A 109,314-nucleotide genomic window follows, 5' to 3' on the forward strand; every position below is an offset into this window, starting at 1 on the left:
CGGCGTCGTGCTCATCTCGCACAACATGAACGACGTCTTCGCCGTCTCCGACCGCATCGCCGCCCTCTACCTCGGCCGGATGGCCGCCCAGGTCAAGACCAGCGACGTCACGCACGCCCAGGTCGTCGAGCTGATCACGGCCGGCCGCAGCGGAAACCTCGGCCTGCCGCCCGAGAAGCCGGCCGCCGCCGGATTCGCCGACCTCACGCCCCCGGGAGCCGACGTATGACACCCACGACGACCACCAGCGGGCCGGTCCAGGTCGTGAAGCCGACGGTCGCCGGCCACCTGCACGACTACTGGGGCCGGGTGCGCGGCGGCGACATCGGCAGCCTGCCCGCCATCCTCGGCCTCATCGTGCTCTGCCTGATCTTCGGCACCGCCCGGCCGACCTTCTTCAGCGCGGTCAACTTCGCCAACCTGTTCTCGCAGGGCGCGGCGGTCATCTTCATCGCGATGGGCCTGGTCTTCGTCCTGCTGCTGGGCGAGATCGACCTCTCGGCCGGCTTCGCGAGCGGCGTCTGCGGCGCGGTGATGGCCATCCTGCTCACCGACCACGGCTGGGACTGGTACAGCGCGATCCCGGTCGCCCTGGTGACCGGCCTGGTCATCGGCTTCGCGCTGGGCTTCCTGGTGTCCAAGGTCGGCATCCCGTCCTTCGTGGTCACCCTCGCCGCGTTCCTCGCGTTCCAGGGCATCCTGCTGATGCTGCTCAGCGGCGGCAAGAACATCTCGATCCGCGACAAGTTCGTGCTCTCCCTCGCGAACAACAACATGTCGGTCGGGCTCAGCTGGGCGCTCGCGCTCATCGCGATCGTCGGGTACGCCGCGGTCCAGTTCCTGCGGATCCGCGGGCGGGCCGCGCGCGGGCTGGTGACCGATCCGCTGGGTATCGTGCTGGCACGGATCGTCTCGCTGGCCGTACTGCTGCTGGCGGCGGTCGCCGTCCTGACCCAGGAGCGCAGCATCAACCCGTTGATCATTTCGGTGAAGGGCGTGCCGATCGTCGCCCCGATCATCGCGGTGGTGCTGATCGTCTGGACGTTCGTGCTCGGGCGGACCACGTACGGCCGGCACGTCTACGCGGTCGGCGGCAACAAGGAGGCCGCGCGCCGCGCCGGCATCCCGGTCGACCGGATCCGCATCTCGGTCTTCGTGATCGGCTCGTTCATGGCCTCGATCGGCGGCATCGTCGCCGCGAGCCGGGCCAACTCGGTCGACCCGAACTCCGGCGGCAGCAACGTCCTGCTGTACGCGGTCGGCGCCGCGGTCATCGGCGGCACCAGCCTCTTCGGCGGCAAGGGCCGGGTCCTCGACGCGATCATCGGCGGCGCGGTCATCGCCGTCATCGACAACGGCATGGGCCTGATGGGGTACAGCGCCGGCACGAAGTTCGTGGTGACCGGTCTGATCCTCCTCCTCGCCGCCAGCGTCGACGCGCTCTCCCGCCGCAGAGCGGCCGCCACCGGAAACCGATGAGGGCGGGGCCCAGCCAGGAAGAGGTACGGCGGCACAACCTGGGCACGTTGCTCCGATATGTTCACGTTCATGGGGCTACGTCCCGCGCCGAGCTCACCACCCGGCTCGGGCTCAACCGCAGCACCATCGGAGCCCTGACGGCGGACCTCACCGCCGCCGGGCTGGTCTCCGAGCGCACCCAACGCGACACCGGCCGGGCCGGGCGACCCTCACTGGTCGTCCGGCCCGAGTCGTCCACGGTCTACGCGTACGCGCTCAACATCGAGGTGGACCGGCTGCGCGCGGCCCGGGTGGGGCTCGGCGGCCGGATCCTGGACCGGCGGGAGGCGCCCCGGCCGCGCGGCATGCAGGTGGTCGACGCCGTTCAGCCGCTCGCCGGCTTCATCCACGAGATGCGCGACGTGCCCAGCGGCTCGCGTTGCGTCGGGGTCGGACTCGCCATCGCCGGCATGGTGCGCCGCGCGGACGGCATGGTCCGGCTCGCGCCCACGATCGGCTGGAAGGACGAACCCGTCGGGGACGCCCTGGTCGAGGAGATCGGCGACGTCGGCCCGGTGACCGTCGGCAACATCGCCGACGTGTCCGCGCTGGTCGAGCACAGCCGCGGCGCCGCGGCCGGCCGGGACAACGTCATCTACCTGTACGGCGACGTCGGTGTCGGCGCCGGGATCATCGCGGGCGGGAAGCCCATCACCGGCCACGGCGGCTACGGCGGCGAGGTGGGGCACATGGTGGTCAACCCGCAGGGCCGGCCGTGCAGTTGCGGCTCGCGCGGCTGCTGGGAGACCGAGATCGGCGAGTACCCACTGCTCAGGCTGGCCGGCCGGGGCGACCGCAGCGGCCGCGAGGCGGTGCTCGGCGTGGTCGAGGCGGCGATGCGCGGCGACTGGATCGCCCAGCAGGCGGTCCGGCACGTCGGCGAGTGGCTCGGCCTCGGCGTCGGCAACCTCGTCAACATCTTCAACCCCGAGGCGGTGATCTTCGGGGGTACGCTGCGCGACCTGTACCTGGTGGCCGCGGCGCAGATCCGCTCCCGGCTCACCGAGGTCGCGCTGCCCGCGTGCCGCGAGGATTTGCGCCTGCGCACCCCCGAGCTCGGCCGGGACGCGGCCCTGATCGGGGCGGCCGAGCTGGCTTTCGAACGGCTCCTGGCTGACCCGCTGTTGTAAGGTGCGCGCGTGAGCATGCGCGCTTCCGATGAGGATCGGCAGCGGGTCGTGGCCGCGCTCGAACGGCACACCGGCGCCGGCCGGCTGACGCTGGACGAGTTCGCCCAGCGGGTCGGGGTGGTGGCCGGCGCCCGCACGCTGGACGAGCTCGCCGCGGTGGTCAGCGACCTGCCGGCCGAGCAGCAGGAGGAGCGGCAGCAGCGCGAGTTCCTGATCGTGCTGGCCGTCGCGATCGTCACGCTGGTTCTGCTGGGCACGTTTTTGGCGCTGCGCTAGTCGTACCGACCGGGGGCGTGCCGTGCCAGGACGCCCAGAGGGCCGCGTACGAGCCACCCGCCGCGACCAGCTCGTCGTGCGAGCCGAGCTCGGTGATCCGCCCGTCCTCCACCACCGCCACCCGGTCGGCGTCGTGCGCGGAGAACAGCCGGTGCGCGATCGCGATGACCGTACGCCCCTTCAGCACCGCCGCCAGCGACTGCTCGAGGTCCCGGGCGGCCCGCGGGTCCAGCATCGCCGTCGCCTCGTCCAGCACGAGCGTGTGCGGGTCGGCGAGCACCAGCCGGGCCAGCGCCACCTGCTGCGCCTGCGCGGCCGACAGGCCGACCCCGCCGACGCCCACGACCGTGTCCAGCCCGTCGGGCAGCTGGTCCGCCCACTTCAGGGCGTGCACGGCGGCGAGCGCCTGCCGCACGTCGGCCGCGGAGGAGCCCGGCCGGACCATCGCGATGTTGTCGCGCAGCGTACCGATGAAGACGTGGTGTTCCTGGCTGACCAGCGCGACCTCGGTCCGCAGCCGGTCCAGGGGCAGACCGGCCAGCGCGACCCCGCCGACCGTGATCGAGCCGCGCCCGGGCGCGTGCACCCCGGCGAGCAGCCGGCCCAGCGTGGACTTCCCGGCGCCGGACGGGCCCACGATCGCCAGCCGCTCCCCCGGCGCGATGGTCAGCGAGATGCCGTGCAGCACCTCGCGTCCCGGCACGTACGAGAACCGCACGTCGCGGGCGACGATCTCGGCCCCGCGCGGGGTCTGCGACGTCGGCGCCGCCGTGCTGAACGAGACGCCGAGCAGACGGGCGAGCGACGCCGCGCCCACCTGCAGCTCGTCCAGCCAGCCGAGGAAGCGGTCGATCGGGTCGACGAGCATCTGCGCGTACAGGACGGCGGCGGTGACCTGGCCGAGCCCCACCCAGCCCTGCAGGTAGAACCAGCCGCCCAGCAGCAATGTGCCGACCACGGGCAGCACGTAGCCGACCTCGATCGACGGCATCCAGACGGTCCGCAGGTACAGCGTGTACCGCTCGGTGGCCCAGGAGCGCCGCAGGTCGGCGTCCGTACGCCCGATCCGCTGCCGCTGCCGGCGCAGCGCGTCCACCGTGCGCGCCCCCTCGACGGTCTCCGCCAGCCCGTCGGTGACCTGCGAGTACGCGGCGTTCTGCCGCAGATAGCCGCCGGAGGCCCGGCGCAGGTACCACCGCGTGGACCAGGTCAGCACCGGTACGGCGACCAGTAGCGGCAGCGCCAGCAGCGGGCTGACCAGGATGAGAGCGCTCACCGCGAGGCTCGCCGTGATGAGGGCGATGAGCGTCTCGGGCACGGCGAAGCGCAGGCACCGAGACAGCGCGTCGACGTCCCGCGACGTCCGCGTCAGCAGGTCACCCGTGCCGGCTTTCTCCACCGTGGAGAGCGGGATCGTCAGCACCCGGTCGACGAACTCCTCCCGAAGCTCGGCCAGCACCCGCTCCCCGAGCCGCGCCGACGCGAGGTACGCGAACCGCACCAGCACCGCCTGAGTCACGACGAAGACGGCGATGGTGATCGCGATGCGGTCGACCGTACCCACGCCGGCGCCGTGCTGGATCGATTCGACCAGCTCGCCGAGCAGCCGCGGACCGACCAGGCCCGCGACCGCGGCGACCGCGTGCAGGGCGACGGCGGTCGCCAGGGCGCGCGGGTGCCGGCGGAACAGATCGCGGGCGTACCGGCGCACCTGGCGGTTGTCCGCCACCGGGAGCGCGTTGCTCACTCGCGCAGCACCGTCCTCGCATAGGCGAAGCTGCTGTCCAGCAGCTCGCGATGGGTTCCCTCGGCGACCACCGTCCCGTCCTCGACGTAGACGACGTGGTCGGCGCGGTCCAGCACCAGCGGGCTGGTGGAGCAGACGACGGTGGTGCGGCCGGCCCGGGCGGCCCCGAGCCGGTCGGCGATGCGGGCCTCGGTGTGCGCGTCCACCGCGCTGGTCGGTTCCACCAGCACGAGGATCTCCGGGTCGGCGACGAGCGCGCGGACCAGCCGGAGCCGCTGCTGCTGGCCGCCGGAGAAGCTGCGGCCGCGCTCGGCGACCTCGCTGTCCAGGCCGTCCGGCAGGGCCTCGACGACGTCGGCCGCCGACGCGGCCTCCAGGGCCACCGGGACCCGGCCGGTCGCCTCCGGGTCCAGGTCGTCGCGGAGCGGCCCGGAGAACAGGCGGGCGTCGTTGTCGGCCACGACGATCCGCTCCCGCACGGCGGCCGGGTCCAGGTCCTTCAGCGGTACGCCGGCCAGCGTCGTCCCCGCGCCCGAGGCGGTGTAGCGGCCCAGCCGGTCCGCGATGGCCACGGCGTCGGCGGGCACCGCGGCGGCGATGGCCGTGACCAGCCCCGGCCGCACGACCACGCCGGACACCGGGTCGACGAGATCACCCCGCTCGGGCGGCGGCACGGGCCGGGCCGGGGCCGGGAGGTCCGTACGCACCCGCAGCATCGACACGACCCGGCGGCTCGACACGTGCCCGCGGATCAGCTTGTCGATCGTCTCCGTGAGCTGCCGCAGCGGCGAGACCAGGAAGGCCGCGTACCCGTAGAAGGAGACCAACTGCCCGACCGTGATCTTCCCGGAGATCGCGAACCGCGCGCCGAGCCACGTCACCAGCGCCAGGAACGTCCCCGGCAGCAGCACCTGGGCCGCGTTGAGCAAGGCCTCGACCCGGGCGACGCGGACGCCGGCGGCGCGCAGCGTCTGCGATTCGGCGCGGTAGCGCTCGGACATGACCGGCTCGCCGCCGACGCCCCGCAGCACCCGCAGACCGCCGACCATGTCCGTGGCCCGGCCGGTGAGCCGCCCCTGCTGCTCGCGGTACGCCTGCTGGCGGTGGTGCAGCGGGCGGATGAGCAGGCTGACCACGGCCATCAGCAGCGGAATGCCCAGCACCACGACCAGGCCCAGCGGCACCGACGTGACCAGCAGGATCGTGGTGACAGTGATGACCGCGACGACCGAGCCGACCCCGCGCGCGAGGATGTCGACGGCGTTACCGATGTGCGTGATATCGGCCGTGCCGATCGCGACGACCTCGCCCGCGTCCAGCCGTCGCGGCAGGGCCACCCCGAGCCACCCCGCCTGCCGGACGGCGACCTGCACCGTACGGTAGGCCGACGACAGCCAGTTGAAGACGGCCCGGCGGTGTCGCAGCAGGCCGGCGCCGGCCTGCACCAGGCCGACGACGAACAGGACCATGCTCCAGATCAGCAGCTCGCTGCCGTCGCGGTGGGCCAGGCCGGCGTCGATCGCCTTGCCGATCACCGCGGGGGTGAAGGCCTGGCAGACCATCCAGACGACGGCGAAGAAGATGGCGGCACTGACGGATACCCAGGCCTGCCGGACGAGCCATCCCAGGTAACGGGTGGCGGACCGGTCGTCGGGGGAGCCCGGATCGGGTGGGGGCAGATCACGCATCGCCCCTCGACGTTACGTAACGCTGCCGTCACGATCCAGAGCGTTATCTATCGACCGGAGTGAAATCCCACACGTGTGGCGAACGGGCCACCAGGTGTTCCGGCGGCGCGGGCAGCTCGCCGGGGGTGTTCCGCCACTTCGAGATGACCACGATCCGCAGGTCGGTGGAGGAGAAGACCTCGCTGGACACGTGCGAGGGAAGCACCTCCAGCTTGGGCAGTTCCCGGTCGCAGACCCAGCTGAGCAGCTCGTCGAAGCCGCCGCGCGAGGCGCGTACCTCCCACATCCGTGCGATCATGCGAGCTTCCTACCCCGCCACAGCGACCGAGGTCAATGACATCGCGGAATCCGCCGGCAGGTCCAGCCGGCTCGGCGCCACGCCCGCCGCCACCAGGTGCGAACCCAGGGCCGCCACCATCGCGCCGTTGTCGGTGCACAGCTGCGGACGCGGTACGCGCACCCGGATCCCCAGCTTGGCGGCCCGCTCCTCGGCCAGCAGCCGCAGCCGCGAGTTGGCGGCCACGCCACCGCCGATGATCAGCGTCTCGACGCCGTGCTCGCGGCACGCGTCCAGCGCCTTCGCGGTCAGCACGTCGCAGACGGCCTCCTGGAAACCGGCGGCGACATCGGCCACCGGCACAGGCTCGCCGCTGCGCTCGCGGGCCTCCACCCAGCGCGCCACGGCGGTCTTCAGCCCGGAGAAGGAGAAGTCGAAGCGGTGCCGCTGGAGGTCCTTCGGTGCGGTGAGCCCGCGCGGGAACACGATCGCCCCCGGGTCGCCGTCACGCGCCGTACGGTCGATCACCGGGCCGCCGGGGAACCCCATGCCCAGCAGCCGGGCCACCTTGTCGAACGCCTCGCCGGCCGCGTCGTCGATGGTCGCGCCGAGCGGCGACACCCCGGCGGTCAGGTCGTCGACCAGCAGCAGCGAGGAGTGCCCGCCGGACACCAGCATCGCCACGGCCGGCTCCGGCAGCGGGCCGTGCTCCAGGGTGTCCACCGCGACGTGCGCCGCGAGGTGGTTCACGCCGTAGATCGGCTTGTCGGCTGCCAGCGCGTACCCCTTGGCCGCGGCGACCCCGACCAGGAGCGCGCCCGCGAGACCCGGCCCGGCCGTCACGGCGATCGCGTCGACGTCGGCGAGCGTGACCCCCGCCTCGTCGAGCGCCCGCTGCATGGTCGGGACGATCGCCTCGAGGTGGGCGCGGCTGGCGACCTCCGGCACGACCCCGCCGAACCGCGCGTGCTGGTCGACGCTGGAGGCGAGCGCGTCGGCCAGCAGCGTGTGCCCGCGGACGATGCCGACGCCGGTCTCGTCGCAGGAGGTCTCGATCCCGAGGACCAGAGGCTCGTCAGGCATCGCGCATCATCACCAAGGCATCCGTGTTGCTGGGCTGGTAGTAGCCGCGCCGGATCCCGACGGGCTCGAAGTCGTACGTCGCGTACAGGTGCTGGGCGGGCGCGTTGTCGACGGCCACCTCCAGCAGCACCTTCCGGTCGCCGGCCCGCTCGAGCAGCGTCTCCAGCAGGCGGCGGCCGATCCCCCGCTTCTGCGCGGTACGCCGTACGGCGATGTTCTGCACCCACGACTCGGTGTCGTCGGTGACGGAGAGCCCCGCGTAGCCGAGCACCTCACCGTCCTCCTCGGCGACCACGTAGAAGTGCCGCTGCGCCAGCTCGTTCCAGAACATGGCCGCCGACCACTTCTCCGCGCCGAACAGGTCCGCCTCGATGGGCAGCACCTCGGCGACGTGCCACCACCGGAACCGTACGATCTCCATCAGGGCAGCACGTGCTTACGCTGGGCGGAGGCGACCGCATCGGGCCGGCGCAGGTACAGCGGGGTGAGCGGCTCCCCCGCCGAGCCCGACCGGATCTTGTCGAGCGCCAGCGCGATCAGGGCCTCACCGGACGGGTACAGCACCCGGTCGTCGATCGGGACCGCGAAGACCTCGCTGTATCTCACCGCGCCCTCGCCCACGGCCCGGTCCGCGTCGACCCGCACGTCGGCGGGCTTCGCGACGTCCGGGCCGCTCACCCGCTCGCCGTCGAGATAGGTCGCGAAGTACACCTCGCGGCGCCGGGCATCGGTCGCCACCAGAACGCGGCCCGGCCCGGCGGCCCGGCCGATCGCATCCAGCGAGCAGATCCCGTACGCGGGAATGCCGAGTGCCTGCGCCATGCTCGCCGCGGTGGCCAGCCCCACCCGCAGCCCGGTGAAGGGACCGGGCCCGGTCCCGGCCACGATCGCGCCGAGCTCGCCCGGGCGCACCCCGGCGTCACCGAGGACGGCCGCGATCTGCGGGGCGAGCAGCTCGCCGTGCGCCCGCGGGTCGACGGTCCGCCGCTCCCCCAGGCCCTTCAGTCCGCTGTCGGCGACCTCCGCCAGCGCGGCCGTGACCGCGGGCGTGGCGGTGTCCAGAGCGAGTACGAGCACCAGCAAACAGTAGCCGCCGCCGGTGCGGGGCCCGGCCGGGTGGTCAGGCGCGGGGGTCCCAGTCGATCAGGGGTCGGCCGGCGTCCGCCAGGGCCTTGTTGGTGGCGCTGAACATGCGCGCGCCGAGGAAGTCCCTGCCGCCGTTGAGCGGGCTCGGGTGACCGGATTCGATCACCACGTGCACCGGGTTGGTGACCAGCGCGGCCTTCTTGCGGGCGTACGAGCCCCACAGCAGGAACACCACCCGCTCCGCGCGCGCGTTCAGCGCCCGGATCGTGGCGTCGGTGAAGACCTCCCACCCCTTGCCCTTGTGCGAGGCCGCGGCTCCCGCGCGTACGGTCAGCACCGCGTTGAGCAGCAGCACACCCTGCCGCGCCCAGCCGGTCAGGTCCCCGCTCGCGGGCGGCGCCACGCCGACGTCCGCGGCCAGCTCCTTGTAGACGTTGCGCAGCGACGGCGGCACCCGCACGCCGTCGCGGACGCTGAAGCTCAGCCCGTGCGCCTGCCCCGGCCCGTGGTACGGGTCCTGCCCCAGCAACAGCACCCGGGTCTGCTCCGGCGGGCACAGCCGGTACGCCGCGAACAGATCCTCGATCGGCGGGTACACGGTGTGCCGGGCGTACTCGCCGGCCACGAACGCACCCAGCGCCTCCGTGGCAGCCGGGTCGAGGAACGGGGTGAGCTCGGCACGCCAGGCGTCCGGCAGCATCTCGGGCAGGTTCACAGGCGTCACAGTTTCTCGAGGCGGGCGGCCCAGTCGCCGCCGTACGGCAGCAGGTCCAGCACGCGGGTGTCGTCGTCGAGGCGGTCGATGCGCACCGCCAGGTATTCGTCGTTGAGCTGCTCGACCAGGCCGGCGCCCCACTCGACGACGGTGACCGCCTCCTCGGCGGACGCGTCGAGATCCAGGTCGTCGATCTCGGCACGCGGGTCGGCCGCGTCCCCGAGCCGGTACGCGTCCGCGTGCACCAGCGGCACCGCACCGCCCCGGACGGGGTCGGGCCGGTGCACCCGGGCGATGACGAACGTCGGCGACGTGATGTCACCGAGCACCCCCAGGCCCGCGCCGATGCCCTGCACCAGCGCGGTCTTGCCGGCGCCGAGCGGGCCGGTGAGCAAGAGCAGGTCGCCTGGGCGCAGCAGCGCGGCGAGGCGACTGCCGAACGCGCGCGTGTCGTCCACAGTGGCGAGCCGGATGCCGGTGGCCGTCACGAGATCTTCTCCAGGAAGGCGATCAGCTCGGCGTTCACCAGGTCCGCCTTCTCGAGCATGACCACGTGGCCGGTGTTGTCGACCTTCAGCAGCTCGGCCTCCGGGAGGTGCCGCAGAATCTCCTCCGAGTGGGTCACGGGCGTGAGGTAGTCCTTCGTGCCGACGATGACCAGCACCGGCACACCCCGCAGCGCGGACAGCGCCGGGAAGCGGTTGTGCGTGTACAGGGTGCGCAGATACCGGGTGAGCGTCTCGACCGACGTCTTGGAGTTCATGTGCTCCACGAACGTGACCAACGACGGGCTGGGCCGGGCGTCGCCGAAGCCGTACCGGCGGGTGAGCAGCCAGGCGAGGTCCGACGAGGCGAGCCGGGCCCGGTCGATCGTGGTGCCGCCGATGCGGGCGGCGCCGCCCCACAGCGGGAAGAACGGCGCGCTCGCCCGGGCCACCAGCGACTGCACGCCGATCCTCGTCTTGTCGACCAGGCCGGCGGAGGTGGACATGAGCACCACACCGGTGACCCGGCTGCCGAACCACTCCGGATACTGCTCGGCGAACGCCATGATCGTCATGCCGCCCATCGAGTGCCCGACGAGGACGATCTCGCCCTCGGGCACGGTCTCGTCCAGCACGGCCGCGAGCGACTTGCCGAGCGCGGCCAGGTCGTAGTCGCCGGATTCGAGACGCCCCGACCGGCCGTGCCCCGGCTGGTCGTAGAACACCAGCCGGTATTCGCCCAGCTCGGTCAGCCCCTGCCGCTGGAAGTAGAACGTGCCCATGTCCAGCGCGAACCCGTGGACGAAGACGACCGTCGGCTTGCCGGGCCGCTCGGGCTCCACGATCTCGACGTGCAGGTCGGTGCCGTCCGCGGCGGTGACGGTCAGCTCGCTGTCGTACGGCTGATCGCTGAAGCTCTCGTCGGCGTACGGATCCCCGGGCGCGTTCTGGGACCGGCGGACCAGCGCCCGCTCGACGGCGAACGCGGTGGCGAGCCCGGCCGCGGCGACACCGACGACGGCACCGGCGATGCCGACCTGCTTGGCCCGGCGGCGCGGGCCCGACCGGATCGCCCGCGACGACGACCGACCGTGCGGCTTACCGTGACTCATCCGCCCTCCCCGGCGTTCATTCAGCCCTGCCCGGACCCGTCAAGGCCGGCCCGCCCGGAGCCGGAACCGTCGTAGACGCGGGGAACCCTCGATCCCCCGAACCGCGTCACGATCTCGTAGTTGATCGTCCCGATCGCGTCGGCCCAGTCGGTCGCTGTCGGCTCGCCGTGGTCGCCCGGCCCGAAGAGCGTCGCGACGTCGCCGGCGGCCACCGGATCGTCGCCGCAGTCCAGCACGAACTGATCCATGCAGACCCGGCCCGCGATCGTCCGCAACGCGTCACCGAGCAGCACCGGCCCCACGTTGGAGGCGTGCCGCGGCACCCCGTCGCCGTACCCGAGCGGCACCAGCGCCAGCGTCGCCTCGCGGGACGTGTGGTACGCGTGCCCGTACGAGACGCCCTGGCCGGCCGGGACCCGCTTGGTCTGGGTGACCCGGGCGCGCGCGGTCATCGCCGGGCGCAGGCCGGGCGGCGGCGGGCCGGGCAGCGGGGACAGGCCGTAGATGGCCACACCGGGACGGACCAGGTCGTAGTGGGCGTCGGGCCGGGTCAGGGTGGCCGCCGAGTTGGCGATGTGCCGGTAGCGCGGCTCGATGCCGAAGCGCTCGGCGGCGGCCAGCCCCTCGGCGAAGACGGCCAGCTGGTGGTCGATCGTCTCGTGGCCGGGCGCGTCCGCGTACACGAAGTGGCTCCAGATGCCGACCACCTCGAGCTCGCCGTCGGCCTGGGCCTTCGCCGCGGCCTCGAGCAGCGCCGGCCAGTCGGCCGGGGTGGCGCCGCCGCGGGCCAGCCCGGTGTCGAGCTTGAGGTGGGCGCGGACCGGACGGTGGACGCGGCGGCCCGCGGCGACCAGCTCGGCGAGCTGGCCGAGGCTGCCCGCGTTGAGGTCGACGTCCGCCTCGACGCCCTCGTGCAGCGGCATCCCGGGCGCGTTCAGCCAGGCCAGCACGGGCGCGGTGAGGCCGGCCCGGCGCAGCTCGAGCGCCTCGGCCAGGGTGGCCACGCCGAGCCAGCTCGCGCCGCCGGCGAGCGCCGCGCGGGCGGCCGGCAGCATGCCGTGCCCGTACCCGTCGGCCTTGACGACCGCCATGACCTCAGCGGTCGTGCCGGCGCGCAGCGTCGCCACGTTGTCCCGGATCGCGTCCAGATCGATCCGGACCTCGGCCTGCCACATGCCCATCAGCCTACTGATCGCCTGTGACAGGACCGGCGTCACAGCAGGTCGGCGAGGACGGGACGCAGCGCGGCGGCGACCTGGACGGAGGTCGCCGGGCCGTCGAGACCGGCGCGGCGGCCGGCGAGGCCGTGCACGTACGCGGCAGCCACCGCCGCCCGTTCAGCAGGCAGCCCGGCGGCGAGCAGCGAGCCCAGCAACCCCGCCAGCACGTCCCCGGAACCGGCCGTGGCCAGCTGGGCGCTGCCGGTCGGGTTGGCCCACACCTCGCCGCCGGGGGTCGCCACGATGGTCCGGTCGCCCTTGAGCAGCACGACCGCGTTGATCCACGCCGCCAGACGGCAGGCCGCGCCCGCCCGGTCGGCGCCCGGGGCCTCGCCGGCCAGCCGGGCGAACTCGCGGTCGTGCGGCGTGACCACCAGGGGCGCGTCGCGGCGCAGGTCGGTGGCGTGCTTCCCGTCGACCAGCAGAGTCAGCGCGTCGGCGTCCAGCAGGACGGGCAACGAGGTGGCGAGCACGCTGCGGAGTTCCGTACGGGCGTCGTCGTCGGTCCCGAGGCCGGACCCGCACACCCACGCCTGCACCCGCCCGGCGTCGGCCACACGCTTGACCGCGACCACCGACGGGTGCTGCCGTACGACCTCCTCGTACGCGGTGCCGGCGTAGCGGACCATGCCGGTGGGCCCGGCGAGCGCCCCGGAGACCGACAGCAGCGCCGCGCCCGGGTACGTGGCCGAGCCTGTGGCCACGCCGACCACGCCCCGGGTGTACTTGTCGGAGGCGGCGTTCGGCCGTGGCCACCACGAGGCGACATCGGCCGCGTCGGGCACGCGTACGGCCGGGGAAGGGTGCAGCGTCGCGCCCAGGCCGATGTCCACCAGGTCGACGTGGCCCGCCAGGGCCGCGGCGGAACCGAGCACATGCGCCGGCTTGAGGCATCCGAACGTGACCGTGACATCGGCGTGCACCGCGTCGCCGGGCACATCCCCCGTGTCGACCGCCACCCCGCTGGGAACATCCACGGCAACCACGGGGGTACGCACACCGGCACGGTTCCGCAGCTCCCGCAGCGCCGCGACGACAGCGGCCGCCGCGGGCCGCAACCCGCCGCTCGCGCCGATGCCCACGATGCCGTCGACCACCAGGTCCGCGCGGGCGGGCAGGTCGGCCACCGTCCGGCCACCGGCCCGGCGCAGCGCCGCGAGACCGGCGAGGTGCACGTGGTCCGGCCGCATGAGGATCGCCTGCACCCCCGCACCGCGCGCGGCCAGCCGGGCGCCCGCGTAGAGCGCGTCGCCGCCGTTGTCGCCGCTGCCGATCAGCAGAACCACGGTGGAGCCGTAGACACCGCCGCTCTCCTGCAGCAGCAACGCGCACCGCCGGGCCAGACCAGCCGCGGCGCGCTGCATGAGGGTGCCCTCCGGCAGGGTCGCCATCAGGGCCTTCTCGGCCGACCGTACGTCGGTCACCCGCCATGCCTGCCGCATCCGCACTCCCGTGTCGCGTGGTTTCAGGCCTCGGCGACGACCATGGCCGAGGCGATGCCGCCGTCGTGGGACAGCGACAGGTGCCATCGATGGATGCCGCGCTCGGCGGCCACCGCGGCGACCGTACCGGAGACGGTCAGCCACGGGCGTCCGTCCGGGTCGGAGACGATCTCGCAGTCGTGCCAGCGCAGCCCGGCGGGCGCGCCGAGGGCCTTCGCGACGGCCTCCTTCGCGGCGAACCGGGCGGCCAGCGACTCCGCGGACCGCGGGTTGCCGGCCGCCGTCATCCGTTCCCCGTCGGTGAAGAGCCGGTCGCCCAGCAGCGGCGTCCGCTCCAGCGCACGGGCGAACCGATCGACCAGCACCACGTCGATACCGACAGAGACGATCACACGCCAACCCTAGCGAAACCCGTTGTCCACAGCCCGGTCCCGCAGACCGCCCGGATTCCCTAACGTCGTCGCCCCGAGTCCCTTCACCTTCCGGAGGTTGCCCATGACGCCCGATCTCGAGATCGATGCCGAGGCCGCGCGCCGCTGGGCCGCGGCGCTGCGCGACGCGGGCGGCCGCCTGCATGCCGGCCCGATGCCGCCGGCGCCGGGTCCCCGCTGGTCCAGCACCGATTCGGGTACGGCCGCAGTCGCGGCGGCGCGTCGCCTGCTGGCGGCCCTGACCGACGACATCGTGGCCACTGGCCACGCGGTGGTCACGTGCGTCGACGACTACGAGGCCGCGGACGATCGCGCGGCCGGCCTTCTCCGGCGGGTCCGGTGACAGCGCTGGGAGCGGGTGCTCTCGCGGCGACCGATCCGGGTGCTTGGCAGCAGGTGGCTCTCGACTGGCGGGCGTGGGCCGCGACAGCGGGACGCTGGGTGGCGGAGCTGCGCACCTGCGCGGCCGGGCTCCGCGCCGCGTGGAAGGGCGCCGCGGCCGACGCCCTGGCCGCCCGGATCGGCGGCCTGCTGCGCCGGCTCGACCTGTTCCGGCTCGGCTGCTGGGCCGCCGACCAGGCGCTCAGCGAGTTCGCCGCCGCCCTCGCGCGGGCGCGACCGGGCGGCGACATCGCGTCCGCCACGAGGGCGGACGAGGACACCGCCGCGATCCTGGACGGTCTGTTCGCCGTGCCGGCCGGGCCGCCGGGCGGCGATCCGCCCGCCTGCACCGCCGGTCCCGAGGAGGTGGCCCGCTGGTGGGCCGGCCTGTCCGCGGGGCAGCGGGAGTGGCTGTGCGCCGCCCGGCCCGGCTGGGTCGGCTCACTGGACGGTGTGCCGGCCGCCGCCCGGGACCGCGCCAACCGCCTGATGATCGACGGCCTGCCGATCGCGGGCTCGCTGCCGGACCGGCTGGCCGACGGGGACGGGCCCCGGGCGTACCTGCTCGCGGTGGACCCGGCCGGCGACGGGCGGGCCGTGGTCGCGCTGGGCGACCCCGACAAGGCCACCCAGGTCGTCACGCAGGTGCCCGGCATGACCGCCGACCTCGCGTCGTACGGCGGCGAGCTGGCCCGCGCCGAACGGATCGCGGTCCGCGCGGCCGAGCTGGCACCCGAGCGGGCGACCAGCGCGATCATGTGGCTCGGTTACGACGCTCCGGACTTTCTCGGCGAGGCTTCCGGCCGGTCGTCCGCGAACGCCGGCGCCCCGGCGCTGCGGCGTTTCCAGGCCGGGCTGCGTGCGACCCACGAGGGCGCGCCGGCCCGGCAGACCGTCGTCGGGCACAGCTACGGATCGCTGGTCGTCGGCACCGCCGCGGCCCGGCCCGGCTTCGACGCCGACAGCCTCGTCTTCGTCGGGTCCCCGGGCGTCGGCGTCGATTCCGCGAAGGACCTGCACGCGCCGCCGGGCGAGGTGTGGGCCTCCACCTCGCGCTCCGACATCATCCAGTACGCGGCCGTCTCTCCCCGGAGCCTCGTGGAGGACCTCGTCGTCAGCCAGGCCCGGCCGGCCGGGGCGTTGCTCGCCTTCGGCCGGCCGGAGGACGACCTGTATTTCGGCACCAACCCGGCCGACCCGTCGTTCGGGGCACGCCGCTTCGCCAGCCGGCCCGGAGGCGGGCACCTCGGCTACTGGGACGAGGGCGGACCGGCGCTCGACGCGCTCGCGGCCATCGCGCTGGGGCGGGGCGATGTCATTCCACGGTGACGGACTTCGCCAGGTTGCGCGGCTGGTCGACGTCGTGACCGCGGGCCGCCGCGATCTCGCACGCCAGGATCTGCAGCGGCACGGTGGTCACCAGCGGCGCGAGCAGGGTGGGCGTACGCGGCACGGTGATCAGGTGGTCGGCGTACGCGGCCACGGCGTCGTCGCCCTCCTCGGCGATGACGATCGTCCGGGCGCCACGGGCGCGGACCTCCTGGATGTTCGAGACGACCTTGTCGCGCAGCACGCCCCGCCCGGCCGGCGAGGGCACGATGCAGACCACCGGCGTGCCCTCGTCGATCAGGGCGATCGGCCCGTGCTTCAGCTCGCCGGCCGCGAAGCCCTCGGCGTGCATGTACGCGAGCTCCTTGAGCTTCAGCGCGCCCTCGAGGGCCACCGGGAAGCCGACGTGCCGGCCGATGAACAGCACGGTCGACGCCGTCTTCAGGTCGCGGCCCAGCGCGCGCACGTCCTCCATCTGGCTGAGCAGCTCGCGCACGCTGTCGGGGGTCTGCTCGAGGCGGGACACGACGGCGGCGACCTCGTCGGCGTACATGACGCCGCGGATCTGCGCGAGGTGCAGACCGATCAGATAGCAGGCGACCAGCTGGGTCACGAAGGCCTTGGTCGAGGCCACCGCGATCTCGGGGCCGCCGTGCGTGTAGAGGACGGCGTCGGACTCCCGCGGGATGGTGGAGCCGTTGGTGTTGCAGATCGCGAGCACGCGCGCCTTCTGATCCTTCGCGTGCCGCAACGCCATGAGCGTGTCCATGGTCTCGCCGGACTGGCTGATCACGATCATGAGGGTCGAGCGGTCCAGGATCGGGTCGCGGTAGCGGAACTCGCTGGCCAGCTCCACCTCGCACGGGATGCGCACCCAGTGCTCGATCGCGTACTTGGCGACCATGCCGGCGTGGTAGGAGGTGCCGCAGGCGACGATGAAGACCTTGTCGACGTCGCGCAGGTCCTGGTCGGTGAGGCGGACCTCGTCCAGGACGATCTCACCCCGCTCGGAGAGCCGGCCCATCAGCGTGTCGGCGATCGCCTGCGGCTGCTCGGCGATCTCCTTGAGCATGAAGTAGTCGTAGCCACCCTTCTCCGCGGCCGAGGCGTCCCAGTCGATGTGGAACTCCTTGCCCGTGGCGGGCGCGCCGGCGAAGTCGGTGATCTCGATGGCGTCCGGCGTGATCAGGACGACCTGGTCCTGCCCCAGCTCGATCGCCTCGCGGGTGTGCTCGATGAATGCGGACACGTCGCTGGCGAGGAAGTTCTCCCCCTCACCCCGGCCGACGACCAGCGGGGAGTTGCGCCGGGCGGCCACCACGGCGCCCGGGACCTCGACGTCGATCGCCAGCAGGGTGAACGCGCCCTCGAGCCGCTGCACGGTCCGGCGCATGCCCTCGGCGAGCAGCTGGGGGCCCTCGACCGCGCCGGCCTCGCGCAGCACGGCGATCTCGGCGGCGAGCAGGTGCGCCGCGCACTCGGTGTCGGTGTCGCTGACGAACTCGACCCCGGTGGCCTCGAGCTCGGCGCGCAGCCGGGAGAAGTTCTCGATGATCCCGTTGTGGATCACGGCGACCCGGCCGTCCCCGGACAGGTGCGGGTGGGCGTTACGGTCGGTCGGCCCGCCGTGGGTGGCCCACCGGGTGTGCCCGATGGCCGTCGAACCGGCGGCGATCCCGTCGGCCGCCCGCTCGGCCAGGGCCTTCTCCAGGTTGGCCAGCTTGCCGGCCCGCTTCTCGGTCAGGACGGCGGCGCCGTCGATGACCGCGACACCGGCCGAGTCGTACCCGCGGTATTCCAACCGGCGGAGCCCGTCCAGAACGATCTGCAGCGCCGGCCGATTGCCGACGTATCCCACGATCCCACACATGTGGGGCAGCGTAGCGGACTTTCGCTCACGAGCGCTGCTCGAGAAGCATACTTTCGCGCATCGGACGTGAGCGAAAGGGCCGTTCGGCCGGGTGCGGCCCGCTTCCCGGCCAGGTCACGGCGATACGCGACACGACCGGGTGATCCCTGTCTGGCGGCGGAGGCGTACCGTCGGGCCGACGCCTCCCCGGGAGACACCATTGAGTTACCCACCGCCACCGGACCCCACGCGCCCGCTCCCGCCGGAGGAGCCCGCCTCGGGGCAGCCCTGGTCCGCGCAGTCGGGCGACCCGCTCGCCGCGCAGCCGCCGGCCACCCCGCAGTTCCAGCCCGGGTACGCACCCCTGCCCCCGGCCGACAGCCAGGCGAGCGCCCCGCCGGACGGCTACCCGCCGACGTCCCAGTTTCCGGCGGTCCAGAACGCCTATCCCCCGCCGCCGCCCGGCTACGGCACGGCACCCGGCTACGGCACGGCACCCGGCTACGGACCGCCACCCGGGTACGGGCCCCCGCCCGGCTACGGCGCCCCGCCGCCGGGGTACGGCACGCCGCCACCACCGAAGCGCAGCAACACCCCGCTGGTGGCCGTACTGATCGCGGTGACGCTCCTGCTCTGTGCGGGCGGCGTGACCTCCGCGGTGCTGCTCGTCAACCGGGCCACCGACAAGGCCAAGGAGACCATCGAGTCCCTGCCCACCGCGGTGCCGACGGAGGACCTGCCCGAGCTCCCCGACCTGCCCACCGATCTCCCGACCGACCTGCCGACCCTCCCGACGGGGCTGCCGACCGAACTGCCCACCGGCCTGCCGACCGGCATCCCGAACGCCCCCGGCAAGGGCGCGGCGATCAAGGTCGAGTACGAGGTCACCGGCGACGGCCCGGTCGAGATCGTCTACATGGACGAGCTCAGCAAGGAACCCAAGCGCGTCCGCAACGCGTCCCTGCCCTGGCGCAAGAAGGTGACGCTGCACGGCTCGGCGCTGGTGTCGGTCGTGGCGGTACGCGGCGCCACCTCGGAGGGCACGATCTCCTGCCGGGCGACGGTCGACGGCCAGGAGGTCGCCCAGAAATCCCGCACGGGCACGTTCATCACGGCCACCTGCAGCAAGGTCATCTTCTAACCGGGGCGCCGGCGCGTGCGGCACCCGGCCCGCCCACCCGCCTTCGGGACGCCCGAACGCCGAGCCCGGGCCCCGGGCCGGGGCCGCCGGGTGCCGGGGCCGCCGGGTGCCGGGGCCGCCGGGTGCCGGGGCCGTCGGGTGCCGGACGCACGCCCGGGCCGGCCGGCGCCGCACGCCCGCACGCCCGCACGCCCGGACGCCCGGACGCCCGGACGCCCGGACTTCTCACGCCCGGCCCGCCGGGTCCGCACGCCGTCGCCTGGCCAGCCCGGTGCCGCACGCCGTCCCCCGCCCGTAGGCTGGCGGGCGTGACGTCGTCGATCTCGGCGGACCCACTCGTCGGCCGCATGCGCCCGTTCGGCACCACCATCTTCACCGAGATGTCCGCGCTGGCCGTGCGTACCGGCTCGGTGAACCTCGGGCAGGGCTTCCCCGACACCGACGGCCCGCCCGAGATGCTCGCCGCGGCCGCCGAGGCGCTGCGCTCCGGCGCCAACCAGTACCCTCCGCTGCCCGGCATTCCGGCGCTGCGCCAGGCGATCGCCGCGCACGAGGAACGCTTCTGGGGGATCGGCCGCGACCCGGACACCGAGGTCGTCGTGACCGCCGGCGCCACGGAGGCCATCGCCGCCGCGATTCTCGCCCTGTGCGAGGCCGGGGACGAGGTGGTGTGCTTCGAGCCGTACTACGACTCGTACGCGGCCTCCATCGCGCTCGCCGGGGCGGTCCGGCGGCCGGTCACGCTGCGGCCGGGCCCCGACGGGCGGTACGGCTTCGACGAGGGTGAGCTGCGAGCCGCCTTCGGGCCGCGAACCCGCATGGTGCTGCTGAACTCGCCGCACAACCCGACCGGCAAAGTCTTCACCGCGGACGAGCTCGCGCTGGTCGCGCGGCTCTGCCAGGAGCATGACGTGTACGCCGTGACCGACGAGGTCTACGAGCATCTGGTGTTCACCGACGCCGCCACGCCGCACGTACCGCTGGCGTCCCTGCCGGGCATGCGGGAGCGCACGCTACGCGTCTCGTCGGCCGGCAAGACGTTCTCGTGCACCGGCTGGAAAGTGGGCTGGGCGACCGGGCCCGCGCGCCTCGTCTCCGCGGCACTGCGGGTGAAGCAGTTCCTCACCTTCGTCAACGCGGGCCCTTTGCAGCCGGCCGTCGCCGTGGCGCTCGCCCTGCCCGACACGTACTTCTCGGCCTTCCGCGCCGGCCTCCAGGCTCGCCGGGACCGGCTGGTGGCGGGGCTGACCGATGCCGGCTTCGCGGTCCTGCCGTCGGAGGGCACGTACTTCGTCACCGCCGACATCACCCCGCTGGGCGCGACGGACGGTGTCGGCTTCTGCCGTACGCTGCCGGAGCGCTGCGGCGTGGTGGCCGTGCCCACGCAGGTCTTCTACGACCACCAGGACCGCGGCCGGCACCTCATCCGCTTCGCCTTCTGCAAGCGCGAGGACGTCATCGACGAGGCCGCCCGCCGCCTCCGCACGCTGGCCTGAAGCCGGCCCGGCGAGGAACCCGGGAGAAGGCCCAGCCCCGGGAAAAGCCGAGCCCGGGCGAAGGACCCCCGGGAGAGCCGGGCCCGGAAGAAGGCCCGACTCTGGGAAGAGGTCTCGGCCCAGGAGAAAGCCCGGGCCGAGACCTCCACGACCCAGGCGATCAGGCGGGGCTGGCCGCCCGCACCTCGTCCGCGACCCGCTCGGCGACCGTACGCGCCTGCTCCTGCGTCTCCGCCTCCACCATGACCCGCACGAGCTGCTCCGTGCCGGACGGCCGCAGCAGCACCCGACCGGTCTCGCCCAGCTCGTTCTCCGCCAGCGCCACCGCCGCCTGGACCGTCGGAGCCTGCGCGCCCGCCTCGCGGTCCTTCACCGGGACGTTGATCAGGACCTGCGGGAGCTTGTGCACCACCGCGGCCAGGTCCGCCAGCGACTTGCCGGTGGCGGCGATCGTCGCCATCAGGTGCAGGCCGGTGAGGACGCCGTCGCCGGTCGTCGCGTACGCCGGCATCACGATGTGGCCGCTCTGCTCGCCGCCGAGGGCGTAGCTGTTGGCGTTCAGCTCCTCCAGCACGTACCGGTCGCCGACCTTGGTCTCGACCAGCCGGATGCCGGCCTGCTTCATCGCGAGCCGCAGGCCCAGGTTGCTCATGACCGTGGCGACCAGCGTGTCCTCGGTGAGGGTGCCCGCCTCGCGCATCGCCACGGCGAGGATCGCCATGATCTGGTCGCCGTCGACGACCTCGCCGGCGGCGGTGACGGCGAGGCAGCGGTCCGCGTCGCCGTCGTGGGCCAGGCCGAGGTCGGCGCCCTCCCGCAGGACCGTCTCGCGGACCGCGTCGAGGTGGGTGGAGCCGCAGTTGTCGTTGATGTTGAGCCCGTCCGGCTCGGCGTGGATCGCGATGACCTCCGCGCCGGCCTGCTCGTACGCGGCCGGGCCCACGTCGCTGGCCGCGCCGTTCGCGCAGTCGACGACGACCTTGATGCCGCTGAGGCTGTGCGGCGTCGAGGCCACGAGGTGCTTCACGTAGTGCTCGGCGCCGTCGAGCAGGTCGTGGACGCGGCCGACGCCGGCGCCGGTGGGGCGCCCGACGAGCCCGTGCCCGTCGGCGACGGCCGCCTCGATCCGCTCCTCCAGCTCGTCGGGGAGCTTGAGACCGCCGGGGGCGAACAGCTTGATGCCGTTGTCGGGCATCGGGTTGTGCGAGGCCGACAGCATGACGCCGAGGTCGGCCTGGGCCTGCCCGACCAGGTACGCCACCGCCGGCGTGGGCAGCACGCCGACCCGGACGACGTTGGCCCCGGCGCTGGTCAGGCCTGCGACGACCGCCGCCTCCAGCATCTCGCCGCTGGCCCGCGGGTCGCGGCCCACGATGGCGAGCGGCTGATGGCTCCGGTCGCTCTCGATGAGGACCCGGGCGGCCGCTACCGCGACCGAGAGGGCCAGTTCCGGGGTGAGGAGATCGCCGTTGGCGAGCCCGCGTACGCCGTCCGTGCCGAAGAGTCGCCCCATGGAGGCCGTTCCTTTCGCCGGTCCTGTCCTGTCCAGTAAAGGCGGACCGGTGCGTTGTTCGGGGAGGGAAACGCGAAACGGCCGGGCGCGCCTCCAGCGAAGGGGCGCACCCGGCCGTCCCGGTCAGACGTGGTGCAAGGCGAGCGCTGCGATCAGCGCTTCGAGTACTGCGGAGCCTTACGGGCCTTCTTGAGGCCGTACTTCTTGCTTTCCTTGACCCGCGCGTCACGGGTGAGGAAGCCGGCCTTCTTGAGCGCCGGACGGTCGTCGGCGTCGTTCGCGATGAGCGCGCGGGCGATGCCGAGGCGCAGGGCGCCGGCCTGGCCGGTGATGCCGCCACCGCGGAGGTTGGCGATCACGTCGAACTGCTCGGCCTTCTCGGCGGTGCTCAGCGGCTCGCGGATGAGCTGCTGGTGCACCTTGCTCGGGAAGTAGGCCTCGAGGTCGCGGCCGTTGCAGGTGATCTTGCCGCTGCCGGGGACGAGCCGCACCCGGACGATGGCCTCCTTGCGGCGGCCCACGGTCTGGATCGGACGGTCACCCGGGCGCGGCGCGCGCACGGCCGGCGCGGGCGCCTCGACGACCACCACGGTCTCCGCGGGGGTTTCCTCCGCGGGCGCCTCGACGGTCTCGACGACCTCGGGCTCGACGATGTCGGACATGCTGTTTCCTTCGCCCGCGCTCACTGCGCGATCTGCTTGATTTCGAACGGCACCGGCTGCTGAGCGGCGTGCGGGTGCTCGGCGCCCGGGTAGACCTTCAGCTTCTTGAGGATCTGGCGGGCGAGCTTGTTGTGCGGGAGCATGCCCTTGACGGCCAGCTCCACCGCGTGCTCGGGGCGCTTGGTGAGCAGCTCCTCGTAGCCGACCTGCTTGAGGCCACCCGGGTAGCCCGAGTGCCGGTAGGCGACCTTGGTCTGCCGCTTGTTGCCGGTCAGCGCGACCTTGCCGGCGTTGATGATCACCACGAAGTCGCCGGTGTCGACGTGCGGGGCGAACGTCGGCTTGTGCTTCCCACGCAGGAGGGTGGCGGCGTGGGTGGCCAGGCGGCCCAGAACGACGTCAGAAGCGTCGATAATGTGCCACTGACGCTCGATCTCACCCGGCTTCGGGCTGTACGTACGCACAGAATTACCTTGTCTCGTCGTCGGTCTGGGGGCGCGCGCTGGTCGTGGCAGAGCACGAACGTCAAGCGTACCCGAACGGGAACGCTCGCAGCTGTCGCACAACAGCAGGCAACAATACCCGCCAGCGCGGCGCACGGTCAAAACGGGCTGGAGAGGCCCGCCAGGCCGACGGACCGCACAACTTACCGGGCCCAGGATAGGCCGTGACCCGCGGCACGCCGACAGCGGGTGACGTGATTCCACCCACGGAGGGGACCCGCCGGGATGAATGCCTCTTAGCAGGCTCGAAACACGTGGGACGCGGGGCCGAAATTACCCACCGGCACGCTTCGGTCATGGCAGGCGGTACGGCCCCGGCGACGCGGCCCGGACGGGAGTCCGGCGTCGCACGCCGCCGCACGAGCTGCCACGGTACGGCCCCGGCGGGCCGGCCCGGACGTCGGTCCGGCGCCGGACGGGACCGCACCGCCCAGGGACCACCGCCAGGGTTGAGGACGGACCTGGCGGTGCCCGCCGGCACGGGCGACCGTTCCGGCAGAGGAGAGCTGCGGCGTGCGCCGGCCGGAGGTACGGCGGAGAACGTAGGCGTGACATGGGAGCGGGTCGACGCTGAGGACGGCGTGCTCCGGGCGTGCCCTTCGGTGGACCGGCCGGCCACGCCGCGGCTCGAACAACCGTCCGACGACCCCCGCACGGGCGCCGAATGACGGAACGGACCGGGGGTACGCGCAGATCCGTGATCACGGCCTCGGCGCTCGCGGAGCCGACGGTGTCGCTGGCCGGGTACACGATCGGGGTGACGTCGGACCGGCGCCGCGACGAGCTGGCCGGCCTGCTGGAGCATCGTGGCGCCCGGGTCGTGATCGCCCCGGCCCTGCGCATCGTGCCCATCGCGGACGACGCCGAGCTGCGCGCCGCGACGCGCCGGTGCCTGGAGACACCGCCCGACATCGTGCTGGTCAACACCGGCATCGGGATGCGGGGCTGGCTGGAGGCGGCCGAGGGCTGGGGGCTGGCCGAAGCGCTGCGCTCGGTGCTGTCCCGGGCATACCTGGTGGCCCGTGGTCCGAAGGCCAGGGCCGCGATCCGCTCCGCCGGGCTGCAGGACCACTGGTCGCCCGAGGGCGAGGGCTACGAGGAGGTCGTCGACCACCTGACCGCCCGCGGCGTCGCCGGGCTGATCGTGGCGATGCAGCTGCACGGCGAGAGCCAGCCGGAGTACACGGAGACGCTGGAGGCGGCCGGCGCGCGGGTGATCGAGGTGCCGGTGTACCGCTGGGCGCCGCCGATCGACCCCGCTCCGCTGCACCGCCTGGTGGATCTGGTCACCGGCCGGCTCGTGGACGCGGTCACCTTCACCTCGGCGCCGGCCGTCGCGGCCCTGTTGTCCGCCGCGGGCCCGGCCGCAGAATCGCTGCTGGAGGCGTTACGCGCCGACGTCCTCGCCGCGTGCGTCGGTCCGGTCACCGCGGCCCCGCTGCGCAGGCACGACGTCCCCGTGGCCGCGCCGGCCCGGGCCCGGCTGAGCGCACTGGTACGCACCATCGTCGACGAACTGCCGAAGCGCGCGGTGAGTCTCGAGGTCGCCGGTCATTCACTGACGTTGCGCGGCCACGCGGCGATCATCGACGGCGATCTGAAACCGCTCGCGCCCGCGCCGATGACGGTGCTGCGGGCCCTCGCCGCCACTCCCGGGCGGGTGCTCTCCCGGGCGGCGCTGCTGCGTACGCTCCCCCGCGGCGCCGACGAGCACGCCGTCGAGATGGCCGTGGCGAGAATCCGGGCCGGCCTCGGCACGCCCGGCGTCGTCCAGACCGTGGTGAAGCGCGGATACCGCCTGCCCACCTGACCCGCCCGGAGGCGACATCAGGTGGGCGCCGACGCCGGCCCTATCCGACCGGGGTCGGGAAGCCGCGCTCCTGCTCGGCCACCAGCGTGCGCATGGCGTGCTCGACGACGCCGACCAGCACCTGCTTGACGGAGTCGCGGTTCCGGGCGTCACACATGATCAGTGGCACCTGCGGCGCGATGGCCAGCGCCTCGCGCACCTCCTCCGGCTCGTACCGCGGCGCACCGTCGAAGCAGTTCAGCGCGACGAGGTACGGCAGGTGACGATTCTCGAAATAGTCGAGCGGCGCGAAGGCGTCGGAGATCCGCCGGGTGTCCACCAGGACCGCGGCACCCACCGCTCCCCGGATCAGCTCGTCCCACATGAACCAGAAACGGGTCTGGCCCGGGGTGCCGAACAGGTACAGGATCAGGTCGTCGGCCATGGTGATGCGACCGAAGTCCATCGCCACCGTGGTCGTCTCCTTGCCCGGCACCTTGGACGCGTCGTCGATGCCCTGTCCCGCCGAGGTCATCACGGCCTCGGTGGTCAGCGGCTCGATCTCGGAGACCGCGCCCACGAGCGTGGTCTTGCCCACGCCGAAGCCACCAGCGACGACGATCTTCGCGGAGGTGATCTCCTTGGGTTGCGCCCCCGCCCGCTCAGAGCTTGCGAAGTCCACTCAACACCCTTTCCAGCAGATCCATCCGCTCCGTGAACCCTTCCTTGGGAGCGGCGCTGTGCAGCGACAGCATCCCGTCGGCGACCATGTCGGCGACGAGTACCCGGGCGACTCCCAGCGGGAGCCTGCTGTAGGCCGCGATCTCGGCCAGCGACTGCGCCCGTGGCTCGCACAGCACGGCTATGCGGTACTTGTCATGCCCGGCGAACCGGGCTTCCTGAACGGCGGCCTGGCTGGCGACCAGGACCGCCTCGATGGGGATGTCCCGGCGCGGCTCCGTCCGGCCCCGGGTGACCGCATACGGTCGGACCAGGTTGCCGCGGGGGTCGTGCGGCTGTCCCATCGAACGGTCACCTCCTTTGCGAGCTGGACGTAGGGACGCGCTGGGGCCTTGCTAGACCTGGTGGGCGACGGCCTCACGCGGCGCCGGCACCAGGGCGGCGCCGACCCGCTCGACGAGCAGCGCCATCTCGTACCCGACCTGGCCCACGTCGCAGCTGCGGGCGGCCAGGACGGCCATCGACGATCCGTCGCTGATGGACATCAGGAAGAGGTATCCGCTGTCCATCTCGATGATCGTCTGCTGCACCTGGCCCGCGTTGAACATGCGGGAGGCGCCGTCGGTGAGGCTGACCACGCCGGAGGTGATCGCGGCGAGCTGGTCGGCGCGGTCCGCCGGCAGGTCCCGCGACGAGGCCAGCAGCAGCCCGTCCGCCGAGACCGCGACCACGTGCGCGATCCCGGCCACGCTGTCGGCGAAGTTGCTGAGCAGCCAGCCCATGTCCTGCATGGTGGGGGGCCTGGTCACTGTCCGTTCTCCTTCGGAGCAGGGGCGCCCTCGGCAGCTTCCTCACTGCCGGCCGTACGCCCTCGTTGCACGCCTCGGTGGTACGCGGAGAGAAGCCCGCGCACCTCATCCGGGCTGCGCCTTTTCTGGTTTCGGGGAGCGGTCTGCACGCCGCCCGGCACGAGCTGTGCCTGGGGCGTCCGCTTGGGGAGCCCCGAGCGGGTGGTGTCGGTGACGTTGGGTGCCGCCGCCGCCATCGCGCGCTGCCATCCTTCGTCGGCCGCAGTGCGCCAGGCGTCCTCGGCCGACCTGCGGGGCCGGGGCACGGACTGGTTACCACCGTCCGGACCGGCGTCGACCGGTCGGGAGCCGTTCTGCGCCGCCGTTGTGGAAGCGGCGGCGGCCGGTGCGGGCGATGCCGGGGCGGCCGGGACAGCGGGCGACACCGGGACGGGCGGGGCGGTGGTCGGCCGGGCGGCCGGGGTGGCTGCCCGAGGTGCGGCCCTCACCGGCTGCGGCGCCGCGGTGGCGGTGGTCGGCGCGGACGGCTGGTTCGGCGGTGGCGCGTAGCCCGCGGTCGGCATACCCCACTCCTCCGAGATCGGCCCGTCGTGACCCTTGAACCAACTCTGTTGCATCTGCAGGAAGATCGGCGCCGCCTCGGGCCGCTCATCCTGCTGCGCCGCGGGGGGCGGCGGCGGGGGCGGCATCGCGGCCAGGGCGGCGCCCCAGCCGTTGGGCTCGGGACTCGCCGGCCGCTGCGGGGCCGGCACCGGGCCGCCGTCCAGGGTGGTGAAGCCGACCGCCGGCGTCAGCGGCCGGGAGACCTGGGTGTCGGCCGCCGAGCCCTGCATCGTGGGGTACGCCATCGTCGGCGAGCTGGTCGCCCCCGAGTCGTACGCCGAGGTCCCCGCCGGCACCGGATCGACCGGTTGCGCCACCCGGGTGGGCAGCGGCGGACGTTCGTCGGCGCCACGCTTGGGCAGCGCGGGCCGGTTCGGCGTCGGGTAGCCGTCTCCGTGCTGCGGCCGTTGCGAGGGCTGCACCGGCAGCTGCGGGTGGCTCGGGATGTCCGGCTGCCGCGGCGGCGCGGAGATCGTGGGCGAACCGCCCCGGTCCGCGGCGGGCAAGCCGCCGGAGCGGTGCTGCCACGGCTCGGGCGCGATCGCCGGCAGGGTCGCCGTCGCCGCGCTGCCCCGGCCCAACGGCATCGGGTCGTTCCAGCCGCCCGGCGCCGGCTCCAGCTGGCGGTTGCCGCGCGAGGGCGGGTCCAGCGGCCGGTTGTTCGGCAGCACCACGATGTGGTTCGGCAGGATCACCTGGGCGACCGTGCCGCCCTCGATGTTGGCGCGCAGCTCGACGCGGATGCCGTACCGGTTGGCGAGCCGGCTGACGACGGCGAGACCCATGAGGCGGAACGCGGCCACGTCGACGTCGGGCGTCTCGGCGAGGCGCCGGTTGAGGCTGTCCATCTGTTCCTCGGACATCCCGAGCCCGCGGTCCTCGACTTGGATGACGACGTAGTCGCGGATCCGGCGGCCGTCCGCGACCACCACCGTGTTGGGCGGTGAGAAGCGGGTCGCGTTGTCGAGCAGCTCGGCGACGAGGCGGACCACGTCGTTGACGGCGACGGCGCTGATCGCGATGTCGGTGTCGACCGTGCCGAACTCGATGCGGTTGTAGAGCTCGACCTCGGACTGCGCGGCGCGCAGAGCGTCGACCACCAGCGCGTCCTCGCGGCGCGGGGCGCTGGAGTCGGCGCCGGCAAGGACGAGCAGGTTCTCGTCGTTGCGGCGCATCCGGGTGGCCAGGTGGTCCAGCTCGAAGAGCTGGGCGAGACGCTTGGGGTCCTCCTCGCCGCGCTCGATCTGGTCGAGCTCGCCGATCATCCGGTCGACCAGGCTCTGCGAGCGCCGGGCCAGGTTGAGGAACATGGCCGAGACGCTGGTCCGCAACGCGGCCTGCTCGGCGGCGACGCGGACCGCCTCGCGGTGGACCACGTTGAACGCCTGCGCCACCTGGCCGACCTCGTCCCGGTTGCTCAGCCGGATGGGGTCGCGCACCTGGCGCACGATGTCGTCGGCGCCGCCCTCGCCAAGGTTGCGGACGTCGCGCAGCCGGGCGACGGCGTCGGGCAGGTCGCGGTTCGCCACCGCGAGCGCGCCCTCCCGCAGCCGGCGCAGGGAGAGGTTGAGCGAGCGGGCGAGCAGGACGGCCAGGGCCACGGCGATGATCAGCGTCAGCAGGACCAGCCCCGCCTCGATGGCGGCCTGCCGCGTCACGGAGGCGCTCTCGTCGGTCGCCTGCTGCAGCGCCTGGCTCTCGAGCCGCTGCTCGGCCCAGCGCATCAGGTCGACCACCGAGCCCATCGACTGGGTGATGTCCTGGGGCGGCACCGCGTTGCCGCGGGTGAGCCGCAGCGACACCTGGTCGGCCAGGTTGACCGCGTCACCGGTGACGGTGTTGTCGACCAGCGCCTGCTGCTCGGGAGTGGCCACCAGTGCGAAGCCCTCGAGCGCCTCCTGCTGGCTGGTCTGCGTCGCGGTGACGACGGACAGCTGCTCGTCGCTGACGTCGCCGGCGACGCGGGCCGCGTACGCGACCGCTTCCTGCTCGGCGGTGCCAGCCTTGGCCCGGGAGAACGCCGAGACGGCGCGCAGACTGTCGGCGACCTTACCGGCGCCGGCGTACTGGCTGAGGACCTCTCCGTACCCGACGAGGTCGGTGATGACGACGCCGTAGCGCAACACGGCCTCGGACACGGCGATCTCGTCGCGATCGGTGATCTTCTTGCGCGTCGCGTCCATCGTGCGCAGGTGATCGTCGATCCGGGTGAGCCGGTCCTGCACGGCCGCGGGCGGCTCGTCCAGGGCACGCCGGTCGGTCGTGTACTTCTGGATCCGTTGATCACTTTGGGCGATGACGGCGTTGTAACCGTCCGGCTTGGCGCCGGGGGTCGCCAGGTACTCGGCGGCGGCCATCCGCTCCCGGTGCAGGTACTGCGTCAGCTCCGACACGTCGGTCGAGAGCCGGGCCAGGTCCTCCACCTGGCCGGCGTCGAGGGCACGGCCGCCGACGTCGACCAGGCGTACGGTCGCCAGGGCGAGCACGGCCAGCAGCGGCACGAAGAGGATCATCGCCAGCTTCGAGCGGATGCGGGCGTCCCGCAGCCGTGGCAGCCGGCTGCGGCGCTCACGCGTACCCGATCCGCCGTTCCCGCCACCGTCGTCGCTGCCCGCGGCAGGATCGGCGGCGGAGCCCGCGGGGTACGTCGAGGCCTGATTCGAAGAACCGGTGCTCACGACATCTCCTCGCTGATCTTCCCCGCATCTCTTCGCCCGCCCGATCGCCGGCGCCCGGGCCGAGCCGATGGCTGCGACAAGGCTCGTGCCACACGCGGCACGGCCGCGATTTCATCAGAGTCGGCAACCCTTTGGGAAGCCCGAGACATCCCGGAAACAGGGCTCACGCGCACCCGGCAATCACCCGAAGGGGTCGACAATCGACAGTGCGTAGGCGTTGACGTGGGCGAATGTAACCGTCACAACGGTCCGTGTCGACAGAGTGACGCATGTCCATCAAGATTCCAACCACTATGTGGGATGACTGTCCCGCGGACCCTTACCGGGGCGCGGCTTGACCACGACTCTTCACGTTGGCAAGGTTTGGCGCGATGTAACGGACGGACTGTCCGTGTTCGCGCGGTCCACTCCGGACAACGTTGCGTTCTGCGGGACACATCATGTCCCGGCTCCGCCCTCGAGGAGGCACCCCCAGTGAGGCTCCCCCGTCGCCTGACGGCGTCCGTCGCCGCATCGGCGCTCGTCGTCACCGCGCTCGCGGCCTGCGATTCGGACAGCGAGGCAAGCGGCAAGACCGACGTCGTGATCGGCGCCGATCTGGCCTCCGGCTCCGCCGTGGACGCCGCGTACGCCCGCGCCCTGCAGTTGCGCGTCGAGCAGGTGAACGCGTCCGGACAGCTCGGCGACTACAACCTCGTCCTGCGCATCCAGGACAACCGGTCCGACCCGACGTCCTCGCTACGCAACATCAGCACCCTGGGCGACGATCCGTCGGTCGCCGCCGTCGTCGCAGGCTCCTGCAGCGAGTGCGCGGTGGCCGCCGCGAAGACGATCAACGACAAGCGGGTGCCGACGATCGCGCTCGCGCCCGCCGAGGAGGTCAGCACGCCGGTGGAGAGCCGGCGCTACCTCTTCAAGCTCGGCCCCAACGCCGCCGACAGCGCGGCTGCGCTCACCTCCGAGCTCGTCCGCACCAACACCAAGTCGGTCGCACTGCTCTACTCCGACGACCTGTACGGCAAGGGCGGCCGCAGCCACATGGTGAAGAATCTCGCCAAGGCCGGCATCGAGGTGACGAACCAGCTCCCGGTGAAGCCCACCGCCACGGACGTGACCCAGACGGTCGGCACCCTGACCGACACCGAGCCGGACGCCCTGGTGGTCTGGACCGGCGCGGACCAGGCCACGCTCGCCGCCACCAGCGCCAAGGTCGCGAAGTACAAGGGCCGGGTGTATTTCGACGCGGCGGCCGCCGGCGACCTGTTCCTGCCGCGGGAGGCCGCTGCCGCGACGAACAACACGACGATGGTGTTCACCCAGATCCTGGCCATCGACGACGTCATCGCCACGACGCCGGCGAAGGCCGCCCGCAAGCAGTGGTTCCGCGACTACACCTCCCGCTACGGCAGCTACTCGGGCGCCGCGTCGTTCGGCGCCGACGCGGTCTCTCTGATCGCCGACGCCGTCGCCAAGGCCGGCACCAACCGGCAGCGAATCCGCGACATCCTGGAGACCTCGCAGACCGACGGGCTCTCCGGCCCGATCCGCCTGACCCCGGACAACCACTCGGGGCTGATGCCGCAGGCCCTGACCCTGCTCGTCGCCCGCAGCGGCCGCTGGCGCCTGCTGAGCTGACCGCCCACCACAGCCGAGAGGGCGCCGGTCCGTCGGGACCGGCGCCCTCTTCGCGTACGCGGATCAGCGCGCCGACGTCGTCGCCCGCACCCACGGAAGGGCGAGCCGCTCGACCAGCACGAGCAGGTAATACAGCACGATGCTGATGACGGCCAGGAGAGCGATCGCGGCGAACGCCGTCGCGGTGTCACCCTGGCCGCTGGTCTGCACGATGATCATGCCCAGACCGCTCTCGCCGTACTGCATCTCGCCGACGACGACACCGATCACCGCGAGCGGCATGCCGACCTTGAGACCGACGAAGATCTGCGGCAGCGCTGCGGGAAGCCGCACCCGCAGGAAGGTCTGCAGCCGCGAGGCGTCCATGGAGCGGACCAGCTCGGCGAGATCCGCCGGTGTGCTGGTGAGCCCGGTCGCCGTGGACAGCACGATCGGGAAGAAGCAGACCATGAACGCCATCGCCAGGATCGGGGTCTGCCCGTACCCGAACCAGATCAGCATGAGCGGCGCGAGCGCCACCTTCGGTACGGCGTTGAAGGCGACCAGCAGCGGCGAGAACATCCGCTCCACCGGGCGCCACGCCGCGATCGCCAGGCCGATGAGCACGCCCACCAGCACGGACAGGGCGAAGCCCAGAATCGTCGAGTACGTCGTGTGCCAGGTCTCGGTCAGCAGGACCTGGCGGTAGCGGTTGAAGCCGTCGAGCACCTCGGGCGGCGCCGGAAGCACCACGACGTTCATGTCGAAGATGACGGTGACGGCCCACCAGAGAACGATCGCCACCGCGAGGCCGAGGAGCGGCCACAGCACAGCCGAGACGGTACGGCGCGGCGCCGGTCCCGCCGGATCCGCCGCCGCCGGGGTGGAGGCGGTCGCGAGGTCAGTCATGTCTCATCGTTCCTCTTCAGGCGTCGCGGGGCGTCCGGCCGGACGCCCCGCGACAGCAGCCGAATCAGGCGTTCGGCACCAGGTCGAACGTGATGACCTGCTCGGGCGTGAGCCCGGCCGGGATCTGCCCGGAGCCCTGCAGGATCGCGATGCTGCGCGCGACCCGCTGGTTGTCCAGCGCGCCGACGGGCACGCCGGAGGCCTCGGAGCGCACGAACGGCGCCATCAGCGTCAGCTCGGCCGCGGCGGACTTGGGGTCGGCCGTCGCGACGTACTTCTTCAGGATGGTGCCGGCCTCGTCCGGGTTGGTGATCGAGTCCTGCAGACCCTTGAGCAGGGCCCCGGTGAACTTCTTGACCTTCTCGGGGTTGTCCTTGGCGTACTGGCTGGACGTGATCAGCACGTTGCCGTAGAGGTCCTGCAGGTAGTCGCTGTACGGCAGCAGCACCGCGGTCTTGCCCTTGGCGATGTTCTCGATCGTGGGCTTACCGACCACGAACTGCCCGATGCCGTCGACCTGGTGCTGCGCCAGCGTGCCGAAGAGCGTCTGCGGGTTGCCGTTCTGGAACTTGACCTTGGTCGCGTCCACGTTGGCCAGCTTCGCGTACGTGGGGAACAGGTTGCGCACGACGGAGCCGGGGGTGTCCGCGAGGGTCTTGCCCTCGAGGTCCTTGGGCGCGCTGATCCCGTAGCCCTCCAGCGACATGATCGCCGCCATCGTGCGCTGCTGGATCGCCGCGACCGCGGTGAAGCCGGTCAGCTTGGGCGCGCCGCCGGCGCCACCCGCGGCGAGCAGGCCGCCCGTGAGGTCGATCGGCGTGAACTGGGCCTGACCACCGACGATGGACTTGACGTTCTCGCCGGAACCGTTGCCGGGCTTGATGTCGACGTCGAAGCCGGCGTCCTTGAAGTAGCCCTTCTCCTTCGCCACGTATGCGTAACTGTCCCGGCCGAAGTTGCCGAAAGACGTCAGGTAGGTGACCTTCTCCAGCGCCTGCGAACCACCGGAGGGGCTCTTGTCGTCCGCGTCGTCGCTGCAACCGGCTGCGGCGGCGAGCGTCGTGGCCAGCGCTGCGGCCACGAGCGTACGGGTGAATGTCCTTCTGTGCACCGGATTCCTTCCCAACCGAGGGGGTGTTGAGGCGGTCGGCGCCGCCGGCGGAGGGTGCCGTGACGCCGCGTGGTGTTGTTTCGAACTCGCGGCGTTAGCGTAGGGGACCCGAAGCCGATCATCGATGACAGGTATGGCTCAGGAGCCCTTGTGGACAGGCTGCTCCTCGACGCACGCCATCGGACGGCTACAGTGGCAGCGCATCGATCCGACTCCATCGGGAGCACAACGCAGATGATCCGGCTCAGCGGCGTTTCGCGGACGTTCGCCGGACGCTCCGGCACTGTCGAGGCGCTCCGCGAGATCGAATTGGACGTCGCCGAGGGCGAGTTCGTCGCGGTGCTCGGCCGCTCGGGCTGCGGAAAGTCCACATTGCTTCGCATGATCGCCGGCCTGCTCCCGGCGACCTCCGGCGAGGTCCGGGTTTCCGGCGATCGGGTGACGAAACCCCGGCGTGACATAGCGATGATGTTCCAGAAGCCGGCGCTGCTGCCGTGGCGCACGGTCCTCGACAACGTGCTGCTGCCGGTTCAGATCTTCGGCTGGCGCAAGGCCGCCCACCGCGAGCGCGCGCACGAGCTGCTGGCCATGTCGGGACTGGCCGGCTTCGAGAAGCGGCTCCCGCACGAGCTCTCCGGCGGCATGCAGCAGCGGGTCGCGCTGTGCCGGTCATTGATCGCCAATCCGCGCGTGATGCTCATGGACGAGCCGTTCTCCGCGCTGGACGCCCTCACCCGCGAGGAGCTGTCGGGCGAGCTGCAGCGGGTGCACATGGAGCTGAACACGACCATTGTCTTCGTCACCCATTCGATTGACGAGGCGGTGCTGCTGGCCGACCGGGTCGTGGTGCTCAGCCCCCGCCCGGGCCGGATCCGCGAGGTGCTCGACGTCAAGATCCCCCGGCCGCGCACGCTGGGCCGGGGCGCGCACCTCGAGGATGTCGCCCGGTGCAGCGCCGAACTGCACGAACTGCTCATGGCTTAGGACATCCGCATGCGCGTCAGCCTGTTCACCGAGCCGCACCGCGGCGCCACGTACGACGACCAGCTCCGGTTCGCGCGGCACGCGGAGGACGCCGGCTTCGACGGCTTCTTCCGCGCCGACCACTACCAGTCGATGGGTGCCGACCCGGGGCTGCCCGGTCCCACCGACGCCTGGCTCACCCTGGCCGGCCTGGCCCGCGAGACGTCCCGGATCCGGCTCGGCACGCTGGTCAACTCGGCGACGTTCCGGCTGCCCGGCCCGCTCGCGATCATGGTGGCCCAGGTGGACGCGATGAGCGGAGGCCGCATCGAGCTGGGTATGGGCGCGGGCTGGCTGGAGCGCGAGCACACCTCGTACGGCATCCCGTTCCCGCCGCTGGGCGAGCGCTTCGACCGGATGGCCGAGCAGCTCGCGATCGTGACCGGGCTGTGGGCCACGCCGGACGGCGAGACGTTCTCCTTCGACGGCAAGCACTACCGGCTGCTCGACGCGCCCGCGCTGCCCAAGCCGGTCCAGCGTCCCGGCCCGCCGGTGATCGTGGGCGGCCGGGGACCGAAGCGGACGCCGGAGCTGGCCGCCCGCTTCGCGGACGAGTTCAACATGCCGTTCAAGACGGTCGCCGAGACCACCGCGGCCTTCGATCGGGTACGCCGGGCCTGCGAGACGTACGAGCGCCCCGCGGACCGCCCGCTGATCCTGTCGGCGGGCGTCGTGGTGGCCCTGGGCCGCACGGACGAGGAGGCCCGCCGCCGCGCCGCGCCCCTGCACGTGCCGAGCGCCCTGCCGCCGGAGGACCCGGTGGAGGGCTCCCCCGACGCGCTCGTGCAGCGGATCGGCGAGATGGCGCAGGCCGGCGCCACCCGGGTGCACCTGCGGCTCATCGACATGTCCGACCTCGACCACGTGGACCTGATAGCCGAACGGGTCCTGCCACAGGTAGGAGAGCTGTGACCGACCAGGAGCTGGGACCCGTCGGGCAGGAGATCATGCTCGAGAACGACAAGGTGCGCGTCTGGCACATCTCGCTGAATCCGGGCGAGTCCCAGCCGCTGCACCACCACGGCCTGCCGTACGTCGTGGTCGCCGTCCAGGGCGCGAAGAACGTCATCCACACCGTCGACGGCGACCGGATCGACGTGGTGGAGGAGACCGGCAGCATCGTCTTCCGGGAGCCGGGCCAGACTCACATGCTGACCAATGCCGGTGACACTGTGTATATCGGCAGGATCATCGAACTGAAGTCCGCCTAATCGGAATTTTGGCAAGCCTTAAGAAGCTGGCTTCCGACTGGCGGGCGGCCCGGACCATTCCGTAACGTGCCCGCCATGGCATTTCGGACGTGGGCCAAGCTGCTGTTCGCCACTCTCGGCGTGGGCGCGCTGGCGGGGGCGAGCCAGCTCGGGCTGGCGTACGGCCTCGGCATCGTGCGCCTGACCCGGGTCCTCGACGTGACGGCGCGTGATCAGTGGACCGCACAGCTCGCCTGGGCGGCCTGGATCCCGATGGTGGCCGCGGTCGCCGGGGCGCTCGCCGGCGTGCACCTGCTGCGCCGCTGGTCGACGGAGTCCCGCGCCGGGGTGGGCACCGAGATCGCGCTGGCGTTCGCGGCGGCGGTCGGCGCGGCCGTCGTCGTACCGCTCACCATGCAACCGGCCCGCACCGCGCAGGTGGCCGGCGTGAACCCGGTCGTGGTCATCGCCATCTGCTCCGGCCTGGGCGCGCTGGTCGGCATCTTCGCCGCCTGGGGCGCCGTGGCACAGGCCGTGGCCCGATGGAGTCTGATCACCACGGGCGCGGCGATCTGGCTGGTGGCTGTCGTGTCCGTGTCGCCGTCGCTGGCGCCGGGCAAGCCGCTCCCCGCCGTACGCCTCGGGGTCTTCGACGCGAGCTTCCTCACCCCCGCGGTGACCCAGCGGACGGCCCTGGCCACCATGCCGGCGCTCGCCCTGCTGCTCGGCGCGATCCTCGGCTGGACCGCCCGCCGGCGCGACCTGCCGACGCTGACCATCGCGCTGGCCGGCATGCCGGGCCCGGCGCTGCTCACGATCGCCTACCTGATCGCCGGCCCGGGCTCGGGCGACGCCCGCTACCAGGTCGTGCCGTACTGGGCGGCGATGACGGCGACCGGCGCCGGAGTCCTGGGATCGGTCCTGGCGGCGGTCCTGCGCCGCTCCCCCGCCTCGGACGAGCAGGACGACGCCGGCGACGGACCCACCGACGACCGCCCCCCGCTGCCCAAGCGGGTCGAGCAGCCGGCATCGGCCATCGCCGCCGCGGCCGCGCCGACGTCCCCACCCCCCGCCGCCGCCCCTGCCCGCCCACCGGCCACCGCCGCCACGCCGACCCCCTCGCCGGCCGCCACGCCCCCTCGCCCTCCGGCCGCCGCCGCGCCCGCGCCGGCCGAACCGACGACCGACCCTCAGCTGCGCACGTCGGACACCGCGGTCTTCGACACCACGGGTACGCCGCAACCGAAACGTCCCACCGCTCGCCGCTCCAGCGCGGCCGACGCGTTCACCGGCCGCACCGGCGAGTTCCCCACCCGTCGTCCGACCTCCCCCGCCCCGGCGGGCCACAGCGTCCCCCTCGGTGAGTACGCCACCCCGGAACCGGCCCCCTTCGACGCCTTCGCCCGCGGCAAGGACAACCCGGGCGCCGGCGGCAACGCCCAGGCCGGCACGGAGACCCCCACCGCCGCACCGAAGCCGTACGTCCCGGAGCCCGCAACCCGCCCCATCCCCCCGGAAGCCCTCCCGGCGCCGACCGCGGAGCAACCCCGCCCGGTCCCCGGCCGCCTGGGCCGCAGCCTCCGCCCGTTCGCCCGGGGCCGCGCCTCGGAGCCCCTCACCCCGGAACCCACCATGGTCAGCGCGCCGCTGCCCCAGCCGCAGCCGGTGACGCCGCCGCTGCCCGTCACCCCGGCGCCGAAGCACGCGGACGTCCCGCAGCAGGCCCCCGCCCCGGACGGCCCACCGGCGGGCGGCGGCCGCAACCGCTTCGGCCTGCGCCGCCGCAAGGACGAGGACTACGTGGACTGGGTGAGCGGCCTCGGCAAGTAACCCGCAGCCGCGCCCGGGACAAAAGCCCTGACCAGCCCGGCCGCAGGGGAGCAAGGCCCTGACCAACCCGGCCACGCAGGAACACGGCCCGACCAGCCCGGCCGTGGAGGAACAAGGCCCCGACCGACCCAACCGGGCCGGGACAGAGCCCTGCCGAGCCGAAGCACGGCCGAAGCCCCGAGCGGAGGCTACGGACGCCGGCCCATGCGCGAGATCGGCCGGAAAATCAAGCGAAAGCCCAGCAAGCCCCGGCCAACGCATAGTCGAACGCCGATGGAATGATCCGTCACGGAGGTACCGTCACGCTCCCGATCGCCGGACGATGAGCGCACGGCCCGCGGTACGACGGGCCCCGACGCTACGGAGTCCGCATGTCCGTCGACACACCGGCACCCCGCCCGTCCCCCCTGCGCCGCCTGCTCTCGGCGGTCGCGATCGTCTTCGCGCTCACCGGTGGCACGCTCGTCGCGCCGGCCGTGGTCGCGCCGGAGCACACGGCCGCCGCCGAGGCCTCGGTCTACTCCAGCTGCACGATGTCGCGCTGCACCGACGCGCGTACGGCCCGGTCGGGCTGGAGTCAGCTGGGCTGGCCGACGGGTTCCGGCTGGTACACGTGGCCCTACGGCCAGTACAACTACACCGGCGGCACGTTCCAGAACCGCGAGCGCCAGCTGCCGACGAACGCCACCTACAACGAGTACGACGTCTACCCGCGGTCGCGCGGCGCGGCCCGGGACGCGTACCGGATCGTGGTGAACCGGTCCACGAAGGAGACCTGGTTCACCCCGGACCACTACGTCAACTTCTACAAGCTCTGAGAGATCCGGCCCGCCGCCCGGCCGCCGCGAGAGGCAGCCGGGCGACGAGCACGTCAAGCGGTCGTGACCGGCAGATACACCCGACCGCCCGCGTTCAGGAACTCGTCGCTCTTGTCCTTCATCCCCTGCGCGGCGTACTCCTTCAGCTCCTGCGTGATCTTCATCGAGCAGAACTTCGGCCCGCACATCGAGCAGAAGTGCGCCGTCTTGGCCGGCGCCGCGGGCAGCGTCGCGTCGTGGTACGCCCGCGCGGTGTCCGGGTCCAGCGCCAGGTTGAACTGGTCCTCCCAGCGGAACTCGAACCGGGCCTTCGACAGCGCGTCGTCCCAGGCCTGCGCGCCCGGGTGCCCCTTGGCCAGGTCCGCGGCGTGGGCGGCGATCTTGTACGCGATCACGCCGGCCTTCACGTCGTCGCGATCCGGCAGCCCGAGGTGCTCCTTGGGCGTGACGTAGCAGAGCATCGCGGTGCCGAACATGCCGATCATCGCCGCGCCGATGGCCGAGGTGATGTGGTCGTACGCCGGCGCGATGTCGGTGGTCAGCGGCCCGAGCGTGTAGAACGGCGCACCCGAGCACAGCTCCTGCTGCAGGTCGACGTTCTCCTTGATCTTGTGCATGGGCACGTGCCCGGGCCCTTCGATCATCACCTGGACGCCGTGTTCCCACGCGACGTGCGTGAGCTCGCCCAGTGTGCGCAGCTCGGCGAACTGCGCCTCGTCGTTGGCGTCCGCGATGGATCCGGGGCGCAGCCCGTCGCCCAGCGAGAACGTCACGTCGTACCGGGCGAGGATCTCGCACAGCTCGGCGAAGTTCTCGTAGAGGAAGTTCTCCCGGTGATGCGCGAGGCACCAGGCCGCCATGATCGAGCCGCCGCGCGACACGATGCCGGTGACCCGGTCGACGGCCAGCGGCACGTACGGCAGCAGCACCCCGGCGTGCACGGTCATGTAGTCGACGCCCTGCTCGGCCTGCTCGATCACGGTCTCGCGGAAGACCTCCCAGGAGAGCTTGACCGGGTCACCGTCGACCTTCTCGAGCGCCTGGTAGATCGGCACGGTGCCGATCGGGACGGGCGAGTTGCGGATGATCGCCTCGCGCGTCTCGTGGATGCGCTTGCCGGTGGAGAGGTCCATGACCGTGTCCGCGCCCCATCGGGTGGCCCAGGTGAGCTTGTCGACCTCTTCCGCGATCGAGGACGTGACCGCGGACGTACCGATGTTGGCGTTGACCTTGACCAGGAACCGCGACCCGATGATCATCGGCTCGCTCTCCGGGTGGTTGACGTTGGCCGGCAGCACCGCGCGACCGGCCGCGATCTCCTCGCGGACCACGGACGCGTCGACGCCCTCGCGGATCGCCACGAACTCCATCTCGTCGGTGACGATCCCGGCCCGCGCGTAGGCGAGCTGGGTCGGACGCGACCCGGCGAGCGGCGTACCCCCGCCCGCGACCGGCGCGACGTCGCCCCGGGACGCGATCCACGGCCCGCGCAGCGGCGGCAGCCCCACCTCGGGATCGCTGCCGGGTCCGGACGTGTCGTAGAGCCGGACCGGCGGGTTGTCCCCGGTCAGCTCGACCTCGGCGAACGGCACCCGCAGGTCCGGACGCGAGCCCTCGACGTACACCTTGCGCCTCATGTTTCCTCCCCAATCGTGATGAACCGGGCGTGACAAGGCCGCGAGGGATCACGGCCTGCGAAGCAAGAGCCCTCAGGCGAAGTGGTGCAGCGGCCCGGGTCCCGCCCCGAGCTTCCAGTCGCGGCCGCCGGCCAGCGCCCGCGCGACGTAGGACTTGGCCGCCCGCACCGCGGCCGCGACGTCGTCACCCAGGGCGAGCCGCGCCGCGATCGCGGACGAGAACGTGCAGCCGGATCCGTGATTGTTGGCGGTCGGAACGGGTTCACCGCGCAGCGTCTCGCTGCGCCCCGCGGTGTGCAGCAGGTCGACGGCGAGCTCGCTGCCGGTCACCACGACCGCCTCGGGCCCGCGCGCGGCCAGGTCGGCCGCCGCCCGGGCCATCTCCTCGGCCGTCTCGACCCGGCCACCGGTGAGGGCGCCGGCTTCGTGCCGGTTCGGCGTCAGAACCCTCGGGTACGGGATCAGCGGCGAGACAGAAGCAACACCGGACAACCGGCTGCCACTGGTGGCGACGAGCACCGGATCCACCACCAGGTTCGGCAGTTCCGCGGCCCGCGCGGCGATCACCTCCGCGACCGCCGGATCCCCCACCATGCCCACCTTGACGGCCGCCACCTCGAAGTCCGACAGCACCGCGTCGAGCTGAGCCGCCACGATCTCCGCCGGAATCGAGTGGATCGCGGTGACCCCCCGGGTGTTCTGAGCCGTCACCGCCGTGATGACCGAAACCCCGTACGCCCCCAGCGCCGCGAACGTCTTGAGATCCGCCTGAATCCCGGCGCCGCCCCCCGAATCCGACCCCGCGATCGTCAGCACCACGACGGGCGTCACGTGGTCACCGCCTCGACCAGTTCCCGCGTGACCTTCTCCGGATCGTCGGCCCGCATCACCGCACCCATCACCGCCACCCCCGCCGCTCCGGCATCAAGACACTCGCGAACCCGCGACGCCGAATCGACGCCGCCGAGCGCAAGCCACGTCCGCTCCCCCGCCAGCCACGCCGCCCCGGACGAACCCAGCGCCGGGCCGTATCCGGGCTTCGACCGGCTGGCGTAGACGGGCGACACCGTCACATAGTCCTCATCGGACAGCTCCTCGAATCCGTGCCACGATCGTCCCACCAGCTCCACGCCGTCGGGCCGGTTATCCACAGCAGACAGATGCACGGCGCTGCCACCCAGCGGATCCGGGCCCGCGATGATCAATCGTCCGGGCGGCACGACGGTCCTCACTTCTGAGGCGAGGGCGTATCTGTCCGCGTACGAAAGATCCTTCTCGCGCAGGACGACCCACGACGCGCCGCCGCGGACCGCGGCCCGGACCACCTCGACGAGCGGCCCCGCCGCGAGTCCGCGATCGGTGAGCACGACGACGCCGGACGGGATCACCATGCCGGCATCCCCTCGTCCGAAGTGGACGCAAGAGCGTGATAGCGCTTCGGGATGCGGCCCGCACCGGCCGCGAGCCGCCCGGCTTCCACGGCGTGCCGCATGGCAGCGGCCATTCGCGCGGGGTCCTCGGCACGGGTCACGGCCGAGGCGATCAGCACGCCGTCGCACCCGAGCTCCATCGCGAGGGCAGCGTCCGAGGCCGTGCCGATGCCGGCGTCGAGGATCACCGGCACGTCGACGCTGTCGCGGATCAGCCGGATGTGGTGCGGGTTGCTGATGCCCAGCCCCGACCCGATCGGTGCGCCCGCCGGCATCACCGCCGTGCACCCGGCGTCGGCCAGCCGCCGGGCGAGGATCGGATCGTCGCTGGTGTACGGCAGCACCCGGAACCCGTCGTCGACCAGCCGCTCCGCCGCCCGCAACAGCTCCACGCCGTCCGGCAGCAGGGTCCGCTCGTCGCCGATGACCTCGAGTTTGACGAGGTCGGTCTCGAACGCGTCCCGGGCCAGCTTCGCGGCTTTGACGGCGTCCGCGGCGGTGTAGCACCCGGCCGTGTTCGGTAGCACGCGCATGCCCAGCCGGTCGAGCATCGGCAGCAGGCCCGGCCCGGCCGCGTCGATCCGGCGCAGCGCGACGGTGACCATCTCGGTGCCGGACGCCACGATCGCCGCCTCGAGCGCGGCGAGGCTCTCCGCCCCGCCGGTGCCGAGGATCAGCCGGGACTCCCCGAAGAGGTCCGCCATGTCAGCCACCCTGCGCCGCGGTCAGCACCTCGACCCGGTCGCCCTCGGACAGCCGGGCGCCGGGCCAGGCCGACCGGGGCACGACCTCGCCGTTCACGGCGACCGCGACGCCGCGCCGCGCCTCGGTGACGGCGGCGACGAGCCGCTCGACGGTGCTGCCGGCCTCGACCGTACGGCCGGCGCCGTTCACAGTGACCCTCACGCGAACCTCCCGGGGCTGAACGCTGCGAGCAACGGATCGACCCGGCCCTCGACCAGGTCGGCGATGAGATCGGCGGTGACGGGCGCCAGCAGCACCCCGTTGCGGTGGTGGCCCGCGGCCACGACGACGTCCCCGGTCCAGCGCCCGAGCAGCGGCGCATTGTCCGGTGTGGACGGCCGGTGCCGGACCACGGTCTCGGTGAGCTCGAACTCGGCCAGCTCGGGAACCAGGTCGACGGCCGAGCGCAGCAGCTCCAGCACGGACCCGGCGGTCACCGTGAAGTCGGCCCGCTCCTCCTGGGTCGCGCCGACGACCACCTCGCCGTCCGGTCGCGGCACGAGATACACGTGCCGTCCGTCGACGTACCCGTTCACGATGTGCCGCAGGACGCCCGGCTCCCCGCGCAGCCGCAGCACGAGACCCTTCACCGGCCGTACGGGCAACCCGGTCAGCCCGGCGGTACCCAGTCCGGCGGCCACGACGGTGGTGCCGCCGGGAAGCGACGTCATCCGGCTCGTCGTCACCGCGTCTGCGAGGGCGGCCCGCAGCGCGGCGACCACGCGCCGCGGATCCACCTGGTGGTCGTCGGGCACGTGCGCCCCACCACGCACCCGCGGCGAGAGGGCCGGCTCCAGCTCGCGCAGGTCGCTCGGCGGCAGGCGGCGCATCTTGAGCTCCCGCTGCTCTCGGAAAGCCCACATCCGCCGGGCCTCGGCGAGGTCGTCGCCGGTCAGCGCCACATCCACCGCCCCGGTGGCGTTGTAGCACAGGTCGTGGCCCGTCTCCCGCTCCAGCTCCGCGGCGAAGGACGGCCACCGCCGCGCCGATTCGAGCAGCAGTTCCTGCAGTGGATCCTGGCCGAACGCGGTCTCCCCGGCCGGAGCGAGCATCCCGGCGGCGGCGTACCAGGCGCCCTCGTCGCCACCGCTGTCCATCACGGTCACGGACCGTCCACGCTGGACGAGTCGCCATGCGACGGAGAGCCCGATGATGCCCCCGCCGACCACGGTCACGTGGCTCACGACAGCGCCTTCAGCAGCCGCCCGGTCGCCTCACCGGGATCCGCCGCGTCGGCGACCGCGCCGACGACGGCGACCGCGGCAGCCCCGGCGCGGCGCAGCTCGGGAGCGTTCTGCGCGGTCACGCCGCCGATGGCCACCACCGGCACGCCGGGCACCGAAGCCGCGACCGAACCGATCCTGGCCACCCCGAGCGGCGCGGGCAGCCCGGATTTGGTCACGGTCAGGAAAGCCGGGCCCACACCGAGGTACGAGGCCCCGTCCGCGACCGCCGCCCGGGCGGCCGCCTCGTCGCGGCACGTCCCACCGAGCACCGCCGCCGGGCCGAGCACGCGGCGCGCCGCGGCCACCGGAAGGTCGTCCGCGCCGACGTGGCCGCCGTCCGCCCCGACCGCGAGCGCCACGTCCAGCCTGTCGTTGACCAGGCACAACACCCCGGCCGGACGGCACAGGCCGACGACCGCCGCCGCCAGCTCGTACGCGGCCCGATCGGTGACGTCGTCCTCGACGCGGACCTGGACCGCCAGCCGGCCGGCCGAGCCGAGACCGCGTGCGGCGGCCACGGCCGCGGTGACGACGGCGACGGCGTCACGGCCGGGACGGGCATCGGTGATGAGGTGCAGACACGGGAAAGCAGGGTCCACAACGCGCTCCTCCCTGCGCCGGCATGACCCGGATCAGGTTCGACGGTCGGGGGCCGCGACAGCCCCCCTCTCAGCCCGGTGCACCGGACTCCCGTGGGGTTGGTTCCGCCGCCGACACTAACGCCGCGCCGCGGTCCGCGTAAACCCCCTCAGCGCACGTCCCACACCGGCTCGGGCGTCTCCACGACCTCGCCGTCACCCTGGAAGAGCACGAACCGATCGAATCCCCGCGTGAACCAGCGGTCGTGGGTGACCGCGATCACCGTGCCCTCGAAGGCCTTCAGCCCCTCCTCCAGCGCCTCCGCCGAAGCGAGATCGAGGTTGTCGGTCGGCTCGTCGAGCAGCAGCACGGTGGCACCCGACAACTCGAGCAGCAGCACCAGGAACCGCGCCTGCTGCCCACCGGACAGCGTGCCGAAGAGCTGATCTCCCTGCGCCGCGAGCTCGTACCGGTTGAGCGCCTTCATCGCACCGGCCCGGTCCCGCCCGGCCCGGTGGTCGTCGCCGCGCCACAGGATCTCGACGAGCGTACGGTCGACCAGCTCCGGCCGGTCGTGCGTCTGCGAGAAGTGCCCGGGCCGGACCCGGGCGCCCAGCTTGGCCGTGCCGTTGTGCGCGACGTGCGCCAGCGGAGCCCCGTCCACCGGCTTGTTCTCGACGTCCGGCGCGGTGCCGCCGGCCGCGAGCAGCCGCAGGAAGTGCGACTTGCCGGTGCCGTTCGCGCCGAGGACCGCGACCCGGTCGCCGTACCAGATCTCCAGGTCGAACGGAAAGGTCAGGTCCTCCAGCTCCAGGCCCGTGCACACCACGGCCCGTTTTCCCGTACGCCCGCCGCGCAGATCCATCCGCAGCGACTGTTCCTTCGGAGGCAGCGGCGGCGGCCCGGCCTCCTCGAACTTGCGCAACCGCGTCTGGGCGGCGTGATAGCGCGACGCCATCCCGTCGTTGTACGTCGCCTTCTGCTTCAAGGTCAGCACGAGCTCCTTCAGCTTCACGTGCTCCTCGTCCCACCGCCGCCGCAGCTCGAGCAGCCGTTCGTGGCGGTCGGACCGGGCCTCGTGCCAGGAGGCGAACCCGCCCGGATGGGTCCACGCGCTGCCACCCTCCACGGCCACGACCCGGGTGGCGGTCTGGGCCAGCAGCTCCCGGTCGTGCGACACGTACAGGACCGACTTCGGCGACTCCCGCAGCCGCGCCTCCAGCCACCGCTTGCCGGGCACGTCGAGGAAGTTGTCCGGCTCGTCGAGCAGCAGCACCTCGTCGCCGCCGCGCAGCAGCAGGTCGAGCGCGAACCGCTTCTGCTGCCCGCCGGAGAGCGTGCGCACCGGCCGGTGCTTCACCTCGTCCCACGGCTTGTCCAGGATGGCCACGGCCACGGTGTCGAACAGCACTTCGGCGTCATAGCCGCCGGCCTCGCCCCATCCGGCCAGCGCGCCGGCGAACCGCATCTGCGCCTTCTCCGAATCCGGGTCGGCCCGCAACGCGGCGTCGGCGCCGGCGACCGCGTCCGCCGCGGCCCGCAACGCGGGCGCGACCAGGGACAAGGCAAGATCTTCGAGGGTACGGTCATCGCCGATCATCCCGATGAACTGCCGCATGACCCCCAGCCCGCCGGACCGCGCGACAGTCCCGGCGGGTACGGCCAGATCCCCGGCGACCATCCGCAACAGGGTCGTCTTCCCCGCGCCGTTGGGGCCGACGAGCGCCACCTTCGCGCCCTCACCCACTCGGAAGGAGACATCGGAGAACAGCTCTCGCCCGTCCGGCAGCACGAACGCGACCCCGGAGACATCCACGTAACCCACGCGGCCATCCTCCCCGAGGAGACGACGCAGGTCAGTCGGTTTTTCCGGCGGCACCGCGGGTGATCCGCAGCACCCGGAAGCCGCGCTGGCTCGCCACCCGGGCCACGTCCCAGCCGAGCGAGGTCAGCCACCCGTGCAGCGAGTCGCCGCCGAGGTTGCGGTTGATGACCACCCACGCCACCCCGTCCGGCGCGAGCCGTTCCAGCCACCGCTGCATCAGCGCGTGCAGCTCCGCCTTGCCGACGTGCGTGGGCGGGTTGCTCCAGATCTCGTCGAACGTCACGTCCGCGGGCACCTCGTCGGGGGCGGACACCCGGACCCGGTCCGCCAGCCCGAGCGCGGCGGCGTTCTCCACGGTCAGGTCGCGGGCCCGGGCGTTGACGTCGATCGCGTAAACGGTCGCGCCCGGCGCCTCGCCGGCGAGCACACACGTGATCGGGCCGTACCCGCAGCCGACGTCGAGCAGGTTCCCCGTCGTCGCGGCGCCCGGCAGGTCGGCCTTGCGCAGCAGGACGGCGGTGCCGGGATCGAGCCGACCGGCCGAGAACACCCCGCGCGCCACCACCAGGTCGTACGCCCGCCCCGCCGCGGTGAACTCGATGCGCCCCCGGCTCTCCGGAGTCGCCGGCTCGGCAGTGAAGTAATGGTCCGCAGTCACCCTGCCAGTGTCCCGCCGGACCCTCGAGCGACCCGCACCGGGTCGCCGCACAACGAGCGGTGGCGCACCGGGGTGCCGCACAAAGTGTGCGTCCATCGATTCGGGTGCGCTCCTACCGTAGGCTGCATGTTCCGCGCCCCTCAGCCCCGCTCCGCCCACCGTGCGAACCAGGGAAGCGGACTCGCCACCCTCGCGAGGCCCACGTCGCTCATGCCGGGCCTCACCCGTACGCCGCCCGCGCAGCACCGCCGCGCGTCGATCCCCGCCCAGCGCCGCCGCACGGCCGGAACGCCTCAGCCCGTCTCGCACCAGGCGACCCCGCACCGCCGCGCCGCGCGCCGCCGAGCCTCCGTGGGTGTCCAGGCGTTCCTGCGGCCCGTCGAATCCACGCTGCAGGCCGCCTCCGCCCACCTCACGCAACGCCTCGAGGCCGTCCTCCGAACCGCGGGCGGGACCCTGGCACGGCCCGCGACGGTGCGTCCCGGCCGGCCGGCGCGCTCACGCACTCTCCGGCACGGCCCTCAGGAGCCCGGCGAGGCCATGCACGTCCTCCTGAGCGGTCTGGGCGCGCTCATCGTTCTGTCGATCATCGTGCTGAGCATCTTCTTCGTGATCGCCGAGGAGCAGCGCGGCCCGGTCGGCGACACCTCCGCGGCGATCGCGGCGCCGGCATCGATCAGCTCCCGGCAGCTCGACGCCGCCCCGCTGACCGGTACGGAGGTCTTCCCCGGCACCCGGATCACCCCGGCCGGCGGGGCACCGTACGAGGTGACGTCGACCCAGGCGGAGGAGGACTGCGGGCTGGGCGCCACCGGGGACCTCGGAGCCGTCCTCGCCGAGAACGGCTGCTCCCAGCTCGTCCGCGGCCGCCTCACCGCCCCGTACGGCGGCTACCAGGTCACCGCGGGAGTCTTCAACCTGGCGGACGAGGCCGCGGCGACGCGGGCCAGCGACCGGGCCGGGATCCTCGTCGAGGCCGGTACGGGCACCTTCGCCTCGCTGATCCCGGCCGGCGCGGGCTCACCGGCGCCCCCGCTGGCCCAGGTCAACTGGCACGCCCGTGGCCACTACCTGCTCTACTGCGTGATCTCCCGCCCGGACGGCGCCCTGGTGGCCGACGACGACCCGTACGCGGCCCGCATCACCACCGACCTGATCGAACGCCACCTCGCCGGCCAGGTCATCGCCAGGCGCGCCGCGAAGTCCTGACGTCCCGGCCGCCAGGCGCGCAGCACGGACAGGCGGCGGATCAGGCGCGCAGACGGCGCGTCGCGTCGGCGCGCTGGGCGTACTCGCTCTCTGCGGGATAGCCGACGGCCACGAGCGTCAGCCCGTGCGCCGGCGCCACCGTGACCTCGCTCGACCGCTCCCGCAGGGTCAGCAGCTTCGCCGGCCAGCCCGGGTCCCGCCGCCCGTCGCCCACGGTCAGCATCGCCCCCACCAGGCTGCGGACCATCGCCTGGCAGAACGCGTCGGCCTGCACGGTCGCCACGGCGACCCCGTCCGGCTCGCGACGCCAGTCCAGGCGGGTGATGGCCCGCACGGTGGTCGCATGCTCCTTGCGTTTGCAGTACGCGGCGAAGTCGTGCAGCCCGACGAGCCCCGCCGCGGCCGCGTTGAGCCGTTCCAGGTCGAGCGGACGCACCCAGCCGATGGTGTCGTGGCGCCGTAGCGGCTCGGGCCCGAAGACGGTGTCGGCGACCCGGTACTCGTACCGCCGGAACGTCGCGGAGAACCGCGCGTCGAATGTGGACGGCACCGGCGTCACAGCCCGTACGCGCGCGTCCGGCGGCATCAGCGCGGCGAGCCGGCGCAGCAGGGACTCCGCCAGCGACTCCCACACGGGCGTCGGCACGTCGATGTGGCACACCTGCCCGGTCGCGTGCACCCCCGCGTCCGTACGCCCCGCCACAGTCAGCCCGAGCGGCACGTCGGCGCCCACGAGCCGGGCCAGCGCCTCGGTGAGCACCCCGGCCACCGTACGGCGCGCCGGCTGAGCAGCCCAGCCGGAGAAGTCCCCGCCGTCGTACGAGACGTCGAGGCGGAGTCGAGTCGTGTCCGTCACCCGCAGACCTGCCGTTCCGTGAAAGACGAAACGGCCCGGCACCCCGCGTGGGGTGCCGGGCCGCATGTGCCTGATCAGGCCTTGGCGTCGGTGTCTTCGCCCTCGGCCTGGTCGCCCGGGCCCTCGGCGCCCTTGTCGCCGGAGGCGTTCACCGGCGGCTCGGCGTCCTGGTCGCCGGCCGTCCCGGCCGGGGCGTCGGCCTTGGCCGGCGCCTCGTCCTCGCGGGCCAGCGCCTCGACCTTGTCCTGCTGCGCGGCGGCCTTGCGGGCGGCCTTCTTGGCCGGCGCCGTGGTGGCCGCGACCTGCAGCTCCTCGACCAGCTCGATGACGGCCATGGGAGCGGCGTCACCCTTGCGGATGCCGGTCTTGGTGATCCGGGTGTAGCCACCCGGACGGTTGCCGTAGCGCGGCGCGATCTGCTCGAACAGGGCGTACACGACGTCCTTGTCCTTGACGACCGTGAGCACCCGGCGGCGGGCGTGCAGGTCACCGCGCTTGGCCTTGGTGATCAGCTGCTCCGCCAGGGGGCGCAGCCGGCGCGCCTTGGTCTCGGTCGTCTTGATCTTCCCGTGCCGGAAGAGCTCCGTGGCCAGGTTGGCCAGCAGCAGCTTCTCGTGCGCCGGGCTGCCGCCGAGGCGGGGACCCTTGGTGGGCGTGGGCATTGCTTGCTCCTTCTGGATTTTTACCGTGCAGTGCGGCGAAGCCGCTTAGGCCGCCCAGCGCGGCAGCCGAGGCTCAGAGCTGCTCGGTCTCGCGGTAGTCGTCGGTGTCGTAGTCCACGTCGCCGAACGAGTCGACCACGTGCGCCGGGTCGAAGGACGGCGCGCTGTCCTTGAGGCCCAGGCCCATTCCGGCGAGCTTCATCTTGACCTCGTCGATCGACTTCTGACCGAAATTCCTTATATCCAGAAGGTCGGCCTCCGTCCGCCCGATCAGTTCACCGACGGTGTTGATGCCCTCGCGCTTGAGGCAGTTGTACGACCGGACGGTGAGGTCCAGCTCCTCGATAGGCAGGGCGAGGTCGGCGGCCAGCTGGGCGTCCTGCGGCGACGGGCCGATGTCGATGCCCTCGGCGGTCTCGTCCAGCTCGCGGCAGAGACCGAACAGCTCGACGAGGGTCGAGCCGGCCGACGCCAGCGCGGTACGGGGCGAGATGGACGCCTTCGACTCGACGTCGATGATCAGGCGGTCGAAGTCGGTACGCTGCTCGACACGGGTCGCCTCGACGCGGTAGGTGACCTTCATGACCGGCGAGTAGATCGAGTCGACCGGGATGCGGCCGATCTCGGCGCCGGCGCTCTTGTTCTGCGCCGCCGTGACGTAGCCACGGCCCCGCTCGACGGTGAGCTCCATGTCGAGCCGGCCCTTGCTGTTCAGCGTGGCCAGCTTCAGGTCGGGGTTGTGCACGGAGACGCCGGCCGGGGGCTGGATGTCACCGGCGGTGACGTCGCCCGGGCCCTGCTTGCGCAGGTACATGCTGACGGGCTCGTCGTGCTCGGAGCTGACGGTGAGCTCCTTGACGTTCATGACGAGCTCGACCACGTCCTCCTTGACACCGGGGATCGTGGTGAACTCGTGCAGCACGCCGTCGATCTTGATGCTGGTGACCGCCGCGCCCGGGATGGACGACAGCAGCGTACGCCGCAGCGAGTTGCCGAGGGTGTAGCCGAAGCCCGGCTCCAGGGGCTCGATGGTGAACCGGGAGCGGGTCTCGCTGAGCGACTCTTCCGAGAGGCTCGGGCGCTGGCTGATGAGCACGCGATTCTTCTTTCTGTCGGGGCACCCGCTATTTGATGCCCGTCCTCATGAACTACCCCGGGCGCCTCCGCGAGGAGGCGCCCGGGCAGAGCGCTACTTGGAGTAGAGCTCGACGATCAGCTGCTCCTGGACCTGCGTGTCGATGACGCCGCGGGCCGGGAGCGTGTGGATCAGGATCTTCATGTCGCTGGGGATCGGCTCCAGCCATGCCGGGGTCGGACGCGAACCGGCCTGGGCCTGCGCGACGACGAAGGGGGTCATCTCCTTCGACTTCTCGCGGACCTGGACGATGTCGTGCTCCTTGACCCGGTACGACGGGATGTCGACCTTCACGCCGTTGACCAGGAAGTGGCCGTGCTTGACCAGCTGCCGGGCCATGTCGCGGGACGCGGCGTAGCCGGCCCGGTAGACGACGTTGTCGAGACGCGACTCGAGGATCTGCAGCAGCACCTCACCGGTCTTGCCGGGCTTGGTGACAGCCTCCTCGTAGTAACCGCGGAACTGCTTCTCGAGCACGCCGTACGTACGACGGGCCTTCTGCTTCTCGCGGTGCTGGAGCAGGTACTCGGTCTCCTTGGTCCGGCCACGGCCGTGCTGCCCGGGCGGGAACGGCCGGGACTCGAACGGGCACTTCGGACCATCGCACTTGCTGCCCTTGAGGAACAGCTTCATCTTCTCGCGGCGGCAGCGCTTGCAGTCCGCACCTGTGTAACGAGCCATTACTTCTGTCTCTCCCTCAGACCCGACGACGCTTCGGCGGACGGCATCCGTTGTGCGGCTGCGGCGTGACGTCGGAGATCTGCCCGACCTCGAGGCCGGCGGCCTGCAGCGAACGGATGGCGGTCTCCCGGCCGGAGCCGGGGCCCTTGACGAACACGTCGACCTTGCGCATGCCGTGCTCCATCGCCCGACGAGCGGCGGCCTCGGCGGCCAGCTGCGCGGCGAACGGGGTCGACTTGCGGGAGCCCTTGAAGCCCACCTGGCCGGACGAGGCCCAGGAGATGACCGCACCGGTCGGGTCGGTGATCGACACGATGGTGTTGTTGAAGGTGCTCTTGATGTGCGCCTGCCCGTGGGCGACGTTCTTGCGTTCCTTGCGCCGGACCTTCTTGACTGCGGCCCCAGCGCGTGCCTTCGGTGGCATAAGTCGTTGCGCTCCTGTGGTGGCTTGGAGTGGTGGCGAGTCCGCACGAACCCGGACCACAATTCCGATTTAGGTCTACTTCCGACCGGGCTTCTTCTTGCCTGCGACCGTGCGCTTCGGACCCTTGCGGGTACGAGCGTTGGTCCGCGTGCGCTGACCCCGGACGGGGAGCCCACGACGGTGACGGATGCCGGCGTAGCAGCCGATCTCGACCTTGCGGCGGATGTCCGCGGCGACCTCGCGGCGCAGGTCGCCCTCTACCTTGAAGTTGCCCTCGATGTAGTCGCGGAGCTGGACCAGCTCCTCGTCCGTGAGGTCCTTGGCGCGCTTGTTCAGGTCAATGCCGGTGGCGGTGAGCGCCTCCACGGCGCGGGTGCGACCGACCCCGTAGATGTAGGTGAGCGCGATCTCCATCCGCTTCTCGCGGGGAAGATCGACGCCGACGAGTCGAGCCATAAGTGGGCGTACTCCTCAGGTGTCTCACGGAGGTCTGTGCCCGTTCCCATCCCGCCTGCCCGGGCGGGCCCCGGCCTCCGACCGGGGGTGAAGCCACACGTCAGCGAAGATTCGCGACCGCGGCTGGGACGAGCTCGTTCAGTGGTACGGATCTGACAGTGCCCTGGGGCGGAATCAGCCCTGGCGCTGCTTGTGACGCGCGTCGGTCTTGCAGATGACCATGACGCGCCCGTGCCGCCGGATGACCCGGCAGTTGTTGCAGATCCGCTTGACGCTCGGCTTGACCTTCACGGTTTGCCTTAACTCTCAGTCAGACGGGATGTGGATCCCCGTGACCCCGTTACTTGTAGCGGTAGACGATGCGCCCACGTGTCAGGTCGTACGGCGAAAGCTCGACGACGACCCGGTCCTCGGGCAGGATGCGGATGTAGTGCTGCCGCATCTTGCCAGAGATGTGCGCGAGCACCTTGTGACCATTGGCGAGCTCGACGCGGAACATGGCGTTCGGCAGGGGCTCGATCACACGGCCTTCGATCTCGATGGCTCCGTCTTTCTTAGGCATGTCCTCCGCTACCTGACATCGGGTTCTTGGGGCAGGCTCACAGCATTCATCCCAACCCCCGGAGGGGCCGGACCAGCCGCGGCTCCGGGCGCCACCAGAAGCGCTTGGTGGACATGCCGGAGTGGACGCTGTGCGCCAGCAAGCCAGTGTACGCGTGTGCAGGCATCGACACCAAACCGAGGCCCCCGTAACCCGGGGTCGGGTGTGTCGGCACGTCGGGGAACCGGACAGGGCGGTCGATTCAGCCGGTTTTCTTCGCTTTCCGCCGCCTCATCGGAGGCGGCAGCTCACCCCGGGCGACCGCTTCGGCCTCCAGGACCCTGCGGTGCTGTTTCAGCTCCTTCGCCCGTCGCTTGCGGGCCTGCTTCTCGGCCCGCCTGCGAGGCTCACCGCCGACGAGACCGCTCACTGTCACGAACATCAGGATCAGACCCCACGGCACCGCCACCCACACCGGCCAGAAGTAGAGCAGATCCCCGCCGGTCACCGACGAGACGGCCCAGACCGCCGAGGTGATCCCCACCACCGAGACCCACGAGCCCCACACCTCGGCCAGCCACCGCCGGGTCAGTTCCCCGTTCGAAGCCGTGACGAGCGGCGGCTCCCCGGCCGCACCTCTGGGCGCGGGCACGGCTGCCGCCGGCAGATCGCTCAGCAGACCGTCCAGCTCGCCATAGGTCTTCGCGGCGTACGCCCGCTGCAGCCGCTCGTCGTACTCGTGCAGATCGAGCCGGCCCTCCTCGAGCGCGACCCGCAGCTGCTCGGCGACGGCCTGCCGGTCGGCGTCCCCCGCCCGCATCTCGTCCCGCCCCATGCACCCAGCATGCCAGCGCCGCGCCGCCCCCAGGAATCCCACACTGCGCCGCGCCACCCGCCGATCCAGGCCGGCCCGCACCCCGTTCGGTCGCGCGCCACATCCGGTCGCGCGCCACATCCGGTCGCGCGCCACATCCGGTCGCGCAGCTCGTCCGGTCGCGCACCGGGTGCGGTCGCACGCCGCCTCCCCGCCCCAGCGCCGCCGCGCCGGACCGGGCCCGCGCCACCGTCGCACTGCCCGGACAACGCCGCCGGCCCGCCGGCAGCGGCCAGGTGGGTCGGCGGCTACCGGTCGCGGCCGGTCATCCGCCGGATCAGGCCCAAGACCAGCGGAATGAGCATCCAGCCGGGCCAGAAGTAGATCCACTGCCCGGAAGCGATGCTCGACATCGCCCAGACGATCACGCAGACCAGCACCACGCCGCCGTAGGAGGCGAGCCACGGCGGCCCGCCGGGCTTGCGCATCTCCCCCACGTCGGAGCCCGCGTCGGTCCCGGCCTCCGCGGCCGCCCGCGGCGCCTGCGGCACCACCTGGGCGCGCTGCGGGGGCACCGTGCCGGGCAGGTCGGCGGTCAGGGCGTCGAGATCACCGTACGTCTTGGCCGCGTACGCCCGCTGCAGGCGCTCGTCGTACTCGTGGAGGTCGAGACGCCCCTCGTCGAGCGCCGTCTTCAGCCGTTCGGCGACCGCCTGGCGCTCTGCGTCACCCGCGCGCATCTGCTCGTTGCTCATCGGAGCCGGACTTTACTCCGCGAGCGAGTCAACCGCTGGCTGGCGCGAGGTGACCAGGTCGCCCAGCCGCGCGCGGCCACCGTCGCGGGCGGTGGTGACCCACACCCCGTCCTCGAGCAGCGCCATCGTGTGCTCCACGTGCGCGGCCATCGAGCCGTCGCGGGTGACCACGGTCCATCCGTCGGAGAGCTCCTGCGTACGCGGTGAGCCCATGGTGATCATCGGCTCGATCGCCAGCGCCATGCCGGGCACGAGCCGGGGCCCCTTGCCGGGCTTGCCGTGGTTGAGCACGTGCGGGTCCTGGTGCATCTCCGTGCCGATGCCGTGGCCGCCGTACCCGTCGACGATGCCGTAGCGGCCACCCTTGCGGACGGCCTTCTCCACGTTGAAGGAGATGTCGGTGAGCCGGCCGCGACCGTTCGCGGCACCGCGCGCGGCGGCGGCGATCCCGGCCCACATCGCGTCCTCGGCGACCTCGGCCATGCGCAGCAGGGCGGGGTCGGTCTCCCCCACGCCCACGGTGATCGCGGAGTCGCCGTGCCAGCCGTTGAGGATCGCCCCGCAGTCCAGCGACAGCAGGTCGCCCTCCTTGAGCACCTGGCCGGCCGACGGGATGCCGTGCACCACCTGCTCGTTGACCGACGCGCAGATCGACGCCGGGAAGCCGTGGTAGCCCTTGAAGGACGGGACAGCCCCGGCGTCCCGGATGACCCGCTCCGCGATGGCGTCCAGGTCGGCCGTGGAGACGCCGGGCGCCACCGCCTCGCGCATCGCGTCGAGGGCGGCGGCCACGACGAGCCCTGCACCGCGCATGAGCTCGATCTGTTCCGGGGTCTTCAGCTGGATGTCCAGCTGCTGACGGCGCATCTCAGCCTCCGTACGACCGCAGCGCGTCGATCGCCCGCACGGTGACGTCCTCGACCGGCCCGGTCGCGTCGATCCCGACGAGCTTGCCCTGGGCGCCGTAGAAGTCGACCAGCGGCGCGGTCTTGTCCGCGTATTCCACGAGCCGGTTGGCGATGGTCTCGGCACGGTCGTCGTCGCGCTGGAACAGCTCGGAGCCGCACCGGTCGCAGATGTTCTCCTTGCTCGTCGGGTCGAACTCGACGTGCCAGATCTTGCCGCAGCCGCGGCAGGTCCGGCGTCCGGAGAGCCGGCGGATGACCTCGTCGTCGTCGACCACGAGCTCCATCACGAGGTCCAGCGCGGTGCCGAGGTCGGCGAGCAGCTTGTCCAGCGCGGACGCCTGCGGCACGGTCCTCGGGAAACCGTCCAGCAGAAAGCCGTCCCCGGCGTCCGGCTCGGCGAGCCGGTCGCGGACCATGTTGATGGTCACCTCGTCCGGGACGAGGTTGCCCGCGTCCATGTACCGCTTCGCCTCGAGGCCGAGCGGCGTGCCCTGCGAGACGTTGGCCCGGAAGATGTCACCGGTCGAGATCTTCGGTACGGCGAGATGGGCGGCGATGAACTCAGCCTGGGTCCCCTTGCCGGCCCCCGGGGGGCCCACCAGTACCAGCCGCACCTACATCGCCTCGCTTCGGTGAGAACGAGCTCCGCAAACCACAGACGCGAGAGCCCCCCGGCTCCGCGCCCCCACTACCGGAGGAACCCTTCGTAGTTGCGCTGCATCAGCTGGCTCTCGATCTGCTTGACGGTCTCCAGCCCCACGCCGACCATGATCAGAACCGCGGTACCACCGAACGGGAAGTTCTGGTACTGCTGCTGATTGAGCCAGATGAAGAAGAAGTTCGGCAGCACCGAGATCAGGCCGAGGTAGAGCGCGCCCGGCAGGGTGATCCGGCTGAGGATGAAGTCCAGGTAGTCGGCGGTCGGCTTACCGGGCCGGATGCCCGGTACGAAACCACCGTACTTCTTCATGTTGTCCGCGACCTCGGTCGGGTTGAACGTGATCGAGACGTAGAAGTACGTGAAGAAGATGATCAGCAGGAAGTAGGTCACGATGTAGATCCAGCTCGTCGGGTCGGCGAGGTTGTTCTGGATCCACTGCTGGTAGCCCTTGAGGTTGTTGCGGTCGAAGAACTGCAGGTACAGCTGCGGCAGGTAGAGCAGCGACGACGCGAAGATCACCGGCACGACACCGGCCTGGTTGACCTTCAGCGGGATGTACGTCGAGGTGCCGCCGTACATGCGCCGGCCGATCATGCGCTTCGCGTACTGCACCGGGATGCGGCGCTGGGCCTGCTCGATGAAGACGACTGCGCAGATGATGAGGAGGACCAGGGCGACGACGAGCCAGAACTTGCCCCAGCCGTTGCTCTCCTTGATCGTCCCGCCCTCGCCGGGGAGGCGGGCGGCGATCGAGGTGAAGATCAGGACGGACATGCCGTTACCGACGCCGCGGTCGGTGATGAGCTCGCCCAGCCACATGACCACGCCCGTGCCGGCGGTCATCGTGATGACCAGCATCGAGAGCGTCAGCCAGTCCGGGATGCCGGTGCCCTTGGGGATGATCGCGAAGTTCGACTGGTCCTGCGGGCAGGCGCCGGCGAAGAGCTGGCCGGAGCGGGCCAGCGCGACGAACGCCGAGGACTGCAGCACCGCGAGGCCCAGGGTCAGGTAGCGGGTGTACTGCGTGATTTTCGCCTGGCCCGACTGGCCCTCCTTGCGGAGCTGCTCCAGGCGGGGAATCACCACGGTGAGCAGCTGCAGGATGATGGAGGCGGTGATGTACGGCATGATGCCGAGCGCGAAGACCGAGAGCTGGAGCAGCGCGCCGCCGGAGAACAGGTTCAGCAGGTTCAGCACCCCGCCGCCGGCGTTCGAGCTGCTCACCGCGTCGAGGCAGTTCTGCACGTTGGTGTAGGACACGCCCGGGCTGGGCAAGGTCGCGCCGAGCCGGTAGACCGCGATGATCGCTACTGTGAACAGCAGTTTCTTGCGCAGGTCAGGCGTCCGGAACGCACTCAGAAAGGCGGAGAGCAACTTCTTCCTCCTGCGCGAGGTGGCCGCCTGGACCGGCGGATGGGGGTAGGCATCGGTCCGGACGACCGATATACCTGGCTGGGAACGGACTTTAACAGCCTGACGTGCCTGCCGTGAGGCACGGTCGCCGCTTGTGCAACACCCGGGGACGAAGAGCTATGCCGCGGCGGTGGGAACTACTCCGCCCGACCCGGCAAAAGACCAGGTCAGACGCCAGAACGGGGATGCCGGCCCGGGGCATCTGTGCGATACCTCGGGCCAGCATCCCCGGCAAGCCTCACAGCTCGGTGGCGGAACCACCGGCGGCTGCGATCTTCTCCTTGGCCGACTCGCTGAACGCGTGCGCCGAAACCTGCAGCGACACGCCACCCAGCTCACCGGAGCCGAGGACCTTCACCGGCTGGCCACGACGGACCGCACCGGCCTCGGCCAGCTCCAGCGGACCGACCTCGCCACCGTTCGGGAACAGCTCGGCGAGCCGGTCCAGGTTCACGACCTGGAAGACGACCTTGTTCTTGTTCTTGAAGCCCTTGAGCTTCGGCAGGCGCATGTGGATGGGCATCTGCCCACCCTCGAAGCCCGCCGGAGTGTTCTTCCGGGCTCCCGTACCCTTGGTGCCCCGACCGGCGGTCTTGCCCTTCGAGCCCTCACCGCGACCCACACGGGTCTTCGGCGTCTTGGCTCCGGGCGCCGGGCGCAGGTGGTGGACCTTGATCGCCATTACTCGACCTCCTCGACACTGACGAGGTGGCTCACGGCGAAGATCATGCCCCGAATCTCGGGACGGTCCTCCTTGACCACCACATCGTTGATCCGCTTCAGGCCCAGCGACCGCAGGGAGTCCCGCTGGTTCTGCTTACGCCCGATCTCGGACCGGATCTGGGTGACCTTCAAGCGTGCCATCAGTGCACCGCCGCTTCCGCACGCGCCGCCAGCATGGCCGCGGGCGCCACGTCCTCGACCGGCAGGCCACGGCGAGCCGCGACCTTCTCCGGCGACTCGAGGCCCTTGAGCGCGGCCACCGTCGCGTGCACGATGTTGATCGGGTTCGACGAGCCGAGGCTCTTGCTCAGCACGTCGTGGATGCCCGCGCACTCGAGCACGGCACGGACCGGGCCACCGGCGATGACGCCGGTACCGGCGGACGCCGGCTTGAGCAGCACGACACCCGCGGCGGCCTCGCCGGTGATCGGGTGCGGGATCGTCGCAGCGATCCGCGGCACCTTGAAGAAGTGCTTCTTGGCCTCCTCGACACCCTTGGCGATCGCCGCGGGCACCTCCTTGGCCTTGCCGTATCCGATGCCGACGGTGCCGTCACCGTCGCCGACGATCACCAGGGCGGTGAAGCTGAAGCGACGACCACCCTTGACGACCTTCGCGACACGGTTGATCGCTACGACCCGCTCCAGGTGGGGGGTCTTCTCGACGGGCGCGTTACCGCGGCCGCCCTCACGGCGGTTGTCGCGGCGGCCGCCTTCATTGTTACCGCCGGACCCGCCGCCACGGCGCTGCTGACCAGGCATTGGTCTTCCTTCCTAGAACTCGAGTCCGGCTTCGCGGGCGGCGTCGGCAAGCGCGGCGATACGCCCCGCGTACTTGTTGCCACCGCGGTCGAAGACGACCTTGGACACGCCCGCGGCCTTGGCCCGCTCGGCGAGGAGAGCGCCGACCTTGCCGGCCAGGGCGCTCTTGTCACCCTCGGTGCCCCGCAGGGAGGCGTCGAGCGTGGAGGCGGAGGCGAGCGTGTGGCCCTTGAGGTCGTCCACGATCTGCGCGGTGATGTGCCGCGTCGAGCGGGTGACGACCAGGCGCGGACGCTCGGCGGTGCCGCGGACGTTCTTGCGGACCCGGAAGTGCCGACGCGCCTTCCCGACGGCGCGCTTGGCGGCGACACCGCCGCCATTGCGGCGCTTGAGCAGCGTGGCGGTCACTTCTTACCTGCCTTTCCAGCCTTGCGGCGGATGACCTCGCCCTGGTACTTCACGCCCTTGCCCTTGTACGGCTCCGGCGGGCGGATCTTCCGGATGTTCGCGGCGACCTCGCCGACGAGCTGCTTGTCGATGCCGGCGACGGTGAACTGCGTCGGCTTCTCCACCGTGAAGGTGATGCCGGCCGGCGCAGGCACGTTGACCGGGTGCGAGAAGCCCAGGGCGAACTCGAGGTCCTTGCCCTTGGCGGTCACGCGGTAACCGGTGCCGTTGATCTCCAGGGTCTTCTTGTAGCCCTCGGTGACGCCGACGATCATGTTGGCGACGAGGGTACGCGACAGACCGTGCAGCTCCTTGGCCTTGCGCTCGTCGTTGGGGCGGTTGACCGACAGCTCGCCGTTCTCCGCCTTCTCGACCGTGATCGGCTCGGCGACGGTGTGGCTGAGCTCGCCCTTGGGGCCCTTGACCTTGACGGTCTGGCCCGTGATGGTGACGTCGACGCCGGCCGGGACCGGGATCGACTTACGTCCGATTCGCGACATGTCTAAGTCTCCGTTACCAGACGAAGGCGAGGACTTCCCCGCCAACGCTCCGCTTGCGGGCCTGCCGGTCGGTCAGGAGGCCCTGGGACGTCGAGATGATCGCGACGCCGAGGCCGCCGAGCACGCGCGGGAGCTCGTCGGACTTGGCGTACACCCGCAGACCGGGCTTGGACACGCGCTTGATGCCGGCGAGGCTGCGCTCGCGGTTCTGGCCGTACTTGAGCTCAACGACCAGACGCCTGCCGACAGCGCCTTCCTCGGGCTCCTCAGCCGACCAGGAGGCGATGTAGCCCTCGGCCTTGAGGACCTCGGCGATGTTCGCCTTGATCTTCGAGAAGGGCATGGTCACCTTGTCGTGGTACGCCTGGTTGGCGTTGCGCAGACGCGTGAGCATGTCTGCGATCGGGTCCGTCATCGTCATGGGTATTCGTCAACCTTTCTCGCCGGGGTTCCCCGCTCGGAGGCCTACGGCGAAGCGGTGCTACTAAGTCGGAGTTACCAGGAGGCCTTGGACACACCGGGGAGCTCGCCGCGGTGGGCCATCTCCCGGATGCAGACCCGGCAGAGGCCGAACTTGCGGTAGACCGAGTGCGGCCGGCCGCAACGCTGGCAACGGGTGTACGCCCGGACAGCGAACTTCGGCTTCGCGGCAGCCTTCAGGATCAGGGCCTTCTTCGCCATGCTCAGTTCTCCTTGAACGGGAAGCCCAGGAGCTTGAGCAGCTGCCGGCCCTCCTCGTCGGTCTTGGCGGTGGTCACCACCGTGATGTCCATGCCCCGCGTGCGATCGATCTTGTCCTGGTCGATCTCGTGGAACACCGACTGCTCGGTCAGACCGAACGTGTAGTTGCCGTGCCCGTCGAGCTTGCGCCCGTCGAGGCCGCGGAAGTCACGGATACGCGGCAGCGCGATCGACAGCAGCCGGTCCAGGAACTCCCACATCCGGTCGTTGCGCAGGGTCACCTTCGCGCCGATCGGCATGCCCTCACGCAGCTTGAACTGCGCGATGGACTTGGTCGCCCGCCGCACCAGCGGCTTCTGACCGGTGATGGTGGTCAGGTCCCGTACGGCACCGTCGATCAGCTTGGCGTCGCGGGCGGCCTCGCCGACACCCATGTTCACGACGACCTTGACCAGGCCGGGAACCTGCATGGGGTTGCCGTACGAGAACTGCTCCTGAAGCGCGGCGATGACCTCGCTGCGGTACTTCTGCTTCAGCCGGGGCAGGGTCTTGGGCTCAGTAGCGGCAGTCATCACAGGTCCTTACCGGTGCTACGCGCGATGCGGACCTTCTGGCCGTTGTCGTCGACGCGGTAACCGACGCGGGTCGGCTTGCCCTGGTCGTCCACGATCTGCACGTTCGAGATGTGGATGGGGGCTTCCTGCGTGACGATGCCGCCGGTCTTCGAACCGCGCTGCGTCGTACGGATGCGCTCGTGCTTCTTGATGCGGTTGACGCCCTCGACGAGGACCTTGTCCTGGCGCGGGAAGGCCGCGATGACCTTGCCCTTGGCACCCTTGTCCTTGCCGGCGATGACGACGACCGTGTCGCCCTTCTTGATCTTCACGGTCAGAGCACCTCCGGTGCCAGGCTGATGATCTTCATGAACCGCTTGTCGCGCAGCTCGCGGCCGACCGGGCCGAAGATACGCGTGCCGCGGGGGTCCCCACCGTCCTTGATGATGACGGCGGCGTTCTCGTCGAAACGGATGTACGAGCCGTCGGGACGGCGCTTCTCCTTGGCGGTGCGGACGATGACCGCCTTGACGACGTCGCCCTTCTTCACACCGGCACCCGGGATGGCGTCCTTGACCGTGGCCACGATGACGTCGCCGATGCTCGCGTAGCGACGACCGGAGCCGCCCAGTACGCGGATGCACAGGATCTCCCGGGCACCCGTGTTGTCGGCGACGCGCAGTCGCGACTCCTGCTGGATCACGTCTGTCTCCTAATGTCTGCCAGTTCTCCGGGACGTGCGCTTCCGAAGCTTGGCGGAACGATGGTCCGCTGGGCCGGCCGGAGCCGGCCCAGCGCACTCACTTGGCCTTTTCGAGGATCTCCACGACACGCCACCGCTTGGTGGCGGACAGCGGACGGGTCTCCATCATCAGGACCCGGTCGCCGATGCCGCACGCGTTCTGCTCGTCGTGCACCTTCAGCTTGCGGGTACGACGGAGAACCTTGCCGTAGAGGGCGTGCTTGACGCGGTCCTCGACCTCGACGACGACGGTCTTGTCCATCTTGTCGCTGACCACCAGGCCCTCGCGCACCTTGCGCTGAGGCCGGGGGGCAGCAGCAGCGTTCTCACTCATGCTGTCACCTCACTCGGCGCGGCCGAGAGCCCCAGCTCACGCTCACGCATGATCGTGTAGATCCTCGCGATGTCCTTGCGGACGACCTGCAGCCGACGGTGATTGTCGAGCTGCCCGGTCGCGCCCTGCACGCGAAGATTGAACAGCTCCGCCTTCGCCTCCCGCAGCCGCGAGACCAGCTCCTCTTCGGAGAGCTCGCGCAGCTCGGCCGGCTTAACGCCCGCTGCCATCAGCTTTCACCCACTTCGCGCGTCACGATGCGGCACTTCATCGGGAGCTTGTGGATCGCGCGTCGCATCGCTTCGCGCGCGATCGTCTCGTTCGGGAACGACATCTCGAAGAGGATGCGTCCCGGCTTGACGTTCGCCACCCACCACTCCGGGGAGCCCTTGCCGGAACCCATGCGGGTCTCGGCGGGCTTCTTGGTCAGAGCCTGGTCCGGGAAGATCGAGATCCAGACCTTGCCGCCACGCTTGATGTGACGGGTCATGGCGATACGGGCCGACTCGATCTGCCGGTTGGTCACGTACGCCGGCTCCAGCGCCTGGATACCGAACTCGCCGAAGACCACCCGGTTGCCGCCCTTGGACGCGCCGTGGCGGTCCGGGTGGTGCGGCTTGCGGAAGCCCTTCGGGGGCTTACGCGGCATCAGCATGTGTCAGCCCTCCTGCTGCGTTTCGGCCGCAGCCGGAGCAGCGGCGGTGTCGGTCGGCTCGGCCGGCGCGGAAGCGGCCTGGGCCTGCGCGGCCCGGCCAGCCTCGGTGCCACCCGCGGTCGTCCCGGACGAACCGGAACGGCCCCGGCGCGGCCGCTCGGGGCGGTCGCCACGCTCACGGCGCGGACGTGCGGGCGCCTCGGGGGCGACCTCGCGACCCGGCACGGCGTCGCCCTTGTAGATCCAGACCTTCACGCCGATGCGGCCGAACGTCGTACGGGCCTCGAAGAAGCCGTACTCGATGTTGGCGCGCAGCGTGTGCAGCGGGACGCGACCCTCGCGGTAGAACTCCGTGCGGCTCATCTCCGCGCCACCGAGGCGGCCGGAGACCTGCACCCGGATGCCCTTGCAGACCGGGTTCTTCATGGCCGACTGCATGGCCTTGCGCATCGCCCGGCGGAAGCTGACCCGGCTGGACAGCTGCTCGGCGACGCCCTGCGCCACGAGCTGCGCGTCCGACTCGGGGCTCTTCACCTCGAGGATGTTCAGCTGGACCTGCTTGCCGGTGAGCTTCTCCAGCTCACCGCGGATCCGGTCGGCCTCCGCGCCCTTACGGCCGATGACGATGCCCGGCCGGGCGGTGTGGATGTCGACGCGGACCCGGTCGCGGGTGCGCTCGATGTCCACCTTGGAGATGCCGGCGCGCTCGAGGCCCTTGGACATCATGCGGCGGATCTTGACGTCCTCGCCGATGTAGTCCTTGTAGAGCTTGTCCGCGAACCAGCGGCTCTTCCAGTCGGTGGAGATGCCGAGCCGGAACCCGGTGGGGTGAACTTTCTGACCCATTACTCGGCACCTTCCGTGCTCTGGGACTCGGCCGGCTTGGCCTCGGCGGCCGGAGCCGCCTTCTTGGCCGGAGCGGCCTTCTTCGCGGCGGCCTTGCGGGCCGGCGTGGCGACCTGGACGGCCTCCACCGCGACGGTGATGTGACAGGTGCGCTTGCGGATCCGGTACGCCCGGCCCTGCGCCCGCGGCCGGAACCGCTTCAGCGTCGGGCCCTCGTCGACGAACGCCTCGCTGACCAGGAGCGCGTCCGGGTCGAGCCGCTCGTTGTTCTCGGCGTTCGCGATCGCGCTGGCGAGCACCTTGTAAACCTGCTCACTCGCAGCCTGCGGCGCGAACTGCAGGACCGTGAGAGCCTCCTTCGCGGGCAGACCGCGGACGAGGTTGATCACACGGCGCGCCTTGTTCGGCGAGATGCGCACGTGGCGCGCAACCGCCCGCGCGCCCGGAAGCGCCGGAGCGTCGCCCTTGACTGGCATCGCTGTAACCCCTTGTTCTTATCCGTGGACTGCTTAGCGACGACGGCTCTTGCGGTCGTCCTTCTCGTGACCCTTGAACGTACGGGTCAGAGCGAACTCGCCGAGCTTGTGCCCGACCATGGCCTCGGTGATGAACACCGGGACGTGCTTGCGCCCGTCGTGCACGGCGATCGTGTGCCCGAGCATGTCGGGGATGATCGTCGAGCGCCGCGACCAGGTCTTGATGACGTTCTTCGAGTTCTTCTCGTTCTGGACTTCCACCTTCTTGAGCAGGTGGTCGTCGACGAACGGGCCCTTCTTCAGGCTGCGAGGCATCTTCTTCTACTCCCGTTACCCGCGCTTGCGGGTGGCGTAGCGGCGGCGAACGATCATGCGGTCGCTCGGCTGGCCCTTGCGACGGGTACGGCCCTCGGGCTTACCCGCCGGGTTGACCGGGTGGCGACCACCGGAGGTCTTGCCCTCACCACCACCGTGCGGGTGGTCGATCGGGTTCATGGCGACACCACGGACGGTCGGGCGCTTGCCCTTCCACCGCATGCGGCCGGCCTTGCCCCAGTTGATGTTCGACTGCTCGGCGTTGCCGATCTCGCCGACGGTCGCGCGGCACCGGATGTCGACGCGACGGATCTCACCGGAGGGCATACGCAGCGTGGCGTACGCACCCTCACGGCCCAGGAGCTGGATGCCGACGCCGGCCGAACGAGCCAGCTTGGCGCCACCGCCGGGACGAAGCTCCACGCCGTGGACCGTCGTACCGACCGGGATGTTGCGCAGGGGCAGGTTGTTGCCCGGCTTGATGTCGGCGCCCGGTCCGGACTCGACGCGGTCACCCTGCTTGAGGTCCTTCGGCGCGAGGATGTAGCGCTTCTCGCCGTCGGCGTAGTGCAGCAGTGCGATACGCGAAGTGCGGTTGGGGTCGTACTCGATGTGAGCGACCTTGGCCGGCACGCCGTCCTTGTCGTTGCGCTTGAAGTCGATCAGCCGGTACTGCCGCTTGTGGCCGCCGCCCTGGTGCCGCGTGGTGATGCGGCCGTGGACGTTGCGACCACCCTTCTTGGGCAGCGGGGCCAGCAGAGACTTCTCCGGCGTCGACCGGGTGATCTCAGCGAAGTCGGCGACGCTGGAGCCGCGACGGCCCGGCGTGGTCGGCTTGTACTTACGGATAGCCATGATTCACAAACCCCTTAGCTGACCGGGCCGCCGAAGGCCTCGATACGGTCACCGTCAGCCAGCTTCACCATGGCGCGCTTGGTTGCCTTGCGCTGACCGAAGCCGGTGCGGGTGCGCTTGCGCTTGCCCTCGCGGTTCGCGGTGTTCACCGTCAGCACGCGGACGTCGAAGATCTGCTGGATCGCGATCTTGATCTGGGTCTTGTTCGCGTCCGGGTGGACGAGGAACGTGTACCAGTTCTGGTCGAGAACGCTGTAGCTCTTCTCGGAGACCACGGGCGCGAAGATGATGTCGCGCGGGTCGGCGATCGTGCTCACTTGTTCCCCTCCTCGGAGGTCTCAGCCGGAACGCCGAGGAACTCCTCGAGCGCTTCCTTGGTGAAGACGACCTCGTCCGCGACCAGCACGTCGTACGTGTTGAGCTGACCGGCCTCGATGAGGTGGACGGTGGGCTCGTTGCGCAGCGACAGCCAGTTCTTCTCGTCGTAGCTGCCCAGGACGACCAGGACCTTGGTGGACTCGGTCGCCTTGCGCAGCGTGGCGATCGCGGCCTTCGTGGACGGCGTCTCGCCGGCGACGAACGCCTCGACCACGTGCACGCGGCCGTCGCGGGCCCGGTCGGAGAGGGCGCCACGCAGAGCGGCAGCCTTCATCTTCTTCGGGGTCCGCTGGCTGTAGTCGCGCGGCACGGGACCGTGCACGACGCCACCACCGGTGAACTGCGGGGCGCGGATCGAGCCCTGACGGGCGCGGCCGGTGCCCTTCTGCTTGTACGGCTTCTTGCCGCCGCCGGCGACCTCGCCGCGGGTCTTCGCCTTGTGCGTACCCTGCCGGGCGGCCGCGAGCTGAGCGACGACGACCTGGTGCATCAGCGGAATGTTCGCCTGCACGTCGAAGATGTCGTCGGGCAGCTCGACCGAGCCGGCCTTCGTGCCCTCGGCGTTGATCACGTCAACCGAGCTCACTTGGCACCACCCTTCTTCGCCGCCGTACGGACCAGGATCAGCGCGCCCTTGGGGCCGGGGACAGCGCCCTTGATCAGCAGCAGGTTGTTGTCGGTGTCGACGGCCTGCACCGTGAGGTTCTGCACGGTGAAGCGCTTGCTACCCATGCGGCCGGCCATCCGGGTGCCCTTGAAGACACGCGCGGGGGTCGCGCAGGCGCCGATCGAGCCCGGCGAGCGGTGCTTGCGCTCGACACCGTGGCTCGATTTGAGGCCGTGGAAGCCGTGCCGCTTCATGACACCGGCGTAGCCCTTGCCCTTGGTCTTGCCGGTGACGTCGATCGGCGTGCCGACCGCGAACGCCTCGACGGTGACCTCCTGGCCGAGCTCGTACTCACCGGCGTCGGTGGTGCGCAGCTCGACGATGTGGCGGCGCGGCGACACGTTGGCCTTGGCGAAGTGGCCGCTCTCCGGCTTGTTCACCTTACGCGGGTCGATCTGGCCGTACGCCAGCTGCACGGCGGCGTAGCCGTCCGTCTCGGCGCTGCGGACCTGGGTCACGACGCACGGGCCGGCCTGCACCACGGTTACCGGGACGACCTTGTTGTTGTCCCAGACCTGGGTCATGCCGAGCTTGGCGCCCAGGATGCCCTTCACTTGCCTGTCCATTGTCCGGATCCCTACAGCTTGATCTCGATGTCGACGCCAGCCGGCAGGTCGAGGCGCATGAGCGAATCGACCGTCTTCGGAGTCGGGTCGATGATGTCGATCAGACGCTTGTGCGTGCGCATCTCGAAGTGCTCGCGCGAGTCCTTGTACTTGTGCGGCGAACGGATCACGCAGAAACGGTTGATCTCCGTGGGCAGCGGCACCGGGCCAGCAACCTGCGCCCCGGTCCGCGTCACCGTCTCGACGATCTTCCGCGCCGAGGAGTCGACGACCTCGTGGTCATAGGCCTTGAGCCGGATGCGGATCTTCTGTCCCGCCATGGTGGCTTCTGTTTCCTTCTCTCGATGCCGCTACGTGCGAGGGCGGTGGCCCTCGCATGCCCGCAGGACCGTTGATCCTGCGTTGTCCGACCCCCGCGGTCGGGCGTGTCGCGCTCTGGAACCAGGCTCCGCCCCAGAGCTCTGAGGCGATCATGCCCGTGGAGAAGCTCCTAGGGAGCTACCCCCATCCGTCGGGAGCGGGGCGACCGACGGTTCTCACACACGCCGGACACCGGGCGAGGGTGGTTGGCTGCCGAACTGCAATGGCTGCCAACCACCCTGCGCGGACGCAACCTGACTAGTATGCCGGATCGATCGCGGCAATGCTAATCGGGGTCACCGTTGAGGGTTGCCCACGACCTACATCACAGCCGGCCGGGGGCAACCGTCAATCACTTGTTGATCTTCGTGACCGTTCCGGCGCCGACGGTGCGGCCACCCTCACGGATCGCGAACTTCAGGCCCTGCTCCATGGCGATCGGCTGGATCAGCTTGACCGACATGGTGGTGGAGTCGCCCGGCATGACCATCTCGGTGCCCTCGGGCAGCGTGACGACGCCGGTGACGTCCGTGGTACGGAAGTAGAACTGCGGGCGGTAGTTCTGGAAGAACGGGGTGTGCCGGCCGCCCTCCTCCTTGGAGAGGATGTAGACCTGGCCCTCGAACTCCGTGTGCGGAGTCGTGGTGCCCGGCTTCACGACGACCATGCCGCGCTCGACGTCCTCGCGCTTGATACCACGCAGCAGGAGGCCGACGTTCTCGCCCGCGCGGGCCTCGTCGAGCAGCTTGCGGAACATCTCGATGCCGGTGCAGACGGTCTTCGTCGACTTCTCGCGGATGCCGACGATCTCGACCTCCTCGTTCGGCTTGAGGATGCCACGCTCGGCGCGACCGGTGACCACGGTGCCGCGACCGGTGATCGTGAAGACGTCCTCGATCGGCATGAGGAACGGCTTCTCGGTCTCACGCTCGGGCTGCGGGATCGCGGTGTCGACCGCGTTCATCAGGTCCATGAGCTTGGAGGTCCACTCCGGGTCGCCCTCGAGCGCCTTGAGCGCCGAGACGCGCACGACGGGAACGTCGTCGCCCGGGAACTCGTAGGTGCTCAGCAGCTCGCGAACCTCGAGCTCGACGAGCTCGAGGAGCTCCTCGTCCTCGACCATGTCGCTCTTGTTCAGCGCGACGACGATGTACGGAACACCGACCTGGCGGGCCAGGAGCACGTGCTCCTTGGTCTGCGGCATCGGGCCGTCGGTCGCCGCGACCACCAGGATCGCGCCGTCCATCTGCGCGGCACCGGTGATCATGTTCTTGATGTAGTCGGCGTGGCCGGGGCAGTCCACGTGCGCGTAGTGGCGCGCCGCGGTCTGGTACTCGACGTGCGCGATCGAGATCGTGATGCCGCGGGCCTTCTCCTCCGGCGCCTTGTCGATCTCGTCGAACGGGGTGTACGGGTTCAGGTCCGGGTACTCGTCGTGCAGGACCTTCGTGATGGCCGCAGTCAGCGTCGTCTTACCGTGGTCGATGTGACCAATGGTGCCGATGTTGACGTGCGGCTTAGTCCGCTCGAACTTCGCCTTCGCCACTGGTGTCCTCCTGTGGACTGTGGTTTCTTTTCTCGCCCGGCACGCCGATAAGGCGATTAGGACTCTGTCGACTGCTAGTGCGCGTGCGGTCCTCGACGGACCGCACGCGCCTCAACGCATCAGGCGCCGGTGGCCTTCGCGATGATCTCCTTCGCCACGCCCTGCGGCACCTCGGCGTAGGAGTCGAACTGCATGCTGTAGCTAGCCCGGCCGGCAGTCTTCGACCGCAGGTCGCCGACGTAGCCGAACATCTCCGACAGCGGCACCAGAGCCTTGACGACTCGGGCGCCGGAGCGCTCCTCCATCGACTGGATGATGCCACGACGGGAGTTGAGGTCGCCGATGACGTCGCCCATGTTGTCCTCGGGCGTGGTCACCTCGACGGACATCATCGGCTCGAGCAGCGCGGGGTCGGCCTTGCGGGCCGCCTCCTTCATCACCATCGAGCCGGCGATCTTGAACGCCATCTCGGAGGAGTCGACCTCGTGGTACTGGCCGTCGAGCAGCGTCAGCTTGACGCCGACCAGCGGGTAGCCGGCCAGCACGCCGTACTGCATCGAGTCCTGCGCGCCGGCGTCGACCGACGGGATGAACTCCTTGGGGATGCGACCACCGGTCACCGCGTTGACGAACTCGTACGTCGGGCCGTCGGCCGCGAGCGGCAGGGGCTCGAGCTTGACGACGACCTTCGCGTACTGGCCGGAGCCACCGGTCTGCTTCTTGTGCACGTAGTCGAGCTTCTCCACGGTGCCGCGGATCGTCTCGCGGTACGCCACCTGCGGCTTACCGATGTTCGCCTCGACGTTGAACTCGCGGCGCATACGGTCGACGAGGATGTCGAGGTGGAGCTCGCCCATGCCGGCGATGATCGTCTGCCCGGTCTCCTCGTCGTTGAAGACGCGGAAGGTCGGGTCCTCCTCGGCCAGACGCTGGATCGCGGTGCCCAGCTTCTCCTGGTCCGACTTGGTCTTCGGCTCGATGGCGACCTGGATGACCGGCTCCGGGAACGTCATCGACTCCAGGATGACCGGGTTGGCCGGGTCGCTGAGCGTGTCACCGGTGGTGGTCTGCTTGAGACCCTGGACGGCGATGATGTCGCCGGCCTGCGCGGTGGCGCGCTCCTCACGCTTGTTCGCGTGCATCTGGTAGATCTTGCCGATCCGCTCCTTGCGGTCCTTGGTGGAGTTGACCACCTGGGAACCGGACTCGAGCGTGCCGGAGTAGACCCGCACGTACGTGAGCTTGCCGAGGTGCTTGTCGGTCTGGATCTTGAACGCCAGGGCCGAGAAGGGCTCGCTGTTCGAGGGCTTGCGCTGCATCGGCGTCTCGCCGTCCGGCGCGGTGCCCTCGATGGCCGGGATGTCCAGCGGCGACGGCAGGTACGCCACAACCGCGTCGAGCATGGGCTGAATGCCCTTGTTCTTGAACGCGGTACCGGTCAGGACCGGGTTGGCCTTGCCCGCGATGGTCGCGCGGCGGATCGCGGAGCGGATCTCGTCGGCCGAGAGCTCCTCGCCCTCGAGGTACTTCTCCATGACGGCGTCGTCGACGTCCGCCAGGGTCTCGAGCAGCTTCTCGCGCCACTCGGCAGCGGAGTCGGCGAGGTCGGCCGGGATCTCCTCGATCGCGTAGTCCTCACCCTTCTGGGTCTCACCACGCCAGGTGAGGGCACGCATCTCCACCAGGTCCACGACGCCGATGAAGTCGGCCTCGTTCCCGATCGGGATCTGCAGCACGAGCGGCGTCGCGTTCAGCCGGTCGATCATCATCTGCACGCAGCGGAAGAAGTCCGCGCCGGTCCGGTCGAGCTTGTTGACGAAGCACATCCGGGGGACGTTGTACTTGTCCGCCTGCCGCCAGACGTTCTCCGTCTGCGGCTCCACGCCGGCAACGCCGTCGTAGACCGCGACGGCACCGTCGAGCACACGCAGCGACCGCTCGACCTCGACCGTGAAGTCGACGTGGCCGGGCGTGTCGATGATCTGGATCGTGTGGCCCTTCCACTCGCACTTCGTGGCGGCGGAGGTGATCGTGATGCCGCGTTCCTGTTCCTGTTCCATCCAGTCCATGACGGCCGCGCCCTCGTGGACTTCACCGATCTTGTACGTGATGCCGGTGTAGAACAGGATGCGCTCGGTCGTCGTGGTCTTACCAGCGTCGATGTGCGCCATGATGCCGATGTTGCGTACCTTGGCGAGCGCGTCTGCGGCAGCCACTGCAATCCCTACTCTTCGTCGTCGTATCGACTGTGTTCCGCGGGATGTCGCGGAGAACCGGTGGGACCGGCGTCCCGGCCCGGCGGGTACCGGGCCGGCAACGGGGGTCTTACCAGCGGTAGTGCGCGAAGGCCTTGTTGGACTCCGCCATCTTGTGGGTGTCCTCACGCCGCTTGACGGCGGCGCCGAGGCCGTTGCTGGCGTCGAGCAGCTCGTTCTGCAGACGCTCGATCATGGTCTTCTCGCGGCGGGCCTTGGAGTACTGGACCAGCCAGCGCAGACCGAGGGTGGTCTGCCGCGGCGTACGGACCTCGACCGGAACCTGGTAGGTCGCGCCACCGACGCGGCGGCTGCGGACCTCGAGGGTCGGCTTGACGTTGTCCATGGCCCGCTTCAGCGTCACCACGGGGTCGGTGCCGTTCTTCTCCCGGCAGCCCTCGAGGGCGCCGTAGACGATCCGCTCGGCGAGCTGACGCTTGCCGCCGATCAGGATCTTGTTCACCAGCTGGGTGACCAGCGGGGAGTTGTAGACCGGGTCCGGAACCACCGGGTGGCGCGGAGCGGGGCCCTTACGCGGCATGTCAGCTCTTCTCCTTCTTCGCGCCGTAACGGCTGCGGGCCTGCTTGCGGTTACGGACACCCTGGGTGTCCAGCGAACCGCGGACGATCTTGTAGCGGACGCCCGGGAGGTCCTTCACACGGCCGCCGCGCACGAGCACGATCGAGTGCTCCTGCAGGTTGTGGCCGACGCCCGGGATGTACGCCGTCACCTCGATCTGGCTGCTCAGCTTCACACGAGCGACCTTGCGCAGCGCAGAGTTGGGCTTCTTGGGGGTGGTGGTGTACACGCGCGTGCACACGCCGCGCCGCTGAGGACTTCCCTTCAGCGCCGGCGTCTTGGTCTTGCTCGTCTTCGCCTGGCGGCCCTTGCGGACCAGCTGCTGGATCGTGGGCACCGGGTTTCTCCGCTCCCTTCGGCCGCCCTTCAGCGGCCGCACCGTCTTCGTTTCTGCCTTGTGTGCGAGCCGTCCCGGATGGGTTGCCCCGCACCCGCGGTCGGGCGTGTCGTCCGGCTCACGGTCCCGCCGCACGCTCTCGCGTGCAACGAGTCTTGTCTTTGTCGGGCTTCAGCCCGTCGTGCTCACCCCGTCAGTACTTACAGACTCGGGCGCACGCACGAGTTGCCCGGGCTAGCCCGGGCACGAGGGGAAAGAGTACCCACCACAGGCACGCAGGTCAAAACGAACGCCGCTTGACCAGCCAGCCTGACGATGGACATCTCCGCATACCAAGTGTACCGGGTGCTCCGGCGCGACAAAGCCGAGGTGCCCGTTTCCCGCACCACACGGCATCACGACGACTGCAACACCAATACCAACAGCAGCGTGAGGACGGCAATTCCCACTCCGGCACCGCCGCAGGAGATGCCCGCGACGGCCACGCCGCGGCCGGTGAAGCGTACGCGGCCCGCCTGTCCGGAGCGCTTGATCTGCCGCCGGGCGACCAGGCCCACCGCGATCGCACCACCGCCGGCCAGCGCACCCAGCAACGCGAAGGCGCCGGCGACGACACCTCCCCAGCCCTGTGTCGAACCGGCGACGCCGAAGCAGAGCACCAGGGTGGAGACCAGGATCGAGGCGATGCCGGCGATCAGCGAGCCGATGGCCTGCCCGGATGTGATGGGCGCGACCCGGAGCTGGACCAGGCCGAACTCCGTGCCGGGGACCGGCTCGACCCGTTCCGGGGTCCACGCCTCCCCCGGCCGCGGCATCATCACGGCCGGCGGCTGCGGCTGTCCCGGCCACGAACCTGGCTGCTGTGTCACGGACCGTCCCTCTCGCCGCGTACGCCTGGACGTCGAGCATGTCACCCGATGGTGGTGCGCCGCAGCCCGAGGGCCCCGCGGCGGGCGATCAGTCGGTCGTGGAGTCGAAGTCCTGGCCGCCCGGCGCGGCGGCGAGGTGCAGCAGGCCGGCGATCGTGGCGACGACCAGGGCGGTCAGGGCGAGGACGATGCCCGCCCAGGCCAGCCACCGGCCACGGCGTACCCACTTGCCGCCGGTCAGGTAGCCGGCTGCGGCGTACTGCTCCCGACTCACCTGACGCGCGAGCAGGAGCGCGACCGTGGCGGGGATCACGCCCCCGACGAAGGCTCCGGTCAGGAACGCCACCAGCCCGAGCGCGAAGACGGCGCGGGCCTTGGCGGAGGGCGCCGGCTCCGGATCCATCGGATGGCGGGTGGGCGCGCTGCTGGCGGCGGGGAGCGTCACCGCTCCATTCTAGAAACGCCGGAGGGCGCCCGCGCGATGCGCGAGCGCCCTGGCGATGAAGAAACCGTCAGCGGTACGACCCGAAATCGAAGTCGTCCAGCGGTACGGCCTGGCCGCTGGCCGGGCCGAAACCGTAGTCGGTCTCGGGGTACCCGGTCATCGAGTACACCTTGGCCTTGGCCTCCTCGGTCGGCTCGACCCGGATGTTGCGGTACTTGCTGATGCCCGTACCGGCCGGGATGAGCTTACCGATGATGACGTTCTCCTTGAGGCCGACGAGCGAGTCGCTGCGCGAGTTGATCGCCGCGTCGGTGAGCACCCGGGTGGTCTCCTGGAAGGAGGCCGCCGAGAGCCAGGAGTCGGTCGCCAGCGAGGCCTTGGTGATACCCATCAGCACCGGGCGACCGGCGGCGGGCTCGCCACCCTCGCTGACGAGCCGGCGGTTCTCCGACTCGAACAGCGCACGGTCGACCAGCACACCCGGGAGGAACTCCGAGGCGCCGCTGTCGATGACCGTCACCCGCTTGAGCATCTGGCGGATGATGATCTCGATGTGCTTGTCGTGGATGAGCACACCCTGCGAGCGGTAGACCTCCTGGACCTCCTGGGTCAGGTGGACCTGGACCGCCCGCGGACCCATGATCCGCAGAAGCTCGTGCGGGTCGATGGTGCCCTCGGTCAGCTTCTCGCCGACGTTGACGTGGTCGCCGTCGTGCGCCCGCAGCTTCACGCGCTTCGAGATCTTGTCGTACACGATCTCGTCGCTGCCGTCGTCCGGGATCACGATGATCTTCCGCGAGCGCTCGCCGTCCTCGATGCGGATGCGTCCCGGGGTGTCGGCGATGGGCGCCTTACCCTTGGGTACGCGGGCCTCGAAGATCTCCTGCACACGCGGCAGACCCTGGGTGATGTCCTCACCCGCGACGCCACCGGTGTGGAAGGTACGCATCGTCAGCTGCGTACCCGGCTCACCGATGGACTGGGCGGCGATGATGCCGACCGCCTCGCCGATGTCGACCGACTTGCCGGTCGGCAGCGACCGGCCGTAGCAGGCCGCGCAGACGCCGAGCTTCGACTCGCAGGTCAGGACGCTGCGCACCCGGACGTTCTCCACCCCGGCGGCGACGAGCTTGTCCACCAGGATCGAGTTGAGGTCGTCGCCACGCGACACCACGCGGTTGCCCTGCGCGTCGTCGATGTCGTCGGCCAGGGTCCGGGCGTGCACGCCGGTCTCCGCGTGCGTGTGCACGACCAGGGTGCCGTCCGGCTCCCGCTCGCCCACCTGCATCGGGATCGCGCGGTCGGTGCCGCAGTCCTCCTCGCGGATGATGACGTCCTGCGAGACATCCACCAGACGCCGGGTCAGGTAACCCGAGTCGGCGGTACGCAGCGCGGTGTCGGCCAGACCCTTACGGGCGCCGTGCGTGGAGATGAAGTACTCCAGCACGGTCAGACCCTCGCGGTACGACGACGTGATCGGCCGCGGGATGATCTCGCCCTTGGGGTTGGCCACCAGACCACGGATCGCGGCGATCTGCCGGAGCTGGAGGAGGTTACCGCGGGCGCCGGAGTTGATCATCACCCAGAGCGGGTTCTCCTGCGGCAGCGCCGTCTCCATCTCCTTCGAGATGTCCTTGGTCGCGTTGGTCCAGATGTCGATGAGCTCGCCGCGGCGTTCCTCGGCGGTCATCAGGCCCCGCTGGTACTGCTTGTCGATGCGGTCCGCCTCGCCCTGGTAGCGGGCGATGATCTCCGGCTTGCGCGGAGGACCGATGACGTCGCCCATGCCGATCGTCACGCCGGACCAGGTGGCCCAGTGGAAGCCGGCCTCCTTGAGCGCGTCCAGGGTCGCGGCCAGGGCGACCTTGGGGAAGCGCTCGGCGAGGTCGTTGACGATCGCGGAGAGCTGACCCTTGCGGATCTCGTAGTTGACGTACCGGTAGCCCGGCGGCAGCGTCTCGTTGAAGATCACCCGTCCCAGGGTGGTCTCCACGAGCAGCGGCTCGCCCTCCTGCCACTCCTCCGGCGCGACCCACTTCTCCTTGCCGGCGCCGTTGTCGACACCGACGACCTCGCGGAGACGGATCTTGACCGGCGCCTGCAGGTGCAGCTCGCCGTTGTCGAAGGCCATCCGCGCCTCGGCGTCCGAGCTGAACACCCGGCCCTCACCCTTCGCGCCCGGCGTCAGGTGGGTCAGGTGGTACAGCCCGATGACCATGTCCTGGGTCGGCATGGTCACCGGCTTGCCGTCGGCCGGCTTGAGGATGTTGTTCGACGAGAGCATCAGGATCCGCGCCTCGGCCTGCGCCTCGGCCGACAGCGGCACGTGCACCGCCATCTGGTCACCGTCGAAGTCGGCGTTGAACGCCGTGCAGACGAGCGGGTGGATCTGGATCGCCTTGCCCTCGACCAGCTGCGGCTCGAAGGCCTGGATGCCCAGGCGGTGCAGGGTCGGCGCGCGGTTCAGCAGCACCGGGTGCTCGCTGATGACCTCTTCGAGGACGTCCCACACGACCGGGCGCTGCCGCTCGACCATGCGCTTGGCCGACTTGATGTTCTGCGCGTGGTTGAGGTCCACCAGGCGCTTCATCACGAACGGCTTGAACAGCTCCAGCGCCATCTGCTTCGGCAGGCCGCACTGGTGCAGCTTCAGCCGGGGGCCGACGACGATGACGGAACGACCGGAGTAGTCGACGCGCTTGCCCAGCAGGTTCTGCCGGAAGCGGCCCTGCTTGCCCTTGAGCATGTCGGACAGCGACTTCAGCGGGCGGTTACCCGGGCCGGTGACCGGCCGGCCGCGGCGGCCGTTGTCGAACAGCGCGTCGACGGCCTCCTGCAGCATCCGCTTCTCGTTGTTGACGATGATCTCGGGCGCGCCCAGGTCGATCAGGCGCTTGAGCCGGTTGTTGCGGTTGATGACCCGGCGGTACAGGTCGTTCAGGTCGCTGGTGGCGAAGCGGCCACCGTCGAGCTGCACCATCGGGCGCAGGTCCGGCGGGATGACCGGTACGCAGTCCAGCACCATGCCCAGCGGCGAGTTGCGGGTGTTCAGGAACGCGGCGACGACCTTGAGCCGCTTGAGCGCCCGGATCTTCCGCTGGCCCTTACCGGTGCGGATGATCTCCCGCAGGTTCTCGGCCTCGGCGTCCAGGTCCATGTTCTCGAGCAGCGCCTTGATGGCCTCGGCACCCATGCCACCGGTGAAGTACTCACCGAAGCGGTCCCGCAGCTCGCGGTAGAGCAGCTCGTCGGTGACCAGCTGCTTGGAGTCGAGCTTGCGGAAGGTGTCGAGCACCTCGTCGAGCCGGTCGATCTCGCGCTGCGCCTTGTCGCGGATCTGGCGCATCTCGCGCTCGCCGGCCTCCTTGACCTTGCGGCGCACGTCGGCCTTGGCACCCTCGGCCTCGAGCTCGGCGAGGTCCTGCTCCAGCTTGGCGGCCCGCTTCTCGATCTCCGAGTCGCGGCCGTTCTCCGACTGACGCTTCTCGGCGAAGATCTCGTTCTCGATGGTGGACATGTCGCGGTGACGCGCCTCGGCGTCCACGCTCGTGATCACGTACGAGGCAAAGTAGATGATCTTCTCGAGGTCCTTGGGCGCCAGGTCGAGCAGGTAGCCCAGCCGGCTCGGCACACCCTTGAAGTACCAGATGTGCGTGACCGACGCGGCCAGCTCGATGTGGCCCATGCGCTCACGGCGGACCTTGGACCGGGTCACCTCGACGCCGCAGCGCTCACAGATGATGCCCTTGAACCGGACCCGCTTGTACTTGCCGCAGTAGCACTCCCAGTCCCGCTGCGGACCGAAGATCTTCTCGCAGAAGAGTCCGTCCTTCTCGGGCTTGAGCGTGCGGTAGTTGATCGTCTCGGGCTTCTTGACCTCGCCGTGCGACCACTGACGGATGTCGTCCGCGGTCGCCAGGCCGATGCGCAACTCGTCGAAGAAGTTGACGTCGAGCACTTGGTCTATCCCTCGTGTTTCGTTGCTCGGATGGTTTCCAGGCCGGCGGGGGTGTCCCCGGTGTTGTCACAACACCGGGGACACCGTCCGTCAGATCTCTTCGACGCTGCTGACGCCCTCGTTGGGGCGCCGGGACAGGTCGATGCCGAGTTCTTCCGCGGCCCGGAAGACCTCGTCGTCGGTCTCGCGCATCTCCAGGGCCACGCCGTCGCTGGACAGCACCTCGACGTTGAGGCACAGCGACTGCAGCTCCTTGAGCAGCACCTTGAACGACTCGGGGATTCCCGGCTCCGGGATGTTCTCGCCCTTGACGATGGCCTCGTAGACCTTCACGCGGCCCAGGACGTCGTCGGACTTGATGGTGAGCAGCTCCTGCAGCGCGTACGCCGCGCCGTAGGCCTGCATCGCCCAGCACTCCATCTCGCCGAACCGCTGGCCACCGAACTGCGCCTTACCACCCAGCGGCTGCTGCGTGATCATCGAGTACGGGCCGGTCGACCGAGCGTGGATCTTGTCGTCGACCAGGTGGTTCAGCTTCAGGATGTACACGTACCCGACGGAGATCGGGTCCGGCAGCGGCTCGCCGGAGCGGCCGTCGAACAGCTGCGCCTTGCCGTCGCCGTTGACCAGCCGCTTGCCGTCACGGTTGACCAGCGTCGACTCGAGGAGGCCCTTGATCTCCTCCTCCTGCGCGCCGTCGAAGACCGGGGTCGCGACGTTCGAGTCCGCGGGGGACTCGTGCGCCTCGATGGCCCGCAGCTGACGCTTCCAGTCGGCGTCGTCGCCCTCGACCTCCCAGCCCGTCTTGGCGATCCACCCGAGGTGGGTCTCCAGGACCTGGCCGATGTTCATACGCGAGGGCACACCGAGCGGGTTCAGCACGATGTCGACCGGGGTGCCGTCCTCCAGGAACGGCATGTCCTCGACCGGCAGGATCTTCGAGATGACGCCCTTGTTGCCGTGCCGGCCGGCGAGCTTGTCGCCGTCCTGGATCTTGCGCTTCTGGGCGACGTACACCCGGACCAGCTCGTTCACGCCCGGGGGCAGCTCGTCGCCGTCCTCGCGCGAGAAGGTCCGTACGCCGATGACCGTGCCGGTCTCGCCGTGCGGCACCTTCAGCGAGGTGTCGCGAACCTCGCGCGCCTTCTCACCGAAGATCGCGCGGAGCAGCCGCTCCTCGGGGGTCAGCTCGGTCTCGCCCTTGGGCGTGACCTTGCCGACCAGGATGTCGCCGGGCACGACCTCGGCACCGATCCGGATGATGCCCCGCTCGTCCAGGTCGGCGAGCATTTCCTCGCTGACGTTGGGGATGTCGCGGGTGATCTCCTCCGGGCCGAGCTTGGTGTCGCGGGCGTCGACCTCGTGCTCCTCGATGTGGATCGAGGTGAGCACGTCCTGCTGCACGAGGCGCTGCGACAGGATGATCGCGTCCTCGTAGTTGTGGCCCTCCCAGCACATGAACGCGACGAGCAGGTTGCGGCCGAGGGCCATCTCCCCCTCGTCGGTGCACGGACCGTCGGCGATGACCTGGCCGGCCTCGACCCGGTCGCCCTCGAAGACGACGGGCTTCTGGTTGACGCAGGAGCCGGCGTTGCTGCGGCGGAACTTGTGCAGCAGGTACGTACGGCGGTGGCCGTCGTCCTGATGAACCGTCACGTAGTCGGCGCACAGGTCCTCGACCACACCGCCGACCTCGGCCACGACCACGTCACCGGCGTCGACGGCGGCACGGTACTCCATGCCGGTGCCGACCAGCGGCGCCTCCGCCTTGACCAGCGGCACGGCCTGACGCTGCATGTTCGCGCCCATGAGCGCGCGGTTGGCGTCGTCGTGCTCGAGGAACGGGATCATCGCGGTGGCGACCGAGGTCATCTGCCGCGGCGAGACGTCCATGTAGTCGACGTCGGTGCCGGGCACGTAGTCGACCTCACCGCCCTTACGGCGGACCAGGACGCGATCCTCGGCGAAGGTGTTGTCGCTCGAGAGCGGGGCGTTCGCCTGCGCCTTGATGAACCGGTCTTCCTCGTCCGCGGTGAGGTAGTGGACCTCGTCGGTGACGCGGCCGTTCTCCACCTTGCGGTACGGGGTCTCCACGAAACCGAACGGGTTCACCCGCGCGAACGTCGAGAGGGCACCGATCAGGCCGATGTTCGGGCCTTCCGGGGTCTCGATCGGGCACATCCGGCCATAGTGGGACGGGTGCACGTCACGGACCTCGAAGCCCGCCCGCTCCCGGGACAGACCACCCGGGCCGAGCGCGCTCAGCCGGCGCCGGTGGGTCAGACCCGCCAGCGGGTTGGTCTGGTCCATGAACTGCGACAGCTGCGAGGTGCCGAAGAACTCCTTGATCGCCGCCACCACGGGGCGGATGTTGATCAGGGTCTGCGGCGTGATGGCCTCGACGTCCTGCGTGGTCATGCGCTCGCGGACGACGCGCTCCATGCGGGACAGGCCGACGCGGACCTGGTTCTGGATCAGCTCGCCCACCGTACGCAGGCGCCGGTTGCCGAAGTGGTCGATGTCGTCGGCCTCGTAGCCCTCCTCACCGGCGTGCAGCCGGCAGAGGTACTCCACGGTGCGGACGACGTCTTCCTCGGTGAGGGTGCCGCGGTCGATCGGGACGTCGATCTCGAGCTTCTTGTTGAACTTGTAGCGGCCGACCTTGGCGACGTCGTACCTCTTCGGGTTGAAGAAGAGGTTGTCGAGCAGGGTCTGCGCGTTCTCCCGGGTCGGGGGCTCGCCCGGGCGGAGCTTGCGGTAGATGTCGAGCAGAGCCTCGTCCTGCCCGGCGATGTGGTCCTTCTCGAGCGTCGTCATGAGCAGCTCGGACCAGCCGAACCGCTCCCGGATCTGGTCCGCCGACCAACCGATGGCCTTGAGCAGGACGGTGACGGCCTGCCGGCGCTTACGGTCGATGCGGACACCGACGGTGTCGCGCTTGTCGATGTCGAACTCGAGCCAGGCGCCCCGGCTCGGGATGACCTTGACACTGGACAGGTCGCGGTCGGAGGTCTTGTCCGGCTCCTTCGTGAAGTACACGCCCGGCGAGCGGACGAGCTGACTCACCACGACGCGCTCGGTGCCGTTGATGACGAACGTCCCCTTGGGGGTCATCATCGGGAAGTCACCCATGAACACGGTCTGGCTCTTGATCTCGCCAGTGGTGTTGTTGGTGAACTCCGCGGTCACGAACAGCGGTGCGCAGTAGGTCAGGTCCTTCTCCTTGCACTCCTCGATCGAGGCCTTGACCTCGTCGAAGCGCGGAGAGGAGAAGGACAGCGACATTGTGCCGGAGAAGTCCTCAATGGGACTGATCTCTTCGAGGATCTCTGCGAGGCCCGACTGGGCATGCGGATCGTCCGTCGAACGGGCCTGCCACGCCTCATTGCCTACCAGCCAGTCGAAGGACTCCGTCTGGAGGGCGAGGAGGTTGGGGACCTCAAGTTGCTCGGTGATCCTGCCGAACGAGATACGGCGGGGAGCGTAAGCGCTCGACGTACGACTGGTCTTCGCAGGGCGGGAAGCTGCCAAGATGCGTCCTTCCGAGGACCGGTGCTGCTGATGCGGCTGTCTGCGCTACGGACTGCCGGGCACTCCAATGAACCCCCAGAAAGTCATCCGGATGGATGTTCCTGCAGGGCTCAAGGCAGAAGGCAGCGCAAACTAGCAGTGTAGCCGCTCGGCTAACCGCTGTCCAGCCCACACCGGAGGGGGCCTGCGGAACGTGTCCCCGCGACCCCTGACCTGCGCTTCCTCGGTCAGTGCCTCGTGCGGGGCCGCTCGGAACGCGGCGCAACTCCCTCGGGTGCCGGTCTGCGAGAACCTGGTAGAAGCAGGTGTACCCACAGGGCGGCTGTCGCAAGCGCGGAAACTTGCTGATGTCAGCGTGCCTGTCAGCGGACACACAGTCAAGGGTTGTGCCGCGGGTCGGTCCTGTGCCGTGCCCTGCCGGACGCGGCATAGAGACCTTAACGCAGCAAAAGAAGTGATAGGCGGCTTTCGTCCGTCAACCTTCCGACCCGCGGGCGGCAAGGCTCTGACCTGGCCTTTTGCCACCGGGACACAACTGCGGCGGGATGAACGGCGGCCGGAAAACCGCGCAGGCGGGGGCTCCGGAGAGCCCCCGCCTGCGGCGAGGAAAAGCGGTGAAACGTCAGGTCACTTGAGGGTGACCTTGGCGCCCTCACCCTCGAGCTTGGCCTTGGCCTCCTCGGCCTTCTCCTTGTTGACACCCTCGAGGATCGCCTTCGGGGCGCTCTCGACGGTGTCCTTGGCCTCCTTGAGGCCCAGGCCGGTCAGCTCACGCACGACCTTGATGACCTGGATCTTCTTGCCACCGTCCGACTCGAGGACGACGTCGAAGGAGTCCTTCTCGGCCTCGGCCGGCGTGCCGCCGTCCGTGGTCGGGGCGGCGGTCGCAAGGGCGACCGGCGCAGCCGCGGTGACCTCGAAGGTCTCCTCGAACTGCTTCACGAACTCGGACAGCTCGATCAGCGTCATCTCCTTGAACGCGTCGAGCAGCTCGTCGGTGCTGAGCTTCGCCATGTCTGGCAACCTTTCGTTGTTTCTGTGGATGTAAGTCAACTCCGCACGGGCCCGTCAGGCCGCGGCGGAACCGTCCTGCGCGCGCTTGTCCTGCAGAGCGGCCGCCAGGCGTGCGACCTGGGCGAGCGGGGCCTGGAAGGTGCCCGCAGCCTTGGTCAGGTTGCCCTTCATGGCGCCGGCCAGCTTGGCCAGCAGCACCTCGCGGGGCTCGAGGTCGGCGATCTTGCCAACCTCCTCGGCCGTGATGGCCTTGCCCTCGAAGACGCCGCCCTTGATCACCAGGGCCGGGTTGGTGCGGGCGAAGGCCCGGAGGCCCTTCGCCGCCTCGACCGGGTCGCCGGTGACGAAGGCGAGCGCGGTAGGACCGGCGAAGAGCGCGTCGAGGCCCTCGATGCCCGCGTCGCTGGCTGCCCGCTTCGCGAGCGTGTTCTTCGACACGGAGTACTTCGTGTCGTTACCGAGCGAGCGCCGCAGCGCGGTGAGCTCGGCGACCGTCAGGCCGCGGTACTCGGTCAACACGGTGGCCGACGAGTTACGGAACTGCTCCGTGAGCTCGGCGACGGCAGTGGCCTTGTCGGCCCGGACCGGCTTGTCCGCCATGTCCCTCCTCTCTCGTTGCTCAAGAGCCGCTGGGTGATGCTTGCGAGGCCCGAACACGAGAAACGCCCCGGCGCAGGGCGCACGGGGCGGAACATGGGCACACGAAGGCGCCGGCATGATCACGAACCGTTCTCCCCTGCGCGGGCCGCCCGCCTGCTGCGGGACCTTCGGCCGCGGCCTCGACCTCCGACAGGAACTGTCGGGCGACGGGACTGCGGCAACCAGCGGTCTGTGGGTGGAACTCCGAGATGGAAGAGTACGCGGCAGAGCGCGCCAGACCAAATCGGCCTCGCGCGGCAAGGTGCTGACCGGCCGAGCTCCAGCGCACCGGACCACCCCTCGAGCACCGGAAGCCGGTCACCGCGAGGGCCGGAAACAGGCGGGCGGCACCGCGGGCGCGGACCGGGCGCGATCCGGATGCGCCCGCGCCGGGCCGTCCGCCACGGCCCAGGCGGGCGAACATGGCGGGGTGAGCGCGCGTTCTCCCTGATGCTGTGAGGGCTGGGTCCCGTCAACGGGGTGCGGTCAGCTGCGGCGCCGGCGGAGCCAGCCGTACGCGGCGAGGGCGGCGGCGCACCAGAGCACTCCCCAACCGCTGAGCAGCCAGAACTCGCCGGGGGGCGGTAACGGTACGGCGGCGAGCGCGCGAGCGGTCGCCATCAGTGGGGGTACGAGCCACGGCGCGAACGAGCCCTGCAGGCCGAGAACCACGCCGAGCACCGCCCCGGTGACGAGGACCGTGACGCCTGCCCGGATGGTGCGTGTCACGGCTCGGCCCGCCAGCGCGCCCAGCGCGACGCCGGCGGCCAGGGAGAGCAGGTGCGCCAGGACGCCGAGACCGATGCTCGCGGCGGTCGAGGGCTCCCCCGGCTCGGGGGCTCGGATCGCTCCCAGCGGCAGCGGCGCCACGATGGCGACCAGGCAGAACACCGAGCCCGTCGCCGCGGCGGCGAGGGCTCCGGCGGCGGCTTCGCGTACGGGGCCGAGCGCGACGCGGGCCAGGCGGCGCTGGACGTCGGGTTCGGCGTCGAGGAGCACCTTGGCGAGCCAGGCGAACACGGGGAAGAACATGACGGCGGAGTAGCCGTACGCCGGGGCGGCCGCCGACGGTCCCCCGCCGTGGATGATGCCCAGCACGACCATGCCGGCGATGAGGGGAGCGAGGATCCGGCCACTGCGGACGAACCCTGCGAGGCGCATGCGGACCAGAGATGTCATCGCGGTTGCTCCTCGCGTACGGCAAGAATGCGGTGACCTTGCGCACTCAGCCGGGCGACCGCGCGTTCGGCGTCCGTCCGGCGGACGGCGATCTCGATGACCACGTCGTCGGACGGCATGTCGGCGCCGGCCCCGGCGGGCTCATCGAGCTCGGGGTGAGTGTCGAGGGTGCCGTCGGTCACCCGCCAGCGGATCGCGTCCGGAAGGCCGGCGATCTCGCCGCGGTGGTCGCTGACCAGGACCGATCCTCCGGCCTTGGTCACTTCGGCGACGATCTCCGGGATCAGTGTGCGGGCCTGCGCGTCGAGGCCCTCCCACGGCTCGTCCAGGACCAGCAGGCCGGGTGGTCGCAGCAGGGCCTGAGCGAGCCCCACCTTCTGCGCTGTGCCCTTGGAGAGGTCGCTGAGCCGGGTGTGGCGGTGGCCGGTGAGGCCGAGGCGCTCGATCCACCTGTCCACCTCGGTCACGCCCCGCAGCCCGCGGAGGGCGGCCATGGCGGTCAGGTATTGGTGCGTGGTGAACGGCTGGTCCGTGGGGAACCGCTCCGGCACCCAGCCCACGACGGGCGGCCGGTCGTGCACGGCGCCACGCGTGGGCCGGAGAACCCCCGCCGCCAGCTGGAGGAGCGTGGACTTGCCCGCGCCGTTGCGGCCCAGGACGACGACCGTCCGGCCGGGGGCAACGGTGGCGTCGACCGCCCGCAGGGTCCACGGGAGGCTGCGCGCGTACCGGAAATGGACCTGGTCGAATCGCACGCAGGCAGCCTCGCACAAAGGAAAGGCCCCCGGGTTTCCCCGGGGGCCTCCTGTGGACAACTCTGGATCAGGCCTCGGTGCTGCCGACCAGGCCCTTGGTCACGTTCGGGTCGACCGGCACGCCGGGGCCCATGGTGGTGCTGACCGTGACCTTCTTGAGGTACTTGCCCTTGGCGGCCGACGGCTTGGCCCGCAGGACCTCGTCGAGCACCGCGCCGTAGTTCTCCACCAGCTGCTGCTCGCTGAACGAAGCCTTGCCGATGATGAGGTGCAGGTTCGAGTGCTTGTCCACGCGGAACGTGATCTTGCCGCCCTTGATGTCCGAGACGGCCTTGGTCACGTCCATGGTGACCGTGCCGGTCTTCGGGTTCGGCATGAGACCGCGGGGGCCGAGGATCCGGGCGATGCGGCCGATCTTGGCCATCTGGTCCGGGGTGGCGATCGCGGCGTCGAAGTCCAGCCAGCCGCCCTGGATGCGGGCCACCAGCTCGTCGGTGCCGACCTCGTCGGCGCCCGCCGCGACGGCCTCCTCGGCCTTCGCGCCCTGGGCGAAGACGATCACGCGGGCGGTCTTGCCGGTGCCGTGCGGCAGGTTGACCGTGCCACGGACCATCTGGTCCGCCTTGCGCGGGTCGACGCCGAGACGCATGGCGACCTCGACCGTGGCGTCGAACTTGGTGGGGCTGCTGTCCTTCGCGAGCTTGACGGCCTCGGTGGGCTCGTACAGCTTGGCGGCGTCGATCTGCTCGGCGGCCTTGCGGTAGGCCTTGCTGCGCTGCATTTCTCGTACTCCTGTGGTTGATGGCGGGACGCGCCCACGCGCGTCCCTCCCACGACTTACTCGAGGTGGTGCCTCAATCAGATCTTGGCGACCTGGTTGAAGTTGAGCTCGACCGGCGTCTCCCGGCCGAAGATGGAGACCAGGACCTTGAGCTTCTGCTGGTCGGCGTTGATCTCGGAGATGGAGGCCGGCAGCGAGGCGAACGCGCCGTCGGTGACGGTGACCGAGTCGCCGACCTCGAAGTCGAGAACCTTGACCTCGGGCTTGGCCTTCTTCTCCTCGGCCTGCACGGCCGGGGCCAGCCACTTCAGCACCTCGTCGAGCGACAGCGGCGCCGGGCGGTCCACCCGGTCGGTCGCGCCGACGAAGCCGGTGACGCCCGGCGTGTTGCGCACGCAGGAGTAGGACTCCGGGGTCAGGTCCATCCGGACGAGGATGTACCCCGGGAAGACCTTGGCCTGCACCTGGTTGCGCTTGCCGTTCTTGACCTCGACCTCTTCGCGGGTCGGCACCTCGACCTGGAAGATGAAATCCTCCATGTCGAGGCTCGTGATGCGGGTCTCGAGGTTGGTCTTGACCTTGTTCTCGTAACCGGCGTAGGAGTGCACCACGTACCAGTCGCCGGGGGCGTAACGCAGCTTCTGGCGCAGCTCGGCGACCGGGTCGTAATCCTCGTCCACGTCCGGCGCCGCCACCTCGGCAGCGGGCTCAGCAGCGGCCTCGACCGACTCAGCGTCGCCCGCCGTCGCCACCGAGGCCTGCTCCTCGGCGGAGAAGGCGGTCTCGTCGTCGTACTCAGGCACGCTTGCTCACTTCCGTAACTATCAGCTTCAGTTGCCGAACGAAGCCAGGATGGCCTTGCCGAACCCATAGTCCAGCACGGCGACGATCGTGGTCATCACGGCGACGAACACGATCACCACCGCCGTGTAGGTCAGCAGCTCCTTGCGGGTCGGCCAGATGACCTTACGCAGCTCACTGACGACCTCGCGGACGAAACCGCCGATGCGGCCGCCACGGCGGCCTTCCTTCTTCGACCTGGGCTTGTCGGCGCTCTCGGTGCGCTCGCGGACGGCGGTGCCGCCGCCCCGCGTCACCGGCTCGCCGGCCTCCGCGTCATCGTCGGCGACTGCGTCGTCGAACACCTCGTCCTCGGGGCGGTCGCCTGCAGCGTCGTCACCGGGTCGCTCCCTCTCGGCCACTTCGCCCTCTTCCGTCGTCGGTCGGTGGATGTCGCATCAGCGCCCTACGCGGCGCGCGGTTGTACCGGCGGCCCGCGCCGGGCGGTCCGCCGCCGGGCCGATACGGGTCGGTGCGCAGGGGTGACAGGACTTGAACCTGCAGCCTGCGGTTTTGGAGACCGCTGCTCTGCCAATTGAGCTACACCCCTACGTGAGGCGTCGGCTTTGACCCTTCGCACGCGAAAGGCAGGGCCGAATACCCCACGGCGGACCAGTGTACGGGTTGGCCCGCGTGATTCCCAACCCGGGCCTACCTCTTGCGGATGGTGGCCCTGGCCAGCGACAGAACCTTTTCGCCCTGACAGGTCGCGGTCAGCTCGATCTTGGTCAGCCCGTCGTCCGTGACCTCCTTGACGACCCCGCTCACCACCACCTCGGTGCCCTCGTCGGTGTCCGGCACGGGCACGGGACGGGTGAAGCGGACGCCGAACTCCACCACGGCGTCGGGCGCGCCGGCCCAGGTGGAGACAGCCCGGCCGGCGAGAGCCATCGTGTACATGCCGTGGGCGATGACGCCGGGCAGACCGACACTCTTCGCGATCCGGTCGCTCCAGTGGATCGTGTTGAAGTCGCCGGACGCGCCCGCGTACCGGATCAGATCGGCCCGGGTGACCCGGAAGGTCTGGGTGGGCAGCTCCTCAGCCATGATCATTCCTCCCCGCGCTGGACGAGCTTGGACCAGACCGTGACCACCGGCTCGCCACCCTCGGTGGAGACCTCGGTCCGGGTGGTGATGAAGTCGTGCCCGCCTCGCGACGTGATGTCGTCCACGGTGTTGAGGCAGACCAGGGCGTCACCGGCGACGACCGGCCGGGAGTAGGCGAACTTCTGGTCGCCGTGCACGACCCGGCTGTAATCCAGCCCGAGCGCCGGGTCGGCGATGATCTGCCGGCTCGCGGCCATGGTGATCACCACAGGAAACGTCGGCGGCGCGACGACATCCGGATAGCCGGCCGCGCGGGCCGCCTCCGGATCGTGATACTCGGCGTCGGTGGCGCCGATCGCGGTGGCGAACTCACGGATCTTTTCGCGCCCCACGAGATAGGGGGCGGTGGCCGGCCACGTGCGGCCGACGAAGGACGGGTCCAGGGGCATGAGCCGAAACTACCCTGTGGTCGGCCGGGAGAGTGTGCGCGCATATTCCTGCGGGCGGGCGCTTCGCAGAGAAAAGAAATTCAAGTACGGCCGCAGGGGTGAGCACGGTGCCGGGGTGGGCTGGTCCACGGGGGCGCGGCCGGGTGCCACAGAAGGCCGCGACGCGAGTCGAGCTTGGACCGCGCTCAGCTCAGGTCGCGCTCAGCTCAGGTCGCGGTCGCGGGGTGCACGCTTCGACGGGCCGGCACGCTCCGGCCAGCGGGAGCACCCTGGAGACAGGAGCGCTTCGCAGTCCGGAACGCATCGATGAGCGGGGACGCGCTTTTGGCGGGCTGGCACACCCTTCGCGGGCGGAGACGCTTCGGCCGGCGGAGACGCCTCGACCGGCTCGCGCCCTCCCTCGACCGGCTCGCGCCCTCCCTCGGCGGGCTCGCGCCCCTCGGCGGGTGGAAAGCAGAAGTGGCGGCTGCCCCGGATCGGGGCGCCGCCACTTCGTGCTGGCTCAGCTCAGCGTGTCTCGCGGTGCAGGGTGTGCCGGCCGTCCCGGGGGCAGAACTTCTTCAGCTCGATGCGGTCCGGGTCGTTGCGGCGGTTCTTGCGCGTGATGTAGTTGCGCTCCTTGCACTCCGTACACGCCAAGGTGATCTTGGGACGGACGTCGGTCGCCTTGGCCACGGCGGGGTGCCTTCCTGCTCACGGGTTCACATACGGCATGCCAGCGTAGACGCTAACCACGCGGACATGCAAAACGCCGGGTGTTCACCCGGGGTCGTACGGCATCCGGGACGAGTCCCGGACAGTAGCGGTGGCCGGACTTGAACCGGCGACACAGCGATTATGAGCCGCTTGCTCTGCCATCTGAGCTACACCGCCGCGCCAGGCTGAAATCCAGCGCCTGAGGGGCGGATCACGAACCCGGTTGGAGCCCCCTTACGGAATCGAACCGTAGACCTTCTCCTTACCATGGAGACGCTCTGCCGACTGAGCTAAGGGGGCGCGCGCGATCTCTCGCTTGTTGCGCAGACAGAAGCTTACACGGCCCCGCAGCCGAGGTGAAATCGGTACCCCGGCGCGGCGAAATCGCAGATCAAGGGCTTTGAAGGCGCGGTCGGGCGGCACGGGCAGGCGTACGAAAGGCGCCGTAGGGCGCGGCACAAGACGCCGTTCCGGCCATTCAAGCCGGCATCACACAGCGGACCGGCCAGGGCGGCTTGGCGGCAAGTGGACGCACCGCGGCGTGGGTGATCCGTATGACGGCGGGTCAGCCGACGGCGCGGAGGCGGCGTACCTCGCCGGTCGGGGTTTCTTCCGGTTCGGTCTGGGCGCTCAGCCAGGTGTTCAGGCGTTCCACCGGCAGCGGGCGGCTGAAGAAGTAGCCCTGGCCGATCTCGCAGCCGAGCTCGGCGAGCAGGTCCAGGGTGAGTTCGCTCTCGACGCCCTCGGCCACCACGGTGAGACCGAACTCACGGGCGAGGCCGATCACGGCTCGCACGATGGCCAGGTCGCCCGAGTCGGTCGCCATGCCCTGGACGAAGCTGTCGTCGATCTTGATTTCGTGGACCGGCAGCTGCCTCAGGTACGACAGCGACGAAGCGCCGGTGCCGAAGTCGTCGACTGCCAGGCGTACGCCGAGGTCGCGCAGCCGGTAGAGGGTGGGGAGCGCGCGTTCGATCTCGCCGAGCATGCCCGGTTCGGAGATCTCGAAGGTGATCTGGCCGGCCGGGATGCCGTACCGCTTGAGCAGCTCGTGGACCTGGTCCGGGAAGCGGGGGTCGAGGAGGGTCCGCGCCGACAGGTTGACCGCGACGGACAGCGGCCGGCCGGCGTCCACCCATTCCCGGCAGTGCTGCAGGCCGGCGGTGAGGACGACCTCGGTGAGGCGGTGCAGCTGTCCGGTGTGCTCGGCGACCGCGACGAAGTCCTCCGGGGACACGTCGCCGTGGGCGGGGTGCTGCCAGCGAGCCAGGCACTCGACGCCGATGAGGTGCCGGTCCTGGATGGAGACCTTGGGCTGGAAGTGCACCTCGAGCTGGCCCGTGTCCAGCGCGCGGCGCAGGTCGGCGGCCAGGCCGAGGCGGCGTACGGCCCGGGACTCGAGGGCGGGGTGGAACAGCTGCACCCCGTACGGCAGCGCCTTGGCCGCGTTGGCGGCGAGCTCGGCCCGGCGCAGCAGCGAATCCGGATCGTCGCCGTGGTCGGGGTGCAGGGCGACGCCGGCGGCGGTGTCCACGTCCAGCGTGAGCGAGCCGACGACCATCGGGCCCCGCAACTGCTCCCGCATCTCGGTGGCGAGCCGTACGGTCTCCTCGGTGCTCTCGGCACGCAGGGTGACCACGAACTCGTCGCCGCCGATCCGGCCCACCAGCGCACCCGGCCCGGCGATGCTGCGCAGGCGCTGCGCGACCTCGGCGAGCAACTTGTCACCCGCCGCATGGCCCATGGACTCGTTGACGTCGCGTAGACCGTCCACGTCGAACAGCATCACCGCGACGACCTCGCCGGGGGCCCGTACCTTGACCGACTCGGCGAGGGCGTCCGTCACGCGCCGGCGGTTGGGCAGTGAGGTCAGGCGGTCGTGGTACGCGTCGTAGCGCAACCGTTCGACGAGGCGGGAGTTCTCCACCGCCACGGCGGCGTGCGCGGCGATCGTCTGCAGCACCTGGACGTCGGCGGGCCGGAACGTGAGGGTGCCGCCCTGCCTGTTGATGACCTCGATGGAGCCGATCGTGGTCTGCCCGGACCGCAGCGGGACGACGATGACGTCCTTGAGGCGGCTCTCCCGCAGGAAAGGCCGCAGGTCGGCGGTGTCGTCGAATTTCGCGCCGACGGCTACGGCGTGCTGGCCGCTCACGGCGCGCTCACGGATGGCCGCCGGCGTCGGCGCCAGGTCGAGCAGGCCCCGGTCGCCGACGCGGGCGGTCAGCAGGACCTCGGGGTGACGCCCGCCGGCGGCCAGCCACATGGTCGCGTACTCGGCTTTCATGAGCGCGCGGATGCGGCCCAGCAGCACGTCCGGGAGCGAGGCGTCGTTGCCGTGCTCCTGCACGGCGAGGGTGAGTTCGTAGACGTCGGCGAGCGTCCGATGCTGCCGCAGGAAGCCGACCAGATACCGATACGCCAGGATGAGCGTTGCGACGAGCACTGCCAGCAGGATCGACGCCCACGGCGTGGCTTCCATCGCGACGAGGAAGACGCAGCCGATCGCGACACTGACCGAGGCGGTGAGCAGAGTCGGCAGCCCGGCGCGGAACGCCTCCTGGCCTGCCTGCAGACCCTGGATGACGGTCATGACCGCTGCGAACGCCAGAGGCGCGACCAGCGCGCTCGTCATGGCGGCGGCGAAGAGGATGCCCCAGGTGCCGGGGCCCGCACCGCTGATCGGCGGCAGCGCGGCGACGACCAGCAACGCTGCCGACGTGGCTGCCGCGGACTTGGCCACGTTGAAGGCGATTTTGGTCATTCCCAGCCGAGAGCGCTGCTGCGGCAGCACCGTGGCCAGGGTCACCGCCGCGATCACCATGACCGGCGGCAGGTAGTAGATGGCCAGCACGAGAGGAATCTCCGTGACGACCACGAAGAAGCTCTGCTTACGGACAGCGACGTTGAAGACGCCGACGTTGGCGAGCACCAGCCCACCCGTGGCGATCAGGCCGCCCAGCCAGGATTCGTACCAGTAAGGGTCAGAGACCCAGAATAAGATGACGCAGACGAGCGCGAAGAGCGCCAGCGGGGCAGTGACGAGCCAGGCATACTGCGCCGAACGCCTCGGCCGTGCCGGACGCCCTGTCATCGCGCTCCCTGATCAGTCGGACCGGTTCCTGCGAGTGAGCGCCGACGAGTCGCAGAGACTCAGTCCCAGTGCAGATCGTTGGTCAGCGCCGCCACGGACTGCTTCCCCGTGGCCCCCGCCGTTCCATGCTCGGCGCTCGCGGCGGCAGCGCCACCGATGAACGCGGCGAGCACGAAAACCAAGCCGGCGAAGCGGCCCAGCTTCCTTGCAGACATATTTGCTCCTCGTACGAGAAAGACGCCTCGGGTGGGGGGTTCCATGATGGTGCCACACGCTGAGTACGTCAGACAGCGTCCGTGCGCCGGTCGAAGCCGCACATCCCGAAATCTTGGCTGAACGGCTGAGGTGTTCACGCAACCACGCCCCGCATCATTGACGGCTTTGGGCCTGATTTAACGGGAGATGTGAGAGCAATTCGCACCCGTTCCGTCAGGTCGGCTTGACGTCAAGGTGCCCTGACGAAAAGCTACGCATATGACCAGTCCGGACGAACTCGAGCAACAGCACACGCTCTCCACCGCCACAACGCGTTACGACGAGTTGAGGATGCGCGACGCGCTGGCCACGATGACGGAGGACAGCGACGCAATCGCGCTCACACGCGAGGAGACCCTGGAACTGCTCGCGCTGAGCGAGGTCGTCATCCGCAAAGCCGGGTACGGCCGCCAGGCGATGGTCCGCTCGGCGCGTGCGGCCGGGGCGTCGTGGACCCAGATCGGTGCCGCGCTGGGCACCAGCAAGCAGGCCGCCTGGGAGTCGCACAACCGCTGGATCGAGGACCAGGTCCGGCAGCACGAACTGACCGGGTACCAGGGCTTCGACCAGGGACAGGCGGATGCTGCCCGCGGCTTGGCCGGCCGCCCGGACTGATCCCGCCCGGCGGCTCAGTCGCCGGTCGCGGCGGGGCGCTCGGTCGCGCTGTACTGGGACCAGGAGCCCGGGTAGAGGCGGCCCACGCCCAGGCCCGCGTGTTCCATAGCGAGCAGGTTGTGACAGGCGGTGACGCCCGAACCGCAGTAGGAGATGACGTCGGCGCCTTCGCGTACACCGACGGAGGCGAAACGTTCGCGCAGCTCGGCCACCGGCAGGAAGCGCCCGGTCCCGTCCAGGTTCTCCCGGCAGGGCAGGTTGCGAGCACCGGGGATATGACCCGCGCGCGGATCCACCGGTTCGGTGTCGCCGCGGAACCGGGCGCGGTCACGGGCGTCCAGCACCACCGCCGCACCGGCCGCCGCATCATCGATGCCGGCCAGCCGGTCGCCCGGCCACGGCCGGGGCGTGAAAACCGCGGGGGCCGGGCTCGCCGGGCCGCTCACCAGTTCTCCCTCGTACGCGCTGAGCCCGCCGTCCAGCACCGCGGCGTCGTGACCGGTGGCGCGCAGCATCCAGACGAGTCTCGCCGCGATCACGCCGCCGGCGTCGTCGTACCCGACCACGGTGTCGTCGTCGCCGATGCCCACAGCGGCCATGCCCTGCGCGAAGACCTCGGGATCGGGAAGCGGATGCCGGCCCCCGGCCGGCGAGGCGTGCCGGGCCAGCCAGCGGTCCAGGTCGACGAAGACGGCACCCGGCAGATGCCCTTTCTCGTACGCCTCCCGGCCGGAACGCCCGTCCAGATACCAGCGCACATCGGCCAGCACGACCCGGTCCCGATGCTCCCGCACCCACTGCACGTCGACAACCGGACCGATCACACCGCTCCCCTATCCGTCTGCCGTCGGCCTACCGCGCCGCGGCCTGAACCTGACCAGCGCGACACCCATCAACACGATGGCGGCCGCGCTCAAAACCACAGCCGCCAAGCCGCGCAGCGCCATTTGCCCCACGGCCATCAGCAGCAACGCCACGCCGAACAACAAGTGATACAGCGCGGCGTCGCGTACCCGAAGGAAGTTGCGCGAGGTGCTCGCCGGGGCCCGGCCCGTCAGAAGCATCCGCACGCCGAACAGCGCGAGAACCAGGCCGATGACGCCGCCGACGGCGAGGGTCGCCGTACCGATGTCCATGGACCCCAGTCTGGGCGGCCCGGCGCCGGACCACCGGCGGTTCGCACTTCTTACCGGCAGTTGGCGAACCCCAGGGCGACGCCTTACCGGCAGCTGGCGAGCCGCCGGGCCACGCCTTACCGGCAGCTGGCGAACCGCCGGGCCACGCCTTACCGGCAGCTGGCGAACCGCCGGGCCACGCCTTACCGGCAGCTGGCGAACCGCCGGGCCACGCCTTACCGGCAGTTGGCGAACCGCCGGGCCACGCCTTACCGGTAGTTGGTGAACTGCAGGGCGACGCCGAAGTCCTCGGCCTTGAGCAGCGCGATGACGGCCTGCAGGTCGTCCCGCTTCTTACCGGTGACCCGCAGCTGATCCCCCTGGATCTGCGCCTGCACTCCCTTCGGGCCCTCGTCCCGGATCTTCTTGCTGATCGCCTTCGCCTTGTCGGTGTCGATCCCCTCGAGCACCTTGCAGTCGATCTTGTAGGTCTTCCCGGACTGCCGCGGCTCGCCGGCCTCCAGCGACTTCAGCGAGATGTTCCGCTTGACCAGCTTCTCCTTGAAGACCTCCAGCGCGGCTGCAGCACGCTCCTCGGTCTCCGACGTGATGGACACGCCGTTCTCCCCCGACTTCGCGATGGAGGTGCCGGTACCCCGGAAGTCGAACCGGGTGCCGAGCTCCTTCTCCGCCTGGTGGAAGGCGTTGTCCACCTCCTGGCCGTCGACCTTGCTCACGATGTCGAACGACGGGCTGGCTGCCATGATCAGACTCCTGCTGCTGGGCCACGTATCGATGTGCGCGGAGGCCGCGAACGGGCCCCCGACATGCCGACCGTACCCGGTTGTGGATCCGGCCGGCCGTATGGCTATCCTGTTGTTCGCTGCTGCGGGAGACCGGGGCGGCGAAGCCCAGGCGGGTTGCCCGAGCGGCCAATGGGAGCGGACTGTAAATCCGTCGCGAAAGCTACAGAGGTTCGAATCCTCTACCCGCCACAGGCCCCTGATGACGGCCCCGTGAGCTGCGGATACGCGCTCCGGGGCCGTTCTCGTTGACGGCTTGTCGTACGCGTCGCCGTGGTTGGGCGTGGGAGTCGCGTTTTGGCTGTCCGTGCTGAGGAACCATCTGAGCAGCTCGGGAACTGCGGTGGCGACGATCGGCATCTCGCCGGGGATGCCGTACGAACCGCTGGAGCCGATCAGGTGAGATTCTGTCGTCGTGCGCGAGTTCGGCCCGCTGGAACACGAACGGATCTTCTTCAGGGATATGTGTCGGCGCGTCCCTGAGCTGCAGGACTGGTACCACCAGGATCCTGATGGTGAGCCCTGGATGCTGGTGTCGTACGACTTTGTTGACGGCCGGGCCGTGCGGGAGACGTTGCGTGTCGATTACGACGGGGTGCAGCTGCGGGGTGGGTGGAGTCCTTCCTGTCTCAATTGGGACGACGGGGTCCGCGCTGCTGAGGCGCTCATCGACACACGGCCGCCTGAAGGGCTCAGTGTCGATTCCGCGAGTGATCCTGCGGAGGCAGCGGCCATCGCCTCTGCGTGGTTCGAGGCGCACATCGAGCGCTGGAAGCGGCGCTCCTGATCGGGCCGGATGTTAGGTCGATTGCTGCGGGAGGGGGCGGGCGAGGGTCAGGGCCTGGAAGTGGAAGCCGTGGTTGATCGTGTGGAAGTCGACGAGGTCGAAGGCTTCCGACGCGTACCGGAGGAGGCGTTCGTCCGAGCGGAATGAGAAGAAGCGGCCGTCCTCCTCCATGATGCCTTCCGAGTCTGTTCCTCCCCAGAGGCCGACGAAGAACAGGCCGCCCGGTTTGAGGACTTCGCGTACGGCGCGGAAGGCGGCAGGCAGATTCTCATCGGGTACGTGGAGCAGACAGTTCAGGGACCACACGGCGTCGAAGGCTGCTGGGGCGAAGCCGAGGTGGAGGACGTCGCGTACCTCTGCAGTCAGGCCTTTCTGCCGGCAGAGCGCCACGTGTTCGGGGGCTATGTCGACGGCCGTGACCGTCAGGCCGTGGGCCGCGAAGTGGGCGCTGTCCTGGCCCGTGCCGGCTCCCAGGTCGAGCAAGGTTTCCGCTTCGATGGCCTTGAGGCGGTTCAGGAATGCGCCGCGCTCCTCGAGTTTCCACGACTGTCTCGCCGTCGCGTCGCGTTTGGCGGCTCGGGCGTCATAGATGGTCCTCAGGCTGCTGACCACGTCGTCGTAGCTCATCGGCGCCTCCCTCCTCTAGCCTGGCGTACATGGCGAAGGATGTCGCGCGGCGGACCGAGGTGGAGACGCTGCGTGCCGCCGATGCGGATCGGCATCAGATTGCCGAGCAGTTGAAGTCTGCTCTCGACGAGGGGCGGTTGTCGCTCGCTGAGTACGACGAGCGGGTGCGGGATGCGTACGCGGCTCGGACGTACGCCGATCTTCTTGTGCTTGTGGCCGATCTTCCGAAGCCGGGGTTGAATGCGGCCGAGGTCAATGCGCGGCGGGCAGCCGAGGTGCGCCGGCAGGCGCGGAAGTTGCCGATGGCGCTGATGGTGCTCTGGACGATCTGGGGGTCGGTGGCGGCTCTCAATCTGGCCGTGTGGTTCGTGCTGCTGGTCACCGTGGAGGCCGACATCTATCCGTGGCCGGTGTGGCTGCTCGTTCCGGGCGCTGCCCTGGCGGCCACCACTGTCGGGGTGCAGGCGATCAGGGGCCAGCAGCGGCGGTGACGCGTACGCCGAACGTGGCGAACGTCATGCGGCCGGTGCCGCTTGCCATGGGTACGGGCCGAGCTACGGTCGGCGGGTGAGTCGCGTACCTTTGTCCGTCCTTGACCTCGCCACCGTGCGCGAGGGTCATGACAGTGCCGACGCCCTGCGGGGCACGACGGAGATCGCCCGGACCGCCGATGACCTGGGGTATTCGCGGTTCTGGGTCGCCGAGCACCACAACATGCCGGCCGTGGCGTCGACCTCGCCGCCGGTGCTGATCGCGCACGTGGCGGCCAACACGCAGCGGATCCGGGTGGGTTCCGGGGGCGTGATGCTGCCCAACCACATGCCGTTCGTGGTGGCCGAGCAGTTCGCGTTGCTGGAGGCGCTGCACCCCGGCCGCATCGACCTGGGAATCGGGCGGGCGCCCGGCACCGACCAGGCCACCGCCACCGCGCTGCGGGGCGTGTCGCCGCACCTGACGGTCGAGCAGTTCCCCGACCATCTCGGCATGGTCCTCGCCCTGCTCGGCGACGATCGTGTCGCGCCGGAGCGGATCGAGCGGCTCAAGGCCACGCCGGCCCCGGCGAGCTATCCCGAGGTGTGGATGCTCGGCTCCTCGACGTACGGGGCTCAGGTGGCCGCCGCGCTCGGGCTGCCGTTCTGTTACGCGTACCACTTCGCGATGAGCTCCGATGTGGACACCGCCGCGCGGCTCTACCGGTCGGGGTTCAAGCCTTCGCCGCGCTTCCCCGAGCCGCACCTGATGATCAGCGCCTCGGTGATCGCCGCGGAGACCACCGAGGAGGCGCAGTATCTGGCCGGGCCGAGCCGGATCATGGCGTTGAGCCTGCGTACGGGGCGGTTGGGTCCGATCGTGTCGCCCGAGGCGGCCGCGTCGCGTGAACTGTCCGATCTGGATCGCGCCGTGCTGGATCAGCTCCCCGGCACTCAGTACGCGGGTACGGCCGAGGAGGTCGTGGCCGGGCTGGACGCGCTCGTCGAGCGGACCGGCGCGGCGGAGTTGATCCTCGCCGGCACGGTGTACGACCCGGCCACGCGGCAGGACTCGCTGGCACGTATCGCCAAGGCCTGGGGTCTCTGACTTATCCACACCACGGCCCGCGGCACGTCGGCCTGTGGATAACCGGATTCGCCGATCCCGGATCTTTGCCAGAATCGGCGCCATGGTCTGGCACATCACGGAGGACGTCGAGGAGTTCCTCGACCGGGCGGGCGGCTTTCTCCGCACACGTCCGGTGGAGAACACGGTGCTGCTGACGATCGCGGAGACCGTACGCGTGCAGGGGCCCGGCACCTACGGCTCCGAGACGGCGGTCTTCGGGTGGCGCGGCGGGGAGGACGCGGCTTTCCTGCGTACGCCACCGCGTGAGCCTCTGCTGTCCGCCATGTCGCCGGACGCGGCCGCCGAGCTGGCCCGGGCGCTGTCCGATGCCGGCCTCCCCGGTGTCATCGGGCCGGACGCGCCCGCCGCCGCGTTCGCCGCGGAATGGGAGCGGCTGACCGGCGCCGGCTCGCAGGTGTTGAAGAGGCAGCGGCTCTACCGGCTCGGGACCCTGGTGCCGCCCGTGCCGCCGGCGAAGGGATCGGCTCGCGTAGCGGGCAGCGCGGACCGTGACCTGCTCGTCGGGTGGATGGCCGCCTTCTATCGGGACGTCGGTGAGGAGCCGCGCCAGGTCGAGGAATTCATCGACGACAAGCTGGCGCACAGCGGCATGCTGATCTGGGAGCTCGACGGACGGCCCGTCTCGATGGCCGGCGTCACCCGGCAGCAGTCGGGGATGGTGCGCATCCAGGCTGTCTACACGCCTCGCGAGCATCGAGGACACGGGTACGCCGGCGCGGTCACCACCGCCCTGACCCGAGCCGCGCTCGACGCCGGAGCGGTTCACGTCGTGCTCTTCACCGATCTCGCCAACCCCACATCGAACGCCCTGTACCAGCGACTGGGCTACGTACCCCTGGAGGACCGCAGCATGGTGGAATTCGTCGCATGAGCCGGATTTTGCAGGTCAACCTCGCCGTTCCCGAGGACAGCGACGCCAAGAACATCGGCCGGACCGGGATCAACAAGCAGCCGGTCACCCATCCCGTCGCCGTCCGCGCCCCGGGGCCGAAAGGGCTGCCGTCGGACCGGGCGAGCGGGCTGGTGGGCGACCAGATCTTCGACACCAAGCACCACGGCGGTGACGACCAGGCGGTCTACGCGTACGCGCGGGAGGACTACGACTGGTGGGAGAAGGAGCTGGGGCGGGAACTGCCGGGCGGGATCTTCGGCGAGAACCTGACCACTGTGGACCTCGACGTCAGCGGCGCGGTGCTCGGGGAGAAGTGGCGGATCGGCGAAACGCTGGTGCTGCAGGCGACGTTCGGGCGCATCCCCTGTGCCACGTTCCAGTGGAAGATGCAGGAGCCGCGCTGGGTGAAGCGGTTCGCCGCCGAGAACCGGCCCGGGGCGTACCTGCGGGTGGTGACACCGGGCGACGTACAGGTGGGCGACGAGGTGAGCGTGCTCGATCGGCCCGCGCACGGCGTGACGATCGCGGAGAGCTTCCGCGCGTGGATGCACGAGCCGGAGCTGCTCGCCGAATACCTCGAGAAGGACGGCATTCCGGAGGGGCTGAAGGCGGACATCCGTCGCAGGCTCCGGCACGACGGATGACCGTACGGCGTTCAGCGACGGTAGCCCGAGGGCTCTGGAGCGAAGGAGATCGACATGCCTGATCAGATCGTCGAGCGGGGCGGGGTGCCCGTACTCGTCTGCGACGCCGATGGTGCACCGGTCGCCGGCCCGCAGGATGCGCTCGATCTGATCGGCGCGGCGTATGCGGGAGCCGAGGTGGTGGCGATCCCGGCGGAGCGGCTGGATGCGAGCTTCTACCGGCTGAGCACCGGGGTGGCCGGCGAGATCATGCAGAAGTTCGTGAACTACCGCCTACGGCTCGCGATCGTGGGTGACATCTCTGCCCACGTGGCGGCGAGCGGGGCGCTGCGTGACCTGGTGTACGAGACGAACAAGGGCGACCAGGTCTGGTTCGTGAACGATCTGCAGGAGCTCGACGGTCGCCTGAGTTGAGGCGAGGCCGGCGCCGACCGGCTCAGCGAGGTGCGGTGCACGGTTGCTGAGGCGAGCCCGAGCCGACGGCTCAGCGGGGTGCGGTGCACGGTTGCTGAGCCGTCGGCGGCGGGAGTTGCGCTCGATGGGTTGTGGCGCATTCCGAGCGGTAAGCCGGTCGGTGGCCGAAGGTGGCGCGCTCACAGTGCGGGTGCGGCGCATGCCGGCCGGTGAAGCCCGCTTGGCGGCGAATCCACTACGGCGGCGGGGGTGTGCGGGTCAGAGCGGCAGCCAGAGGGCGGCCACGTTCGGCGGTTCCCAGGTCACCAGGGAGGTGTGGGCGATGCGGCATTGGTAGCGCTTTCCGGCGTACGTGACGATCTGGCCCTGCTGGTAGGCCACGTTCGGCGCCCAAGTCGTGCCGGCCGGCGGTGCCGTGGTCGGTGCCGTGGTGGTCGGACGGGTGGTGGGTGGCGTGGCTGTCGGGGCCGTCGTCGGCGTGGCCGGTGGTGTTGTCGCCGGGCGGGTTGTCGGGGTGGTGGCCGGCGGGGCGGGCGTGCAGTCGTCCGCCGGGGCGACGGTGTCCGTGTGGGTGGTGCCCGCCGAGCGGTAGGCGGTGATCGCCGCGGTGGCCTGGGACGGGGTCAGGACCTGGCGCTTGGCGTGGAAGACGTAGTCGATCGACTCCTGCCAGACGGAGGTGGCGCCGGACGGGCGGCCTGCCAGGTCGATGAACCACTGGTTGAAGTCGATGGACATCTTCTGCCTCGGGTACACCTTGCCCGAGTGGTCGCCGACGAGCGCGCCGTCGATGTAGTACTTCACGTGGCCGTCGGCGACCGTCGCCATGACGTCGTGCCAGCCCGCGATGCTTCTGGCCTGCTGGCTGTGCTGGTTGTCGGCGTACCAGGGGTCGGGGACGTACGTGTACCAGGTGGTCTGGTAGTTGATCGGACCCGCCTCGCCCCAGCCGCCGTTGGGCAGGTACTCGGAGAAGTCCATCTCCGAGTACATCGGGTCCTTCGGGGCCGCCAGCGGCGAAATCGTGTAGAAGGTCTGGTTCACGTGGTCGCCCTCGGGGCCGGTGGAGGGCGCGTCGGCGAACTTGATCCGGGCGAGATAGGTGCCCTCCAGGAAACGGCGGTTGCTCTGCGAGAACTCGGCGTGTGACGTGCCGGCCGCGGTGCCGTTCGTGCGGGCGGTCAGTTGCGCCACGCGTTGACCGTCCACGGTGGGGAACGACACGTTGTCGGCCGGCCAGCTCGCGCCCGGTACGCCGGGGCCGCCCGCCTCGCCGCGGATCCTCCAGCCGCGCTGGGACAGCGCTGGATCCGTACGGGAGGAATAGCTGAAGTCGTCGAACAGCGCGCCGCAGGCGGTGGCCGCGCTGCTGCTCGGGGCGGCGGCGATGCCGAAGGCGGCGAGCGCGCCGGCGGTCGCGGCGACCGTGGCGCCGACGGCGATGGTGCGTTTCCGGCCCATGGGGGAAGGGCCTCCTCGGGTATCGGGGATGTTTACCAGTGGTAAACACCAAACCCGGCGGCAGTGGTGATCGTCAATAGCCGTGGCCTGTGGTCCTCCTTAAATCGCGGCCTCTTGGGATGGCCAGTGGACAAGATGGACAAGCCCGCGCGGACCCGGCAGAGTGCAAACGACCGGGGGCGACTGCTCGCACACGCAGAGGCGCGCCGGGCGCGGATCGCTGCGGGCGGCGGGTCGCAGCGGGTAGCGGAAGGCTGCAAGGCGGGGGTAGCGGAAGGCTGCAAGGCGGCGGAAGACTGCGGCTGACGGAATAGCGCGGTCCGTCGGTCGGTGGTGTGCCGGCCGCGGCAGTCCGGTCAGCCAAGCGGTCCGGCGGCCACGGTGGTCCGGCGGCCGGATCGGTGCGGCGGCTGGAGCGGGTGCAACGGCTCGAGGGGGTGCGACGGCCGAAGAGGGCGCGACGGCCGGAGAGCGTGCGACGGCCGGAGAGCGTGCGGCCGCCGGGGAGCGTGCGGCCGGGCCGCGCGGTCGGTCGGCGCAGAGACACGGCGGTCGGCCGGGCGGCGTGGGTGACGGAGTGAGGGTGGGATGCGGCGGAGCGAGGTTCGGGAACGGTTGCGCGAGCTGATCGCGACGCTTCCGCCGGGCGACGCGCTGCCCTCCGAGCGGGACCTCAGCGGCGAGCTCGGCGCGTCCCGGCCGACGGTTCGCGCCGCCATCGAGGAGTTGGCCCGGGAGGGTCTTCTGGTACGCCGCCACGGGCGCGGGACCTTCACCAGCCCGGCCAAGATCTCGCAGGAGGTGCCGTCGACGGCGTACCTGCCGCCCGCGGAGGGTGACTGGGGCAGCGAGGTGCTGGAGTTCGACGTCGTTCCCGCGGGTCCGCGGCTGGGGGCGAAGTTGCAGGTCTCCCCCGGCTCCGGCCTGGTCCGGGCGCTGCGGCGGCGGCTCGTCGACGGCGGGCCGATCGCGGTGGAGGAGATCCACATTCCCTGCGCCGTCGCCCCGAACCTGTCACGGGACGACTTCGCCGCCGGGTCGCTCTACCACCACCTTCGCGAGCGACACGGAGTCACGCCGGCTGAGGCGCTGCAGACCACGGAGCCGACGGTCGTGGATGCCGCGGAGTCCCGGCTGCTCGAGGTGCCGCTGTATTCTCCCGCCCTGCTCTTCGAACGCACCACGCGCGACACGGACGGCCGCCTCATCGAGTTCACCCGCTCGGTGTATCGCGGCGACAGGTACCGCATCACGCAACATCTGAAGCTGGGCCCCGAATCGGGCTAGCCGCGGGACGTGTGACCGATCCGGTTGCCCATCCAGTCCTATCAGCAGACGACGGGACGGACAGCGAGGAGAACCGGTGGACGCGGACCTGCGGAAGCACTTCGATCGGGCGGTGAGTGACGACCCCGGCGCCGACGCCGGGGAGATGGCGCTCGCTGCCATCGCCCAGGGCGGCCGGATGCGCCGGCGGCGTCGGCAGATGGCCGGGGCGGGGGTGGCTGCCGGTGTGGTGGTCGCGCTGGCCGTGGTGGGCGGCGTGAGCCTCCGGCCGGAGCCGGCGGAGCCGGCCGGCCCTCCGATGACGGTCGCGGCGGCGATGATGCCGCTGACCGCGCCGTCCTGCTCGGAGAAGCCGGTGGAGAGCGGCGCCACCGACGTGGTCGTCTTCCTGATCCCCGACTCGACGGACCGGCAGAGTTCGGCGCTGGGGTCGACGTTGCGCGAGGACGCCCGTGTGGCCGACGTACGGTTCGAGAATCGGCAGCAGGCCTGGGAGCGATTCCGGACGTTGTGGGCGGACAGCCCGGACTTCGTCTCGTCGGTCAGCCCGAAGCAACTCGTCGAGTCGTTCCGGCTGCGGCTGGCGGATCCTGCGCAGTACAAGGCCTTCCGTGCCGAGTACGCGACGATGGACGGCGTCGGCTCGATCGTCGGCCGGGTCTGCCCCGCGAGCGCCCCGGTCGGAGGCGTCCAGTGACGGACACGGTGACGTCGCCCAGGCCGGTGGAGGGTCCCCGGACCGGCGCCCTGGCGAGCTGGAGTGTGGGCCGCCGCCGCGCGAAGGCGGCCCGGGACGAGGAGTTCACGGCGTTCGTGGAGTCCGCCGCCACCCGGTTGCGCCGCAGCGCGTACCTGATGTGCCGGGACTGGCATCTCGCCCAGGATCTGACCCAGCAGACCTTCATCAAGATGTACGCGGCCTGGGACCGGATCCGTACCGGCACCAACCTCGAGGGTTACAGCCGGCGGGTGCTCATGAACCTGGTCTTCGACCAGCAGCGGCGGCGCAGCGGCTCCGAGATCGTGGTGGCCGAGCTGCCCGACCGGCCCGGCGACGGGACGGCCGATACGCCCGAGCTGCGGCTGGCGCTGGTGGACGCGCTGGCTGCCCTGTCCGTCGAGGACCGGGCCGTGCTGGTGCTGCGGCACGCCGAGGACCACAGCGTCGACACGGTGGCCACGATCCTCGGCGTCTCCGTCTCGGTGGTGAAGATGCGCACCGCCCGGGCCCTGGCCCGCCTGCGTTCCCTGCTCGGCGAGGACTTCGAGGACCGCTGAGCCGGTCGCGCCCTACGAAGCTTCAGCCGGCGAGCGCCTGGCGCAGGCGTTCGCCGGCCCGTTCGTCGGCGCGGGCCATCGGCCCCGCGGGCAGGGACGCCACCGCGGCGGCGACCATCAGCACCGCGCCGGCGAAGAGGAAGGACCAGGGCAGGCCGCCCGGCTGGTCGACGATCACCCCGGCGACCGCGCCGCCGGCCGCGCTGCCTGCGACGGAGACGGTCACCACCCACGTGTACGCCTCGTTCAGCATGGCCGCGGGGGCGAGACGGCCCACCAGGTTGTTCTCCACCGTGAGCGCGGGAGCGATGGTGGCGCCTCCCACGACGAGGGCCACGCCGAGCGTCAGCGGGTCCGGCATGACCGCGAGGATCATGAAGCTGGCCGAGACCGCGGCGAGCAGCCAGGCGAATTGGCGGGCCAGGGCCATCGCGGGCCGGCGCGTGCCGAACCAGATGCCGCCGATGGCACTGCCGATGCCCCAGACGCCGAGCAGGACCCCGCCGAGGCTGTCACCGCCGCCGTGCTCATTGGCGTACGCGGGCACGATCACCCCCGCCGCACCGAAGGCGATGCCCAGCGCGGCGACGCAGAGCAGCAGAGCCGGAAAGCCGTCCGCCTTGAGGGGCCCCAGGCCGCGAGCGCCCACGGCCGACTCGTGCCGCGCCCAGTGCCGCATGATCGGCAGCAGCGCGACCCGGATCGTCCCGCCCAGCGTGGCCACCGCCGCGAAACCCAGCGCCACCGCCGGGTCGTGCGTGGCCACGACGAACGCCGCGACCAGCATCGGGCCGAGCACGAAGACCAGCTCGAACAGCGACGTCTCGGCCGCCATCGCCGCGGGGCGCAGGGCGTGGTGCCGGGTGCCCGGTGCGGTGGCGTCGGTCCAGGCCCGGCGGATCGCGGCGCTCAGCGGCGGGTACGTGGCCCCCGCCAGCGCCGACGCCACGAAGATCCACGTCAGGGCCTCGGCGCCGCCACGGCTGGCCAGGATGAGCCCGGCGAGCGCGACGGGATGCAGGACCGCGGTGAGCAGCAGGACGGGCGTGGGGCCGATCCGGTCGGCGACGCGTCCGGCGACAGGGCTGACCGCCGCGCCCGCGAGCGCGTACATGCCGCCGGCGAGGCCCGCGGCGGCGTACCGGCCGGTGGTCTGCTGCACCAGGAGGAGCAGGGCGAGCGGCGTCATGCCGATGCCGAGGCGGGCGAGGATGCCGACGACGAGGAGAACCTTCCCGCCCGGCATCCGCCACACGCCCAGGTACTGACGCAACGCGGTCACGGTCCTCCTCCGGATCGTCGGGTGTAATGAGCGAAAGCCGCCTCCGACCCTAACGGTCGGAGGCGGCTCGGCCCGCGGGGTTGTGAGGCGGCCCTCAAGAGGCGGCTCGCGGGCTGTGAGGCGGCCCTCAGAAGGCGGCTCGCGGGCTGTGAGGCGGCCCTCAGAAGGCGGCTCGCGGGCTGTGAGCCGGCTGGTGAGGCGGCCCTCAGGAGGGGCGCGCTCAGCGCTGGAACTGCACCGGGCCCGTACCCGTGATCGCGGCCAGCTGGTGCAGCCGCTTGATGCGCTCGGCCATCGGCGGGTGCGTCGAGAAGAGCCCCGCGATGCCGCCGCTGCGCAACGGGTTCGCGATCATCAGGTGCGCCGAGGTGGCGAGCCCGCCCTCGGCCGGGAGGGGCATGCGCTGGGCGCCGTACTGAATCTTCTCCAGGGCGCTCGCCAGGGCGAGCGGGTCCCGGGTCAGGGTGGCTCCCGAGGCGTCCGCCTGGTATTCCCGGTTGCGGCTGATGGCCAGCTGGATGATCGACGCGGCGAGCGGGCCGAGGATCAGCATGAGCAACAGAGCGGCCGGGTTCGGGCCGTCGTCGTCGTCCGAGCCGCCGAGCGGGAGAAAGATCGCCAGCTGGGCGAACATCGTGATGATGCCGGCGAGGGCGGCGGCGACGCTGGAGATCAGGATGTCGCGGTTGTAGACGTGGGACAGCTCGTGGCCGATGACGCCGCGCAGCTCACGCCGGTCGAGGATCCGGGTGATGCCCACGGTCACCGCCACGGCGGCGTTGCGCGGGTTGCGGCCGGTGGCGAACGCGTTGGGCTGCAGCGCGGGGCTCACGTACAGGCGGGGCATCGGCTGGCCCGCCTCGGTCGCCAGCTCACGGACGATCTCATAGAGCGCCGGGAACTCAGCCTCGGTGACCGGCTGCGCGCGCATGGCCCGCAACGCGATCTTGTCGGAGAAGAAGTAGCTGCCGGCGTTCATGGCCAGCGAGAGGATGACGGCGAAGACCAGGCCGCCGCTACCGCCGATCCAGTACCCGACGGCGAGAATCATGGCGGTGAGCAGACCCAGCAGAGCGGCCGTCTTGAGGCCGTTGTGATGGCTGTGCATGATCACTCCTTCAGCACGCGGGCCGGTGGGCCCACGTCTGATGGAACATCGCCGTCCCGGGAATTCATCCAGGAGTGACTGTGAGTTGGCTGAGCGTGCCTACCGCGTCACGCGCTCAGCCGTTGAGGAAGTCGAAGATCGCTTGCGGCGCGAAGCCCAGCGCCACCGCGACCACGGCCGCGACCGCGATGGCCGCCGCGACCGGGCGCGCCACCGCGACCCGGGGCTGGGTGGCGGCCCGCAGCAGGTCCGGGTCGGCGACGGCGACCGGTCCCGAACCCACCGGCGCGGTGAGGTGGACGCCGACGGGGGCCGGGGCTGTGTAGAGCAGCGCGGCGACCCGGACGTAGTACGCGAGCGCGATCACCGCGTTGATCGCGACGACGCCGGCGAGCCAGCCCCAGCCGGCGGCGATGAGCGACTGCACGATCGCGACCTTGGCGAACAGGCCGGCCAGGCCCGGCGGCAGGCCCGCCAGCCCGGCGACCGCGAGCACGAAGGCGGCGGCCGGCCACTTGCTGCGGCGGCCGATCCCCCGGTACTCCTCGAGGTCGCCGCCGTCCGTACCCGGGGTGCGCAGGGCGGTGACGACGGCGAATGCGAGGAACTCGAGGACGACGAAGAACACCGCGTACGCCAGGGCGGCCTCGATGCCGACCGCCCCGGCCGCCAGCGGCGCGATGATGTAGCCGGCCTGCGCGACGGACGACCACGCCAGCAGGCGGACCATCCGGGTCTGGCGCAGCGCGACCAGGTTGCCGACCGTCATGGTGAGCACAGCCAGCACGGCGACCAGCGGTCCCGTGTCGAGCCGCTGGACGACCGCGGCCAGCGCGAGGACGCCGCCCAGCTTCGAGGCCGTCGACAGGTACGCGGCCACCGGCACCGGCGCGCCGTCGTACGTGGCCGGCGCCCAGGCGTGCAGGGGAACCGCCGCGACCTTGAACGCGAAGCCCACCACGATCATCGCCGCGCCGACCGCCGCGAGCGACTTGAGCTGCCCCGTACCCGCGGTCAGCGCCGACAGGTGCAGCGCGCCGGTGGCGGCGTACAGGAGGGCGGCGCCGAGCAGGGCGATGGCCGTGGACACGACGCTGACGAGGAAGAACGTGACCGCGGCCGAGGCGCCGGCCCGGGTGACGCGGATGCGGCGGAGCCCGACCAGCACGTACAGCGGCAGCGTGAGGGTCTCCAGGCCGACGATCAGCGTGATGAGGTCGCCGGCGTACGCGACCACGACACCGCCCACCATCGAGCAGGTGAGCAGGAAGCAGAACTCACCTCGCGGCGCGAGCCCCAGCCGGAGCGCCGGCGTGGACAGCGCCAGCACGCCGATCGTCAGCGCCGCGAAGATCACCGCGGTCAGGACGGCGCGGGGCGTCGTGATCCACGAGCACAGGTCGCCGCTGCAGAACGTCGACGGCCGCCCCGGCACGGCGAGCGCGCACACCGCCGTAGCGATGCTCCCGGCGATGCCGGCGAGCACCTGGAACCGGGCGAACGCCAGGTCGGCGATGAGCACGAGCAGGGCCGTGCCGGCCGCGGCGTACAGCGGGAGCAGGGCGACGTGGTTCACGGCCTGGGTCATCGCAGCGCTCCGGTGAGGGCGGCCACCGGGTCGGAGGTGGCGGCGAGCACGAGCGCGGGCACGAGCCCGACCGCCAGCGCGAGCAGGACGAGCGGCGCCCAGGCGATCCACTCGGGACGGGTGATCGCCGGGAAGCCGGTCACCGCCTCGGTCGCCGGGCCGTGGGTGACCCGGCGCAGGAGCCGCATGAAGTACGCGGCGGTCAGCGCGCCGCCGATCGCCGCGACGACCGCCAGCGTCACCCACAGCGCGCCGCCGCGCTGGACGGCGGCCACGACGGCGAACGCCTCACCCCAGAAGCCGGCGAGACCGGGCAGGCCGAGCGAGGCGATCGCGGCGAAGCCGAGTAGGCCGGCCAGGCGCGGCGCGGTCTCCCGCAGGCCGCCGAGAGCGCCGAGATCCCCGGTGTGCGCGCGGTCCTTGATGGCCCCGGCCAGGAAGAACAACAGGCCGGTGATCACGCCGTGCGCGACGTTGCCGATCAGCGCGGCCTGCACGCCGGTCACGGTCAGGGTGGCGATGCCGAGCAGGACGAAGCCCATGTGACCGACGCTGGAGTACGCGATGAGCCGCTTCAGCTCGGTCTGCCGCAGGCACACCAGCGACCCGGCGATGATCGCGGCCGCGGCCAGGATACCCAGGACCGGCGCGGCCCACGCCGCACCCTCCGGCGCGACGCCCACGCCGACCCGGATCAGGCCGTACGTGCCCATCTTGAGCAGCACGCCGGCGAGGATCACGCTGCCGACTGTGGGTGCCTCCGTGTGCGCGTCGGGCAGCCACGTGTGCAGCGGCCAGAGCGGCGCCTTCACCGCGAAGGCGACGGCGAACAGGGCGAACGCCACGTACTGCGTCGTGCGCGAGAGGCCGTACCCGCCGGCGAGGGCGAGCAGGTCGCCGGTGCCCGCCGCGACGACCACGGTGAAGACGCCGAGCAGCAGCAGCACCGAGCCGAACAGCGTGTAGAGGACGAACTTGCGGGCCGCCCGCCGCCGGTCCGGTCCGCCCCAGCCGGCGATCACGGCGTACATGGGCAGCAGGACGACCTCGAAGAACACGAAGAACAACACCAGGTCGAGCGCGAGGAAGGTGCCCAGGATGCCGACCTCGAGGACCAGGAGCAGGGCGGCGAGCGTACGCCCGGAGCCTCCGGCCGGCACCTTCCACACCGTGTACCCGCAGCACAGCAGCGTCAGCAGCCCGGTCAGCACGACCAGCGGGTACGAGACGCCGTCCACGCCCAGGTGGAACTCGATGCCCAGCGACGGCACCCACGGCGCCTGCACCTCGGCCCACGGCGCCACCGGCACGGCGCCCGACGCGGAGTAATCGGTCCAGCCGAAGTCCCGCGACGAGGGGAGCGCCAGCAGGAGCGTCGCGACGAACGTGACCGCGGCGAACACAGTGGCCACGAGCCGCGCGCCCCGATCCATGCGGGCGGGCAACAGGGCGACCGCGACGGCACCGGCCGCGGGCACCACGAGCACGGCGATCAGCAGCACCTGCAGGGCGGCCGGGACGCCGGGAGGGTCCATCATGACGCGGCTCCGTAGATGGCGGCGACGACGCCGAGCAGCAGGGCGCCGGAGAAGACGGCGACGGCCGCCCGCGGCAGAGCCGCCCGGTGGGCCGCGGCCAGCGCGGTGCCGAGGCGGGTCGTCGAGGTGCCGGCGCCTTCCACGGCCGCGTCGACGACCTTCTCGTCCACGACGCGTACGGCACCGGCGAACGCGCGTACCGGCCGTACCACCAGAAGGTCTTGGATCTTGTCCAGGTGGAAGCCGGCGGCGAACAACGGCCGGGACCGGCCGAGGGCCTGCGCCGGGTCGTCGCCCGGAGCGGTGTGCCAGAGCCACCACGCGCTGCCCGCGCCGAGGGCGAGCAGGACGAGCGGCAGAACGATCGAGACGCTCAGATGCGGCGGCTCGAGCTCCAGGGCCGACCGGAAGCCGGGCAGGAACGCGGCCAGGCCCAGCAGGACGGCCGGCACGGCCAGCAGGAGCACCGGCCAGCGCATCAGACCCGGCGGGTCGTGCGGCACCCCCGGCGGACCCTCGTAGTGGGCGTCGCTGAACCCGGCATGCCACTGCTCGGTGCGCGATCGGGGGTGGCCGAAGAAGGTGCGCAGCAGCAGCCGGGTCGCGTACCAGGCGGTGACGGCGACGCCGGCGAGCGCGGCGATCCAGACCACCCAGCCGACCCAGGCGGGCGCCGGGCCCTCACCCTCGGTCGCGTGCGCTGCCGCGACCAGGACGTTCTCCTTGGACCAGAAACCCGCGAGCGGGGGTACGCCGGCCAGCGCGCCGAGCCCCGCCACGAAGCACCAGAACGTCACCGGCATGTGCTCACGCAGCCCGCCCATGCGCGACATGAGGTTGCTGCCGACGGCGTGGATGACCGCGCCCGCCGCCAGGAACAGCAGCGCCTTGAACGCGGCATGGGTGAGCAGGTGGAACAGTGCCGCGGCGGGGGAACCGACAGCGAGCGCGCCCGTCATGTAGCCGATCTGCGAGACAGTCGACCAGGCCAGCACCCGCTTGAGGTCGTCCTGGGCGGTCGCTGACAGCGCCCCGAGCAGCAGGGTGATCGCCGCCATCACGCCGAGCACGGCCAGCGCAGCGGGCGACTGGGCGAAGAGCGGGAACAGGCGGAACACCACGTACACGCCGGCGGCGACCATCGTGGCGGCGTGGATCAGCGCCGAGATCGGCGTCGGGCCGGCCATCGCATCGGGCAACCACGTGTGCAGCGGGAACTGCGCGCTCTTGCCCGCGACGCCGGCCAGGATGAACAGCACCGCGACCGTCGGGACACCGCCGCGGTCGAGGATCTCGGAGATCTGGAAGGTGCCCGACCACACGCCGAGCCACGCGATGCCGAGCAGGAAGCCCACGTCGCCGACGCGTGTCA

General features: G+C 70.9%; 120 protein-coding genes, 4 tRNA genes, 1 pseudogene and 1 riboswitch (1 of these 126 only partly in view). Of the genes and pseudogenes, 27 read left to right on the top strand and 98 right to left on the bottom strand.

Going from position 1 to position 109,314, the window contains the following annotated elements; translation table 11 throughout:
* The 4 genes and pseudogenes from AB0K03_RS21445 to AB0K03_RS21460 form a co-directional block, all read left to right on the top strand.
* Positions 1-229: pseudogene (locus AB0K03_RS21445) on the top strand (sugar ABC transporter ATP-binding protein); the annotation flags it as partial.
* Complete coding sequence (locus AB0K03_RS21450; RefSeq protein ID WP_364687487.1) at positions 226-1,479, top strand: ABC transporter permease subunit; 1,254 nt, start codon at positions 226-228, stop codon at positions 1,477-1,479. The pseudogene AB0K03_RS21445 and the gene AB0K03_RS21450, both read left to right, overlap by 4 nt.
* Positions 1,476-2,648 (top strand): ROK family transcriptional regulator, encoded by a 1,173-nt coding sequence (locus tag AB0K03_RS21455; protein WP_364687489.1) that lies wholly within the window; start codon positions 1,476-1,478, stop codon positions 2,646-2,648. Before AB0K03_RS21450 ends, AB0K03_RS21455 begins: the two co-directional genes overlap by 4 nt.
* A gap of 15 nt (positions 2,649-2,663) precedes the next feature.
* Positions 2,664-2,924, top strand: coding sequence for a DUF1707 domain-containing protein (locus tag AB0K03_RS21460; RefSeq protein ID WP_364687793.1), 261 nt, complete (start codon positions 2,664-2,666; stop codon positions 2,922-2,924).
* On the opposite strand, the gene AB0K03_RS21465 is transcribed toward AB0K03_RS21460, so the two are convergent.
* The 12 genes from AB0K03_RS21465 to AB0K03_RS21520 are packed head-to-tail and all read right to left on the bottom strand — an operon-like array spanning position 2,884 to position 14,171.
* Complete coding sequence (locus AB0K03_RS21465) at positions 2,884-4,671, bottom strand: ABC transporter ATP-binding protein (RefSeq protein ID WP_364687491.1); 1,788 nt, start codon at positions 4,669-4,671, stop codon at positions 2,884-2,886. The two genes, AB0K03_RS21460 and AB0K03_RS21465, sit on opposite strands and share 41 nt — an antisense overlap.
* Complete coding sequence (locus tag AB0K03_RS21470) at positions 4,668-6,359, bottom strand: ABC transporter ATP-binding protein (RefSeq protein ID WP_364687492.1); 1,692 nt, start codon at positions 6,357-6,359, stop codon at positions 4,668-4,670. The genes AB0K03_RS21465 and AB0K03_RS21470 overlap by 4 nt, the downstream gene beginning before the upstream one ends.
* A gap of 43 nt (positions 6,360-6,402) precedes the next feature.
* Positions 6,403-6,657: a hypothetical protein gene (locus AB0K03_RS21475; protein WP_364687493.1), complete on the bottom strand. Its 255-nt coding sequence runs from the start codon at positions 6,655-6,657 to the stop codon at positions 6,403-6,405.
* A gap of 9 nt (positions 6,658-6,666) precedes the next feature.
* Entirely contained in the window at positions 6,667-7,719 is a 1,053-nt protein-coding gene (tsaD, locus tag AB0K03_RS21480; protein WP_364687494.1) for a tRNA (adenosine(37)-N6)-threonylcarbamoyltransferase complex transferase subunit TsaD, read from the bottom strand.
* Positions 7,712-8,140 (bottom strand): ribosomal protein S18-alanine N-acetyltransferase, encoded by a 429-nt coding sequence (gene rimI / locus AB0K03_RS21485; RefSeq protein WP_364687495.1) that lies wholly within the window; start codon positions 8,138-8,140, stop codon positions 7,712-7,714. Before rimI ends, tsaD begins: the two co-directional genes overlap by 8 nt.
* Entirely contained in the window at positions 8,140-8,796 is a 657-nt protein-coding gene (gene tsaB / locus AB0K03_RS21490; RefSeq protein ID WP_364687496.1) for a tRNA (adenosine(37)-N6)-threonylcarbamoyltransferase complex dimerization subunit type 1 TsaB, read from the bottom strand. Before tsaB ends, rimI begins: the two co-directional genes overlap by 1 nt.
* Positions 8,797-8,839: 43 nt before the next feature.
* Positions 8,840-9,505, bottom strand: coding sequence for a uracil-DNA glycosylase (ung, locus tag AB0K03_RS21495; RefSeq protein ID WP_364687794.1), 666 nt, complete (start codon positions 9,503-9,505; stop codon positions 8,840-8,842).
* Positions 9,506-9,525: 20 nt separating this feature from the next.
* Complete coding sequence (gene tsaE, locus AB0K03_RS21500) at positions 9,526-10,008, bottom strand: tRNA (adenosine(37)-N6)-threonylcarbamoyltransferase complex ATPase subunit type 1 TsaE (RefSeq protein ID WP_364687497.1); 483 nt, start codon at positions 10,006-10,008, stop codon at positions 9,526-9,528.
* Positions 10,005-11,117 (bottom strand): alpha/beta hydrolase, encoded by a 1,113-nt coding sequence (locus tag AB0K03_RS21505; RefSeq protein WP_364687498.1) that lies wholly within the window; start codon positions 11,115-11,117, stop codon positions 10,005-10,007. The genes tsaE and AB0K03_RS21505 overlap by 4 nt, the downstream gene beginning before the upstream one ends.
* A 20-nt stretch (positions 11,118-11,137) precedes the next feature.
* Entirely contained in the window at positions 11,138-12,292 is a 1,155-nt protein-coding gene (gene alr / locus AB0K03_RS21510) for an alanine racemase (protein WP_364687499.1), read from the bottom strand.
* A 38-nt stretch (positions 12,293-12,330) separates the two neighbouring features.
* On the bottom strand, positions 12,331-13,779 hold the full coding sequence (locus AB0K03_RS21515; RefSeq protein ID WP_364687500.1) for an NAD(P)H-hydrate dehydratase: 1,449 nt from the start codon (positions 13,777-13,779) through the stop codon (positions 12,331-12,333).
* 23 nt (positions 13,780-13,802) lie between these two features.
* The gene (locus AB0K03_RS21520; protein ID WP_364687501.1) at positions 13,803-14,171 is read right to left on the bottom strand and encodes a holo-ACP synthase; all 369 of its coding nucleotides are present in this window, start codon (positions 14,169-14,171) and stop codon (positions 13,803-13,805) included.
* Between the two features lie 103 nt (positions 14,172-14,274).
* Here AB0K03_RS21520 and AB0K03_RS21525 point away from each other — a divergent pair, with 103 nt between their 5' ends.
* Together AB0K03_RS21525 and AB0K03_RS21530 are read left to right on the top strand one after the other, a co-directional pair.
* The gene (locus tag AB0K03_RS21525; protein ID WP_364687502.1) at positions 14,275-14,553 is read left to right on the top strand and encodes a hypothetical protein; all 279 of its coding nucleotides are present in this window, start codon (positions 14,275-14,277) and stop codon (positions 14,551-14,553) included.
* Entirely contained in the window at positions 14,550-15,920 is a 1,371-nt protein-coding gene (locus AB0K03_RS21530; RefSeq protein ID WP_364687503.1) for an alpha/beta hydrolase, read from the top strand. The genes AB0K03_RS21525 and AB0K03_RS21530 overlap by 4 nt, the downstream gene beginning before the upstream one ends.
* Here the strand turns inward: AB0K03_RS21530 and glmS are convergent.
* Positions 15,907-17,790, bottom strand: a complete 1,884-nt coding sequence (glmS, locus tag AB0K03_RS21535) for a glutamine--fructose-6-phosphate transaminase (isomerizing) (protein ID WP_364687504.1) — start codon at positions 17,788-17,790, stop codon at positions 15,907-15,909. The genes AB0K03_RS21530 and glmS overlap by 14 nt on opposite strands.
* Before the next feature lie 199 nt (positions 17,791-17,989).
* Between glmS and AB0K03_RS21540 the strand changes: the two genes are divergently transcribed.
* Together AB0K03_RS21540 and AB0K03_RS21545 are read left to right on the top strand one after the other, a co-directional pair.
* The gene (locus AB0K03_RS21540) at positions 17,990-18,910 is read left to right on the top strand and encodes an MmpS family transport accessory protein (RefSeq protein WP_364687505.1); all 921 of its coding nucleotides are present in this window, start codon (positions 17,990-17,992) and stop codon (positions 18,908-18,910) included.
* Positions 18,911-19,230: 320 nt separating this feature from the next.
* Positions 19,231-20,406, top strand: coding sequence for a pyridoxal phosphate-dependent aminotransferase (locus tag AB0K03_RS21545; protein WP_364687796.1), 1,176 nt, complete (start codon positions 19,231-19,233; stop codon positions 20,404-20,406).
* Positions 20,407-20,566: 160 nt separating this feature from the next.
* Here AB0K03_RS21545 and glmM read toward each other — a convergent pair whose 3' ends face one another.
* The 3 genes from glmM to rplM all read right to left on the bottom strand — a co-directional run bounded on the left by glmM (position 20,567) and on the right by rplM (position 23,045).
* A complete protein-coding gene (gene glmM / locus AB0K03_RS21550) occupies positions 20,567-21,919 on the bottom strand; it encodes a phosphoglucosamine mutase (protein WP_364687506.1) in 1,353 nt (450 codons plus the stop codon).
* 152 nt (positions 21,920-22,071) lie between these two features.
* Positions 22,072-22,581, bottom strand: coding sequence for a 30S ribosomal protein S9 (gene rpsI / locus AB0K03_RS21555; protein WP_364687507.1), 510 nt, complete (start codon positions 22,579-22,581; stop codon positions 22,072-22,074).
* 20 nt (positions 22,582-22,601) lie between these two features.
* A complete protein-coding gene (rplM, locus tag AB0K03_RS21560) occupies positions 22,602-23,045 on the bottom strand; it encodes a 50S ribosomal protein L13 (RefSeq protein WP_199515800.1) in 444 nt (147 codons plus the stop codon).
* Between the two features lie 703 nt (positions 23,046-23,748).
* Between rplM and AB0K03_RS21565 the strand changes: the two genes are divergently transcribed.
* Positions 23,749-24,894 carry a uroporphyrinogen-III synthase gene (locus AB0K03_RS21565; protein ID WP_364687508.1) on the top strand — a complete coding sequence of 382 codons (1,146 nt, stop codon included), beginning with the start codon at positions 23,749-23,751 and terminating at the stop codon, positions 24,892-24,894.
* Between the two features lie 40 nt (positions 24,895-24,934).
* Here AB0K03_RS21565 and AB0K03_RS21570 read toward each other — a convergent pair whose 3' ends face one another.
* Genes AB0K03_RS21570 through AB0K03_RS21585 form a run of 4 tightly spaced genes read right to left on the bottom strand, consistent with a single transcriptional unit; the run spans position 24,935 to position 29,521 of the window.
* The gene (locus tag AB0K03_RS21570; RefSeq protein WP_199515802.1) at positions 24,935-25,555 is read right to left on the bottom strand and encodes a GTP-binding protein; all 621 of its coding nucleotides are present in this window, start codon (positions 25,553-25,555) and stop codon (positions 24,935-24,937) included.
* A complete protein-coding gene (locus AB0K03_RS21575) occupies positions 25,536-25,898 on the bottom strand; it encodes a DUF742 domain-containing protein (RefSeq protein WP_199515803.1) in 363 nt (120 codons plus the stop codon). The genes AB0K03_RS21570 and AB0K03_RS21575 overlap by 20 nt, the downstream gene beginning before the upstream one ends.
* Before the next feature lie 51 nt (positions 25,899-25,949).
* Positions 25,950-26,363, bottom strand: a complete 414-nt coding sequence (locus AB0K03_RS21580) for a roadblock/LC7 domain-containing protein (protein WP_364687509.1) — start codon at positions 26,361-26,363, stop codon at positions 25,950-25,952.
* On the bottom strand, positions 26,360-29,521 hold the full coding sequence (locus AB0K03_RS21585) for a nitrate- and nitrite sensing domain-containing protein (protein WP_364687798.1): 3,162 nt from the start codon (positions 29,519-29,521) through the stop codon (positions 26,360-26,362). Before AB0K03_RS21585 ends, AB0K03_RS21580 begins: the two co-directional genes overlap by 4 nt.
* Positions 29,522-30,118: 597 nt before the next feature.
* On the opposite strand from AB0K03_RS21585, the gene AB0K03_RS21590 reads away from it, so the two are divergent.
* On the top strand, positions 30,119-31,279 hold the full coding sequence (locus AB0K03_RS21590; protein ID WP_364687510.1) for an ABC transporter substrate-binding protein: 1,161 nt from the start codon (positions 30,119-30,121) through the stop codon (positions 31,277-31,279).
* Positions 31,280-31,342: 63 nt separating this feature from the next.
* On the opposite strand, the gene AB0K03_RS21595 is transcribed toward AB0K03_RS21590, so the two are convergent.
* Positions 31,343-32,167: an ABC transporter permease gene (locus AB0K03_RS21595; protein WP_364687511.1), complete on the bottom strand. Its 825-nt coding sequence runs from the start codon at positions 32,165-32,167 to the stop codon at positions 31,343-31,345.
* Between the two features lie 64 nt (positions 32,168-32,231).
* Entirely contained in the window at positions 32,232-33,236 is a 1,005-nt protein-coding gene (locus AB0K03_RS21600; protein ID WP_364687800.1) for an ABC transporter substrate-binding protein, read from the bottom strand.
* Positions 33,237-33,512: 276 nt separating this feature from the next.
* On the opposite strand from AB0K03_RS21600, the gene AB0K03_RS21605 reads away from it, so the two are divergent.
* From AB0K03_RS21605 to AB0K03_RS21625, 5 genes are all read left to right on the top strand, one after another.
* Complete coding sequence (locus tag AB0K03_RS21605; protein ID WP_364687512.1) at positions 33,513-34,262, top strand: ABC transporter ATP-binding protein; 750 nt, start codon at positions 33,513-33,515, stop codon at positions 34,260-34,262.
* A gap of 9 nt (positions 34,263-34,271) precedes the next feature.
* Positions 34,272-35,213 carry an LLM class F420-dependent oxidoreductase gene (locus AB0K03_RS21610; protein WP_364687513.1) on the top strand — a complete coding sequence of 314 codons (942 nt, stop codon included), beginning with the start codon at positions 34,272-34,274 and terminating at the stop codon, positions 35,211-35,213.
* A complete protein-coding gene (locus tag AB0K03_RS21615) occupies positions 35,210-35,512 on the top strand; it encodes a cupin (protein WP_364687514.1) in 303 nt (100 codons plus the stop codon). The genes AB0K03_RS21610 and AB0K03_RS21615 overlap by 4 nt, the downstream gene beginning before the upstream one ends.
* Positions 35,513-35,587: 75 nt before the next feature.
* Positions 35,588-37,321 carry a hypothetical protein gene (locus AB0K03_RS21620; protein ID WP_364687515.1) on the top strand — a complete coding sequence of 578 codons (1,734 nt, stop codon included), beginning with the start codon at positions 35,588-35,590 and terminating at the stop codon, positions 37,319-37,321.
* Between the two features lie 371 nt (positions 37,322-37,692).
* A complete protein-coding gene (locus AB0K03_RS21625; RefSeq protein WP_364687516.1) occupies positions 37,693-38,139 on the top strand; it encodes a ribonuclease domain-containing protein in 447 nt (148 codons plus the stop codon).
* A gap of 53 nt (positions 38,140-38,192) precedes the next feature.
* On the opposite strand, the gene thiC is transcribed toward AB0K03_RS21625, so the two are convergent.
* The 9 genes from thiC to AB0K03_RS21670 form a co-directional block, all read right to left on the bottom strand.
* Entirely contained in the window at positions 38,193-39,776 is a 1,584-nt protein-coding gene (gene thiC / locus AB0K03_RS21630) for a phosphomethylpyrimidine synthase ThiC (protein ID WP_364687517.1), read from the bottom strand.
* 72 nt (positions 39,777-39,848) lie between these two features.
* Positions 39,849-40,607, bottom strand: a complete 759-nt coding sequence (thiD, locus tag AB0K03_RS21635) for a bifunctional hydroxymethylpyrimidine kinase/phosphomethylpyrimidine kinase (protein ID WP_364687518.1) — start codon at positions 40,605-40,607, stop codon at positions 39,849-39,851.
* The gene (locus AB0K03_RS21640; protein ID WP_364687519.1) at positions 40,604-41,167 is read right to left on the bottom strand and encodes a thiamine phosphate synthase; all 564 of its coding nucleotides are present in this window, start codon (positions 41,165-41,167) and stop codon (positions 40,604-40,606) included. The genes thiD and AB0K03_RS21640 overlap by 4 nt, the downstream gene beginning before the upstream one ends.
* Positions 41,161-41,910: a thiazole synthase gene (locus AB0K03_RS21645; RefSeq protein ID WP_364687520.1), complete on the bottom strand. Its 750-nt coding sequence runs from the start codon at positions 41,908-41,910 to the stop codon at positions 41,161-41,163. Before AB0K03_RS21645 ends, AB0K03_RS21640 begins: the two co-directional genes overlap by 7 nt.
* A 1-nt stretch (position 41,911) precedes the next feature.
* Positions 41,912-42,112, bottom strand: coding sequence for a sulfur carrier protein ThiS (gene thiS, locus AB0K03_RS21650; protein WP_364687521.1), 201 nt, complete (start codon positions 42,110-42,112; stop codon positions 41,912-41,914).
* Positions 42,109-43,134, bottom strand: coding sequence for a glycine oxidase ThiO (gene thiO, locus AB0K03_RS21655; RefSeq protein WP_364687523.1), 1,026 nt, complete (start codon positions 43,132-43,134; stop codon positions 42,109-42,111). Before thiO ends, thiS begins: the two co-directional genes overlap by 4 nt.
* Positions 43,131-43,775 (bottom strand): thiamine phosphate synthase, encoded by a 645-nt coding sequence (gene thiE / locus AB0K03_RS21660; protein ID WP_364687525.1) that lies wholly within the window; start codon positions 43,773-43,775, stop codon positions 43,131-43,133. Before thiE ends, thiO begins: the two co-directional genes overlap by 4 nt.
* Positions 43,769-43,880, bottom strand: a riboswitch (TPP riboswitch). It overlaps the preceding gene by 7 nt.
* A gap of 44 nt (positions 43,881-43,924) precedes the next feature.
* Positions 43,925-45,580 carry an ATP-binding cassette domain-containing protein gene (locus AB0K03_RS21665; RefSeq protein ID WP_364687527.1) on the bottom strand — a complete coding sequence of 552 codons (1,656 nt, stop codon included), beginning with the start codon at positions 45,578-45,580 and terminating at the stop codon, positions 43,925-43,927.
* Positions 45,581-45,611: 31 nt separating this feature from the next.
* On the bottom strand, positions 45,612-46,238 hold the full coding sequence (locus AB0K03_RS21670) for a methyltransferase (protein WP_364687529.1): 627 nt from the start codon (positions 46,236-46,238) through the stop codon (positions 45,612-45,614).
* A gap of 126 nt (positions 46,239-46,364) precedes the next feature.
* Between AB0K03_RS21670 and AB0K03_RS21675 the strand changes: the two genes are divergently transcribed.
* The gene (locus AB0K03_RS21675; protein WP_364687531.1) at positions 46,365-47,447 is read left to right on the top strand and encodes a hypothetical protein; all 1,083 of its coding nucleotides are present in this window, start codon (positions 46,365-46,367) and stop codon (positions 47,445-47,447) included.
* Positions 47,448-47,487: 40 nt separating this feature from the next.
* Here AB0K03_RS21675 and truA read toward each other — a convergent pair whose 3' ends face one another.
* The 57 genes from truA to AB0K03_RS21960 all read right to left on the bottom strand — a co-directional run bounded on the left by truA (position 47,488) and on the right by AB0K03_RS21960 (position 90,843).
* Positions 47,488-48,303: a tRNA pseudouridine(38-40) synthase TruA gene (truA, locus tag AB0K03_RS21680; RefSeq protein ID WP_364687533.1), complete on the bottom strand. Its 816-nt coding sequence runs from the start codon at positions 48,301-48,303 to the stop codon at positions 47,488-47,490.
* 74 nt (positions 48,304-48,377) lie between these two features.
* Entirely contained in the window at positions 48,378-48,965 is a 588-nt protein-coding gene (gene rplQ, locus AB0K03_RS21685; RefSeq protein ID WP_364687535.1) for a 50S ribosomal protein L17, read from the bottom strand.
* A gap of 73 nt (positions 48,966-49,038) precedes the next feature.
* Positions 49,039-50,061, bottom strand: a complete 1,023-nt coding sequence (locus AB0K03_RS21690) for a DNA-directed RNA polymerase subunit alpha (RefSeq protein ID WP_023358222.1) — start codon at positions 50,059-50,061, stop codon at positions 49,039-49,041.
* Positions 50,062-50,154: 93 nt separating this feature from the next.
* Positions 50,155-50,781 carry a 30S ribosomal protein S4 gene (gene rpsD / locus AB0K03_RS21695; RefSeq protein WP_364687537.1) on the bottom strand — a complete coding sequence of 209 codons (627 nt, stop codon included), beginning with the start codon at positions 50,779-50,781 and terminating at the stop codon, positions 50,155-50,157.
* Positions 50,782-50,797: 16 nt separating this feature from the next.
* Complete coding sequence (gene rpsK / locus AB0K03_RS21700; protein WP_014440747.1) at positions 50,798-51,205, bottom strand: 30S ribosomal protein S11; 408 nt, start codon at positions 51,203-51,205, stop codon at positions 50,798-50,800.
* Between the two features lie 75 nt (positions 51,206-51,280).
* The gene (gene rpsM, locus AB0K03_RS21705; protein WP_199515825.1) at positions 51,281-51,661 is read right to left on the bottom strand and encodes a 30S ribosomal protein S13; all 381 of its coding nucleotides are present in this window, start codon (positions 51,659-51,661) and stop codon (positions 51,281-51,283) included.
* A gap of 174 nt (positions 51,662-51,835) precedes the next feature.
* Positions 51,836-51,952 (bottom strand): 50S ribosomal protein L36, encoded by a 117-nt coding sequence (gene rpmJ / locus AB0K03_RS21710; protein ID WP_015619018.1) that lies wholly within the window; start codon positions 51,950-51,952, stop codon positions 51,836-51,838.
* Positions 51,953-52,001: 49 nt separating this feature from the next.
* Positions 52,002-52,223 carry a translation initiation factor IF-1 gene (gene infA, locus AB0K03_RS21715; protein ID WP_007073013.1) on the bottom strand — a complete coding sequence of 74 codons (222 nt, stop codon included), beginning with the start codon at positions 52,221-52,223 and terminating at the stop codon, positions 52,002-52,004.
* A gap of 241 nt (positions 52,224-52,464) precedes the next feature.
* Complete coding sequence (locus AB0K03_RS21720; protein WP_364687802.1) at positions 52,465-53,022, bottom strand: DUF1707 domain-containing protein; 558 nt, start codon at positions 53,020-53,022, stop codon at positions 52,465-52,467.
* A 302-nt stretch (positions 53,023-53,324) separates the two neighbouring features.
* Entirely contained in the window at positions 53,325-53,771 is a 447-nt protein-coding gene (locus AB0K03_RS21725; RefSeq protein WP_364687539.1) for a DUF1707 domain-containing protein, read from the bottom strand.
* A gap of 12 nt (positions 53,772-53,783) precedes the next feature.
* Positions 53,784-54,638 (bottom strand): type I methionyl aminopeptidase, encoded by an 855-nt coding sequence (gene map / locus AB0K03_RS21730; RefSeq protein ID WP_364687541.1) that lies wholly within the window; start codon positions 54,636-54,638, stop codon positions 53,784-53,786.
* A 1-nt stretch (position 54,639) separates the two neighbouring features.
* Positions 54,640-55,293 (bottom strand): adenylate kinase, encoded by a 654-nt coding sequence (locus tag AB0K03_RS21735; protein ID WP_071803336.1) that lies wholly within the window; start codon positions 55,291-55,293, stop codon positions 54,640-54,642.
* Positions 55,294-55,367: 74 nt separating this feature from the next.
* Positions 55,368-56,714: a preprotein translocase subunit SecY gene (gene secY, locus AB0K03_RS21740; RefSeq protein ID WP_364687543.1), complete on the bottom strand. Its 1,347-nt coding sequence runs from the start codon at positions 56,712-56,714 to the stop codon at positions 55,368-55,370.
* A 277-nt stretch (positions 56,715-56,991) separates the two neighbouring features.
* Positions 56,992-57,435 carry a 50S ribosomal protein L15 gene (gene rplO, locus AB0K03_RS21745; protein ID WP_364687545.1) on the bottom strand — a complete coding sequence of 148 codons (444 nt, stop codon included), beginning with the start codon at positions 57,433-57,435 and terminating at the stop codon, positions 56,992-56,994.
* A complete protein-coding gene (rpmD, locus tag AB0K03_RS21750; protein WP_071803333.1) occupies positions 57,435-57,617 on the bottom strand; it encodes a 50S ribosomal protein L30 in 183 nt (60 codons plus the stop codon). Before rpmD ends, rplO begins: the two co-directional genes overlap by 1 nt.
* A complete protein-coding gene (gene rpsE / locus AB0K03_RS21755; RefSeq protein WP_364687547.1) occupies positions 57,617-58,237 on the bottom strand; it encodes a 30S ribosomal protein S5 in 621 nt (206 codons plus the stop codon). Before rpsE ends, rpmD begins: the two co-directional genes overlap by 1 nt.
* Before the next feature lie 12 nt (positions 58,238-58,249).
* Positions 58,250-58,633, bottom strand: coding sequence for a 50S ribosomal protein L18 (gene rplR, locus AB0K03_RS21760; protein ID WP_364687804.1), 384 nt, complete (start codon positions 58,631-58,633; stop codon positions 58,250-58,252).
* A gap of 8 nt (positions 58,634-58,641) precedes the next feature.
* A complete protein-coding gene (gene rplF / locus AB0K03_RS21765) occupies positions 58,642-59,184 on the bottom strand; it encodes a 50S ribosomal protein L6 (RefSeq protein WP_364687549.1) in 543 nt (180 codons plus the stop codon).
* A 13-nt stretch (positions 59,185-59,197) separates the two neighbouring features.
* Positions 59,198-59,605, bottom strand: coding sequence for a 30S ribosomal protein S8 (rpsH, locus tag AB0K03_RS21770; RefSeq protein ID WP_071803329.1), 408 nt, complete (start codon positions 59,603-59,605; stop codon positions 59,198-59,200).
* 74 nt (positions 59,606-59,679) lie between these two features.
* A complete protein-coding gene (locus AB0K03_RS21775) occupies positions 59,680-59,865 on the bottom strand; it encodes a type Z 30S ribosomal protein S14 (protein ID WP_106130632.1) in 186 nt (61 codons plus the stop codon).
* 2 nt (positions 59,866-59,867) lie between these two features.
* Positions 59,868-60,437 (bottom strand): 50S ribosomal protein L5, encoded by a 570-nt coding sequence (rplE, locus tag AB0K03_RS21780; RefSeq protein WP_364687551.1) that lies wholly within the window; start codon positions 60,435-60,437, stop codon positions 59,868-59,870.
* Entirely contained in the window at positions 60,437-60,757 is a 321-nt protein-coding gene (gene rplX / locus AB0K03_RS21785; RefSeq protein ID WP_199515897.1) for a 50S ribosomal protein L24, read from the bottom strand. The genes rplE and rplX overlap by 1 nt, the downstream gene beginning before the upstream one ends.
* Positions 60,754-61,122 (bottom strand): 50S ribosomal protein L14, encoded by a 369-nt coding sequence (rplN, locus tag AB0K03_RS21790; RefSeq protein ID WP_015619002.1) that lies wholly within the window; start codon positions 61,120-61,122, stop codon positions 60,754-60,756. The genes rplX and rplN overlap by 4 nt, the downstream gene beginning before the upstream one ends.
* A 97-nt stretch (positions 61,123-61,219) precedes the next feature.
* Complete coding sequence (gene rpsQ, locus AB0K03_RS21795; RefSeq protein WP_364687553.1) at positions 61,220-61,495, bottom strand: 30S ribosomal protein S17; 276 nt, start codon at positions 61,493-61,495, stop codon at positions 61,220-61,222.
* Positions 61,492-61,725 (bottom strand): 50S ribosomal protein L29, encoded by a 234-nt coding sequence (gene rpmC, locus AB0K03_RS21800; protein ID WP_015619000.1) that lies wholly within the window; start codon positions 61,723-61,725, stop codon positions 61,492-61,494. Before rpmC ends, rpsQ begins: the two co-directional genes overlap by 4 nt.
* Entirely contained in the window at positions 61,725-62,150 is a 426-nt protein-coding gene (gene rplP / locus AB0K03_RS21805; protein ID WP_015618999.1) for a 50S ribosomal protein L16, read from the bottom strand. Before rplP ends, rpmC begins: the two co-directional genes overlap by 1 nt.
* Positions 62,151-62,153: 3 nt before the next feature.
* Positions 62,154-62,996 carry a 30S ribosomal protein S3 gene (gene rpsC / locus AB0K03_RS21810; RefSeq protein ID WP_364687555.1) on the bottom strand — a complete coding sequence of 281 codons (843 nt, stop codon included), beginning with the start codon at positions 62,994-62,996 and terminating at the stop codon, positions 62,154-62,156.
* A complete protein-coding gene (gene rplV / locus AB0K03_RS21815; RefSeq protein WP_199515835.1) occupies positions 62,996-63,472 on the bottom strand; it encodes a 50S ribosomal protein L22 in 477 nt (158 codons plus the stop codon). Before rplV ends, rpsC begins: the two co-directional genes overlap by 1 nt.
* Positions 63,473-63,505: 33 nt before the next feature.
* Positions 63,506-63,787: a 30S ribosomal protein S19 gene (gene rpsS, locus AB0K03_RS21820; RefSeq protein ID WP_020513590.1), complete on the bottom strand. Its 282-nt coding sequence runs from the start codon at positions 63,785-63,787 to the stop codon at positions 63,506-63,508.
* Between the two features lie 15 nt (positions 63,788-63,802).
* Complete coding sequence (gene rplB, locus AB0K03_RS21825) at positions 63,803-64,642, bottom strand: 50S ribosomal protein L2 (protein ID WP_364687558.1); 840 nt, start codon at positions 64,640-64,642, stop codon at positions 63,803-63,805.
* 14 nt (positions 64,643-64,656) lie between these two features.
* On the bottom strand, positions 64,657-64,959 hold the full coding sequence (rplW, locus tag AB0K03_RS21830; RefSeq protein WP_364687560.1) for a 50S ribosomal protein L23: 303 nt from the start codon (positions 64,957-64,959) through the stop codon (positions 64,657-64,659).
* On the bottom strand, positions 64,956-65,606 hold the full coding sequence (gene rplD, locus AB0K03_RS21835) for a 50S ribosomal protein L4 (RefSeq protein ID WP_364687562.1): 651 nt from the start codon (positions 65,604-65,606) through the stop codon (positions 64,956-64,958). Before rplD ends, rplW begins: the two co-directional genes overlap by 4 nt.
* A complete protein-coding gene (rplC, locus tag AB0K03_RS21840) occupies positions 65,603-66,253 on the bottom strand; it encodes a 50S ribosomal protein L3 (RefSeq protein WP_364687564.1) in 651 nt (216 codons plus the stop codon). Before rplC ends, rplD begins: the two co-directional genes overlap by 4 nt.
* Positions 66,254-66,264: 11 nt before the next feature.
* Positions 66,265-66,573, bottom strand: coding sequence for a 30S ribosomal protein S10 (gene rpsJ, locus AB0K03_RS21845; RefSeq protein WP_007073037.1), 309 nt, complete (start codon positions 66,571-66,573; stop codon positions 66,265-66,267).
* Between the two features lie 392 nt (positions 66,574-66,965).
* On the bottom strand, positions 66,966-68,159 hold the full coding sequence (gene tuf, locus AB0K03_RS21850; protein WP_364687566.1) for an elongation factor Tu: 1,194 nt from the start codon (positions 68,157-68,159) through the stop codon (positions 66,966-66,968).
* 119 nt (positions 68,160-68,278) lie between these two features.
* Entirely contained in the window at positions 68,279-70,375 is a 2,097-nt protein-coding gene (gene fusA / locus AB0K03_RS21855; RefSeq protein ID WP_364687568.1) for an elongation factor G, read from the bottom strand.
* Between the two features lie 109 nt (positions 70,376-70,484).
* The gene (gene rpsG / locus AB0K03_RS21860; protein WP_249609472.1) at positions 70,485-70,955 is read right to left on the bottom strand and encodes a 30S ribosomal protein S7; all 471 of its coding nucleotides are present in this window, start codon (positions 70,953-70,955) and stop codon (positions 70,485-70,487) included.
* A 1-nt stretch (position 70,956) separates the two neighbouring features.
* On the bottom strand, positions 70,957-71,331 hold the full coding sequence (gene rpsL / locus AB0K03_RS21865; RefSeq protein ID WP_014440718.1) for a 30S ribosomal protein S12: 375 nt from the start codon (positions 71,329-71,331) through the stop codon (positions 70,957-70,959).
* A 395-nt stretch (positions 71,332-71,726) separates the two neighbouring features.
* On the bottom strand, positions 71,727-72,200 hold the full coding sequence (locus AB0K03_RS21870) for a hypothetical protein (RefSeq protein ID WP_364687570.1): 474 nt from the start codon (positions 72,198-72,200) through the stop codon (positions 71,727-71,729).
* Between the two features lie 88 nt (positions 72,201-72,288).
* Positions 72,289-72,603 carry a hypothetical protein gene (locus tag AB0K03_RS21875; protein WP_364687806.1) on the bottom strand — a complete coding sequence of 105 codons (315 nt, stop codon included), beginning with the start codon at positions 72,601-72,603 and terminating at the stop codon, positions 72,289-72,291.
* Positions 72,604-72,712: 109 nt separating this feature from the next.
* Positions 72,713-76,603 carry a DNA-directed RNA polymerase subunit beta' gene (locus AB0K03_RS21880; RefSeq protein ID WP_364687572.1) on the bottom strand — a complete coding sequence of 1,297 codons (3,891 nt, stop codon included), beginning with the start codon at positions 76,601-76,603 and terminating at the stop codon, positions 72,713-72,715.
* A 90-nt stretch (positions 76,604-76,693) separates the two neighbouring features.
* Positions 76,694-80,134 (bottom strand): DNA-directed RNA polymerase subunit beta, encoded by a 3,441-nt coding sequence (locus AB0K03_RS21885; protein WP_364687574.1) that lies wholly within the window; start codon positions 80,132-80,134, stop codon positions 76,694-76,696.
* Positions 80,135-80,761: 627 nt separating this feature from the next.
* On the bottom strand, positions 80,762-81,148 hold the full coding sequence (gene rplL, locus AB0K03_RS21890; protein ID WP_364687576.1) for a 50S ribosomal protein L7/L12: 387 nt from the start codon (positions 81,146-81,148) through the stop codon (positions 80,762-80,764).
* A gap of 54 nt (positions 81,149-81,202) precedes the next feature.
* Complete coding sequence (rplJ, locus tag AB0K03_RS21895) at positions 81,203-81,748, bottom strand: 50S ribosomal protein L10 (RefSeq protein ID WP_364687578.1); 546 nt, start codon at positions 81,746-81,748, stop codon at positions 81,203-81,205.
* A 525-nt stretch (positions 81,749-82,273) separates the two neighbouring features.
* Positions 82,274-82,966 (bottom strand): hypothetical protein, encoded by a 693-nt coding sequence (locus AB0K03_RS21900; RefSeq protein WP_364687580.1) that lies wholly within the window; start codon positions 82,964-82,966, stop codon positions 82,274-82,276.
* Positions 82,963-83,721, bottom strand: a complete 759-nt coding sequence (locus AB0K03_RS21905) for an ABC transporter ATP-binding protein (RefSeq protein ID WP_364687582.1) — start codon at positions 83,719-83,721, stop codon at positions 82,963-82,965. Before AB0K03_RS21905 ends, AB0K03_RS21900 begins: the two co-directional genes overlap by 4 nt.
* 67 nt (positions 83,722-83,788) lie before the next feature.
* Positions 83,789-84,502 carry a 50S ribosomal protein L1 gene (rplA, locus tag AB0K03_RS21910; protein WP_364687584.1) on the bottom strand — a complete coding sequence of 238 codons (714 nt, stop codon included), beginning with the start codon at positions 84,500-84,502 and terminating at the stop codon, positions 83,789-83,791.
* A gap of 77 nt (positions 84,503-84,579) precedes the next feature.
* Positions 84,580-85,305, bottom strand: a complete 726-nt coding sequence (nusG, locus tag AB0K03_RS21915) for a transcription termination/antitermination protein NusG (RefSeq protein WP_199515848.1) — start codon at positions 85,303-85,305, stop codon at positions 84,580-84,582.
* 27 nt (positions 85,306-85,332) lie between these two features.
* Positions 85,333-85,704 carry a preprotein translocase subunit SecE gene (gene secE / locus AB0K03_RS21920; RefSeq protein WP_364687586.1) on the bottom strand — a complete coding sequence of 124 codons (372 nt, stop codon included), beginning with the start codon at positions 85,702-85,704 and terminating at the stop codon, positions 85,333-85,335.
* A gap of 115 nt (positions 85,705-85,819) precedes the next feature.
* A tRNA-Trp gene (locus AB0K03_RS21925) sits at positions 85,820-85,892 on the bottom strand.
* 101 nt (positions 85,893-85,993) lie between these two features.
* Complete coding sequence (locus tag AB0K03_RS21930; protein WP_364687588.1) at positions 85,994-86,389, bottom strand: MaoC family dehydratase; 396 nt, start codon at positions 86,387-86,389, stop codon at positions 85,994-85,996.
* 2 nt (positions 86,390-86,391) lie between these two features.
* On the bottom strand, positions 86,392-86,838 hold the full coding sequence (locus tag AB0K03_RS21935) for a MaoC family dehydratase N-terminal domain-containing protein (RefSeq protein WP_364687590.1): 447 nt from the start codon (positions 86,836-86,838) through the stop codon (positions 86,392-86,394).
* A gap of 507 nt (positions 86,839-87,345) precedes the next feature.
* Positions 87,346-87,513, bottom strand: a complete 168-nt coding sequence (gene rpmG / locus AB0K03_RS21940; RefSeq protein ID WP_015618978.1) for a 50S ribosomal protein L33 — start codon at positions 87,511-87,513, stop codon at positions 87,346-87,348.
* Positions 87,514-87,638: 125 nt separating this feature from the next.
* Positions 87,639-87,711 (bottom strand) — tRNA-Met (locus AB0K03_RS21945).
* Positions 87,712-87,758: 47 nt separating this feature from the next.
* Positions 87,759-87,834 (bottom strand) — tRNA-Thr (locus tag AB0K03_RS21950).
* A gap of 265 nt (positions 87,835-88,099) precedes the next feature.
* The gene (locus AB0K03_RS21955; RefSeq protein WP_364687592.1) at positions 88,100-90,628 is read right to left on the bottom strand and encodes a bifunctional diguanylate cyclase/phosphodiesterase; all 2,529 of its coding nucleotides are present in this window, start codon (positions 90,626-90,628) and stop codon (positions 88,100-88,102) included.
* Positions 90,629-90,687: 59 nt separating this feature from the next.
* Complete coding sequence (locus AB0K03_RS21960; protein ID WP_364687594.1) at positions 90,688-90,843, bottom strand: hypothetical protein; 156 nt, start codon at positions 90,841-90,843, stop codon at positions 90,688-90,690.
* 259 nt (positions 90,844-91,102) lie between these two features.
* Between AB0K03_RS21960 and AB0K03_RS21965 the strand changes: the two genes are divergently transcribed.
* On the top strand, positions 91,103-91,498 hold the full coding sequence (locus AB0K03_RS21965) for a hypothetical protein (protein WP_364687596.1): 396 nt from the start codon (positions 91,103-91,105) through the stop codon (positions 91,496-91,498).
* Positions 91,499-91,512: 14 nt separating this feature from the next.
* Here the strand turns inward: AB0K03_RS21965 and AB0K03_RS21970 are convergent, their stop codons facing one another.
* The 3 genes from AB0K03_RS21970 to AB0K03_RS21980 all read right to left on the bottom strand — a co-directional run bounded on the left by AB0K03_RS21970 (position 91,513) and on the right by AB0K03_RS21980 (position 93,377).
* On the bottom strand, positions 91,513-92,322 hold the full coding sequence (locus tag AB0K03_RS21970; RefSeq protein WP_364687598.1) for a sulfurtransferase: 810 nt from the start codon (positions 92,320-92,322) through the stop codon (positions 91,513-91,515).
* 9 nt (positions 92,323-92,331) lie between these two features.
* Positions 92,332-92,634 (bottom strand): hypothetical protein, encoded by a 303-nt coding sequence (locus AB0K03_RS21975; protein WP_364687600.1) that lies wholly within the window; start codon positions 92,632-92,634, stop codon positions 92,332-92,334.
* Positions 92,635-92,882: 248 nt separating this feature from the next.
* On the bottom strand, positions 92,883-93,377 hold the full coding sequence (locus AB0K03_RS21980; protein ID WP_364687602.1) for a YajQ family cyclic di-GMP-binding protein: 495 nt from the start codon (positions 93,375-93,377) through the stop codon (positions 92,883-92,885).
* 150 nt (positions 93,378-93,527) lie between these two features.
* Between AB0K03_RS21980 and AB0K03_RS21985 the strand changes: the two genes are divergently transcribed.
* Both AB0K03_RS21985 and AB0K03_RS21990 read left to right on the top strand, forming a co-directional pair.
* Positions 93,528-93,608: transfer RNA gene (locus AB0K03_RS21985), tRNA-Tyr, on the top strand.
* A gap of 223 nt (positions 93,609-93,831) precedes the next feature.
* Entirely contained in the window at positions 93,832-94,203 is a 372-nt protein-coding gene (locus AB0K03_RS21990; protein ID WP_364687604.1) for a hypothetical protein, read from the top strand.
* Positions 94,204-94,215: 12 nt separating this feature from the next.
* On the opposite strand, the gene AB0K03_RS21995 is transcribed toward AB0K03_RS21990, so the two are convergent.
* Complete coding sequence (locus AB0K03_RS21995; protein ID WP_364687606.1) at positions 94,216-94,830, bottom strand: methyltransferase domain-containing protein; 615 nt, start codon at positions 94,828-94,830, stop codon at positions 94,216-94,218.
* 29 nt (positions 94,831-94,859) lie between these two features.
* Between AB0K03_RS21995 and AB0K03_RS22000 the strand changes: the two genes are divergently transcribed.
* From AB0K03_RS22000 to AB0K03_RS22020, 5 genes are all read left to right on the top strand, one after another.
* Complete coding sequence (locus AB0K03_RS22000) at positions 94,860-95,321, top strand: DUF1707 domain-containing protein (protein WP_364687608.1); 462 nt, start codon at positions 94,860-94,862, stop codon at positions 95,319-95,321.
* Between the two features lie 76 nt (positions 95,322-95,397).
* Positions 95,398-96,408 (top strand): LLM class flavin-dependent oxidoreductase, encoded by a 1,011-nt coding sequence (locus AB0K03_RS22005; protein ID WP_364687610.1) that lies wholly within the window; start codon positions 95,398-95,400, stop codon positions 96,406-96,408.
* 82 nt (positions 96,409-96,490) lie between these two features.
* Positions 96,491-97,321 carry a GNAT family N-acetyltransferase gene (locus tag AB0K03_RS22010; protein WP_364687612.1) on the top strand — a complete coding sequence of 277 codons (831 nt, stop codon included), beginning with the start codon at positions 96,491-96,493 and terminating at the stop codon, positions 97,319-97,321.
* Positions 97,318-97,986 carry an MOSC domain-containing protein gene (locus AB0K03_RS22015; RefSeq protein WP_364687614.1) on the top strand — a complete coding sequence of 223 codons (669 nt, stop codon included), beginning with the start codon at positions 97,318-97,320 and terminating at the stop codon, positions 97,984-97,986. The genes AB0K03_RS22010 and AB0K03_RS22015 overlap by 4 nt, the downstream gene beginning before the upstream one ends.
* Positions 97,987-98,040: 54 nt before the next feature.
* Positions 98,041-98,400 (top strand): DUF4180 domain-containing protein, encoded by a 360-nt coding sequence (locus AB0K03_RS22020; RefSeq protein ID WP_364687616.1) that lies wholly within the window; start codon positions 98,041-98,043, stop codon positions 98,398-98,400.
* A 258-nt stretch (positions 98,401-98,658) separates the two neighbouring features.
* Here AB0K03_RS22020 and AB0K03_RS22025 read toward each other — a convergent pair whose 3' ends face one another.
* Positions 98,659-99,861 carry a carbohydrate-binding protein gene (locus tag AB0K03_RS22025; protein ID WP_364687618.1) on the bottom strand — a complete coding sequence of 401 codons (1,203 nt, stop codon included), beginning with the start codon at positions 99,859-99,861 and terminating at the stop codon, positions 98,659-98,661.
* A gap of 588 nt (positions 99,862-100,449) precedes the next feature.
* Between AB0K03_RS22025 and AB0K03_RS22030 the strand changes: the two genes are divergently transcribed.
* From AB0K03_RS22030 to AB0K03_RS22040, 3 genes are all read left to right on the top strand, one after another.
* Positions 100,450-101,148 carry a GntR family transcriptional regulator gene (locus tag AB0K03_RS22030; protein WP_364687620.1) on the top strand — a complete coding sequence of 233 codons (699 nt, stop codon included), beginning with the start codon at positions 100,450-100,452 and terminating at the stop codon, positions 101,146-101,148.
* A gap of 76 nt (positions 101,149-101,224) precedes the next feature.
* Positions 101,225-101,845 carry a permease-like cell division protein FtsX gene (locus tag AB0K03_RS22035; protein WP_364687622.1) on the top strand — a complete coding sequence of 207 codons (621 nt, stop codon included), beginning with the start codon at positions 101,225-101,227 and terminating at the stop codon, positions 101,843-101,845.
* Complete coding sequence (locus AB0K03_RS22040) at positions 101,842-102,426, top strand: SigE family RNA polymerase sigma factor (protein ID WP_364687624.1); 585 nt, start codon at positions 101,842-101,844, stop codon at positions 102,424-102,426. The genes AB0K03_RS22035 and AB0K03_RS22040 overlap by 4 nt, the downstream gene beginning before the upstream one ends.
* Positions 102,427-102,448: 22 nt before the next feature.
* On the opposite strand, the gene AB0K03_RS22045 is transcribed toward AB0K03_RS22040, so the two are convergent.
* The 5 genes from AB0K03_RS22045 to AB0K03_RS22065 all read right to left on the bottom strand — a co-directional run.
* Positions 102,449-103,708, bottom strand: coding sequence for an MFS transporter (locus AB0K03_RS22045; RefSeq protein ID WP_364687626.1), 1,260 nt, complete (start codon positions 103,706-103,708; stop codon positions 102,449-102,451).
* Between the two features lie 220 nt (positions 103,709-103,928).
* Positions 103,929-104,816 (bottom strand): zinc metalloprotease HtpX, encoded by an 888-nt coding sequence (gene htpX / locus AB0K03_RS22050; protein WP_364687628.1) that lies wholly within the window; start codon positions 104,814-104,816, stop codon positions 103,929-103,931.
* Between the two features lie 115 nt (positions 104,817-104,931).
* Positions 104,932-106,404, bottom strand: a complete 1,473-nt coding sequence (locus AB0K03_RS22055) for a proton-conducting transporter membrane subunit (protein ID WP_364687630.1) — start codon at positions 106,402-106,404, stop codon at positions 104,932-104,934.
* The gene (locus AB0K03_RS22060; protein ID WP_364687632.1) at positions 106,401-107,942 is read right to left on the bottom strand and encodes an NADH-quinone oxidoreductase subunit M; all 1,542 of its coding nucleotides are present in this window, start codon (positions 107,940-107,942) and stop codon (positions 106,401-106,403) included. Before AB0K03_RS22060 ends, AB0K03_RS22055 begins: the two co-directional genes overlap by 4 nt.
* Positions 107,939-109,314, bottom strand: partial view of an NADH-quinone oxidoreductase subunit L gene (locus AB0K03_RS22065; protein ID WP_364687634.1) — the 3' portion only. Its footprint extends 508 nt past the window's final position; only the last 1,376 of its 1,884 coding nucleotides appear in the window; its start codon lies beyond the right edge, outside the window; its stop codon occupies positions 107,939-107,941. Before AB0K03_RS22065 ends, AB0K03_RS22060 begins: the two co-directional genes overlap by 4 nt.

Origin of the sequence: Actinoplanes sp. NPDC049316 (assembly GCF_040677315.1) — a bacterium.
Classification (GTDB): domain Bacteria; phylum Actinomycetota; class Actinomycetes; order Mycobacteriales; family Micromonosporaceae; genus Actinoplanes.

Bases quoted from the DNA above. Each gene is read 5' to 3' on its own strand.
- AB0K03_RS21725 (WP_364687539.1), bottom strand. From the start codon at position 53,771: ATGAGCAACGAGCAGATGCGCGCGGGTGACGCAGAGCGCCAGGCGGTC.
- AB0K03_RS22020 (WP_364687616.1), top strand. From the start codon at position 98,041: ATGCCTGATCAGATCGTCGAGCGGGGCGGGGTGCCCGTACTCGTCTGC.
- AB0K03_RS21980 (WP_364687602.1), bottom strand. From the start codon at position 93,377: ATGGCAGCCAGCCCGTCGTTCGACATCGTGAGCAAGGTCGACGGCCAG.
- rplB (WP_364687558.1), bottom strand. From the start codon at position 64,642: ATGGCTATCCGTAAGTACAAGCCGACCACGCCGGGCCGTCGCGGCTCC.
- tsaD (WP_364687494.1), bottom strand. From the start codon at position 7,719: ATGCCTGACGAGCCTCTGGTCCTCGGGATCGAGACCTCCTGCGACGAG.
- glmS (WP_364687504.1), bottom strand. From the start codon at position 17,790: ATGTGTGGGATCGTGGGATACGTCGGCAATCGGCCGGCGCTGCAGATC.
- AB0K03_RS21505 (WP_364687498.1), bottom strand. From the start codon at position 11,117: ATGAGTCACGGTAAGCCGCACGGTCGGTCGTCGTCGCGGGCGATCCGG.
- rpsK (WP_014440747.1), bottom strand. From the start codon at position 51,205: ATGCCACCGAAGGCACGCGCTGGGGCCGCAGTCAAGAAGGTCCGGCGC.
- AB0K03_RS21610 (WP_364687513.1), top strand. From the start codon at position 34,272: ATGCGCGTCAGCCTGTTCACCGAGCCGCACCGCGGCGCCACGTACGAC.
- rplE (WP_364687551.1), bottom strand. From the start codon at position 60,437: ATGACTGCCGCTACTGAGCCCAAGACCCTGCCCCGGCTGAAGCAGAAG.
- AB0K03_RS22010 (WP_364687612.1), top strand. From the start codon at position 96,491: ATGGTCTGGCACATCACGGAGGACGTCGAGGAGTTCCTCGACCGGGCG.
- rplO (WP_364687545.1), bottom strand. From the start codon at position 57,435: ATGGCGATCAAGGTCCACCACCTGCGCCCGGCGCCCGGAGCCAAGACG.
- AB0K03_RS21575 (WP_199515803.1), bottom strand. From the start codon at position 25,898: ATGGGACAGCCGCACGACCCCCGCGGCAACCTGGTCCGACCGTATGCG.
- rplL (WP_364687576.1), bottom strand. From the start codon at position 81,148: ATGGCGAAGCTCAGCACCGACGAGCTGCTCGACGCGTTCAAGGAGATG.
- AB0K03_RS22000 (WP_364687608.1), top strand. From the start codon at position 94,860: ATGGCGAAGGATGTCGCGCGGCGGACCGAGGTGGAGACGCTGCGTGCC.
- AB0K03_RS21475 (WP_364687493.1), bottom strand. From the start codon at position 6,657: ATGATCGCACGGATGTGGGAGGTACGCGCCTCGCGCGGCGGCTTCGAC.
- rpsE (WP_364687547.1), bottom strand. From the start codon at position 58,237: ATGCCTGGTCAGCAGCGCCGTGGCGGCGGGTCCGGCGGTAACAATGAA.
- rplC (WP_364687564.1), bottom strand. From the start codon at position 66,253: ATGGACAGGCAAGTGAAGGGCATCCTGGGCGCCAAGCTCGGCATGACC.
- alr (WP_364687499.1), bottom strand. From the start codon at position 12,292: ATGTGGCAGGCCGAGGTCCGGATCGATCTGGACGCGATCCGGGACAAC.
- AB0K03_RS21975 (WP_364687600.1), bottom strand. From the start codon at position 92,634: ATGGACATCGGTACGGCGACCCTCGCCGTCGGCGGCGTCATCGGCCTG.
- AB0K03_RS21775 (WP_106130632.1), bottom strand. From the start codon at position 59,865: ATGGCGAAGAAGGCCCTGATCCTGAAGGCTGCCGCGAAGCCGAAGTTC.
- rplA (WP_364687584.1), bottom strand. From the start codon at position 84,502: ATGCAGCGCAGCAAGGCCTACCGCAAGGCCGCCGAGCAGATCGACGCC.
- AB0K03_RS21605 (WP_364687512.1), top strand. From the start codon at position 33,513: ATGATCCGGCTCAGCGGCGTTTCGCGGACGTTCGCCGGACGCTCCGGC.
- glmM (WP_364687506.1), bottom strand. From the start codon at position 21,919: ATGGGGCGACTCTTCGGCACGGACGGCGTACGCGGGCTCGCCAACGGC.
- htpX (WP_364687628.1), bottom strand. From the start codon at position 104,816: ATGCACAGCCATCACAACGGCCTCAAGACGGCCGCTCTGCTGGGTCTG.
- rpmD (WP_071803333.1), bottom strand. From the start codon at position 57,617: ATGGCACGCTTGAAGGTCACCCAGATCCGGTCCGAGATCGGGCGTAAG.
- AB0K03_RS21955 (WP_364687592.1), bottom strand. From the start codon at position 90,628: ATGACAGGGCGTCCGGCACGGCCGAGGCGTTCGGCGCAGTATGCCTGG.
- rpsH (WP_071803329.1), bottom strand. From the start codon at position 59,605: ATGACGATGACGGACCCGATCGCAGACATGCTCACGCGTCTGCGCAAC.
- infA (WP_007073013.1), bottom strand. From the start codon at position 52,223: ATGCCTAAGAAAGACGGAGCCATCGAGATCGAAGGCCGTGTGATCGAG.
- rpsM (WP_199515825.1), bottom strand. From the start codon at position 51,661: ATGGCTCGACTCGTCGGCGTCGATCTTCCCCGCGAGAAGCGGATGGAG.
- AB0K03_RS21995 (WP_364687606.1), bottom strand. From the start codon at position 94,830: ATGAGCTACGACGACGTGGTCAGCAGCCTGAGGACCATCTATGACGCC.
- AB0K03_RS22015 (WP_364687614.1), top strand. From the start codon at position 97,318: ATGAGCCGGATTTTGCAGGTCAACCTCGCCGTTCCCGAGGACAGCGAC.
- AB0K03_RS21455 (WP_364687489.1), top strand. From the start codon at position 1,476: ATGAGGGCGGGGCCCAGCCAGGAAGAGGTACGGCGGCACAACCTGGGC.
- rpsG (WP_249609472.1), bottom strand. From the start codon at position 70,955: ATGCCGCGTAAGGGCCCCGCTCCGCGCCACCCGGTGGTTCCGGACCCG.
- rplJ (WP_364687578.1), bottom strand. From the start codon at position 81,748: ATGGCGGACAAGCCGGTCCGGGCCGACAAGGCCACTGCCGTCGCCGAG.
- rimI (WP_364687495.1), bottom strand. From the start codon at position 8,140: ATGGAGATCGTACGGTTCCGGTGGTGGCACGTCGCCGAGGTGCTGCCC.
- AB0K03_RS21960 (WP_364687594.1), bottom strand. From the start codon at position 90,843: ATGTCTGCAAGGAAGCTGGGCCGCTTCGCCGGCTTGGTTTTCGTGCTC.
- rplF (WP_364687549.1), bottom strand. From the start codon at position 59,184: ATGTCGCGAATCGGACGTAAGTCGATCCCGGTCCCGGCCGGCGTCGAC.
- AB0K03_RS21875 (WP_364687806.1), bottom strand. From the start codon at position 72,603: ATGGATCCGGAGCCGGCGCCCTCCGCCAAGGCCCGCGCCGTCTTCGCG.
- AB0K03_RS21470 (WP_364687492.1), bottom strand. From the start codon at position 6,359: ATGCGTGATCTGCCCCCACCCGATCCGGGCTCCCCCGACGACCGGTCC.
- AB0K03_RS21930 (WP_364687588.1), bottom strand. From the start codon at position 86,389: ATGGCTGAGGAGCTGCCCACCCAGACCTTCCGGGTCACCCGGGCCGAT.
- AB0K03_RS22025 (WP_364687618.1), bottom strand. From the start codon at position 99,861: ATGGGCCGGAAACGCACCATCGCCGTCGGCGCCACGGTCGCCGCGACC.
- AB0K03_RS21450 (WP_364687487.1), top strand. From the start codon at position 226: ATGACACCCACGACGACCACCAGCGGGCCGGTCCAGGTCGTGAAGCCG.
- rpsD (WP_364687537.1), bottom strand. From the start codon at position 50,781: ATGGCTCGTTACACAGGTGCGGACTGCAAGCGCTGCCGCCGCGAGAAG.
- AB0K03_RS21515 (WP_364687500.1), bottom strand. From the start codon at position 13,779: ATGCGGCAGGCATGGCGGGTGACCGACGTACGGTCGGCCGAGAAGGCC.
- rplP (WP_015618999.1), bottom strand. From the start codon at position 62,150: ATGCTGATGCCGCGTAAGCCCCCGAAGGGCTTCCGCAAGCCGCACCAC.
- AB0K03_RS21565 (WP_364687508.1), top strand. From the start codon at position 23,749: ATGACGGAACGGACCGGGGGTACGCGCAGATCCGTGATCACGGCCTCG.
- rpsQ (WP_364687553.1), bottom strand. From the start codon at position 61,495: ATGAGTGAGAACGCTGCTGCTGCCCCCCGGCCTCAGCGCAAGGTGCGC.
- ung (WP_364687794.1), bottom strand. From the start codon at position 9,505: ATGCTGCCGGACGCCTGGCGTGCCGAGCTCACCCCGTTCCTCGACCCG.
- rplQ (WP_364687535.1), bottom strand. From the start codon at position 48,965: ATGCCCACGCCCACCAAGGGTCCCCGCCTCGGCGGCAGCCCGGCGCAC.
- AB0K03_RS21935 (WP_364687590.1), bottom strand. From the start codon at position 86,838: ATGCCCCTGGACCCGTCCTTCGTCGGCCGCACGTGGCCGGCCACCGCC.
- rpmC (WP_015619000.1), bottom strand. From the start codon at position 61,725: ATGGCAGCGGGCGTTAAGCCGGCCGAGCTGCGCGAGCTCTCCGAAGAG.
- rpsI (WP_364687507.1), bottom strand. From the start codon at position 22,581: ATGTCCGACATCGTCGAGCCCGAGGTCGTCGAGACCGTCGAGGCGCCC.
- AB0K03_RS21640 (WP_364687519.1), bottom strand. From the start codon at position 41,167: ATGGTGATCCCGTCCGGCGTCGTCGTGCTCACCGATCGCGGACTCGCG.
- rpsS (WP_020513590.1), bottom strand. From the start codon at position 63,787: ATGCCTCGCAGCCTGAAGAAGGGCCCGTTCGTCGACGACCACCTGCTC.
- AB0K03_RS21625 (WP_364687516.1), top strand. From the start codon at position 37,693: ATGTCCGTCGACACACCGGCACCCCGCCCGTCCCCCCTGCGCCGCCTG.
- map (WP_364687541.1), bottom strand. From the start codon at position 54,638: ATGCGCCGTCAGCAGCTGGACATCCAGCTGAAGACCCCGGAACAGATC.
- AB0K03_RS21720 (WP_364687802.1), bottom strand. From the start codon at position 53,022: ATGCGGGCGGGGGACGCCGACCGGCAGGCCGTCGCCGAGCAGCTGCGG.
- AB0K03_RS21965 (WP_364687596.1), top strand. From the start codon at position 91,103: ATGACCAGTCCGGACGAACTCGAGCAACAGCACACGCTCTCCACCGCC.
- AB0K03_RS21595 (WP_364687511.1), bottom strand. From the start codon at position 32,167: ATGACTGACCTCGCGACCGCCTCCACCCCGGCGGCGGCGGATCCGGCG.
- AB0K03_RS21675 (WP_364687531.1), top strand. From the start codon at position 46,365: ATGTTCCGCGCCCCTCAGCCCCGCTCCGCCCACCGTGCGAACCAGGGA.
- rplV (WP_199515835.1), bottom strand. From the start codon at position 63,472: ATGCCAGTCAAGGGCGACGCTCCGGCGCTTCCGGGCGCGCGGGCGGTT.
- AB0K03_RS21900 (WP_364687580.1), bottom strand. From the start codon at position 82,966: ATGACATCTCTGGTCCGCATGCGCCTCGCAGGGTTCGTCCGCAGTGGC.
- AB0K03_RS21645 (WP_364687520.1), bottom strand. From the start codon at position 41,910: ATGGCGGACCTCTTCGGGGAGTCCCGGCTGATCCTCGGCACCGGCGGG.
- AB0K03_RS22060 (WP_364687632.1), bottom strand. From the start codon at position 107,942: ATGATGGACCCTCCCGGCGTCCCGGCCGCCCTGCAGGTGCTGCTGATC.
- rpsJ (WP_007073037.1), bottom strand. From the start codon at position 66,573: ATGGCGGGACAGAAGATCCGCATCCGGCTCAAGGCCTATGACCACGAG.
- AB0K03_RS21620 (WP_364687515.1), top strand. From the start codon at position 35,588: ATGGCATTTCGGACGTGGGCCAAGCTGCTGTTCGCCACTCTCGGCGTG.
- rpsC (WP_364687555.1), bottom strand. From the start codon at position 62,996: ATGGGTCAGAAAGTTCACCCCACCGGGTTCCGGCTCGGCATCTCCACC.
- AB0K03_RS22055 (WP_364687630.1), bottom strand. From the start codon at position 106,404: ATGACCCAGGCCGTGAACCACGTCGCCCTGCTCCCGCTGTACGCCGCG.
- AB0K03_RS21460 (WP_364687793.1), top strand. From the start codon at position 2,664: ATGCGCGCTTCCGATGAGGATCGGCAGCGGGTCGTGGCCGCGCTCGAA.
- AB0K03_RS22030 (WP_364687620.1), top strand. From the start codon at position 100,450: ATGCGGCGGAGCGAGGTTCGGGAACGGTTGCGCGAGCTGATCGCGACG.
- thiC (WP_364687517.1), bottom strand. From the start codon at position 39,776: ATGAGGCGCAAGGTGTACGTCGAGGGCTCGCGTCCGGACCTGCGGGTG.
- AB0K03_RS21525 (WP_364687502.1), top strand. From the start codon at position 14,275: ATGACGCCCGATCTCGAGATCGATGCCGAGGCCGCGCGCCGCTGGGCC.